The following is a 98937-nucleotide window of genomic DNA, read 5'->3' as shown; positions in this document are numbered from 1 at the left end:
CTGGACGACGAGCCGTCTCGCCGGGCGTGGGCGGACGCGATGGCGGGGCGGATCTGATGGACCTGGGCCACCTCCGCATCAAGCCGCCGCAGCCGTCGCCTCCGCTCGACGTGGACGCGCTGCTCGCGGAGATGAACGCCATCTACGACGCCATCCACCCGCGCCGGACGGTCATCTGCCACCCCGACCAGGCCGACATGGTCAGCGCCGCGGTTGAGCAGTCTGGGGCGCAGCGGGTGACGGTCAAGCCGTCGTCGATCATGCCGGAGGGCCAGGCGTACGTGATTGACGAGGATGCGGCCGAGGCTGCGCTGCAGGAGGCGCTGCGGCGGCCGATCCGGCTGTACTGACCTTGTGGACCGGGAGTGAGCATCGCTTACTCCCGGTCCACTGCGTACCCACGCCGAGTGAAAGTCAGGCCCAATCCCGCAGTAGAACGCCACCCGCGCGCCCCGCGTCTGCGCACAATGCCCGACGTGACACCGCCCGGGAGCCTGACCAGCACCACACCGCGACCAGCGCACCCGCGCCCGGTCCAACAGGCCACGCACGCGAGCACCGGGCCGACCAACGGAGCCGCATGCGCGTACGCATCGCCGTCACCCTCCTCACCGCAACCGCCGTCGGGATGCCGGCGCTGCTCGCCCCGGACCAGGCCGCCACGGCGGCCGCGCAGGACCAGCACCGGACCCGCATACCGGCGGCCGTCGAGCTGAGTCCTGCTCCTAACTTGGGAGCAACTGGCAGCAAATTAGGAGCAGGACTCCCCGTCCAGCGGGAGGCGCTGACCGCGCGTGCCGAGCTGGCCGCCATGTCGGAGGCCGTCGAGCGGCAGGAGCGCGCCGTCCGGGCCAGCCGGGGGAGCAGCGAGCGCCGGGCCGAGAAGCGCGCCGAGTCCACGCCGGCCAAGGGCAAGAACGCGCCGAAGAAGCGGGGACGTCCCGCCTCGTCCAAGCCGCGCCGCCCGCGCTCGTCGCATCCCGCCGTTGACTTCGCGCTCGCCCAGGTCGGGAAGCCGTACATCGAGAACGGCGTCGGGCCGGGCGGGTACGACTGCTCCGGGCTGACCATGGCCGCCTGGGCACAGGCCGGCGTGCGGCTCCCGCACTACACCGGGGCACAAGCCCAACGCGGGCGAGGCGTGTCCAGGTCGCAGGCCGAGCCGGGCGCGATCGTCGTCCTCCCCGGACACGTCGGCCTGTACCTCGGCGACGGGCTCATGGTCCACGCCCCGTATCCGGGCGCGCGCGTCGAGGTGTCACCGATCTGGGGGAGCCCACGCTTCCGGCAGGTCGGATAGCGCGAGGGCAGCGCGACGGCGGATACCGTGGGCGGCATGAACGGCGACAGCGACCGGCAGGTCATCCAGTGCAACTACATGCGCCCCACGCCGACCGCCGCCGTCGGAGCCCGCGCCTACGTCACCCTCGTCAACCCCGGCAACGGCCACGACCGAATCACCGTCCGCGTCTTCTCGCGCGGCAAACGGTGGGTGGAGAAGTGGGAGGACATCTGCAGGCTCGGCAACTTCCGGCTCAAGACCATCCCGCCGGAGCACCCGATGTACGGCGACGCGTTCGCCCCACCGAACTACCTCGACCAGCTGGTCCGCGCTGCGACGGAGGCGGCGGCATGACCGCCGAGCTGGTGGCGTTTCTGCGCACGCAGCTCGACGAGGACGAGCGGGTCGCGTCCGCCGCCGCCGATCACAGCACAACCGAATGGGCGGCCTGCGACGAGGGCGACGTCAACATGGTCGGCACTGGCGGCAACGGCTTTCTTGCGACCGGGCCCTGGGGCGGCAGCCTGCGCAAGTCCGGCGTGCACATGGCCCGCTGGGACCCGACACGCGTCCTGGCCGAGATCGACGCCAAGCGGCGAATCCTCGACCTCGGGCCCGGCTACGGCGGATACAACGACGCGTGGTCGGACGCCGTTCACGCGCTCGCCCAGCCATACGCCGGCCGCGAAGGATGGCGCGAGGAGTGGAAGGCATGACCGCCCGTACCCCGGTCCTCGTCCGCGAGTTCGTCGGCGACACCATCCACGCCGACCGCGACACCCTCGCCCACATGCTCGGCGTCGCCGCGAACACCATCCGCAAATACTGCCGGCCCGTCCGCTACGACCCCGCCACCCGGCGCGCGCTCTACGACGGGCACGCGGTCCAGGACGAGATGGACCGCCGCGGCGTCGAAGCCCGGCACGACATGCAGGGCAAGCCGAAACCACGCCGGCCGTTCTGGGCCGGGCGCAGACCGCACCGCCGGACGACGCCTGCTTGACTGGGGGCTATATCAGCTGTTCACTCCGAGGCTAAGAAGTGGTGACCGTGTGGTCCCGCTCGCGCCCGTGAAGACGACCGGGCAACCCTGACTCTCACCGCGGCAGATCGGGCCGTGGCGAGTGGCGTGTCCTGTGGGGGATCGCGCGTCCGGCCGTGCCGCTCTACTCCCCGCGGTACGGCCGGACACCCACCTGCGAGGTGAGCGTGTCCGGGCTCCTCGACGTGCGCGCCGCGATGCGCGAGGCGGCGCGGCTGATGAAGCCGCGGACCCGGCGCTGGGCGTCGCCGCTGGACATGGCTCAGGCGCTCGACCCGACGATCGTGCGCACGCCTGCCCTGGAACTGATCAACGCGTCGCTGGTCGACGTGGCCGAGGGCCGCGAGGACCGGCTCATCATCTCGATGCCGCCACAGGAGGCGAAGTCGAGCACGGTGTCGTACCGGTTCCCGACGTGGCTGATGGCCGACGTTGATCAAGACCTCCGGACGATCATCATCAGTTACTCCGACGAGATCGCCAGGCGTTGGGGCGCGGACATCAAGCGGGACTTCGAGACCTTCAACGGCGACGAGGGCACGGTGGACCTCGGTGTGCGGCTGCGCGCGGATTCGCGTGCTGCGGGGCGCTGGCAGATCGAGGGACGTAAGGGCGGGGTGTTCTGTGCCGGCGTGGCTGGCAGTGTGACCGGACGGCCCGCAGAATTGATTCTTATCGATGATCCGATTAAGGATCTTGAGCAGGCGCAATCCGCCGTCTACCGCGAACGCTTCCAACGGATCCCACCCATCTGATCCAGCCGACCCGCCTCGGGGCTCGGCCACTTCACCATGCCCGGAGGTAGCCATGGCGCGCGTTGCCGTACCCGTCACCGTGATCACCAAGGCGGGCGTAGCGCCTGCCACCGAGGTCAACGGCGATCCCGTGAATGCGCATTCCGTCGCCAACAGTGGATCGACGTTCATCGTCGCACGCAACAACGGCGTGACACCCCGGACCATGACGATCAACCTCAAGGGTTCGGTCGACGGCCAGCCCATCACGGCCCGAAGCGTGTCCGTGCCGGCATCCGGGACCCGCTACGTCGGACCGTTCGACACGACCCGCTACGGCGCTTCGCTGGAGGTCGGCGTCGACCACGCGGACGTGAAGCTCCAGGCCTTCCGGACCGCCTGACCGCGAAGCACCTCTTCGTCCTTTCTTGCCCGGCGCGGCCGTCGGGTCCATCACCATGCTCAAGGAGTGACCCATGGTCGACGTCAGCCTGATCAGGGCCTACACGGATGGCCTTGTGGCCACCTCCGTCGAGGGCGGCAGCTTCACGCTCCCGACCAACGCGTCGTCGCCGCTACCGTCGGGCGCGAACCCGGTGGGCGCGATCTCGGAGGACGGCATCTCCGAGGCGACTTCTCAGGACCGAACCGATGTATTTGTGTGGCAGAAGAACGCGCTGGCCCGCCGCATCCCCGGCCAGGCATCGAAAGTCTTCACTTTTGCTGCTGCTGAGACGAACCTGACCACCCTGGGCATTCAGTACTCCGGGTCGGTCATCACGCAGACGTCCGAGGGCGTGTCGGTCGCCGAGCGCCCGCCGGGCACCGACGTGCGGCCGTGGGTCCTGCACGGCATCGACGGTAACCGCGCGCTGCGGCTCGTGGTGCCGAGCGGTGAGGTTACGAACAGGGGTGACGTCCTGTGGTCGGCCGGCGGTATCACCGTGTATGAGTGGGAGCTGTCCGCATACATGGACGTCAATGGCTTCTGGGTCTACCGCTACTACCTCGACGACGACCTCGCGCTCTAACCCCAGACCGGCGCTGGCGGCCACCGTGCGGGTTGGCCGCCAGCGTCTCGAACCATCCGACCCGCACATCCCGCAAGGAGAACCCGCACATGGCACGACTCCGCTTTCTGTACCTGCCGCGCGGTGAGTCCGACGACGGCTCGCCGTTCGCGCTCGTCCTCGACCGCTGCGCCCCGGCCGTGTTCGCCGGCAGCGACTGGGACAAGTTCGCCCGCGGCTGCGGCGCCCGGGCGCTGATCGCCACCGAGCACGAGGTCGACGTTGACCCGGACCCCGAGGTCGACGTCCCCGAGGATGCGATGGCCGAGATCGTGGCGATGATTCGCCGCGAGGTCCAGGCTGCTGTGAACGAGGCGGCGGGTGTGCGGCCCGAGGTCGTCGAGAAGCTCGACGCGATGGGTCTGCTGCCGAAGCCGGAGAAGCGGCCGCGGTCTGTGTGGGGCGCTGGCGAGGGCCCGGATCCGCGCGAGGAGATCCCGGGCTGGACGCCGCCGGCCGCGGACCCGATCGGCGCCGCGGTGGACGAGGCGGTCGGCCGTGGCTGAGCGCGTGAAGTTCAACCTGACGGCCAGGTACGCCGAGATCAAAAAGGAGCCGTTCGAGTTCGTCTGGCCCGGCGGCGACGGCAAGGACCGCGACTGGACGCTGCCGTACATCCAGGACATCGACCTGCGGGTGCTGGAGGCGTGCGAGGCGGAGGACGTCACCGCGCTCCGGCAGGCGTTCGAGATCGCATTCGAGCTGGCCGGTCAGGACGAGGCGTGGGCCGAGGCGCCGAAGCCTACGTCTGCGATCAAGGAGTTGTTCCACGCCTGGCAGGAATGGGACGGCGTGCAGCCGGGGGAATCGGAGGCCTCCTCCGACTCCTCGACGAGCACGGGGAGGCCATCGAAGCAGACCTCGCGCGGTTCTACCAAGTCCGGCTCTCGGCAGCGCTCTTCAGCGAGGGCCGGGACCGCCGCAGCTCCCGGGAGCTGATCGTTCTGATCCGCGGGCTGCCGCGCGAGTCGGCCCTACACCGGAAGCTGCTCGGCGAGCGCGCGGAGTGGGGCCTGGCGGAGATCCTGCTGCGGAACATCCTGCACGCGGTGAACGCGGGGAACTGGCAGCGCGGCGGCGGCAAGGGCCGCAGGCCGAAGCCGATCGAAATCCCAGACGGGAAGCCGAAGAAGTCGGCGGCGCAGCGCGGTGAAGACCTCGCGCGCCGGATGCGGAATCTGGGCCTGATCCCTGCAGCGTGAGACGGGATCGGGGTGAATCCCCGTGACCGCTCCGATTTCCGTGGGGCAAGTCAGCGTCGAGGTCGTCGCGGACACCCGGAAGCTCGCGAAGTCCCTGAAGCGCGAGATCGAGGGTGCGTTCAAGGGCGTCGATTTCAAGTCGGTCCTGCAGAAGGCGATCAACGGCGAGAAGCTGACGGTCACCGTCACGCCGGTGCTCGACACGAGCAGGCTCAAGGAGCAGCTCGGCAAGGCCCGGATGAAGGTGCCGGCCGAACCGTCCGGCGGCCAGCCTGCCCCGCGGGCGCCTCGGGCGCCGAGGTCTTCGGAGCCGAAGCCGGAGAAGCTGCCGAAGGTTCCGAAGCCGGAACCGGTCACGGTCCCGGTCGTCGTCGACCCGGTCTTCGACGCGTTTCGGCGTGAGCTGGGCGTGCAGGTGGCCGGGCTGGCGAAGACCGTGAACGCGAAGGTGCCGGTCAACGCGGACACGGCCGGTTTCCGGCAGGAGCTCGGGGCCGAGCTGGGCGCGATTCAGCAGCAGTTGAAGGCGAAGATCCCGGTCGACCCTGAGGGCCGCCGGGAGTTCGAGTTGAAGCTGCGGGCGCTGGTCGCGGCAGCGTCGGCGCGGGTGAAGGCGAAGGTCGAGGTCGACCCGCCAAAGACGAGCGCGATCTCGGCTGCTCTCTCGCAGCTGGCTGGGGTGGCGTCGGATGTGGTTGGCAGCGTCGGCGGGGTGGCCAGGTCGCTGGGCGCTGTCGGGTCGGCTGCTGGTGTGGCGGCGATCGCGGCCGGGATCGTCGCCGGGATCGGTTTCGCGGCTAGCGCCGCGGTGCCGCTGGTCTACACGCTCGCGGGCGTGCTGGCGTCGCTGCCGGGCCTGATTGCCGGTATCGGCGCGGGTTTCGCAACGCTGAAGCTCGGCTTCTCGGGCATCGGCGACGCGTTCAAAAAGAAGGTCGGCGGCGGCGGTTCGGGTGGCGGTGGTGGCGAGTCCGCCGAGGACCGTGCTCGCCGTGTCGCCGCGGCTGAGCGCGGGGTGGAGGCGGCCCGTCGCGGGATCGCGGCGGCGTCGCGTGGTTTGCAGCAGGCGCAGCGCGGCCTGGCCGAGGCGAACCGTTCGTACACGGACGCGCTGGCCGCCGAGGCGCGCCTGCAGGGGATCGTCGATCGGGCGCGGAAGCAGGCGCAGGAGCGGTTCGAGGATTTGGGCCGCTCGCTACGCGGCGCGGTTCTGGACCAGAGCGACGCGGAGCGGGAGCTACGGAACGCGCAGCGGGACCTGGCGGCGGCCAAGACGACGTTCAACCCGGAGCTGATCGAGGAGGCGGAGTCCCGCTACGAGCGGGCGAAGCTCGCGGTCGAGAACGCCAAGGATGCGGTCGAGGATCTGGGCGAGGAGTCCGGGGAGGCGAACCGCAAGGGCATCGAGGGCTCCGAAGAGGTTGTTGCCGCGCTGAAGGAGCAGTCCGACGCGCGTAAGGCCGTCGAGGATGCCGCGAACGGGATCATCGACGCCCAGGACAGGCTGGCCAGCGCGAACGATGGCGTCAAGGCGTCGTATGACTCGCTGATCTCGGCGCAGGATGCGCTGGCGCAGGCGAGGGAGCGTGCCGCGTCCGCCGGTGGCGGGGGTGGCGGCGGCGGCCTGGACGACACGATCAAGCTGGCGCCTGAGGCGCAGAAGTTCGTCGATGCGATCAAGGCGTTGGGGCCGGCGTTCGAGGAGCTGCGCCTGGGTGTGCAGAACCGGTTGTTCGCCGGCCTCGGCGTGGAGATCACGAATCTGGCGAATGCGTGGCTGCCGCGGCTGGAGGAGTCTCTCGGCTCGTACGCGGACACGTTCAACGGCCTGTTCAAGAACCTCAGCCAGACGTTGCAGAAGCCACAGGTCATCGACGATCTGATCACTGGCGCGGAGACGATCCGGTCGAACTTCGAGAAGATCGGCAAGGTTGTCACCGGCCCGCTGGTGGAGGCGTTCGCGTCGCTGGCGGCGGAGGCGAAGCCGTTCCTGGACGCGGTCGGGTCGTCGATCGCGAACGGGCTGCAGAAGTTCTCCGACAAAATCAACTCGATGGCGGAGGACGGCCGCCTGGAGCAGTTCTTCCAGGACGCGACCGGCTACTTCAACGATTTGAAGGACATCGCTAAGGATGCCGGTTCGATCGTCGGCTCGTTCTTTGAGATCCTGACCGGGTCGGAGCAGAAGGACGAGGAGTCGCCCTTCAAGCAGTTCAAGGCGTTCATGGACGACTTGGCGACGTCTCTAAAGGATCCGGAGACGCAGGAGCGGATCCGCGGCTACATCGAGGACTTCAAAGAGTTTGCGAAGTCGGTCGGCGACCTGGTCGGCAAGGCCGAGTCGATCTCGAACTTCTTCAGCTCCCTTGATCCCGGCGACGACGCCACCTTCCTCGGCCAGTACGAGTTGCTCTACAACATCGGCAAGTGGATCGGCGAGATCGACTGGTCCGGGATCGGCACGACGGTCAAGGAGAGGACCAAGTCGGTCGGCGGGGCGATCGTCGAGGGTGTCGTGGAGGGCGCGAAAGCCCTCGGGTCGCTGCTGGCGTCGGCGGCGGCGAGCCTGCTGTGGTCGGGCCCGAACAGCCTGGTCGGCAAGGTCAAGTCCGGGCTCGGGATCGCCTCGCCGTCGACCGTGTTCATGCAGATCGGCAAGGACCTCATCCAGGGCCTGATCAACGGGATCGGGTCCCTGTTCGGGTCGCTGTCGTCGAAGGCCCGCGAGATCCCGGGGAAGGTCCGGGACGCGGTCGGGAACGCCGGCAGCACGCTGGTGCAGAAGGGCCGGGACTTCGTCTCCGGGCTCCAATCCGGGATCTCCGGCCTGGCCGGATCGCTGCAGTCGACCGCGTCCGGGCTGCGCACCCGCGTCGCGAACGGGCTCGGAGCAACCGGGAACCTGCTCTACAGCGCCGGGCGTGCGATCGTGTCGGGCCTGATTTCGGGTATCGGCTCGATGCTCTCCACGCTGGGCGGCTACCTCGGCGGCGTCGCCACCTTCATCAAGAACAACAAGGGTCCGATCGAGAAAGACCGCAAGCTCCTCATCCCCGAGGGCGCGGCCATCATGGACGGCCTGATCGAGGGCATCGCCTCGCGGCGTGGGCTGCTCGGCTCGGAACTGGGCGGCATCTCGGACGACATCGCGTCGTCGATTGTCGCCGACCCGCACGGCATCTACGCCCAGGCCGAGGCCGCGTTCTCGGCCGGCATGACCCTGCAGGCGCCGCCGAGCCCGGAGCTGGCGTGGGCCCGGAATGCGACGGGCGACCAGATCCTAGACGCGATCCGGGGCATGGTCGCGATCCGCTATGGCGGAGACGCGCAGGTCGCGCTCGGCGACGGACGACGGAGGTAGCCGATGGCCCGGACGCTCTACGGTGGCGCGCCCGCCGACTACGTGGCGACCGCGCAGTCGGTCGGCGGGTATCAGGTGCCGGCGATCGCACCGGGCATGATTCTGACGGCCTGGTCGGCGTTGACGGGCGGGTCGGCGCTGACGGACCTGCAGACAGCGGTCGGTGCGGCTTCTGCGGTGGTGACCGCGGATGTGAACGGGCGGGTCCTGTTCTATGGCCCTGACGGCTTCACGGCGGACATCTGGGTCCAGGATCCGAACTCGGGCGTCCGCTACCGGATTCGGGGCACGTCGGGCGGCGCGGGCGGGGCGTCGCTGCCGAACACCTTGGTGGTGTCGGCGAACGGGTCCGGGATCGTCGGCGCCTACAACTGTGACGGGACCGCGGACGACGTCGAGATCAATGCTGCGCTGGCCGCGCTCCGGGCCGGGGCGGGCGGGACGGTGTTGCTGACCGCGGGCGTCTACAACCTGGCGGCGCCGATCCTCGTCGAGGGTTTCGATGACGTGGACGTCGAGCAGGATCTGTACCTGCGCGGCGCGGGCCCGAAGAACACGACCCTGAACGTGGCTGGCGGCGTCAACTGCGGCGTCCGGCTGACGAAGTGCGTGAGGGCGCACGTCTGGGATCTGGGCTTGACGATCGGCGGTACGTCCGACGGCATCCAGGCGGTCGCGACCGCGACGCCCGCGGCCGGCCACCGGTCGGCGTGGATGTCGACGATCCATCGGATCCAGGTGCTCGGCTCGTTCGCGGGCACCGACAGCGGCTGGGCGTTGGACCTCGACAACATGTTCCGGGCCACGATCTCCGACATCGAGGTCAACGGCACCACGAACGGGATGCGGTTCTCCTCGTCGCACGCGGACTTCAACCCGGGCGACATGACCGTCAGCCGGTGCTTCGTCGACCTGTATACGGGTGCGGCGGGCGGGGCCGCGTATTCGCTGGAGAGCAATGCGGGCCAGCAGAATCAGAATTTGTTTCTTACATGCCATAGCATTGCGAACCCGGCCACAACGGGCATGATCGCATGGCGGTTCATCGGCGCGACCGCCCACATCCGGCTGGTCAACTGCAATGTGGAGCAGTTCGGGACCGCGGCCGCGATCGCCTCGGCCGCCTACGACATTGACATCGACTTCGTCCACGTCACGCTGAAGAACGGGTCCGTGCTCGCCGACCTGGACGGCTACGGCTCTCGGGTCCGCTGCGGACTCGCGTATGTGGAGCCGTCGGCGACGGTGCTGCTCATCGACGACGACAACACGTACAGCGCGAAGCCGAACGTGGCCGGGCCGATCAGCATCTACGCCGACACCGGCAGCACCGTCAATGCCGACGTCGCCGACTTCGCGGTCGTCCGCGACTGCACGTACGCCGGGCCGGGTACGGTCGCGGCCGCGCTCAAGGTCGGCCCCGGCGTGAAAATGCAGGCGCCGACGATCGCGCTCACGGACGCGGCGGCGATCGCCACCGACGCTAGCCTCGGCTCGTACTTCGCGGTGGCGGCGATGGCCGGTAACCGCACGCTCGGTGTGCCGACGAACGCCAGTGATGGTCAGGAGTGCACGTGGCGCCTGACCGCGTCGGGCGGCGCGCGCACGCCGACGCTCGCGACCGGTACGGGCGGGTTCGTGCTCGCGTCCGGTACGCCGACGGTGACGGTGTCCGCGATCGCGTCCGGGTCCACAGCGGAGATCACCGCCGTCTACCACGGGGCGAACCAGCGCTGGCGCGTCTCCCGCTACCAGATCTTCACGGCCACGTGACGGGGGTGCGCTGATGCCGCTGTTCGTCACGCCGGCCACGTCGAGGACCGGCAGCCCGTTTCCCGACGCCGAGCTGGATGCCGCCCTGGAGGTCGCGTTCGGCGCCGACCTCACGCAACTGCCGCACACGTGGTCGTGGACGGACCTGACACCGCGACTGCTCGCGGACCCGATCACGATCCAGCGCGGCCGGTCCGCGGGCGCCGCGGAGGCGCAGGCACAGTCGGGCACGGTCACCCTCGTCAACGACGACGGAAAGCTGACCCCAAAGCGGCCCGGCGCGTATCCGATCACCCGCGCGGTCCCGGCCAGGCTTCGCGTCTACCCGCACGTCGCGGACGCCGAGGACACCTTTGACCGGCCGCCGGCGGGGGACATCCGGTGGGGGACGTCGTCGTCGGGCATGCCCTGGTTCTGGGCTGCGACCGTTCCGTATACGACCAGCACGGACTTCGCCCTCAACGGCACCCAGGGCCTGCATCGGGTCCAGGCGGCGGGCGGGTATCGGATTTCGCACCTGCAGGTGCTGGCTCCCGAGGTCGAGCTGTTCGGGACGGTGACGCTGTCCGGTCTGCCGGACAACGGGGCGGTGCATGCGGGTTTCGCGTCGCGGATTTCGGCGACGTATGTGGACTACTACCAGATGCGGGCGCGGATCATCTCGTCGACGGGGCAGGTGATCGCGCAGATTATCCGCCGGGTCGGGAACGTGGACGCGGTGCTGGCGGAGGTGCTGACCGGGATCATCTATACGGTCGGGATGCCGTTGCACATGCGTGGCCGGTGTGGTGATGGTGAGCTCGGTCTGCGGTTGTGGACGGGTACGGATCCGGAGCCGTCGGGGTGGATGGTCGCGGCGACGGATACGGCGATCACCGCGGTGGGTGTGGGGCACGGGGTCCGGTCGGGGATCACGGACACGTCGACGACGTTCCCGGCGATTGCCTGGGACAACGTGTCGATCATCCCGTACTCGACCAGGCTCGCCGGGTTCGCTGACGACTGGCAGCCCGGCTTTCTGCCGTCCACGGGCGGGTACACGTGGTCGACGGTCAAGGTGCGGATCTCCGGGATCTCCCGCAGGTTGCAGCGGGGCCAGCGGGCGGCGTATTCGCCGATCCGGGCGGCGGCCGAGCGGTATCGGGCGTCCGGTCAGCCGTTGATCGGCTATTGGCCCTTGGAGGACGGGCAGGACGCGACCCGCGGTGCGAGCGCGGTCGACGAGAGTTTTCCGATGCAGCGCGGCAGTCTCAAGGTCGGCTGGGCGGGGTATACGCCTCCGCCGCCGGTGCCGTCGACGCGCCGGTGGGGGACTGCCCCGATCGCGGACATGTCGTCGGGTGGGCGGCTGACGGGCACGGTCCGGCGGGGTACGTCGTCGCCGGTGGAGTGGGCGGTCCGTGCGTTGGCCGCGGTGTTCGCCCCGGGGTTCGGGGCTGATATTCCGCTGTACGAGATCCGGTTCGTGACGGGCTCGTGGGCGCGGTGGCTGGTCACGGCCCGCTCCGACGGCAACCTGATCTTGGAGTATTTCACGGCCGACGGGACGAAGACCGGCGAGATCCTGACGTTCGGCACGTCCGGCCTGGCCCAGTACCAGGTCGACGCGGTCCAGTCCGGCGGCAACGTCAACGTCAGGCTGTGGCTGGGCGACTCGTCGACCGCCGGTTTTGTGCCGTCGACGATCGTGGGCACGCTGGGCCGGATCGGGCAGGTCACGGTCAACCCCGCCGGGGTCGTCAACAACGCCGCGAGCAACGACCTCGGCAAGCAGTGGGGTGCCGGGCACGTCCAGGTGTGGGACACCAAGGACATCCCGATCGGATCGGACTCGACGACGGACCCGCTGACCGGCCTGAAAGCCACCGTGTGGCAGGCGTGGGCGGGTGAGCCCGCGCACCGCCGGATTCTGCGCCTGTGCGCGGAGGCCGGGGTGCCGGTGGCGATCACCGCGGTGACGGACGCCGGCGTGGGGACGCCGATGGGCGCGCAGGCGGACGCCGCACTGATGGACCTGCTCAAGGATGCGGCCGAGACCGACGGCGGGATCAGGTACGAGAAGGCTTTCGCGCTCGCCTATCTGCCGCGCGGTGCCCGCTACAACCTGACCCCGGCGATGGTCATCGACTTGGCCACGTACCGGGTGGAGGGCGGCCAGCAGGCGGATGTGCTCCGGCCGGTCTGGGACGACGAGGGTGTGGTCAACGAGGCGACGGTGACGCGCCCGTCCGGGTCTGAGGGCCGGTACGAGGACAAGGCGCACATCGACGCGAACGGCCGCTACACGAACAGCCGGCAGGCGAACGTGGCCACGGACTCCCAGGCCGTTCTGCACGCGTCGTGGGACGTCCGGCTGGGCACGATCGACGAGGTCCGCTACCCCGATCTGCCGATCGACCTGTCGTCGAACCCTGGCCTGATCTCGGCGTGGCTGGCCGCGGACATCGGCTGCCGCATCGACCGGATCAACGCCCCGTCCGTGGCTACGCCGGGGATCATCTCGCAGGTCTTGGACGGCTATTCGGAGACCCTGGCGCCGCGGTCGTGGCAGGTGAAGGCCAACTGCAGCACCTACTCCCCGTGGGATGTGGCTGTTCTCGACTCCGACATCCGCCTGGCCACGGACGGGTCGCAGTTGGCGTCGGGGATGACGTCGTCGGGGATGTCCGCCCGCGTCTCCAATGTGGGCGCGTACTGGACGACGGACCCGGCCGACTATCCGATGCAGTTGCGGATCGGTGACGAGCTCGTCACGGCGACGTCGGCGGCGCTGCCGGTCTCCGGCGTGCAGACGATCTCGCTGGTCGCGCGCGGGGTCGACGGGACCGCTGCGGTCGCGCACTTCGCTCTGGAGCCGGTTGACGTGGCCGACCCCGCCTACCTGCCGCTCTGACCTTCCCGTCCATCCCGGCTTCGATAGGAGGCTGGCGATGGCGACGTTTCTCGCCGGCATGAAGTTGACCCCGGCCCGCCTGAATCTGATGGCGGACCGGCCGGTGACCAGGTTGATCCTGGGCGCTGACCAGTCCCATCCGACGTCCGGGTCAGGGTTCCCGGTCGTTTTCGGCGGCACGTCGGTGGAGGTGTACGACACCCACGACTTTCATTCGACGACCGTCAACCCGTCCAGGGTGACGCCGTCGGTGCCTGGCACGTATCTGTGCCAGGGGACGGTGTGGTGGGCGTCGAATGCGACGGGGGAACGGCGGGCGATCATCGCCCGGAACGGGACGTTGATGGCGCCGTCGGAGCGGATCGCGAACCTGACGGCGACGCCGATGTCCGTGTCGGTGCAGCGGCTGATCGAGTGCAACGGCACGACGGACTTCGTGGAGCTGTTCGGCTGGCAGACGTCCGGCGGCGCGCTGAACATGCTCGGGACCGGCAGCGAGACGTCCACGATCACGTGCGTTTTCGAGGTGTCCCTCTACCGCTCGCTGATCAACTGAGAGGGGTGGTCATGCCCGAGCAGCCTTACGAAGCGGCCTGCATGGGTGGGCCGCTGCACGGCCAGATCCAGCTGTCGCGGTTCCCTGCCGGGTTCGTCCTCGTCGACAAGCCCCGGCACATGGCCTGGGTCTACCGGTGGGACGGGTCGGTGTGGCGGGTCGACCCGGGCGGGCATGCCGGCGACAACCGCTGGTACTCCGAGGTCGGCGCCCTGCACGCGGCGCTTGGTGACGAGTACGACGTGATCGCGGCCGCAGGGGAGGGCTGATGGCGGCACGGAACCCGAACCCGCTGCGGATCACCGAGCCGGTGTGGCAGCTGTGGATCGGCATGGACGGACTGGAACCGACCGCGGTCCTCGGCGGGATCGTCGCGGAGAAGCCCGGCTACCACTCGTGGCCGTCCCGTCTCGACGAGGACGACTATTCGCTGCAGCTGGCGGACGACCTGGCCGGGCCGAAGGACAAGGCGGCGGCGTTCGACTTCACGATGTCGGCGGCGGCGATGCGGCTCTACACCTCCCGGCTTGACGTGGCGGCCCGCGCCCGGGACTCACGGCTGTACGTGGCGGGCCGGCCGATTCTGCGGGAGTTCATCGGGACGAAGGACAGCCGGGTCGTCTACTGCTACGTCCTGACCGGCGGGCGGGCGCTGGGTGTCGGCGCTGATGCGGGCCCGGATTCGGGCCGGGACGACAGCCATCTCTGGCATTTGCACGGGTCGATCATCCGTAGGTTCGTGACCCTCCCGGACCTCGCCGACCGGATCCTGTCGATCCTGCGCGGCGAAACCCTGGAGGCGTGGCGGGCCCGCACCATCATCACCAGCACAGGAGCGACCATGCAGTTCACCGACCGGCTCCCCGGAGCCACGTCCAACCCCGGCCGGACGGTCGGCCAGTGGGTCGTCGACGACTCGAACCTGCGTGACTTCCTGACCCAGCGGGTCGGGACTCCCGGGATCGTGAACCTGCCGCAGGGCGGCTCTCCGCTGATGCTGCTGCTGGCGATGGCCCAGGACTGGCAGGCGGAGGCGGGTCGGCAGAAGCTCCGCGACGAGGCGATCCTGACCGCGGTCCAGGGCCGGGCGGGCGCGGCGGAGGTGCTGGCCCGGATTGACCAGCGGGCGGCCGAGCAGCTGCAGGTGCTGCATGCGATGCGGGCGCAGATCGCGTCCGAGCTCGCCCCGCTCCTGGTCGCCGCGGTCGGGCAGCAGCTGGTCGGGCAGGTGGCGCCGGATGCGCTCGTCGCCGCGCAGGAGACCGCGCTGCGCCGGGTCTTGGGCGGCCTGGACGAGGCGCGGGCGTGACGTCCCGCCCTATCCAGGTGACCAGCGGCCGGCACCCGTTCGAGGCCGCGATCATGGTGGCGACGATATTCGTCGGCCTGGTCCTGGCCACGACGGGGCAGGTGCCGAAGTCGGCGGAGAAGACGATGCCGCACGAGCTGATCGTGGTGTGGATGACGATGCTCGCCGCCGCGGGCCTGGTCTCGCTGGTCGGGGCGTGGTGGCGGGGCCGGGTCGAGACGGGCCTGCGGGTGGAGATGGCCGGCGTGCTTCTCCTGGCGGGCGGCGTGACGATGTACGTGATCGCGGTGTTCACGGTCAGCGGCTGGGCGGCGCTGGTCGCGGGCGGGTTCGTGGCGGCGATCGCGGTCGGCGGGTGGGCGCGTGTTGTCCAGATCGTCCTGGACCTGCGGCGTGTGGACCGGGCACGGCGGGCGGAGTTCATACCGCTGCTGGTCGAGGACGGCGACCGGTGAACGGGACGGCGGAGTGGCTGATGCTCGCGGTCGCGGTGGTCGGCGGGCTGGGCGGGCTCGGGGCGCTGTTGAATGCGGCGTTCGGCCGGCGTAAGACTCGCGCGGACGCCGCGCAGGTGATCACGGGCACGGCGATGGAGTGGATCGGGAAGTTCGAGAAGGCGGCCGAGTCCGCGCAGGCGCAGGCCGAGGCGGCGCAGGTGCAGGCGTCGAAGGCCCGGGAGCAGATGTCGGCGGCGCAGGAGCAGATGGAGCGGGTGACGGCGGAGGCGCGGGCGCTCGCGACGGAACTGCATCAGTTACGGACGGCGATCCTGGCCCCGGACGCGACGCTCGAGCATTTGCGGCTTCTCGTCGCCCGCGGGCAGCAGCAGAACGGGCGGGCTTAGCCGGCCCGCCACGCATCGTCGCGGCCGGGCCCAAAGTACGGGGCGTCGTCGACCGGCCGGTGTGGCGGCCACATTTGCACGTCGCCGCAGCCCGCGGCCTGGCAAGCCCAGGATCGGTGTCCGTGGGCGGGGTTGCAGCCGCATCCGGTCCAGCCGAGCAACACGGTCCCCGGGCCGAGCGGGTGTCCGGTGTCGCATCGGGCTGGTGTCGGTTCGCGGTAGATGACGCCTTGCGGCCCGTCGACGACTTCGAGCGGCATCGCCGTGCAGGCGGGGCAGGTCGGAACGACCTCGTTCCAGCGCGGGGTGACGGTGCTGCCGCAGGTGTTGCACCACCACTGCCCGACCCGGACCTGATCTTTCATTCCGGCAGCGTAGCGCTGCTCTTACACCGATTGGAGGCCTGCCGTGCAGGTGCAGATCCTTTCCCTGGTGGTCGGCATCATTCTGCCGATCCTCGTCGGCGTCGTCACGTCCAAGTCGACCAGTCCGGGCGTCAAGGCGGTGCTGCTCGCGCTGCTGTCCGCGGTGTCCGGGTTCCTGACCGAGTACCTGGTCGCCTTGAACACCGCGCAGGTGTTCGGCTGGGGCACGGTCGGCCTGACGTGGCTTGGCACGTTCATGGTCGCGGTCGCGATGCACTTCGGGTTGTGGAGCCCGACGGGTGTGGCCGGGTTCGTGCAGGCGAACGTCGGCGTGACCGGCCGGGATCCCCGCCCGCGGCCGGCGCTGCTGGAGTAGTCACGCCCCGGGCTCGTTGCCCATCTTTCGTTCGCCCCGCTCTTGGCCTTCGGGCCGAGGGCGGGGCGCTTCGTCGCGCCCGGGTGCCGGCGGCCGGTACGGAATCGCGTTCGGCGAGACCGTCCACCATGCCCGTTCGTCGCGCACGTCCGGGTCAGGCATCGGCGGCCGCGGCCAGGTGATGTATCGCCGCCTCGAGGTGCGGTGCCTGACTGATGGGCAGGTGCACGGCGAGGTGTTGGGAGCTGCCGCCGGGCCCTGTCGCGGTGACGCCGGCGACCAGGTGCGGGCCGTCCATGCTGGCGCGTTGGACGATCTGGAGTGAGACCCGGCCGGTCGTGCCTTCGATGAGTTGTGGCGCGGATCGGTGTGCGGCCCGGCCGGGTGGGAAGTCCTGTTCGTGTGCGGTGCACTGCTGCGGGTCGCACCAGCTCGGTTCGTCCATGTTGCCCTCCCCAGGGTTGGCCCGGGTGTGCGGCGGGGGTGGCCGCGTGCCGGGCGGCCAGCCGTACACCCGGGCTTACCGATCATGCTGGCACGCTCGTGCGTGCCAGTCGGGGAGCGACACAACGACCATGGTTGATCGGACGAATCAGCATCCGCCGATCATCTGACGGCCGACCGGGGGTCAGGGAAGCCTCAGGTCGTCGTGAATGCCGTCCATGTGACTCGTCAATACGGCGCGGCCGATGATTCCGTCCTGGTGCTCGGCCAGGTCCGGTTGGGCAGCAGACAACGGCCCGAACACGATCTTGATCGGTAGCGTCGGAGCGTGGCCCTGCAGCGCACGCCCCTCCGCCATCTCCCAGTAGCGCTGCATGAAGAAAGCGTTCGGGCCGAGCACCGTCCAGTGCCCGTTCGCGAGACGAAGCGATCGCGGGTCGTCGAGCAGATCGACCGTGACCAGAGTTTTGTGGCTCTGATTGGTCGGGTCGAACCCGCAACTCTGCGCGATCGCTTTGAGATCGGCGCGCCGATCCGTGACGGAGCCGAAGATGATGAGCGGCTCGTCGTCGCCGCGGGGCGTGACGTACGCGCGGTAGGTCATGGGGAACACTCCCGTCCGGGAGAGATGCGGGCGCCAGCAGCCCGAGGGACGCACTCCAGGATGAGACGGTGCGAGCCCGGCCGGAGGAGTTTCCGGGCCGGGCTCGTACGTTCAGCCGATCAAGGGTCGGTAGGTTAGCGGCGGCGCTTCCATGCGAACCGGGCACCACCCCGGCGTAGGCCCCACCCGAGCAGGCCGCCGGACACGGGGACCGCCAGAGCGCCGCTGTCCGGCACTCCCATCTCGGTCAGCACAGCCTGGACCAGAGCCCACAGCAGCAGCCACGCCACAGCCCATACCACCAGCTTCGCCGACCATGGAGGCCAAGCGGCCAGCGCGCGCCGCCACCACGGCGGCGTCGCGAACACGACGGGCGCACGCTCGACTGGCGGAACCCACCGAGGCCGGCCCGCCGCATCATCACGCGCGTGGCGCTGCGCGACCGCATCCCACGGCTTTACCCGGCCCGGGTTGTCCCAGTTGCCGCTGATGTTGTACCGCGGCCGCCATCCGGCGATGACCGCCAGTTCGCGGGCGTCGAGTTCCGGCTCGTCCCACATGCCCTGCTCGACGACGAACGCCTCACCGACGATCAGATCCGACCACGGCTGGGTGTCGCGGTGCTGGCGCTCCCGGGCGGCCAGTCGCTGCCGGGTCTTGCCCGCATACCCGAACTCGGTCCCGGCGGTGATGGGCTCGCCGCGGAGCATGGCCAGCGCGCACTCGTGCGTCAGGGTGGTGATCCCGTAGACGATGCCGCGACGGACGACCGAGGAGAGCCGGTCCGGTGCTGTGGTCATGCCGCACCGGACCGGTGCTGGTCAGCGGCGTGCGGACGCCTTCGTGTCGGCGTCGTTGCGGGCTTCGAGTGCGGCCGCGATCCGGCCGGTGTTCTCGACGAGGGTGTGCAGGTAGCCGACGGCCGACCGGAGCAGGTCGGCTTGGGCGAGTGCGATCTGGTCGGCGATGGAGTCGACGTGCTGCTCGACGTTGTTGAGCCGGTCGCCGGCGCGCTGGTAGTTGCCGACGGCGTTGTCCTCGTAGCGGGGCATCCGTCCACGGTAGCGGCATCCGCGCCGGTCATGCGCCACCCGCAGCCTTGGCGGCCTCGCGGACAAGCTCGGCGATGAGCGCCTCTTGCTCGGCGCGGAGCATCGCCTCCCGCTCCATCTGGCCGACGTCCATGCCGGACGCCGCGGCCTGGGCCCGGCCCTCCTTGCCGAGGGCACCGGTGGAACGGATCAGGTTGAGCATCTGCTCGCCGCGCTCCGTGCCGGCGGCGAGCAGAGACCAGCGGACGGCCGGTTTGCCGCCGTCGTTGCCGACCAGCGGTGCCGCACCGGCTGCGGCCTGCTGGTCGGTGACGGTGGACATGCGCTTGCAGGCGTGCCCGATCGTAGTGTGCGACGGGCTGCCGCTGTCGCTCTTGGACCACGGGCCGGCGATGTGGACCCACCACGCCGACTCCTGGATCTCGGCGATGGTCAAGCCGGGCCGGCCTTGGTCGGACTCGTGCTTGAGCATGGCCAGGATCAGGTCTTCGGCGCGCATGTGCGGCTTCTGCGACGGCTGCACGCCCTGACCGGCGGCACCGAACATGGCGGCGAGGTCGGCGGGGAACGCGGTCGACTCGACCGGGTCGGACTCGGACTGCAGGCGTTCCCGGCCGGACTTCGTCTTGCCGAGCTCCCACAGGTCCATCAGCCCGTGCTCCTCGAACACGGCGATCGTCTCCGGCGGCAGGGTCGGGGCGAACAGGATCTGCTCGCCCTCGGGGGTACCGTTCGGACGGCGCATCCGGTAGACGAGCGAGTCCGGGTTCTGCGGATCGCGGGGGATGAACGCGGCCCGGTACGCCACCGGCGTGCCGCGCATCTCCTGCATGACGACCATGCCGGGCAGGGTCGGCAGGTCGGACGGCTTGATCCCGCCGGTGTAGCCGGTCAGGCGGGCGGTGTGGTCGGTGACCCGCATGAGCTGGGAGCGGATCTCGTTGAGCTGCTCACGGAGGTTGTTGTCGCCCATGTCGGCCAGGCCGCCGCCCTGCGTCGCCGTCTCGGCCATGATCGCGGTGGCGCGCTGGAGACGGACCATCTCGGTGAGCATGGTGACGAACTTCGGGTCCTTCATGTGCATGTGGAACTCGTCCCAGATCGCCCGGATCGGCGGGCCGCCAGCGTCGCAGTCCCAGGTCGGGTCGGCGACGACCTCCATGCCGCCGAGACCGGTTGTGGTCCGCATGTTGATCCACGCCTGGCGGCGTTTCATCTCCGCCCACAGCGACTCGCGGATGATCTCCCGGTGTTCGATGGTGTGCCCGACCGGGACGATGCCGTAGAAGTCGACGTAGTCCATGGCGTTCTTGCCCGCGTCGTGGAGGATCGGCAGGATCCCGAGGAGCAGGTCGCCGTACACGGTGCCCTGTACGAGGACGGACTTGCCGGTGCCGGTCACACCGACGGTGTTCCCGCCCCCGGCCTGCCCGGGGGTGAAGTGCCGCTTGTAGACGCCTTCGCCGCGGACGCCCCGGCCGGCGAACGCCCACCGGACGCCCTTGCGGTCGACGAACACGCCGCTCGCGCCCGGGTGCGTGACGGCTTCCGCGAGCGGGAACGTCTCGGAGATCATGACGAGGCCGTGATTGATCAGCGGTTCGGGCTTGTCGCCCTCACCGACCCGGTTCGGCTGGTACTGCAGGTCGAGCATCGCCACGTCGATCTCCAAGACGTCGGCAAGCCACCGCTTCATACCAACGAACGGCGACACGTCCCCGTTGCGCGGGGTGAGGACGCCGGGTGCGGCTTTGACCAGGTACTCCCAGCCGATGACGACCTCACCGTCACCGTCGGCGGCGGTCAGCTTCCGGGTCTGGCCGGCGACGACCTCGGTCCGGGCGATGTCGAATCCGGCGGCGCCGTTCGCGGCCCGGGACGCGGCGATGACGTGCTGCCAACGCTCGGCGAACTTCCGGCCGGCGTCGTCGGGGGTGTCGTGCTCGGCGGCGATCTTCCGTGCCTCGGCGGCCGCGGACTCCTCCGCGGCACGCTGCGCTTCGGCGGCCTCGTGCTCCTGCCGGGCGGTCTCGGCACGCTCGGCCTCGATCCGCTCCTCCTCAGCGCGTGCCTGCGCTTCGGCGTGCACGGCGGCCGCGCGGGCGGCGGCCTGCCGGCGGGCGACCATGTCGGCCCACGGCCGGTAGTTGACGACGGCGATGAGCAGGGCGCCGAGCATCGACATGAGGAACCCGCGGAAGTTCGCGAGGTCCGCGCCGATCGCCTCGGCGATGACGAGCCACACACCGGTCGCGAGGACTCCGGAGGCGATCCAGCGGGCGCGGGACCGGGCGCGGGCGCGCAGGTGCCGGGGCAGTTCGCGGAGGGTGTAGCCCATGCGGCGGGCGTAGACGAGCTCGCCCGCGTACACGGTCAGGTAGGCGAGGACGGTTCCGCCGACGGCCAGGCACGTGCCGACCGCGATGCCGGGCAGCGTGTCGAGGTTCGTCAGGAGCGAGTAGTCCGCGACGAGCGCGCCGGCGGACACGGTCAGGGACGGCACGTGCTCGCGCAGGTCCCGGCCGGCACGTTCGGCCTCGGCCCGGCCGGCCGCGCGGATCTGGGCGATGCGGGTGCTTGTCGCATCCGCGATCCGCTGGCGGCCAGCGGCGGCCGCGTCGGCGAGCCAGCCCTCCAGCCAGCCGCGTGCAGCGGCTTTCGGATCACCGTCGGACGCCTCGGCCCGGCCGGGAAGCAGCCGGGCGCCGTGGTCGGCGCAGAACTGCTTCTTCGGCATGCCGGGGTCGTCGTCGCGGGGGAACACCCACTCGCCGGTCTTGCACGTCTCGGAGGCCGGGCACAGCCACCACACGCCGACGGGCAGGTCGCGGCTGTCGTCGACGGGGCGTTCGTGGTCGTGCTTGACGATCGGGCCGCCGTCGGTCTCGCGCCAGTGCCGGGTCATGACGACCCCGGCCGGGAGGGCGTTCTTCGCGGGCGCCGGTGGCCGGGCTGTCGTGGCCGGGGCGGTGATGGTGTTGGTCATCGGGTTCTCCTTCCGGGGCTGGTCCGGGAAACTCGGCGCCGCCCGGCGCGGGTCCGGGCGGCGCGGGGCTCCACGGCCGTCAGCCGGCCCGTCGCTGGGAGTCGACCCAGGCGCCGTCGGCGCCGAGGGAGTGCAGCTGCTCCTGGGCGACGCGGACCTGGAAGTTCGCCATGGTCGCGGCCCGGACGGACTCGGCGCCCTTGTGGACGAGTTTCTTGCTGCCGTCGACGATCTGGGTCAGCATTTGCGCGATGATCCGGATCTCTTCCAGGGAGATGCGCTCCCCGAACGACGCGGTGAGGTAGTTCGCCATCTCCTCGGTCGTGGTGGCCTCGGCCAGCAGGTCCCGGCCGACGTCTTCGAGGACGTCGAGGGCGCGGACCGCCTGACCGAGCAGGACGATCATGCGGACCATGGACACGTTCGCGGCGCCGGCCGCGCCGGTCCCGGACGGCATGGCCATCGCCCCGCCGGACCGGGGCGCGATACCCCCGCCGCCGATGTTCGCCAGGTTGCTCACGGATGTTCTCCTTCGCTCAGAAGATGTCGATGTCGGTGATGTGGACGAAGCGGTCGCTTACGCGTCCGCGTCCCGGAGCGCCTGGCCGTTGCGGTAGCCGGGCCGCGGCTGGCCGGCGCTGCTGGACACCTCGGCTTCGAGGTCGGCGAGCCTGGCGTCGTAGCTGGCGGTCCGCGGGTCCGGGCCGGGCGTGGCGTCCTGGCCGACGGGAACGAGGTCCCGGTCGACGGCCGGCGGGTCGGGGATGACCTCGGCGTCGAGGATGCCGTCGTCGGTGCTGGCCGGCGCTGGGCCGGGGGTGAGCCCGTCCCAGTCGGTCTGCTCGCCGGTCGCGGTGACCGGCTCGCCGCCGGCCTGCTCCTTGCCGTCGTCGTGGCCGCTGGTGCGGGGCTTGGTGGTGCCGGGCCGCCACCAGCCGGGCTCGCCGGCGTCGCGGCGGTCGCGGGCGTCGGCGCGGCCGTCGTCCCAGCCGGTCTTGAACCGGCGCCAGCCGACGATCGCCCCGTTCCACAGGCGGGCGGCGACCCGGCCGACGGTCTCACCGCTGTCGGGCTTCTCGCCGCGGGTGGCGGGGTCGGCGCTGAACCAGTCCCGGGTGGCCCGCCGGTGCCGGTCCCGGTCGGCGCGGTCCGCGTCGAGCCAGGAGAGGGCGTCGGCGTACCGGTCGGCGCGCCGCTGCTCGCGGGTCTTCTCCAGCTGCTCGCGTTCGTCGGGGTCGCCGTGAATCAGGTAGTCGAAGCCGAGGATCAGGCCGGCGACGACCAGGCCGGCTCCACCGGCGACCGCGGTCATGATGGCGGTGAAGGCGACGGCGGACTTGGCGTTCTCGTCGCCGCCGGGCTGCTGGGTGGGCTTGGTCATGAGAACGCTCCGAAGATGACGGTGATCGTGTCCTGGCCTCGGTTCTGAATGTCGGCGTAGACGGCCTGGGGGAGGACGAAGAGGATCGGGATGGCGTACATGGCGGCCCACTGGGACCATTTCTCGGGGATGAAGTCGCGGATCCAGTCGCCGGCGCCGGCGATGAGGAAGCCGATGGCGGTGACGGCGAAGACGACCCGCAGGATGATCAGGAGACCGGAGCCGAGGTAGGCGGCGATTCCGGTGTCGATGTACGCGAACGCAACGATGTGCACGAGCCCGATGAAGATCGACACGATGAAGGCGTAGTACATCCAGAGCGGCTTGTGCCCGGCGGCGTTGTGGGCCTGCTTGAGGATCCGGTGCCCGTAGAAGATCGTGATCGCGGAGATGATGATCGCCGAGACGAGGTTGGTGACGCCCTCGGCGCTGGTGAACAGGGCGACGATCGCGGCCCAGCCGATCGGGACGAGGGTCGGGATCCAGAACCCGGCGTTGAACGCGGCGTCGTCGGGAGTGCCGTCGGACAGGTCGTGGACGAGCTGCGCGCCGGACTCGATGGCCCGCCATCCGGCGACGACGGACAGCACCCCGAAGATCGCGGCGACGATCCCGCCGAACCCGGACCCCCAGCTGATCACCCATTGGGCGGCCGGGATGGTGCCGTAGGCAAGGGCGAGGCCGGATGCGACGACGAGCGCCAGCGTCATCGTCTTGATGACCCGCAGCTTGTTCCACTTCTTCGACTTGGTGGCGGTGGCGGTGCCGCCGGCCTGGCCGGTGCCGGGCTGTCCGGCCCGTCCGGCGCCGGCGCGCAGGCTGGCCTTGGTGGCGGTGGCGAGGAACTGCATGGCGAACCAGCGGATGCCGAACCCGGCGATGATCGCGGCGATGTGCCAGGCGTGCGAGTTGAACCAGTCGATCACGGGTGTGCTCCTTTCGGGCTAGACGTGGGCGGCGACGGCCCAGGCGGTGAGGGCGAGGATCAGGGCGAGGGTGGCGATCGCCGCAGTCGTCTTGGACGCGCCGGCGGTTTTCGCGATGGAGTGAGCGAGGGCGAGCCAGGCGAGCTGGAGCAGCCCGGCGACCGCGGCGGCCAGCTGCCCGGCGAGGCCGTGACGGACGTCGTCGCGGTCGAGCCAGAGGGTGTCGAGCGCGTCGGCGGGCGTGGGGAGCGGCTGGGCGGCGATCGGGTGGTCGCGGAGCGCATCGGTGGCGTCGGTGTAGTGATCGGACTCTGCGTGATCGGTGGTGGGTTCGGTGACGGCCGGTGTGATGTGCGTTCCGCCGCGGATGACTCGCAGCGGCGGCCGTCCCGGCGTGTTTGCGCTGGTGGAGCGCGTGGGGCGGGTGGGGTTTCCGATGTGCGTGCGCGCACGCACATCCTCCGCTCCGCTACTTTGAGTCATCGTTTCTCCCGTCGTTGAAGGGCCGGCTACGGCTGCTGGCGGCGGTGGTGGGCGACGAACCGGGTTGCCCCGGCGGTGACGACGGCCGCTCCCAGCGGCAGCGCCCAAGCGGTCCCATCGAGTGCCTGAGAGGCGACTGCCGCGGCGCCGATGAGGAGCGCGGACGCGGACGCGCCGGTGACCGTCACCCCGATCCCGGTCGACTTCGGCACGGGCGGCAAGGGCGGTGGCGGGCCGGGTGGGTTCTCCGTGAACGGCACCAGGTAGTGACGGGGGGCGGTGACGGCCGGGGTGACGGTCGTCCGGATCTGCAGGTCGGTCATGGTTAGCTCTCCTCGGTGTTTGTGCTGCTCAAGTCGGTGGTGACGCGTTCGAGCGCGGCGGCGATGTCCGCCGTAGACGCGCCAGACTGGAGGTCGCGGCGCCAGCGGATCGCCAGGTCTCGGCCCTTCGACTCGGCGCTGCCCGCGGCCTTCGCCATCCGGGTGCCCCGGGCCTCAACGCCAAGAGATGCGCAGGTCAGCCAGTACTCGCGCATCGCAGACGCCTTCGTCTCGCCGTGCGCGAGGACGGCCTGGGCGCGCTGCTCGGCGTACTGCTCAACCTGCTCATCCGTCATGCCTGCGCGGATCGCAGGTGCCGTGAGCTGGTAGTTCGTGTCGCGGCGCGCGGTCGGGGCGGGCCGGGTGGTCTCACCGGGCACGGCCGGGATAGTCGCGGTGGCGTTGTAGAGCGGCGCGCACGTCGTGATGACCGCCCACTCCGCCCACAGCGCCTCGATCCGGCGCGGGAACGCCATCTTGGTAACGCGGGCGACGTCGTGCCACCAGTACTTCTCGCCGGCGTGCTGCCGCTTGCGGCGCTCGACGTCGTCGGCGACCCCGACGTACAGCAGCTGACCTTCGCGGTCGAAGCAGCGGTACAGGTAGGTGAGTGGGTCGCGCACGGTCAGTTCTCCTCGGTGCTGTGAGAGTGCCCGTTGGTCCCGGCGGTGACCGGCGGGCGCGGCTCGGGGATGGGCGACATCGGGATCGGCATGTCCGGCGCGGTGCTGGTGTCCGGCTCGTCGCTCTTCAGCCACCGCGAGATGGTCTTCGTGGACACGTTCAGCCGCCGGGCGATCTGCTCGTGGGTGAGGGCGTCTTCGTCGCGGAGTTTCCGGGCCTTGGCCTGCGCGGACGTGGTCTTGGTGTCCGGTCGCGGTGTCCGGTTGGATGTCCGGTCACGGCGCGCCTGGGTGTCCGGTCGTGGTGTCCGGTCAGCGACGGCGGCGGTGACCGGTCGAATGTCCAGACGGGTGGCCGGTCGGGTGTCCAGTGCGGCGTCCGGACTGATGTCCGGCGCTTGTCCGGTCACGATGTCCACCGCGCTGTCCGGAACCATGTCCACCCGTTGTCCGGTCACCGTGTCGAGTCCGGTGTCCACCGGGCTGTCGGGTGCGGTGTCCGGTCGCGTGTCCACCTGATGTCCGGACGGCTGTCCACCGCGCTGTCCGGTCACCGCGTCCGGCGCGTGTCCGGTCATGTCCGGTGCGGATGTCCGGTGCGGATGTCCGGTGATGGCGAGCCGGACCTGGCCGCCCCACGGGGACACGTCCGCGACCGCGGCCCGGGTCGTGCCGTCGGCGACCTGGTAGAGCAGGGCCAGCTGCTCCCGGACCGCGCGGATCGCGGCCTGGTCGGTGCCGAGCTGCAGGTGCTCGTTCGCGGCCTCGGCCTGCCGGCGCAGCGAGCGGGCGGCGAGCTGGACCCGCCATTTCGCGGACTTCGTCTCCTGGAGCAGGTGGAGCCGGTACGCGGTCCGGGCGAGTCGGGCGAGGCGGCGAGCCTTGGCGACGTCTTCGATGCCGCGTGAGGTCGGCTCGGCCAGGCGCAGCCAGACGAGGATCCGTTCGGGGGTGAGCGCCCAGTGGATCTGGCCGGGTTTCCGGGACCCGGCGGGCCGCTTCTCCGGGTGCTTGGTGAGCCAGATGTCCAGCTCTTCGACGAGCTCCTCGACGACCATGTACGCGGCGACCGCGGCGACGAACCAGCGGAACGCGCCTTCGTCGGTGCTGGTCGCGTGGATCGAGGCGAGGAAGGCGGAGCCGGCGGCGATGCCGTAGATGACGCGGGCGCCGTGGCCGAGGCTGCCGTGCCGGTAGATGTGCCGTCGGGTGCGCCGGAACGCGGAGATGATCTGCGCTTCGGCGAATGCGAAGAGGACGAGCCGGATCGTCCAGTGGAAGGACAGGACGTCGGCGAAGAACTTCCACATGCCGGTCGCGAGGACCGCGGTGGCGATCAGGGCCGTGATGCGGGTGATGGCCCGGTCGGTGGGGGTGAGTCCGCCGGGCTCGGTGGGCGCGCCTCCGGCGGTGCGGGTCCGGCGGAAGCGGCCGGTGACCTTCCAGGCGAGGAGCGCGAGGAGGGCGACTGCGGCGGCGGCCTGCCAGTGGCCGGTGGCGTATCCGAGTGCGTCGGGCGCGAGCTGCTGCCACCACGGCACAGCGTTCGGCTCGGCCGGGGCCGCCGGCGGGGAGCCGGTGCCGTAGTCGGGGGCGAACAGGTTGCTCACGGCAGTCGGTGGCATGCGAGCAATCTTGCCACACGTGCTAGCAAGTTGCTAGAAATTTCTTGGAATTTCGCTAGGATCGTTTCATGACCCTCGCCCCCGAATCTCCGCCGCTCGTGGAAACGATCCGCGCCACCCGACTCCCCCCGCCGAGCGAATGCCGCGCTATCCGCCAGCGATCCGGCGCCACCCTTGCCGAGGTCGCCGCTGAGGTCGGCGTCGACCCGATGACCATCTCCCGCTGGGAACGCGGCCTCAACAAGCCCAACCGGGCCCGCGCCATCACCTACCGGCACCTCCTCGACGCTCTCGCCGCGATCGGCACCGGATGAACCCCGCCGCACCGCAGGCAGGCATTCATCCACTGATGGCGAAGGGGTCCCCCGCATGAGCGGCAACGCAACCGGCTTAGACCCGGAGGCGTCCGAGAGAATCGTGCTCGGCGCGATGATGCTGCAGTCGGACTGTGTTCCGAGCCTCGCGGCGATTCTGACCTTCGACGACTTCGCGCGCCCGATCCACGGCGAGATCTTCAGAGCGGTCCTCAACAACCGCTCTGACGGAGCTCCCACCGATGCAGTGGCGGTCGGCGACACGCTCCACAGGTCAGGTGACCTGCTGCGTGTCGGTGGAGCCCCCTACCTGCTGCGCTGCGTCGCCGAGGTGCCCACGGTCGCGTCGGCCACCTGGCATGCTCGAAGTGTTGCCGACACCGCCCGGACGAGGCGCGCGGAGGAAGTCGGCATCCGCGTCCAGCAGGCAGCCAAATCCGGGAACGCTGAAGCGCTCGCCGCTGCACTCGCGGACGCCGCGCGGCTGCACGCCCAGGGAGAAATTGGCGAGCCGGCCCCCGGAGCCAAGCGAGGATCCGGAGCGACGCCGCTCACGGCAGGGCACGGGCATGCCCGCCGGTTTCCGGTGGAGCACCTGCCGCCGATGATGCGCGAGTACGTGGTCGACTTGGCCGAGCGCAAGCAGGTCCCGGTGGACCTGCCGGCCCTGATGATGCTCGGTGTCATGTCCGGCGTGACCGGCCCGCGCATTCTGGTCCGCCGCGACCACGACTTCATTCAGCCGACGAACCTGTACGTGATGGTCGGCATGGAGTCCAGCAGCGCAAAGTCGCCGCCGGTCACCGAACTCCGCGACGGGCTGTGGCTGGCGAACCGGACGCTGCGCGAGCAGCACGAAAAGTGGGTGGAGGGCGAGCAGCTGCGACTCGCCGCCGAGATCGAGGACGTCCTAGCGAAAGGCAAGGCGGTGACGACCGACCTGGAGGAGAAAGAGGGCCTGAAGGCTCGCGCGCGACGACTCAGCCAGCAGGCCGAGGACCTGGCGAAGAGCCCGCCACCGGCGCCGGTCGTCGAGCTCGACGGCGATACCAGCCCGGAAGCGCTCGCCGACCGCATGTCGACGAACCTCGGCGCGGGCGCGGTCATCGACGACGAGGGGACGCTGCTGCGGAATCTGGGTGGACAGTACTCGGGCCGAACGGCGAACCTCGGGATTGTCCTCAAGGGCTACGACTGCGCCCCGTACAAGCCGACCCGGATCACCCGCGAGGCCGGGCAGATCGGTCGGGCCGCACTGACGCTGGCGATCTCGCCGCAGCCGCTACTGGTGGCCGAGATGCTGCAGAACGCTCTCATGCAGGAGACGGGCTTCATCAACCGCTTTCTCGTTTCGTTGCCCGGCGACCTGGTCGGCAAGCGTGAGGGGCGGGAGTCGGTCTTTATCGACGACGTGCCGGCTGAGCCGCAGAGCCGGCGGTTGAAGCGCTGGTGGGCGGAGCTGCTGGAGAGCTTGGTCGGCTATGACGCGCTGGTTGACCGGCAAGCCGAGGAGGCGGCGATCGAGGCGGAGTCGGCGGTCATCGACCTGACCCGTGGCGCGTGGAAGCTGCACCTTGACTATCAGAACGTCCTCGAGCCGCGCATGGATCCGTCGCGAGACGGCGACCTGTGTCAGGTGCGTGGGTGGGCGGGCAAGCACGTGGCCCGAGTTCTGCGTGTCGCAGCCCTGTTGCATCTGGGTGCCGGGATGACCCCGGACGATCGAATTGAGGAGTCGACGATGCGGGACGCGATCGCGATTGGGGAGTGGGCGATCGAGCATCTGCTGGCGGCGGGACGGGTGGTAGGGGTGTCGCGCAATGCGGGTCGGATCAAGGAGTACGTGGACGGCTGTGAAGGCCGGCGGGCTGGCCGGACGGAGATTGGCAAGCAGGTGTTCAGCAACAACGAGAAGGCCGATGACATCGATGGGTGGGTTGGCGAGCTGGTGGCTACGGGGGAGTACACGCTGGAGAAGGTGAGCCTTGGCCGTGGTCGTCCGCGGCTGGAGGTGCGCTGGGTGGGGGATTCCTCGTAGGTTTCCCTGTATTTACGTACGAGGTAAGTAGATAGGCCCTGAGCTGGGAAAATCCCCCCGCTCGGGGCTTTCCTCGTTTTCTTCGTTTCTTTCGTAGGGGCTTGTGGGTGGGTGCGGACGCCCTCGCGCAGGAATGTGCATTTTCTCGATCTATTTATATTTATATATAGTTCCAGGTGGGGGCGGATTTTGTCCCGTGGAGGTCCTTGTACCCCCTCCCGGGGGTACGAAAGAAACGAGGGAAACTAAAAATGCAGGTCAGGCGCTGTTTTTAAATCACGGATAAAGCCGCGAAAATCGGCAAGCCCTGGGCGTGGCCCGCGAACCGAGAGATAGGAATCCCCCCGCATGATCGAAATGGTGGCCCGTGACGGCCCGCCCGAAGCCATGCTCTGCCCCGCGTTCATCTGTGATGCCTGCCGCGAGCAGGTCGTTGGCAGTGGCAACATCTACTACCGGGACCGGTGGGTCGGCGATAGGCGCCAGTCGTCGCCGCTGTTCGTCTCCCACAAGCGGTGCGCCCGCGCCGTCGAGGCGATCCTCGACGTGTTCTACCCCCAGTCCGACGGCTGGATGGACCTCTGTCAGGAGATGCGCGACTTCGTCAAGAGTCTGGCGAACAACTTCACGCACGCGTTCGCCGACGACACCAAGGGCACCTATCACAATCACGACCTCGTGCAGCCCGACGGCGGGATCATGCCGCACTTCAAAAACGGGCCACCCGGAACGGATTAGCCGTCTCGGCCAGCCCTGATCAACCATCGGCTACCCGCGCGTAACACCGCACGACTCCCGGACTCTCGCATGCGCGCCCCGCCGGCATCGGACTGCCCGGCGGGGCTGCTGCAGTCCGAGCGCAGTCCGCCACTGGAGTCCACGCATGCGCAAGACCACCACCGCCCTGCTCATCACCGCCGCGCTCGTTGCGCTCGGCTGCGGGTCAGGGACCAGCATCACCGGCGGCGCCGCAGCACCCGCGCCCACGCCGTCCGCGTCACCGAAGTCCGTCGAGGTCGGCCAGCCGCTCTCCGTCAGTAGCGACACGCTGGGCGCGACTTGGACCCTGTCGAAGCCGGAGATCAAGACCGCCGACGACTTCGACTCGAAGCCCGAGCAGGGCCGCTACCTGCTCGTACATCTCAAGACCGAGGTCACCAAGGGCGAGGCATACGTGTGCTCGTGTGACCTGTCCGTCGTCGACGCCGGCGGGAAGGTCTACGAGGTCGGCTATGGCTCGTTCGACGGGAAGCCCGACTACACGACGGCGAGCCTCAAGGCCGGCCAGAACACCGACGGCTGGGTCGTCTTCGACGTGTCGAAGGAAGCAGCCGAGTCCGGGAAGATCCAACTACGGGTGACCAGCCTGTTCGAGAACTCGGCCTACGGCTACTGGCAGCTCTGACCAGCGGTGGGGCGCCCGTTCGAGTGACCGGCGCCCCACGCAGCGGTACCTTCGCCCGATGACGACACCCGCAGAAGGCGGCGAGCCCGCAACCGCCAACGAGCCGCTTCCGAACGCGCCGGACGCCACGCCCGAGCAGCGGGCCAAGTCACGCGCCTGGGCACGGGAGGTACTCTCCCACCGGCCTGATCCGGCAAAGAGCGCCGAGATCCGCAAGCAGCTCGGCCTACGTTCGCGCCGGACGGGCGTGGCGGCCGGCATGGCCAGGCTGACGATCGACATTCCTGACGACCTTGCCGCGAGGGTCGCAGCCGTCGCGGGCGAGGATTTGTCAGCGTGGTTTTCCATCGCCGCCGACCAGCGGCTACAGATCCAGAAGATGCTGGTCGGCACCGAGGAGCGCTTAAAGGCGCCCGCCAAACCGGACACCCCCGAGAAGTTGTTGGCGCACATCGACAAGCTCCGGGCCGACATCCTCGCCAAGATGAACGCCGAGCGAGACGACCCGACGGACAGCAGTCGCGAAAACCGACACTCCTGATCGAGTAACGATCCAAATACCGTGAGTGGTTGATGCTGGTCTATCCACGCGGAGGCAACCCATGGTCATCGCAGTCGGACAGCGACCCGAACGGGTGTATGAAAACTCAGATCCCGAACACCCCTCCCGATCATCAACCGAAGGTCGCTACGGTCGGCCGATGACCACCACCGTGCACCAGGTTGCCGCCGCTCTCCGCAGCGAGCTCCCCGGCCTGCCGGACTCCAAACTCCGCAGGCTCCTCTACTACTGCCAGGCGCACCACCTGGCACTCACCGGCCAGCCCATGTTCGACACCCATATCGTCGCCGATCCGGACGGGCCAGCCCCCGCGGTGTTCCCATACGAGCCCGCGGACGGCAAGCTCAGCCACGACCACGACCTCGTACTGCTATCCGTCATCGGCAGGTACGGACGCCTCACCGCCAACGACATCGGCGTCCTCAGCCGAGGCGAGACCCCCTGGGAGAAAACCGCCGACGGGGCGATCATCGACCCCGACAAGATGCGCGCCTATTTCACCGGCGCTGGAGCGCCCGACGACACCGACCCGCGGCTCACCGACCCCGGCTACCGGGCACATCTCGTCAGCCGCGTCCGGACCGAACGAGGACGATCCGCGCCACCACCAGACAACCGGGACCGACTCGCCGCCTGGGCGGCCGGCCGTGTCGACTGACGACCGATGGACCGTCAGCGGGTTCGAGTTCTGGATCGACCGCTGGATCAAGGAGAAGAATCCGCCCGGCACCGAGCTGCAGCGAGTCAGCGCGTGGATCCTCGACCTCGAGGCCGAGCCAGCACCCTCCGGCGCCGCTCCCGTGTCCGGGCACATTGGCATGACACTTCCCGACGGGGAGGCGGAGCCCGACTTCGACGGCTTCTTTCACGCGCGCATCCCCGGGACCTCGGTGACGGTGACCTACGACGTAGACCGCGCAACCCGTACTGTCACCTGCCGGATCTTCGACGCATAGCCGCCGACGAGCGCACAGCAAAACGCCCGGACCTTCGCGGTCCGGGCGTTTGTCGTAGCTGGCGGAGCTACGAGGTCGTCAGCGCGTCCGCGGCAGCGACGAGCAGCCGCCGGGCCTCGTCACCCTCGACAGCGTCTTGCCACATCAGGTCGAGCGCCCTGGCGAATATGGCGGCCTCGTCGCCGACGTACTTGACGTCCCCGTACAGGTTTTCGACCAGGACGGATTCGCCGTCGAACATCTGAAACGACGCCTGCGGCCACGTACTGACCTTGCCGAACGGGATGATTCCGAACCGGATGTGGGGCACGCCGATGACGGTCTGCAGGCGGTCCAGCTGGGCGCGCATCACTGCGGGCTCGCAGGCGTAGGTGCGCAGCACTTGTTCGGTCATGAGCAGGTTGAAGCGCTTGCTGCTGTCGTAGAGGTGGTCGGCGCGCCGCATGCGCTTCGCGACCGCCTCGCCGATGTCCGACGGGTCGAGCTCGTGCAGCCGGTAGCCGTCCGCGAACACGGCCCGGCAGTAGTCGGCGGTCTGCAGCATGCCTGGCACGTAGGCGACGTCGAAGAACACGATGCTGGTGGCGTCGGCGAGCAGCTGCAGGAACTCGTCCTGGACGGCGGCGCCGCGGCCGCCGGCGTAGCGGCGCCGGTGGCTGGTGCGTGCGTCCTCGGCGATCCGGGCCAGGTCTTGCAGGTGTTGGACGGCGGTGTCGTCGAGGCCGGCGATCCGCGCGTACGCGGCGATGTCGTCGCTGGTGGGCATCTGCTTGCCGGCCTCGAGCTTCGAGACCTTCGACGGGGGCCAGCCGGCGGCGACGGCGAGTTCCTTGCCGGTGACGCCAGCGGTGGTGCGGGCGTGCCGGAGGGTGTCGGCGACACCTCCGGGTTGGGCGAGCCACTGGGTGATGGGTGGGTTACTGGACATGGATGTCTCCTCGCGTCAGGCGGACCGCCAGGTCCCGCGTAGCGCGAGCTTGTGCTAGGTCGTCCGGGTCGGTGCTGAGCTGGTTGGTGCGGCGTCCCTGGTCGTCGAAGGCCAGGAAAATCAGGTGGGTGTCGTCAAACAGCCAGAAGTCCCTGCCGTTGTTGAGGCCGGCTTGGGTGGCTTGTTCGGGGGTTAGGTAGATGTGTTGCTCGCCGGCGCGCGTCGCCCACTGTCCGAACCAGCGCAGCCAGCGCTGGTAGTCGGTGGGCGGGTCTTGGTGGACGCGGACGCGTGTGATGGTGATGCCGCTGGCGGTGAGTGCTTGGGTGCGGTCGTACCAGCCCCGGAACCCCTCCATGTTGGTGTCGGGGGGTTCCGGGTGTCCGGCGAGGAACGCTTCCACCGAGGCGCGCTCGACGGGCTCGTTGTAGGCCGGCTGGAGTTCGAGCCGGAACGCGGAGTGTCGGACGCTGCGGAAGATGTGCTCGAGCTCGGCCTCGGTGATGGCGCGCATGGTCAGGCGTTGCCGCGGAGGCGGTCGAGAACGTTGGCGGGGACGAAGATGGCGTCTTCGTTGTCGGCGAGGTTGCGCAGTTGGGCGCGCTCGTCGTCGGTGAGTTGGATGCCCTGGACGACGTAGCCGCCTTCGGTTTCGTAGAGGGCGGGGCAGCCGTTCATGCCGGAGCCGGCGTCTTTCCACAGGAACGTGAGGTTGCGCATGGGCGTGACCTTTCCGTGGGTTGCCAGGAGTTGCCGCAATCTTCTTGACCCGATGGTGTCATCGGCGTGTCTTGCTACGCAATAACCCCCTCCGCGTTGCGGGAGGGGGTTATTGGCGTGCTGCGGGAACCTGGCCCTGTCATCTTACGAGAAATTTCGAGCAATTGCTTGCCAAGTTTCTCGGTCGGGTGGACGATCAGAGCAAGCAGCAAGTCCGTAGCGAGAAACTAGCGGACCGCTGCTCCTGACCTTCCTCGTCGCGCCGCCGATCTGGCCGCGCCAGCCTGAAGGAGAGCCCGTGACCATCACGGCCACCGCTACCGAGGACTTCCCGGGCGACGACTTCAAGCCCGTCCCGCCGCCGTTCACCGGCGGCGACCCGGCTGACGGTTTCAGCTCCGACACCGAGGCTTTCGCCTGGCTCACCGAGTCCGGCGCCGGTCTCGACGCGATGCTCGCCCGGCTCCTGCGCCGGCAGGCGGTGGCCCGATGACCGCCCCCGCACCCGCACCCGTCAAGCCCCTCACCCCCGGCGCCCGCACGTTCACCGCCACCTACCAGATCGCCGGCCACAACAGCAGCGAGCAGTTCGCGGGCGTGGTCACGATCGGCGACGGCCAGACGTTCGACGACATCCGCGACCTGCTCACCGGCCGGTTCACGGACGCGATGGGCGTCGACCGGGCTGCGGTGACACCGCTGGACCTGAGCCTGCGGCGTGCCCGGGGTGTCCGATGACCGCCCCGGCCCTGACCGCCGCCGCGACCGGCGACCACCAGCCGTGGTGCGCCCGCCACGTGAACGGCACCTGCTACTCCGCACCCGACCTGATCCCGGACCTGAGCAGCGACCACTTCGGGCAGCTGACCGTAGAGAAGGCCGCCGACGGCGAGCCGCTCCTGTCTGTCGACGTCGGCAACGTGGAGCTCGACCTGGCCGGCGTCGAGGCGTACATCGTGCAGCTGCGCGCCGCCGCGGCCCGAATGGCGGAGGCGAGCCGGTGACCCGTGACGACTGCTTCACCTGCTACCGGCCGCTCGGTGACCCGTGGCAGGCCGAAGAGGTCCCCGGCGTCACCAGCGCCCCCGGCGTCGAGCCGGTCATGCGGCACATCACGTGCCCGCCCGGCCAGTGTGGGTTCTGCGGCATCGAGCAGCCGTACGCTAACCTCCGCTCCCTCAGCGAGCTGACCGACGACTCGGCCCTGTTCACCTGCGCCGACATCTCCGCGTGCGTCGCCCGCCAGAGTGCGGAGGCGAACCGGTGAGCGCCGCACTGACCCCGGAGCAGACCCAGCAGCAGGTCGCGGCGAAGGCTGCCGCACTGGCTGCGGCCCGCGCGTCGAGCACCCGTGCCGCGCAGATGGCCGCAGCGGCCGGGCAGGCCGCCGCTCGCAACGCCGAGAGGGGACGCTGATGGCTGTCTGGCAGCCGACCGACCTTGATGCGGCGCACGCCGCGAACCTGGTCGAGATCCTCAAGTCCGCCGAGACCGCAGAGATCGTCCTGACGCCGACCGGAGACGATTACGTTGCGGTCGACGCCCAGGGCTGGGTCCAGATGGAGCATGTCCAGGATCTCGGCGATCTGCTGGAGCGCACCGGTGACTGGTCGTGGCGGATTTCCGCTGCGGGCCGGGAGCGGTTGCGCGAGATCGGCTGGACGCTGTGAGCGCCGCCGAGCTGGCCGCGGCCGCCGAAACCGACGTCCTCTTCGCGCTCGCCGCCGGCCGGACCGTGCTGGTCGAGGCCGGGTGGGTGTGGGCCGACAGTATGCCGGTCGCGGACGAGAACACCGCCCTGGACCTGGCCGAGCGCGGTCTGGTCCGTGAGGTCGGCACGCAGCTGCAGTTGACCGCGGACGGCACGAATCGTGCGGCCGAGCTGGACTTGCATGCCGCGGGCGGTACCCGATGAGCGCCCCGCAGCATCCGCTCCTGGAGACGGTCGTCGCCCCGGGTGTCTACCGGTACACGGCGACGATCTGGACCGCAGGCCCGGACGTCGACGGTGCCGGCGAGGTGACCGTGGACGTCCCGACCTTGTTCGCGGACATCGTCGCCTTGCAGGTGCTCCGGCCGGTGTTCGCCGCCGCGCTGGCTTCGGGTGCGCGGATCCCTGGCGGCCCGGTCGGGCCGGTCGCGTGCGCGCTGACTCCGGTGGGTGCGTGATGGCCACGTTCTTCCCGTACGACCCGCCGCTGAAGGCCCGGATCATCTCCGCGTTGTCCGCGCACGCCGACGGCTGCCAAGACGGTGACTGCACGTGGTGCGACAACCTGATCGTCCAGGCCGAGGCGGTCATCGCCGTGCTGGCCGGGTACCCGCCGGACGTGCTGCAGGAGCACCTGCGTGACGCGTCCGGCCGGGACCGTGCCGCGGAGCCGGGCTCGTGACGGCCGCCCAGATCACGTGGGACGACCTGCGGGAAGTGCCGCTCCGTGACCTGCAGCCCGGAGACAGGTGGATCACGCTCGCCGCGTTCACGGTCTGCTGGGTGTCGCCCGACGGCCGGGTCCGCGGCAGCGGGTACGGACAGCCGCGCGGCACCGTCTGGACGCTGGACGGCTGGGCCGGCGACACCGCAACCGCCACGTCCGACGACGGTGAGAAGCGCTCCCAGCAGATTCCGGCGGGCACCGCGGTCACCCAGGTTGTCACGGCCGGAGGTGCACGATGACGGCCGCCCAGCAGCGCGTTGAGCCCGACTACGACCGGCGTCCGGATCCTGGCCTGGACCGGCTGCGCGCCGAGCAGAAGTCCCCGGAACGGCGCGCGAACCGCGAGTCCGCGGCACGGCGGCCGTCATGAGCGACGCGATGACTCCGGTCAGCATGTGGCTCGGTTCGGCCGGCACCCGCTATGGGCGCGTCGAGACGAAGGAGCTGGACGAGGCCCGATCCCAGAACCCGGAGATCGATCACCACGTGGCCGTGTGGTGGGACGACATGCCCGGGGTGCACACGTACGAACCGCTGCGGCACCTCGCTGAGGTCTGACCGGCGGCTCTGGCCCTCGACATGGTGCGAGGACCGGGGCGGCCGGGCCAGACCGGGCCCGCCGAGACAGGAGAAATCACATGATCAAGCCGACTGACTTCCACCGCATGTGGATCGCCGTCCCCGACGAACTCCGGACCCTACTCAACACCGGCAACGTCCTCACCTGCTCCCACGAGCAGGTCCAGTTCGCCATGGCCGTCGACACCGAGACCGACGCGGCCGCCCAGGTCCGCGACCAGCTCGCCGCCGACCGGCCCGCCTACATGATCCTCCCCACCCAGGCCGTCCTCGCCGCGATCGCCGCCGGCGAGACCATCGAGGTCACCGTCTGGGCCGGCCAGGACGCCACCGCCGGAGCGATCCGTCTCACCGGCGATCGCGGCGGCGTCGATCTGCGCACCGAGCACGGCGACCGGGCTGTGACCTCGACGGTCCTCAGCCAGCTCCACACCGGGGACTTCTTCGCGATCTGCGAGCGCAACGAGTACCGCGAGTGGGTCGTCTACCGGGCGCTCGCCGATGCGATCGACGGCCGGGTCGAGGCGCAGCGGACCAGCGCGCACGACGAGCCGGTGGTGTCGTTCACCGGCCTCAATCAGGTCGTTTACCTGCTGCCGGACCGCGCCGAGATGCTCGACCACCTGGGCTGGGGCGACCTGACCGCGGCGAACGCCTGACCGACCGCTCCCTTGTGCTCAGCCCCGCGGCTGAGCGCTTGGGCGGCCGACCAGACGGAACGCCGAGAGAAGGAGTAACCGCATGGACGCCACCGTCACGATCACCGTCGAGGTCGACGGGCAGACCAAGACGTTCACCGCCAGCACCACCACCGACGGCAGCCCGCACCGTGCCGCCGACAACCTGCTCTCCGCCGTCCGCGGCGACGCGGGCGAGTGGGTGCGGGAGCAGGGGGCGGCCGCCCGCGAGCAGCGGGACCGGCTCGCCACCACCCCGTTCCTGGCCGGCGGTGGACGATGACCCCGACCCGGCTGTCCGACGGTTTCACCCGCCGGGCCCCGCTCGCCCTCCGCCGCGACATCGTCCCGGTCGCGTTCGGCCGGCGCCGGGTCCGTACCCGCCGGATCGAGGTGGCCCGGTGAAGCTGCTGTGGTCGGCCTGGTTCTCCGGCGTCCTGACCGTGATGGTCGAGGACAACCCGCTCACGCACCGCGTCTACGAGTGGCACGGCAACACCTGGCTGCTCGTCACCGACCGCCTTCACCCGCAGCAGTCGAACGCGTGGGAGCAGTACCGGATCGACCCGGCCCCGGTTCCGGACTCCGTCGCGCAGGAGCTGACGGTGCTGGCCGCCGAGGAGATCGCCCGATGACGGCCGCCGTCGACACCAGCGCGGTCAAGGCCGCGCACGCCACTGCCGAGGCGCAGACGGCCAAGGCAGACGGGAAGGCCGGGATTGCGTCCGCCGCCGCGGTCGCGGAGATCGCCGTGTTCGCGGGTGCGGCCGGAATCGCGCACGGCGACGTCCGGGCCGGGTTCGTGGCGGCGTGCGTGGGCGGGTTCTTTGCGCTCGGCGCGGTACTGGCGAGCCTGTGGCCGCGCCTCGGCGGCGATCACGGCTTCGTTCGCTGGGCGGGCATGGACCCGGACGCCCTGGCCGTCGAGCTGGCCGAGGCGCCGCCGGTCAGCACGCGCGCGGTGGTGGACCTGTCCCAGACCGGTCTCGCGAAGAACCGCTTCATCCAGATGTCGATCGTGCTGCTGTTCGCGGCGCCGCTGGCCGGTGTCCTGACCGCGGTCGTGGCCTGACCGGTGCCTGGTGGCCGCCCAACGCGTGTGGGCGGCCGTGGGGACCGGGACATGCCCGGCCAGAAGAGGAGATCCACATGGGCTTGCAAGACGACCAGCGGGTGACGGCGACCGAGGACGGCCGCTACCTGTTCGAGCAGGACAACGCCGACGGCACCCGTACCTGCGGGGTGCTACAGCGATCCGGTTTCCCGGACGGCACCTGGACGTCGACCTGGTTCGCGGAGGCGGCCGGCGGCGACAGGGTGCTCATCGAGGCCGGCAGTGGGATTTTCCCGACCGCCGGCGAAGCCTACGAGCAGCGACCTGTGGCTGCGCGCTGACGGTGTCCGCGACGCATCCCACGGGGTGCGTCAAGGAGACCGCCAGAGCATCCCGCTCAGCGGAGACAAGGAGAACCATCGTGAGCAACCTGGACAACCCGGCCGTCGAGCGTTCCGGCGACGGCTACAAGGTTGGTGACCTGCGGGTCCTGCCGAACCCCGTGCTCGGCTGGGGTATCTACACCGGCCCGGACCTGTCCATCGCCGACGGCGGGGCAGCGATCGGCTGGGCGTCCGAGGACGACGCGGTCGGTGTGGCGCTGAACATGGTGGCGGCGTGAACGGCCGCACCGAGTGCCCCGGCTGTGTCGGCCGCGGCACGGGCGAGAACTGCTGCATGTGCGACCTGCCGATCCCGGCCGGGCTGCGGCGGGAGACGGGGGCGGCGTCCGAGTTCCCTGGCGTGCCCCTGGACGGCTGGCCGTTCCCGATCGTTGCCCGTGAGGCGTCGGCGGAGGTGCCGGCGTGACCGCCCCGAAGACGAAGTACGACGGCCACGAGAACCTGGCCTGGAACGGCAACGGCTGGGACGTGCTGTGCTGGCCCGGCGCCGCCCATACGCACGCACGCGTCGAGTTGTTCGCCGGCGCGAACGGCGTGGAGGCCGAGTCGTACTGGACGGAGGGTGACCCGGAGCGGCAGCAGCACGCCAGCCCGGACGAGGCCCTGGACCGGTTCCTCGCGGAGATCCCGCAGTGAGCGCCTACGCGAACGACTCGCGGGTGACCGTTCTGGTCTGCGGGCACGGCTGCGTCAAGGTCGACGGAGGCAACGGCGTCGTCTACGTCGGGCCGGGCCAGTTGGGCGGGTTCGTCGCCTGGGACGACGGGCAGGAGCCGGACGGCACCGGGTTCGACAGTCTCGACGAGGCGATTCGGTCGCGGATCGGGGACCCGCAGTGAGCGATTCGCTGGAGGTTTACGACCGGCCGCGGCCGGACGGTGTCAGCGCGGAGTGGTGGGCGTGGGCCGAGGCGCACGACCGTTTCATCGCCGCGTGGCGTCTCGACCACGGCGGCGACCACACAGGCGGCGCAGAAGCGTTCCGGCAGACCGAGGAGCACGCCCGGCTGCATGCGGCGGCCTATCCGAAGGAGGGGCAGTGAGCGACACCGTCAGTCTCGCCGACGTGCAGCCCGGCGACTTCCTGTTCCTGGACTCCGGTGACGAGCCGGCCCGCGGCGGGTTCGTCGTCGAGGTCAGTCCGGTCGGGGACTTCAACTGCCCCGGCGACCAGGACCACGGTCGTCCGATGGCGTGGGTGTGGCTCGACGACGGCGAGGGTCCGGCCCGCAGGCGGTCGTTGTGGGCTGACGTGACGTACCAGGTCAACCGCAAGACGAACTGACGATGCGCGGGGAGCGGCTCCAGCCCTGGAAAGCGACGCCGCTCCCCACCTACCGAACCCCCACGAAGGAGGGGATCAGCATGGCTAGTTTCTCCCAGCTCGCCCAGGACTTCCAAGCCGCCCAGCGGTCCGGGGACCAGACCCTGGTTGCGTCGACCGCGGCAGCGCTGCGCGCAACGCCTGAGGCTGCCGCTGCCCGGCAGCAGACCGAGGACCGGGTCGCAACCCAGCGGCAGCCGCGGAGCCGGTCGTGACCGCCGCCGGTGAGGCGCCGGCCCGCTACCTGCCGATGATCCGCACGGACGGCCGCGGTGACCTGCTGTTGGAGGTCGACGAGGGGCTCTTGACCGAGATCGTTACCGAGCCGGACATCACCCTCGGTCCGGGCGGGGTCGTGTCGCAGCCGACACCGGACGGCCTGGTCGAGTGGAGGCCAGCGCCGTGACCGCCGCGTTCAAGACGATCGACCAGCTGGGTGTTGAGGTCGAGCACGACGGCCAGGACGCCTGCTATGCGTGGATCGCCGGCCAGCCTGCCGGGTCCCGGTTCGAGGTCCAGGAGCGCCGGCCGGGCTGTATCGGCTGGGACCTGCACGAGCAGGGCGTCACGCCCGAGGACATCGGGGAGGCGGCGTGAGCCGCACCTGGGTGACCGCCGACGACGGCACGACGCCGCTGGTCGAGATCGTCCTGTCCGACGACGGGGAGGGCTACGCGGCCCGCTGCGACCGGCATGGCCTGCTCGACACGGACGGGCGGCGCTCGCTGAACGACGTGGTCGAGGCCGCGGGCAACCACATCGACTACCTGCACTAACCCCTCGGGCCCGGCCATCTGTGCCGGGCCCTCTTCACGTCCCGAGGAGGACTACATGACCTTGAAAGGCAGCATGTGGCGGACCGTCGACACGTCCGGCAACACCGGACCGGTAGAGCACGACACGGAGCAGGCCGCCCACGACTGGATCGCCGGCCAGGCCGCGGACGGCCGCTACGACGTGCAGGAGTGGTCGCAGGCGTATTCCGAGTGGCAGATGTACGAGTTCCAGGTCCGGCCCGCCGACGTCGCCCCGCGGGTGGCGTCGTGACCGCGCCCGACGAGGTGCTGGAGGCGGGCGAGTACCGGTATCGGGTGGTCGAGGGCGACTGGTCGACGCACTCCGGGGTCGTGATCGTCGACGAGCCGCAGACCCGGGACGAGACGGCCGGCCTGGTCCTGGATCGGCTGGGCAAGATCGTGACTGTCTCGGACTCGGCGACGGTCGAGCTGACCGCGGTGCCGGTGTACGACGAGGTGCCGTGGTGACCGCGCCGGTGATGGACCGGGTCGACGCCGTGCGCGTGAGCCTGGCTGCGGAGGGCATCGTCGTGTCGTGCGAGCTGGACGACGGCACGGTGTGCGTGCACGTCGACTCGCCGCGGCCGGCTGTCGGCCCGGTGGAGTCGACGACGGAGGCGCACGTCCTGCACGAGCTCGCCCGGGTCGCCTACCCGCTGAGGTGGACGCCGTGACCCGCGACGACCGTCCCGCGATCCGTTTCATCAACTACATGTCCGGCCGGGAGGAGATGGAGGCCCGGCTGATCATCGGCCCGTACGACACCGTCGAGGCCCGTGACGCCGACCTGGACCGCCTGTCCGGCCTACCGCTCGGCGCCGGCCGCTACCACGGCGGTCAACAGTTCTTCGCCGCGGAGATGGCTGAGGCGAGCGACGGCTGGCATGACGAGACGGTTGAGCCCGCCCAGGTCGCGGACGCCACCACCATCCGTGCCTTTCACGCCGCGTTCGACGGCGTGCCCGAGGACGAGGAGGACGACGAGTGAAGTGGCCGTGGCAGCGCGAACGCACCGACTGGCGCGACCTGGCGCAGCGGGTTCCGGACTGGGACCGGGTCACACACGTGTGGCCGGACATGCGACCCGGGATGGTCGTGTGGCGAGACGACTCGTACGGCGGCCCGGACCGGCTGACCGTCCGGTCGGTGTCGCCGCCGGACGATGACGGCTGGTGCTGGATCGACGCGGTCGAGGGCGGGGAGCGCCGGCAGGGCACCGACTTGTTCGACGAGCTGACGCCGGAGTGGGCCGGGCTGATCGACGGGATTATGGACGCCGAGGCGGTACGGCTGGCTGCGGAAGGCGGCCCGTCATGAGCGGCGTCTACGTCCGGCGTGGCTTCCCGGGCACGACGGTGACCGCCGTGCGCTGGACGGGTCGGAACGCCGACCAGGTCGCCGCGCTGGGTACGGGCCGGTGGGAGCGCCGCTGGTGGTCGCCGACCCTGGACCTGGTCTTCGGCGACGGTGTCGTGCCGGTGGGTTTGGGCTGGTGGGCGGTCCGCCGCCCGTCCGGTGAGGTCGAGGTCGTGGCTCCGGCCGCGTTCCGGGCCGGGTTCGAGGTGGTGTCGTGACCGGCCCGTGGCAGGTCGTCGAGCACGTCGACCGGGAGCACCTGGCCGGCCGGTACGAGCACCGATACGAGACGGCCTCGTACGACGAGCCGGGCCTGCTCGAATGCGCGGCTGCGGTCCGGACCAGCCCGGCTGAGCGGATCGTGGCCAGCCACGACACGGAGGCCGGCGCGGTCGAGGACTGCAGCAAGCGGGAGTCCGCCGAGACCAGACCGCACGTCACATGGGCGGTCGAGTTCCTGGACCTCTGACCGCAGGCGCGAAGAAGCCCCGCACCGGATCACCGGGCGGGGCTTCTTGCTGGGCGCGGTCAGCCGCCGTCGGTCTCGGACCGCCACGTGTGCCCGTCGGGGCACGCGTAGGTGCGGACGCTGATCTGCTGGTACGGGCCGCGGTCGTCGAACGAGAGCGTCCCGGTGGTCGGCGGGGCAGCGCAGGTAGGGCAGGACTCGCCGTCCTCGGCCGCGCCGGCCAACTGAGCCGCGTCCAGGACGGTCGGGGTGGCGGTCACGCGGCGCCGAGCAGCTGGCCAGCGGCGAGCCTCGACAGGCAGCCGATGACCTCGTCCGCGGTCAGCCCGGACCTGACGATGACGCCCCGCATGCTGTCGGTGGCGGGCTCGTCGTCGGTTGGGTCGACCTCCAGCTCGTACGGCCAGATGCTGTCCGGGTCGACGGTGACGTTCGCGCCGCGGCCGCCGGGGAACTCGTAGTGGGCGTGGCCGGGGTCCGACTCGGTGATGAAGAAGTCCAGGTCGGCGAGGGTGGGTGCGGTCATGCGGGCTCCTTGCGGGGAGAGGGTCCGCCGCCGTCCGGGGAAGAGGACGGCGGCGGCTGGCCGGTCGGCCACCGAGTGCCCGCCCGAGCAGGCGCGATCGGGCGGGCCGGAAGCACGGCGGTCAGGCGGGCTCGATCTCGATCCAGTTCTGGACGACCACCGTGTCGAAGTTGTTCCGGTCACGGATGAATTCGGCGACCCCGTAGATGTCGTTCGCAGTACGGATCGGCTGCGGGCGGGTGATGTCGACCGCACCGCCGCCACCACCGCGCGGGCCGGTGAAGGTGTACGTGACGTAGTAGGCATGCATGCTGCTGCTCCTGCTGGTCGAGGTCCGGGCTGTCCGGCCTGCCACCGCCACAGCCCGGCCGGTCGTGCGCTCGGGCTGGACGGAGGCGGGCCGGTCAGCGGAAGGTGACCTCGACGCCGAGCGCGGCCGCGTATCCGATGATCTGCTCCCGGCGGTCGATGCCGAGAACGAAGACCCCGAGGCCGATCGTCAGGCTGAACGGGCCGTGATCCATGACCGCAAGGTAGGCGTTGACCTCGACGGCGACCCGCTCCGCCTGCGCAAACACATCGGCGACGTCAGGGGCGAGCTCGTCGATGATGCCGCTCATCGGTTGTAGGTGTTCGTCGAGACGATCTCGTTGATGTCGAACTTGGTGGTGCCCCGGTCGGAGTCCTGGACGACGGTCACCAGGTCGCCGTCGATGGCGGTGACGATCCCGAGGATGCTCTCCCCGCCCTGGAGGCTGGCGGTGAACCCGATCGTCGGGTGCTCGCCGTTCTCCCTGGCCCAGATGGTGACGTTCAGGCTGGACTCCGCGTCCCGGCGGGCGGCTTTGAGGGCGTAGTCGCGGCGGAACGCGGCACGGATGTCGCTCATGCGGTGGTCTCGCTTTCAGATGCGGGAGGGCTGGCCGGGCGCGTCCAGCGGGGGGTCTGTGACGCGCCCGGCCAGCGGGGAGGGAGTAAAGATCAGGCGGCGATCCGGGCGCGGCCCGCGGTCCGGTGCCGGCGGCGGCCCGCGGACTCGTCGATCGCCTCGTGGCGCAGGACCGTCCGGGACGGGCGCTTGCGGCGCGGCTGCCGGACCGGCCGAACCCTGGACGCCTGCAGCTCCTCGGCGCGCAGCTCGGCCTCGGCCTGCTCGTCGGCACGGACCTCGGCGACGGTCGTCCAGTCGCAGAACTCGACGTGGACGACGTCGGCCAGGTCGACCGGGGCGGGGCAGGAGAAACGGTCGCCGACGTACAGCTTCCGCTGGCCGGTCGACGTGACGTCGAAGCCGAGGGCCAGGCCGGCGCGGCGGGTCCCGTCGGCGAGGCAGACGAGGATCGGGCGGAACGTGTTGTGCGAGATGTGGAAGACGTTCGTGTCGATGGTCGGCGTGCTCACGGCGGACTCCAGTCCTGGAAGGGGAGATCAGGGGCGGCTGGCCGGACGCTGTCCTGTGCCGGGACAACGCCCGGCCAGCCATTACGGGGGAGAGGAAAGAACTAGGCGGCGAGCGCCGCGGCGTGCCCTAGCTGGGCGAGGAGCTTGCGGCCGGCGTCGGTCAGCTCGCCGTACAGCCAGTCACCGCGGCGGGTGCCGGGCGCGGGGGTGAGCTTGAGCAGCAGCTTCGACCCGGCGGCGTCGAGGCTGTCCCGACGGGCGGTGATGTGCTTGTTGTTGTGCCTGCCGGCTCGCCAGACGCGGCCGTGCTCCAGGGCGACGAGCAGGGCGCGGATCGTGGCCGGGGTCGGCGGCTTGGTGTGGGCGCCGGACCGGCGGACGGGGACCTGGCGGCCGCGGTCGACGGCGAAGTCGGCCAGCGTGGCGGCCGGCTCGACCGGCGCGGGGGCGGGGGCGTTCCACTCGTAGCTGCCGTCGGCCTGGCCGAGCTTCTCGATGATCTGCGAGGCGGGCATCTGGGCCTGGGCGAGGTAGGCGACCCGGCCCCAGTAGTCGCGGGCGGCCGGGATGGCGCCGAAGCCCTTGGTCAGCTCGTCGTGGCGGTTCATCCCGGACCGGGCGTTGACGGTGAATCCGTCGATCGCGGTGGTCAGGGAGAGCGTGAGGGTGCCGTAGGTGCGCTCGGCGATGACGGTGCCGGCCTGGTTGGTACCTTGCATGGTGATCGGCTCCTGTTGCGTCAGGGTCGGTCTTCGCGAGGCGGGGCGGGAACCCTGTCTCGCGTGCCCCGGCGGGGCGGGAACCCTGCCGGGGCTTCTTGCTGTCCGGGGCGGGAACCCCGGTGCCTTGCTGCAACCAACGTTAGGCCAAGCGAGGATTGGATGTCAAGCCACGTTAGGCCATGACTTGCTAGGCCAACCCTGACGTGCCAAGATTGAGACGTGACAGAAGACGAACTCCGCGCCGTCGTAGCCGCCTACGACCAAGCCGGCGAGCACATCGCGCGACTCGAAACGCAGCGCCGCGACACCCGCGACGCCGAGATCCAGCGCGCCGCCGACGAGGGCATGCGGCAGGTCGACATCATCCGCGTCACCGGCTACAGCCGCGAGACCGTCCGCCAGGCACTCAAACCCGAAGCGCGTGAGGCGGTCCGAGCCCGCCGCAAGTCGCCCAAGGACGCCGCCTAATGCCCGGCACCCGCGCCGAAGCGACTGTGATCGCCTCCGCCCACTACCTGGACCTCGACCTCCCGGACGGCGTCGAGCAGATCGGCCAGGGCGCCCACCGCACCGTCTACCTGTCCGCCGACGGCACCACCGTCTACAAGGTCGGCGTCGACGGCGCCAACCGGCGCGAGGTCGCCACCCTGACCCGGCTCCGCGCCGATGGTCACCGACACGCGCCCGAGGTCAGCCTGTTCGAGGTGACGCTGACCGTCTACGGCGACGAGGAGACGGCCACCGTGGTTGCGATGCCGTACCTGCCCGACGACGGATCCGTGGCCCGCCCGTACCCGATTCTCGAAGGCGCCGCCGACTTCAACCCGGGCAACGTTCACGCCAACGGTGGGCAGGTGTGGCTGATTGACGCCGGCGGGTACTGACTCCTGCTCGCGCCCGATGCCCGCTGTGCCGTCTCCGTGACGGCCGCGGGCGTCTGCGCGTTCTGGCCACTTCGGAGTGATGTCGCTTGCGCTTCCTAATTTAGGAAGCTAGCGTTTGGGGTGTCGGCAGGGGAACAGCCCCAGCCACCGCCGGAAGGAACCGGACATGACCACCATCGCCAGCCTCGCCGCCGAATACAACATGCAGCCCCACGAGGTCCAGGCCCTCGCCGACCTCAACGACACCCCGCAGACCGCCGAGCTCGACGACACCACCGAGACCCACCTCCGCGACCTGCTCACCAACACCGACGACGACGGCGTCTACCGCGGCTGACCGCCCCCACCCGAACCACCCGTCCAGCCCCGGCCGACCAGCCGGGGCTGACCCATATCCAGGAGCCACCGTGGACTACGCCGACCCGCCCGGAATGCCCGACGACGAACGCATGACCGACGCCGAACTCCGCGTCGTCCGCGAACACCTCGGCCTCACCGGCGACGCCCTCGCCGCGCACCTCGGCGTGTCCGGCCGGACCGTCCGCCACTGGGAGCATGGCAAATACGAGGTCCCGGACGGGGTCCGGCTCGCCGTTGAAGACCTGGAACAGCGCACCGCCGAATTCGTCGACGGCATCGTGAAAGCGCTGGCCGACGTGCCCGACCCGGCCGTCATCGTCTACCGCACCGACGCCGACTACCGGGCCGCGCATCCCGGCGTAGACCTGCCCGCGGCCTGGCATCGGGCAGTCGTCGCCCGCGTCGCCCAGGAGGTCCCCGGCCTGGGCATCGTCTACGGGCCGACAGCGGCCGCGGACCGATAGGCGGTCAGCTGCCGATCGCGCCGACTACGTTCGCCGCGGTGCTGAGAATGACGCCGGCGCCGAGCAGGATCAGAGCTGTCGTTGCTCCGCGCCAGGTGGAGGCGGCGATGTGGATGCGGATGATGCGCGGCGTGCGTTTCAGGTCCGCGTAGGTGAACCGCTCCTGCTCGCCGGGGCCGTTCTGGGCCTTCAGATATTCGCGGCGTGCGCCGGTCCAGGCGAGAATGACGGCGGCGAGTTCGAGCCCGCCACCCACAACGGATAGGCCGATGACGATCCACTGACGCATGTGGGCGACCGTAGCAATCGGACGCCAGTTGTCCCGCCCGCCGGCGGCAGTGGATCGTCTGGACCCCGCCCGCTCGTGGATCGGACACCATCCTGGACACGCGGCTACGATGCCGAGCCATGACAGAAGCGTCCCCCACGAAAGCGTTCGACGCCGCGTTGCCGGAGTTCGTGGCCGCGCAGCGAGCGAACCAGGAAGCCGGTACCGGCGGCGTCACACCCGAGATCAAAGAGATCGAACTCAGGTACAGCCTGGCGACGATCGCCCTGGTCGAAGCACTGGAATGCCCGAAGTGCGGTGCGGCGCCGGGGGCGGCCTGCACGGGCGCGAGGGAGCAGAAGAAGCCCGTTCTGTGGTCGTGGCGCGGCGAGTGGCGGGTCCATGCCGGTCGGTTGACGCTGGCCGCCCGGCGCCTCCGGAAGGCCGGCGCGTCGCACCTCAACTGGAACGCCTGACCGAAACGCTGAAGGCCCGCGCGCTTCTGATGGGAGCGGCGGGCCTTCGTCGTGTCCGGCTACGCCTCGTCGGCCTTGCGGCGAGCCTCGTGCTCCGCGAACCGGCGCCGTGTTTCCGGCGACCACTCGATTTGCGGACCCAGGTCGAACCCCGCCCGCCGAAGAGAGTCTGCCCAGTCTTTTTCCCGGACGCTCTCCGCAACGTCTATCTCCCGGATGCGCTTCCCTCGTTGTGCCTCCGGAAGGATTCCGCGTTGCCGTGCGTCGTGGATCCAGCCGTGGACCGTCGCCGACTTCTCCCCGCTCTCCTTTACGATTGCCGCCGCTGGCCGGGTTGTGCGCTGTGCGTGCGCGAGGTAATGCCGAGCGAGCAGGCGCAGGAACTCGTCGTACGACGAATCGCCGCGGCGTAGCGGCGGCAGCGTGGCGGGGTCGTCGTCCGGCTCGGCAGTCCTGTTTGCGTACGCCTTTTCGAGCTCGCCGACCGGGATGCGTCGTAGGTCCGCTGAGGTGATGCCGTCGGTGAGCAGCACCATCCCGACCATGACCTTTCGACCGTCCGCGTCCGGCTTGAAATGCGCCCAGAGGGTGGCGTCGGGGATGCCGGCGGGGCCGCCTTCCCATCGCATCCACTCGCCGTCCGCCTGCTCACGAAGTAGCTGGGCGAGGACGTTGGCGTCGATGAAGACGGGCTGGTCGGGCACGGGTGGACGGTATCAGCTCACGTTCGGGTGATCATCGGGGACGATCCCCGGCAAGAACCGGGCCGAACTCTTGCGAACTGTTCCGGACCGTGATCAGATGGGGTCGGCAAGAAATACGCCCAACTCTTGGAGGTTGGCATTGACCTCGTCGTACTACACCTCGCGCGAAGCGCAGACGTACCTACGGATCGGCAAGACCCGACTGTTCGAGCTGATCAAAACGGGCCAGCTGACCCCGTTCAAGCTGGGCGGCCGTCTCCGGTTCGAGGGCACCGACCTGCGCGCGTACGTCGACCGGGAGCGGCAAGGCACAGCAGCCGCATGACCCCGGAAAAGAAACAGCGCCAGGGTGTCGAGACCCCGGCGCTGTCCATGACCTTGGAAGGCCATCACATGCCGACAGCTTGCCAGAACGTCAAGGAACGCGACAGCCCAAACGCGCCATCCGCGCAGACGGTCCTCACTGCGGGTGTCACTCTCCAGGCCGTCGACGCGCTCGCCACGCAGGACACGTTCACCCGCGAGCAGGTCGCCTACCTCATGCACCTCGCCTACGAGTCCGGGCGGACCGCCACCCACCTGATCGGCTGCGCTGAGGTGCGCTGCGCCGACCTCAGCGCCGACACCGTCCGAGCGCTTCACGCCGAGCAGGTCGCCCTGCGCGCGGCCGAGTCTGAGGCGGCCCGGGAACGCCTCAACGCACGGCTCGGCCTCCCCGCCGGCTATCGCTACCGCGGCGGCCCCGTCGACTGGGAGACCGGCATGCCGGTCGGATCGGCGTGCGCCTGGCTGCGCCGCACCCAGCGAGCCTCCGAGCGACGGACTGCGGCGTGACGAACCCACCGGATGTCGACGACCTCGAAGCGTCCTGGGCGGCGACCCTCGCCGACGACGAGTCCGACGACATGCGGGAAACCCTCAAGGCCGAGCGCTACCGGGCGTACCTCGACGACGAGGTCATGCGGCAGCGTGCCCGCCGCGACGCCCGCCGCCTCCTCGACTCCGAGGACGGCAAGACCGTCGAGGTCCCCGAGCCGACCCTGCTTACCACGCTCCTCGACGAGGAGGATGAGACCGAGGCGTGGCGGATCCAGGGTGTCTGGCCGCGCGGCGGGCATGTGCTCCTCGCCGCCGGCGCGAAGGCGGGCAAGACCACCACGACCGGGAACACGGTCCGGGTCCTGGTCGACGGCGCCCCCTTTCTCGGCATCTACCCGGTCGAGCCAGTCCGCGACGAAGAAACCGTCGCGGTCCTCGACTTCGAGATGCCACGCCGCGGGGTCAAGAGGTGGCTGGCCGACCAGGGCATCATCAACAAGCACTGCGTGGCTGTGTGGACCGAGCGAGGCAAGGCTGCCCGGTTCGACCTGCGGGACGTCGAGATCCGCGCGAAGTGGGTCGAGCGCTTGAAGGCCGCCAACGTCAAGGTCTGGATCATCGACTGCCTGTCGCCGGTCCTGTCCGCGCTCGGCATCTCCGAGAACGACAACACCGAGGTCGGGCAGCTCCTCGACGGGCTCACCTCGGCCGCCGCCGAGGCGGACGTGGACGAGGTGCTGCTGATCCACCACATGGGTCACGGGGCCGAGCGGTCGCGTGGCGCGTCGCGGCTGATCGGCTGGCCGGACGTGAACTGGCGGATTCTGCGCCAGCGCGACGAGAAGGACCCGAATGCCGAGCCGGCGCCGGACTCGCCGCGGTTCTTCTCCGCGTACGGCCGTGATGTGGACGTGCGCGAGGGCCGACTGCTGCACGACTCCCGGACTCGGCACCTGACGTTTGTCGAGGGCGGGCGGAAGGCGACCGAGCAGTCCGAGGCGCTGGCGAAGCTGCTGGTCTACGTGCGCGACAACCAGGGTCAGTCGGCGGACGCGATCGAGAAGAAGCTGAAGGTCCAGGGCGTCGGCCGCAACGACGTGCGGAAGGCGCTCGCGGACGCGGTGTCGCGCGGCTACGTGCTGGTCGTGCCGGGCCGGTCGAACTCGCGCCTGCACGACATCACCGGAACGGGCCGGGCCACGCTGGCGCTCCTGTCGGGCGCGGACCCGGACGATGTGGACATGTCCACGCCGGATGAGCGGACGTGGTGCCAGCAGGATCGCGCCCACATCACACCGGCGGACGTGGCGGCCGGGCACGTGCTGTGCCGGGCCTGCCGAATCGAACAGGAGGCGGCGTGAGCGCTAGTTCGCCAGTTCGCCGCAGTTCGCCACCTTGAAGTGGCGAACTGGCGAGCCGGACAGTGATCTTGCGTTTTTGCAGGTCAGGGCCAGTTTGTCAGTTCGCCACCCCTAATCCGGCATTTGATCTTCATTTCCGCAGGTCACCGCTGTTCGCCAGTTCGCCACCCCTAAAGGAGGTGGCGAACTGGCGAACTACAGACCGGCCCGGCGAGGTGGCGAACTAAAAGTGGCGAACTACTACCGCAAGTCGTAGATGAGAAATCCGAGCCCACCTTCCGTCGGTGCGCTCTTGACCTTCAACCACAACCCGAGGAGACCCAGATGATCGGCATCAGCTTCGCCAAGGACATCGCCGAGTCCGTCGCCGCCCCCGACAACACGACCTGGGGCACGTTCGCCGGCGGCCTCAACGTCGTCCGCGCCACCTCGAAGACCGCCGCGTACGCGACCGCCTGGCAGGCCGCGAACCGCCGCCGGACGACCGTCCAGATCTACGCGGTCATCGGCCGCGGCTGGACCCAAGTCGACGTCGTCCAGCCCACCGGCACCGAGCTGTGCGAGTGGTCGCCCGGCACCCAGATGCGCGCCACCGGCGACCAGGCCCAGGACTGCCTCGCGCCCGCGCAGCTTTCCGTCGGCCGACGCGAGAACTGGCACCTGTGCGGCGCGTGCGCCGACCTGCCGAAGTTCCGGCGCATGAACCGGCTCGGCCAGCTCTGACCATCCCGACCGCACCCGAGGAGACCCACATGACCGCGCTGCCCGCCCTGATCAACGACGTCCCCGCCGACCGCTGGGGCACCTGGTGCACCCACGGGCACCGGATCGTCGAGCCCGACCCGAACGCCCCGTGGCTGAACGAACACACCCCGAAGAGCCGAATCGTCGACCCGTGGCCATGCACCGCCGACGGCTGCATCCGCGCCCAGTTCGAGACCGACTGCGCCAACGAAGAGGCCAAGTACGAGCGCGAGCGGTGGGCCGAGTACCGAGCCCTGACCTACTGACCGAAGGAGACGCCGAATGCTCCACCAGCCCGCCGCCAGCCACCCGGCTGCCGAGCCGTTCCACCCGGACGAGGACTGCACGAACGACCCCGTCATCGGCGGTGACCCGCGCTCCGGATGCGCCCTGACCGTGACGTGCACGCTCCGCTGCCACCTGCGCTGGCTCGACGGCCAGGCCCAGGAGAACGACGCGATCGCCGACCGGCTGCGCGTCGAGTGGCTGGCCGAGACCCCGAACACCGGCACCGAGGAGAACCAGTGACCGCGCTCGACCGCCTGATCAGCATCGACGCCGAAACGAACGGCCTCGCCGGCCGCGCGTTCGCCGTCGCCATGACTCTCTCCGACCCGTCCGGCGAGCTGGACACCTTCGTCCGCCGCTGCGGAATCGGCGAGGCCGTCACGAACGCCTGGGTCGCCGACAACGTCCTGCCCGTCATCACGGACATCCCGGTCAACTGCCCCGGCGGCTACCCGCAGATGCTCGCCCAGATCGGCATGCAGATCGAAAAGTGGGGCGGCCGGGAGATCCCGCTCGCCGCGCACGTGGCCTGGCCGGTCGAGGCCCGCCTGCTCCTGGACGTGTACTCGCACGAACGGGTCTGGGAAGGCCCGTACCCGCTCTACGACGTGTCGTCCGTGCTGCTCGCGAAGGGCGAGCCGCCGCTGTCCGTCGACGACTATCTGACCCGGCACGGCCTGCCGCTCCCAGACGGGTCCCCGCACCACCCGCTCTACGACGCACGGGCGGCCGAGCGCTGCCTCCGCCACCTGCTCGCCACGAACTGAGGAGACCACATGACCACGATCGACATCACCGACGAGATGATCGCCGCGTTCACCAGCGGCGCCGCCACCGCCGGAACGCACCCGCCCGCCACCCGGACCGCCGAGGTGACCCGCGCCGGCCTGTCCGCCGTCCTCAACGACCCGGCCGTCCGGCAGGCAGTCCTCGACGCGGTCAACGCCGAGCACGCCGACATGATCCGTAGCCTGCCCCGCTGGAACGACCTATCCGACCTCGACAAGGGTGCCGCCCTCATGCACCTGGCGAAGTGCGAGAACGAGGGCCGGGCGTACGCCGCCGAGCACTACCCGGCCGAGTTCATCGACGACCCGCGCCTGACCGCGCTCGACCCCGATGACGCCTGCGACCACGCGCTGTCGATGGAGGACGACCGCGACAGGCTGGACGACGACGAACTCGTGCGGCTCTACGACCTCGCCCTCCACCACAAGCGGGACGCGGCGTGACCGCCCAGACCGCGCTGCTGCGCGTCTCCGCCTGGTCGACCGCCATCCACGTGACCGACGACATCAGGCGGCCGGGCCGCCGGGGCACGAACGTCCTCTGGAACACGCCCGGCACGGACTGCGAGAACGCCGCCGATGGTGTCCTCATCGCGCTCGGCTGGGGCCGGACCGGACCGTGGACGCCCACGATCGACAACGACGCGCCGACCGGGGACTACTCCGGCGACTGGACCGCGCCCGTCGAGCCCATCACCGGACTGGAGACGACCCGATGACCAGCCCGAGCATTCGCCGTCAGGACGCGTCCGCGCACATGCCACTCGCTGTCTGCCTCGACGGCTACGTCATCGACCTCGTGCCGGACGCCGCCGACTCGACGTCGCCGGAAGGCATCGCCGCGATCCGGGGAGCGGCAGCGGCCAAGCTCGCCCGTAAGCCAGAGGACTTCGAGATCTTGCAGGTGTGTCACCTTCACCCCTCGTGGTCGGCGGTCGACTGCCTCATTTGCGAGCCGGCATGACCGATCTGACCCGCACCGTCGAGGACGGCCGGTACGAGCTCACCGGCCCCGCCGGGACGCTCACCTACACGCCTCCCCGCATCGGCCAGCGCCTTACCGACGCCACGCTCTCCGCCGACGGCGACCTGCCCCCGTGGACCGTCGCAGCCGGATACGCGCTCGACTGCGCCCGCGCCCACCAGAACGGTGCCGAGGCGCTCTGGGCCGAGCTGGAGGTGCTCTACGCCGCTGCCACCGAGACCGGTGGCCCCGACGGGTGCGCCCTCTGCGGTGTTGTCGAGCGTCAGCACGCCCAGCACTTCTTCGCCGGCCACCAGGGCGCCGACCGGAAGGGCTGGGTCGCCCCGGACGACCAGACCAGGCTGGCCCGGATGCGGGCGAGGCGAGCGGCAAGGACGACGGCATGACGGTCTTCAAGCACTACGAGCTGGCCTGCGACCACCCGGGCTGCTTCACCGCCTACCAGGCCAGCGTCGAGCAGGTTGACTCCCTACGCGATACCCGCGCTGGGGCGAAGGCCGCTGGCTGGACACGGGCCGAGAGCAGCGAGGGCGCGAAGCTCGACCGCTGCCCTGCGCACAGCGAGTGGGTGCCGGCATGACCGTGGATCACGACGCCCTGACCGCGCTTCTCGCCGACCTGTACGAGACGTGCGGCGGCGGCCGGCCCGACGTCGACCCGGAGTGGGGCGGCCTGCTCCTCGACGTCGTCACGGCCACGCTCGACCCGGACGAGCTGGCCGGCTACCCGACCACGCTGCGGGCGTTCGTCCAGCTCCACCACGACGACCTCGCCAGGATGATCCGCGAGTTCGGGCCGGACAGCGCGTTCGCCAAGCACATCTGGCCGTACGAGCTGGTCCGGACCCCGCACGCCATCGCGCTGTGCGAGCGGCTGACCGTGCGCCCGTTCGCGCTCAAGCACTGGTGGAACGAGACGTTCGAGTCCGAGACCCCATTCGACGACCTGGAATGCGCGTGGGGGAGAGGCTGATGGCCGCCCGCCTGCGCAAGCTGTGGTGGACGTACGGGCCGACGTTCCAGTGGCGCAGCTTCCGCCTCCACGGCGAGCCACCGAACGGCGCCTGGCAGCCCCTCCGGATCACCCAAATCGTCGGCAGCCGGAGCTGGTCGCTCGCCATCACCCGAATCGGGCCGGTCCAGAACCCGCAGGGCAGCCCGTTGAACAGCACGACCAGCACCGAGGAGAACTGATGCCCAGCAACGTCGACACCGCCACCGGCGTGCTTCGCTGCGCCGGAAACTGCGGTACGACCATCGCCCTGAACGCGTCCGGCCCGATCCGGCCCGTCGACCTGCCGCACATCCGCGAATGCGGCTGGGTGCTCGTCGACGACGCCTGGACCTGCCCGACGTGCATCCCGGCCGGCTGGCCGCCGCCAACCGAGGACCACCTGCACGTCACCCTCGCCCGCGAGGCGAACAGCGCCGGGCTGACCGTCACGCGGCTTATGCCGGTCGACTGCGACCACCCGTACGAGCAGTGCTTCACCCTCCAGTTCTGGAAGCGCGACGGCACGCTGTGGGCCGAGAGCCAGCACGAGAGGGCCAGCGCGATCCGGGCGCACATCGCCCGGCAGAGGCAGGGGATCGTGGCCAGCCTGCCGCCGCGGCGCCGCCGGCTGAAAGCGTGCGTCGAGGCGTGGCCCGAGGCCGAGACCGGCGACTACGACCCGCGCTGCTGCCGGTTCCCGAAGTCGTGCAGCGCGAGCGTGTACGCCGACGAGCACGTCACCGACGCCGACCTGGAAGACCTGAACGCCGAGGAGAACCGATGACCGACACCCGCACCGACACCGAGCGGCTCGAACGCGCCGCCGAGGAACTCTCCGGTATCGCCTACACCGGGGCGTGGCGGACCATCGAGGACCCGCGTATCCGTAGCTTCGTCGCCGAGCACGTCATCGGCGCGTGCCGGGACGTGGCGAAAGCGGCCGGCCTGGACGACGTCGTCGCCGAGTGCACCAAGCTCCTCGCCGAGGAGGCACGGTGACCGGCCGCGGTATTGCGTTCGATTTCGCCCGCGACCTGCGCAAGCCCGAGGTTCGCGAGCGCCTGGCCCTGCTCGGCTTCGACGGCGACGCCGGAGACGTGATCCTGCCCTGGTTCGACGACGAAACCCACGCCGAGGCGTCCCGGCGGATCCCGGCCGACTGCCGTCGGGCCCTGCTCGTCGCACCCGACGCCGACCTGCCGTCAGGCTGGACGATGCAGTGGGCGAAACCGCAGCCGTGGCCACCGAACAACTCTCGCAGGCCCTGCCGCTGGCGAGTTGACTTTGGCAGGCTGAAACAAAGGCGGCAGGAGGAGGATCTGATGTGCGACGAAAATTACTCCGACTTTCCGAGCAAGATCGACATCGACTATGGAGACATTACGGACGACTGGCACCCGGACAACCCGCAGCCTGGCAGCGATCAAGGCGAGGAGCCGGCCCTTCCTCCGATGGGCGAATGGTCTGAAGACTTGGAATCTATCTCCGAGGACCCTTCCCAGCCTTGATCAGGAACTGGTCAGATCCCCGGTGGCGCGCGTGACCGCGTACGGCCACCAGTTCGGATGCCCGCACACGTACAGCATCGGGGCGGTGGAGCCGTCGCCGCGGGCGAGCGCGGCTCTGCCGATGACGATGTCGAGCGGGGCGCCGGGGATCCGGACCGGTACCTCGGCCCCGTTCGCGCCGGTCAGCGTCCATCCGAACCGGCCGTCCGCGGACGGCTCCGTGTCACCGCGGAGCAGCTGCACGTCGAGTTCGGGGGTGCGGATGGGTTCGCCGGCCAGGACGGCGCCGTGCTCCTGGATGGCGGTGACGAACGCGGCGAGGACGAGGGCGGCGGCGTCCTCGGTCGCGTCCGGAATGGGGTCGGTTCCTGGGTTGATGGCGCTCACCCACGCAGACTAGATCAACAACGGAACCGGTGGGTACCAGCGCCAGCCGGACCGCCACCCACGCCCGGGATGGCACACCTACCGCCCGAACGGCCGGATCGCGCCGTCACTGCCCCCGCGCACAGCCGCCACACAGGACACTCCCAGGGCGGCCGGGTTCGGGCTGAGCTCGGCCGCACCCATCAGCCCACCTCGGCCCGCACACGGAGGCGACCATGACCCAGCCGACCTCACCCGACGCGTCGCAGCTGACCACCCCCGGCCCGGACACGCACCCGCCGTCGGCCACGCCTCCAACCCCGCGCCCGGCCCCGCGCCCCGCCGGCCGGAAGTGGCTCCTGCTCGTCGTCGGGGGAGTGGCTCTGCTCGCCGTCATCGGCGGCACCGCGGTGATCACCGCAGCCGCGGTCGGCAGCGCTGGAACACCCGCCCCCACAGCCTCTCCGACCGCGCTCACCGGATGGGCCGCCGAGCAGCAGGCCCCCGAGAAGCCCTTGATCGTCGCCGCGAACACCTGCGACCGCGGTCGGTACGGCGTTACCGTCGCCGACGGCAACAAGACCTTGATCGTCGACACCGGGGCTGCCTACGACCAGACCATCCTGTCGTGCGTCCTCGACGAGTTGAAGGCGCCGGAGTCGGTCCGGTCGCAGATCGCGCAGACGCGAGCGCTTGACGGCCGGCAGCAGGCGACGTGGGGGGACTTCAGCGCGTCGTGGACGTATCACCCCGACAGCGGACTGGACATGATCGTCACCGCGGCATAGCTCCACAGGGTGACTGCGGGGCGGCGGCTGTCGCACCCCGCCGCTACGCTCTGATCGCCAGCCGAGGTGGAACGGCCCGCACTCCCGAAAGGTCGAGTGCGGGCCGTTTGCATTCACTTGCCAGCGTCCGCGTCCGCGGGCGGCATCGCCCGCCGCGATTTCGGTATCGGGAAAAAAGTCTCGGTCACGCGGACGTGTTCCACTCTCGGGTGCGGTGCCGGCTGGTTGCAGGCGTCAGGAGTTTTGAACCGGAGGTCTCGGGCGGCTTGAGGTTGGGCATTTTCCTTTGGGATGTCCGTGATGGGGTCCAGTCGCATGTATGTAGTCAACCGGCCTGGGACTTCTAGGGCGAGCGGCTGAGCATGCCGTTCTGGGCCGGTGCGATCGGTAGCGTGGTGTGTTGTTCAGCCGGCAGGGGTCTTCGGTGGCCGGCCGCCCTTGCTTACCTCGGTGCGGTACGGGAGCAACTTCGGTAGCAACTCGGGGCCCGATTCGGACGCGACGGCGCGCAGGCATGCCTGGATGAACTGCTGCAGCGTCCAGCCCGCCGGCACGAGCACGTTGCGTGCCGCGTCCTGTTCGTCGGCGGGCGCGCGGACGTTGACGCGGGAGTCGCGGTGCGGGTCGGGGTGGGGCACGTGATCAGTGTGCCAGCTTGTGGTCCAGTTTCCGCCATCCGTGAACCGCAGCCACTCGCCCGCGCATGCGCCGATCGGTAGACTGGGCGCAGAACTGGACCACATGTTTCTAGCTGGAGGAACTGAATGCTGAGCATCGACGAGTACGCGATCTCCGTGGTAACCGACGGCGCCGAATCCACCGCCGAGGACGACCTCAACGAGAACGACGACATCGCCGAGGAGGACCACCGGGCTGCGATCGCCCGCGCCTATCGGATCATCTGGGCCATCCGCGCCTACCCGAACGAGATCCTCGCCCTCGCCGACCGGCACACCGCCGAGCACCCCGGGGACGCGGCGTGAGCGACCCGTTCGTCACCGGCCAGATGACCCCTGGCTACGCGCCCGGCCGTGCGCTCCGGATCCCGGACCCCGACGAGGGCCAGCCGCTCACCGACGACATGCGCGCCGCGATCGACGCCGGGCACGTCGCCCAGGTCGTCGTCTTCTGCGACGGCTGCGGCGTCGAGCACCGGGCCGACTACACCGGCGCCGACAAGCACACGAGGTTCGCGGCAGCCCGGCAGCACCTCGCCGACAACGAGCGGTGGGACACGTCCGGCACCCTCGACCTGTGCCCGGCCTGCAAGGCGGTACCGGCGTGAGCAGCGACGAACAGCGCGAGCTCGCCGAGCAGCTCGCCTACGTGATCGTCCCGAACTGGGCCGGGCCGCTCCCCGCCGACCTGCTCCACCTCGACACGGTCCCCGCCCGACTCGGCGGCGTCGTCCACAGCCTGTTCGTCGAGCTCCAAGGCGACGGCGGCGTGATGCCCCACCGCCTCTCCCCGAAGGGCAACCCCGACCTGGACCTGCTCGACATCGACCAATCCCCGCGGTACGCGTACCCACCCGACGACACCGACCGGGCCAAGATCCCGGCGGACACGCTCACGCTCATCGACGCGATCCGCGCCCAGGAGATCGCCCGGCACGACGCGACCGGCCCGCTGTCCGAGGTCATCGCGGGTTTCGTCACCGCCATCCTGGCCGTCATCGAGGCCGGGTACCAGCTCGTCCCGCAACGCTACGACGAGGACGGCGTCCACCTCGGCGAAGGCGACGACATCGCGCCCGGCCTGGTCGAGGCGTTCCGGGAGGCGGCGGCATGAGCGACACGCTCACACCGGACGAGGTGTCCCGGATCTGCCTGATCGTCTGCGACGGGCACGGCGAGGACCTGTGGACCGACGGTCTGCCGGTACCCGACGTCATGGCATGGTTGGAGCGCCATCGGGACTGCGACGTTGAAATTCACTTCGACGACCGGATGGGCCTGGTCCCGACCGGTGGGCAGGAGGCTACGTGACCCGCGTGCTGCGCCGCGCGTTCGCGGTCGCCGTCTGGGTGCCGCTGTGGCTGTGGGACACCGCCACCGGCAAGCCCGTCCGGCCCAGGCTCCGTGACGGCCTCACCTGGGCCGACGGCATCTACCCTCCGGCCATCCGGATCGGCGACCGGCACGCCGTCGTGCGGAGAAGGAGCCCCCGGTGACCGACCCAGAGGGCGACGCCGACCGCGCCGAGATGGACGCGCAGATGGACGCCCTCGACATCAAGGTCGGGCTCGCCGCCGAAGCCCACCGCTTCAGAACCGCAGGCCCCGAACGCTGGCCCGGCGGCCTCGACGAATGCCGAGGATGCCTCCACCCCAACCAGGCTGGCGCCGCGGCGATGGGCGTGGACCAGGCATGGACCCCGGTTGCGCTGAAGGCTGCCGTTGACCGGCAACAGGAACTCCAGAACGAGAACGATGCCATCAAGGTTGGGCGCCGCGCCCGAGACGAGTACGTGCGTGACGCCGAGAGGAAGCGGATCGCGGCGTACCTCGACCGGATGGCCGCGTCGAAGCAGCGGATCGCAGACGGGTTCCCGACCGGCTACCCCGCCGCCGAGCACATGCAGGTCATCGCGCTACAGGAAGCCGCAGACGCGGTCCGTGACCCGGCCACCTGGGAGGACACGCCGTGACCGCCGTCGAGCCGCAGCAGCTCATCGCCGCCCTCGTCACCCACGGCTGGATCGAGGCCGGCCGCCGCGCTGGCCTCTACGTCCGGCTCCGGCAGCCCGGCTCCGACCGGCAACGCTCGATCGTCGTCCCGCTCGACCCGACGTTCGGTGACTACGAGGTGCTGCTGGCCGAGGTGCTCGGCGAGCTGGAGGATGCAGCCCAGCTCGGCGTTCGTGCCCAGGCCGTCCTCGGCGGCATCGGCGTCGACGCGCCCCGGCTTCCGTCGGCTGAGGATCTTGACGAGGCGATGTGCTCCGTCTGGCTCCACGGCGACTGGCGGTGGCTGACCCGGAACATGACCACCGAGCAGCGCGAAGCCGCCGCCGACGCGGTCACCCGGCGGACCGCGGTCATGGATGTCGAGGAAGGCGAGCCCGTGCAGGAGCGGGCCGGGCTGCGCTGGTGGCGGGAATGAACGCCGCGACCGAAGAGATCAGGTCGGAGGCGGCGAAGATTTCCGGCGGACCAAGTACACGATCACGCCTACGAGTGCCCCGATAGCGATCAGAGCAATGACAGGGCAGGCAAGCACCGCCCAGTGCCACGTCGACATCACGGCCTGCACCCCCAGAATCGACTGCCCCAAGCAGACCACCCGGAGGGCGCCGTCGTTGGCCAAACCGAAGAAAGGCGAGTTATGACCTGGCCCGTCGTCGCCCTCACCGGGCACTGGAAGCTGGGAGCGGCCGAGGAGTGGGTCCGCGCCCAGCTCGCCGCCGGGATCGCCCGGCTCCGCGACCAAGGCACGCACACCGGCCGGTCGGGTATGGCGCTCGGCGCGGACACGATCTGGGCCGAAGAGATCCTCGACGCCGGGCTGCAGCTGCACGCCGTCGTGCCGTTCGAGGCCCAAGCCGACCAGTGGCCGGCGCACGCCAGGCTCCGCTGGGAGCGGCTCCGCGCCGGCGCGCACGCCGAGACCGTCGTCGGGCCGAACCCACGCGACTACGTAAGGACGGTCGCCGCGCTGCACTACCGCAACCAGGTCTTGCTGGACCCGCCGAGCGCCGGATGCATCGCGGTCTGGGACGGCAGGGAACGCGGCGGGACGTGGCAGGCGGTCCGGTACGCGCGGAAAATCGGGCTGCCGATCGTGTGGGTTGATCCAGTGCGGCGGGTTGTCGAGCGGGTGACGTAGCCCTCATTTAACGAGAACTTGCAGGAATGCAAGAAGCTGGCGACCGGCGGGCTTATGTTCCGTGAGCCCTATTCGCCAGGCATGAGGAGGGTCCATGGCCTCGCTACCTGACACGCTCGACCTGCTGCGGCAGATGTACGTGCGTCTTGAGGAACAACGAGCCAATCCTGATCCGACGACGGTCGCCCAAGCACGCCTGCTGGCGGCGCTCGCCGAGCTGGAGGCTGCTCGGCTTTCGGCCGAGGCGGCTGGAAAGTCTACGGTCGCCGCAGAGAACTTCGGAACCTTCGTTCGGCACTACGCGTCCGTCTCCCGGCCGTAGCTAAGCCTCGGTCGCGCCCGCTTGTGTAGAGCGGGAGCCGTACTTCCGGTTGAGCGTGGCCCGACTCTGGCCCGTCTGCTCGCACAGCACAGTGTCGGGCACGTCCAGGTCGCGGGCCTCTTTGATCGCCGCCCACATCTCCGCCTCGATACGGATCTTCTGCTCGGCGAGGGCGGCCGCGCGCTGAACGGCGTTTCGCTGCTCGGCGGTCGCGGGGGTCCAGGTCGGGCGGATCACGGCGCTCAACGTACCACTGTCGTGTCTCACTTGATACAACCCCCTTTGGCCGTTACTGTCTCAGCAGAGACATTAACGCTTCCTGGAGCCGTCCAGCGCAAGGAGCCCAATGCAGATCACCCGTCAGCCCGACACCCTCGTCGACAACCGCCACGACCGGGACCGCTACGCCGGCCGGGTCGACGCCCTCGACAAGGTCAAAGCGCTCGTTCTCCTGCCGGACGACGTCCACGCCACGACCGAGATGGTTGCCGCGTACTACGAGGTCCCGATCAAAACCGTGCGCTCCGTGGTTGTCGACCACCGCGCCGAGCTGGAGATCAGCGGCTACCAGGTGATTACCGGCCAGCCACTGAGCCGTCTTAAGGAGCTCAGTGGAATCGCCACACGTAGCCCGAGCTTGGCGCTGTTCCCGCGCCCAGCGGTCCTTCGGGTCGGCATGCTCCTGCGCGACAGCCCCGTTGCCGTGGACGTGCGCACCTACCTCATCGAGGCGGAGAGGGCCGCACGACTGGTCGTCCCGCCGCCAGCGCCTCCGGCTGTGCCCGACTTCCGGGACACCGCAGTGGCCGTGGACGTACTCGGCCAGATGCTCGAACTCGCCAAGGAGCACCAGGCGCTGGAGCTGGCGAACGCCATTCAAGCCCGCGAGCTGGCGACGACCCGCCCGAAGGCCGCGTTCGTCGACAACTTCGTCAACCCGACCGGCGACACCACCCTCGTCCGGATCTTCGCCCAGCAGATCGGCATGACCGAGGGCGACCTCCGCACCTGGCTCGAAGGCCACGGCCTCATCTACCGGCGGTTCGTCGAGAAGCGCTGGTCGAAGTCGAGGCGGGCCATGGTCGACGAGTGGCAGTGGCTCGCGCGCGCCGGCTACGCCACCTGGTTCTCCGTTAAGGACCAGCCGAACGCGCCGCGCCACCACAACGGCCAGTACCGCACCACCCTCTACGTCACCGCCGTCGGCAAGGAGAGGATCCGCGCTCTCCTCGCCAAGCGGCCCGCCGCGATCGAAGCCTGAGGACAACGTGATCCACGACCGCACCATCTTTCGCATCACCAACATCGCCCTCGACGACGAGGAACGGCCCGCCCAGATCACCTTCGTCGCTAACGACGACGCTGCGGCGCTCCTCAACGACTACGCCGAGTACCCGACCACGCAGCGGGTGCTGCTCGGCGACGGCTTCGACCACCAGTTCGTCCTCACCGTTGCCGAGGCCGCGGACATCCTCGCTGGCATCTACGGCGCGGAGGGCCCGGCCTGGGCGCGGATCCGCTGCGTGCTCGCCGACCTGTTCCACACGTTCTGGCCCGACAGGTCCGAGGACGGGTACCGGGCCGAGTCCGCAGGCAAGGGCCGCCCGATGGACCGCACAGACCCGGCCCACGACCTGCTCCGCGTCGCGCAGATCATGCGCGTGCTCGGTCGGCGCGACTACCTCCCGACCGCATCCGACGTCTACCACGAGTGGGGCGCCCAGCATCCCGGCGATGTCCGCGCCTGGCCGAAGCTCAGCGAGCGGGTCGAGAAAGCGCTTCAGCAGCTCGCGCTCGCGGACGGCATCTACCGGCAGGAGGCCCCGATCCATATCCACCAGGACGAGCTCGCCGCGCTGCTCGCCGACCCCAATCCGACCACCGCCCTGGAGGCATCCTGATGACCATCACCGCGACCGTCCCGAACCCGCCCAGCATCGACGCCGCAGTCCGGGACGCGCTCCCGAACGGCTCCGTCGTCACCATCGACGGCGTCGAGCACCCGATCCCCGATACCGAGTTCGACGGCGGCATCCCCTGGACCGGCACCGGCTACCGCCTCAACCAGGCCGTCCGAGCAGCCGGCTACCGGATCGTCGGCGCGTTCACCACCGTCGGCGACCAGGTCGAGTTCGACGTCGAGCCGCTGGAGCGTGCCGCGTGACTCTGGCCGTCGAGCGGAAGTTCGCCGTGACCATCGTCTACACCGGGGTGCTGCGCACGCCGGACCGCTTCAACACCGAACGTCTCGCCGCCGCGATCGAGCTGGTCACGGCCGGGGAGATCCGGTCCGCGGCCTCCGCGCTATCGGAGCGATACCCGCTCATGGGCGACCGTGACGCCTTCGAGTACGTCCGCGCCGCCCAGCTCCTCATCGACCACAACCTCGTCCAGGAGGCGACCGCATGACGACCCTAACCCGCCAGCACGACACCATCCCCGAGGAGTCCGGCATGGTCCGGCACCTGTGGTCGGTGTCCGCCGGCTCCGACACTGTCACCCTGTCCGCGCTCCAGTCCGCGCTCGACCTGCCCGGCATCGCGAGCCTCCCGAAGGCCGCCCGCGACCTGACCGCGGAGACCCGCACCGGCACGTGGCTGTTCAACGTCCTCGGCGCGGGCCACAACGGCATCGACGACCAGGACGCGTTCGGCCACGCGACCGCCGGACCGGTCTGGGCCGAGATCGCCGCCGCTGGCGTGACCGACGACGCCGTGTACGGGCAGTTGGAGACCATCCACGCCCAGGTGTTCGGCGGTGCCGCGTGATCCCGGTCCCGTCCGTCGCCTGGCCGCTCAACGGCGTCACCTCGCAGCAGCTCACCGAGGCGCTGGCCGCGTCCGGGTTCGACCTGCCCGCCCTGATCGGCTCCGTCTGGCACGACAAGGACTCCGGCAGCTGGCTGACCGACGACGACCGCGAACTCGTCCACGTCGTGTCGGCAGGGAACACCGTCTCCGGCTGGCAGGTGAGCGTCGTCCGGTACTTCGACACCGGCGGCCCGCTCAAGGAGGTCGGCCACGGCGTGATCTACCTGTCCCGGCTCGTGGCCGAGTTCGAGCACGTCCAGGACGGTGCCGCGTGAGCGACACACCCGTCTACCCGCCGAAGTCGTGGGCCGACGCGATGAACTACGCCCACATGACCTACGCCCGGCTACTCGGCCGCCGCCAGACGGTCCGCGGGCACCGCAGCTACGACGGGCAGTGGGTCTACCAGGCCCGGAACAAGCAGGTCGGGAGCGTCTGATGCGTTCCGACGTGAAGCGCCTGGCCCCGCTCGTCGTGCTGCTCGCGCTGGCCGGCTGCACCACCGCCCCCGACCCGCAACCCGAGCCCGCCGACCCGCCCGCCCTGGAGGTGCCGATCGCGGGCGCCGACGACACCGACGTACCAGACTGCGACGCCGAGGACCGGCGCCGGCGCGAGCTGCCCGACTGCGGCTGGTACGACCGCGGCGTCTACCGCGAGTGGACGTGGGTGGCAGCGGGCCGTACGACACCGCCGCGCGGCTGGAGTGCGGCGGCCGAGCAGCGGCCGGCCGTCACCGTCGCGCCCGCCAGGAGCGCGCCCACACGCGTGTCCGGCGACGACCGGCGTGAGCCAGCACCGACCAAGGGCAAGCCGACAAAGCGAGGGAAGCGATGACCAACATCCGCAACGACCTGGCCGAGCACATTCGCCGGACCGACGGCGGCAACAAGCTCACCGCCCACGAGCTGGGCATGGAGATCGCGGTTCGGGTCGTACCGCTGCGCCTCGACCTGTACGGCGACGACGTGATCGCGTTCGTCGAGGCGACCAACCCGGACAAGACCATGGGCGCGGGCGCGCTCGCCGACGCGATCGTGGACCACTTCGGGCTCGACGGCGAGGAGGCGGCGTGACCGACTGGATGCTCGTCCTCGCCGGGATCGCAGCCTTCCCGGTCCTGGCCTTCGCCGGCTACTACGGGTGGCGTGGTCTCCGGGCCGCGAACCGGTGGCTGCGGCTCTACTTCAACGAGCTGAGACTCGACAAGGTCACCAAGCGGGCGCACTTCGGGGCGGTCGCCGCCAGCTCCCGCCGCATCTGGGCCATCCCGCTACCCGGCAGCGCTGCGATCGTCATCGCCGCCGGCATTCACCACCACGACAAAGAGCCCGCCTACCGGGCGCTCCTGCCCGTCCTCACCCAGGGCGAAGACGACCGACCCAAGCCCGCCCGGATCAACCCGAAGTGGCTGCGGCGCGGCCAGCCAACCGAGCCGACCGTCACGTTCGACGAGGAAGACTGACCGTCGCCTGACCTGCACCATCCGCTCGATCAGGGGCGGCCCGGACTTAATCAACTGGCCTGCCCGAGCGTGCCAGTGGGTAGAGTTAGGGCCGCCCCTAGCGTGTACGCGTGCAACCACGGCGCGTATCCGGACCCGGCGCGGCACGACGCGTCGCCGCGATCCTCCGCGCCGACATCGCCAGTGGGAAACTCGCCCCCGGCGGCTACTTTCCGTCCGAGCGCGACCTGCAGCAGACGTATGCGATCTCCCGCGACACCGCCACCCGGGTCGTCGCAGACCTGCGCCACCAAGGACTCATCGTGGTCCAGCAGGGGCAGACTTCGTACGTGCGCCCGGAACGCGACCGTACCAACATCATGCCCCCGCCCGGTTCGACCGTCGGGGCGCGGATGCCGACGCCGGAAGAGCTCGACGAGTACGGCCTGGTCGATCCGATCTTCGACGGGATCCCGATGCTGATCGTCACCGCACCCGACGGGACCGAGACCGCATATCCGGCCGACCGGTACCGGATACTCCAGCCGGGATCAGACGCCTCGCCGGAGTGACCCGCGCGGCGGTTACTTCCTCCGTGGAATGTTGCTCTAATGCGCCTATCGTGATCAGCGGAACAATGCACCGATTTCGACAGAAAAGCACAACCTTGCACACTGTGGGCCCACGGCTACCGCGCACCTCTCATCCCATACGGTCGCACCCGTGACCGACGACATCAGCGCCACACGATACGGTCGCCTAGCAGCCGAAATCCGCGCCCAGATCGCCGACGGCACCCTCCAGCCCGGCGACCGCCTCCCCTCCTACCGGACCCTCGCCGCCGAACGCGGCATCGACACCCACACCGCCCGCGACGCCATCCAACTCCTCAACAAAGAGGGCCTCGTTGTCGTACGGCCCGGTTACGGTTCGACCGTGGCGGAGCAGATAGACGAATCAACCTTGAAGACGATCATTCTCAAGCCGGGACAGTCGGTCGTCTCCCGCATGCCGACCGTCGAAGAACGCGACGCCCTCAAAATTGGCATCGGTGAACCCGTAACCGTCCTCGTCGTCCACGGCAAAGACGGCAAGCACGTCTACCGCGGCGACGAATTCCGGGCAGTGCAAGCAGCTCAACAGGCAGACCAACCTGACTGAATAGTCAACTGTTGGCCAACGGTCGCCACATTCTCGGGCGCGCCTAAAACACACGCAGGCACCAATACGTCAGCATGGGATCATGACGAAACGGTGACACACCGTTCCGGGCAAGCCCGTGCACTGCCGCACGCCCACATCCCCAGGAGACGCGCGCAGACGCACCGCCCAACCGCGCCCAGCCCGGCACCCGCCGGCGCCCGAACGGGGACCGCACATGAACCACCGCACCGACATCACCATCAGCCGCACCGAAATCATCTACTGGATCACCGCAGGCGCCGCCGCGGCCATCTGCATCGCCGCCTGCATCGTCCTCATCGACGACGCCGCCAGCCACACCACACCCTGGCCCGGCATGCGCATCGCCGCCGGCGTATCCGTCGTCGTTGCCGCAGCCTGCGCCATCCTCGCTGCCATGACCCGCAACGGACGCAAGGCCCGCCACCGCGCGGCCGCGGACACCCAGGTCACCCACGCCGAACTCGAAGCGCTCCGCAGCGAGGTCGCCGAGATCCAGGCAGCCATCAACGCACTCCCCGACACGATCGAGAAAGCCCTCCAGGACGCCCTGGACGAACGCGACGAGCAGCGCGATGCCGCGTTCCTCGCCCGCAGTGACTCCTCCATCGACCGGTTCTCCGGGGGTGGCACCGTCCACAGGCTTCTGCCCGGGTCGCGCCGCCACAGCAGCTGATCATGCACGTGCACCTGCATGAGCATTTCGGGGAGTATCACGCCATGCGGGGACCCGACGTGACTGAGCAGCTTTGAACGGGCATCATTCGATCCGTGGCATTGACCCCAGACCAACGTGAAACCCTCGGCACCGCCGTCCGACGACGCCGACTCGCCATCGGCATGTCCATCAGCGCCGCAGCCGACGGCGCCGGCATGAGGCGCAACACCTGGTCCGGCGTCGAAAAAGGCACCCGCGACACCGCCGAACTCACCTACAGCCGCGTCGAACGCACCCTCGGCTGGCAACCCGGCAGCATCGAAACCATCATCACCGGCGGCCAACCCGCCACCGACCCCGCGTTCACCCGTGATGACCCCGGCGACGAATGGTTAGCCCGGCTCGAAGAAATCCGCGACAACCCCCACCGCAGCCAGCACCTCCGCGACGAAGCCGCCCAACAGATCGAACGGCTCCGCACGCTCCTCGAGGCCGCCGCAGCCGAAGACAACGCGCGACAGACAGGCTCCTAGCCCAGAGAGCCCAGCGCCTCATCGAACTTACCCAGACGCTCCGAGTCGCCGCCGTGCCGCAGATGCCCGTACCGGTCCATCGTCATCGCGTACGTGGCATGCCCGAGGCGCTCCTGGATCCTCTTGGCCGACCAGCCCTCCTCGATGCACATCGACGCATGCGTGTGCCGTAGATCGTGAAAGCGCGGCACGCGATGCAGCCGGGTCGTACACGCACACGTCGACACCTCATCAAGCCGCCACCTGCGGCGCGGCCCCGTCGCGGCCTTCTCCGGCAGCGGCGGAGGATGCTCCGCGCAGCGCTGTGCCGCCGCGACCGCAGGCAGCCAATACCTGCTGCGTAGACCCGCCTCCCACATCATTCCTCCTCTGGCCGCGGGGAAGACCAGGTCGTCCGGCTTCAGGTTCTTCAGGCGCGCGGCCAGCACCCGGCACAACCCGGGGGAGATGGTTACAAGCCGACGGGACCTGCGCGACTTCGGCCGGCCGACCGTACGGTCACGTTTGAGCGCCCTGCTGACCTGAATGTGCGGGTCGTCACCGGCCAGCTCGACGTCCTTGCGTCTGAGCACCAGCAGCTCACCCAACCGCAGCCCGGTGTGCACCGCGGTGAACACAAGATCCCGGATCGGCGGTGGGCAGTGCCGCAGGATCAGCTTGACCTCGTCCGACGTCAGGAAGATCGGCTCGAAGGGCTCGCCGTCATCGTCGGGTCCGTTGCGACGGCGAGCCCCGCTCGGCTGGGCCGCAGGGTTCGCGGGGATCCATTTCGGGACCGCCGCGCCCAGGCATGTGTGCAGAATCGTGCGGGTGGTCTTGCGAGAGTTCACTGACAGCGGCTCACCGCGGTGCCGGCGGGTGCGCATCCACGCCGACCATTCCTCGACGGTATCGTGAGTGATCTCGTGAAGCAGTTTCGCGCCGAGATACGGCACGGCCCACTTCTTCAGAATCCGTTCGTAGTCGTCGAGGGTGTCCGACTGGGCATCGCCGGCCATCCGGCGCTTTTCGATCCAGGCCGTTGCCCATGCGCTGAACGTCGGGGTGCCGACCGGCTGGGTCGGATCGCCGAGAACCGCCGCCTCGAGCTGGTCGCGGGTCATGTCGTGTCCGCGTGATTCGACGAGTCGTTTCGCGACGGTCATGAGTTCGTACACGCTGTCGGGGTCGTCGGCACCGATGGTGGAGAACGTGAGGGTCTGGCGTGCGCCGGTGCGGCTGCCGCCGAGGCGCCATTGGAGTGCCCATCCGGTTCTGCGGGTGTCTACCGAGGCCATGCGGGGACGCTAGCGGAATCCGGTGCCCCCGCGGGGGCACCAACACGGCTGAATCGTGTCTGGATCACGTCCGGATCGCGTCGGCCGTAAACCGTTTGACCTGCATCAACGCTGGTAGGCAAAATGATGCACAACAGATTACGGATCCGGGTGTCGGGAGTTCGAATCTCTCCAGAGGCACTGGTACGAACGGGATGTGGCGCAGCGTGGTAGCGCACCTGACTGGGGGTCAGGGGGCCGCCGGTTCGAATCCGGCCGTCCCGACGCACGGCAATACCCTGGAGACGCCAGCCGACTTGGCGCCGGCCACCGTCCCGAAAACGGTTGGGGGTAACACCCGTGGGCGTTCGACTCGCCCCGTCTCCGCGTTCCGATAGCTCAGCTGGTAGAGCACCGCCTCGACACGGCGGTTGTCGCTGGTTCGAATCCGGCTCGGAACACGCACGCCCGCATGGCTCAGTGGGAGAGCGCCGCTTTCACACAGCGGAGGTGCCAGGTTCGATTCCTGGTGCGGGCACGGTGGCCGTAGCTCAGGTGGCAGAGCGCTGGACTGTGGATCCAGAGGTCGTCCGGTTCGAGTCCGACCGGTCACCCTTCGCAACCATCCGCTGTGGAACATCGCAGGCGGGCGTGGGCCCGGCTGCCCCTCATAAGGGCGGATCGCCCGGTTCGACACCGGGGCCTGCGACGCTGCTCGTGAGCGGGCCCGCACGCGGCTGACGCGACGTTCACGCGGGCGGGCGCAGCTCGGCAAGCAGCCGCTCGACGCGGGTGCGGATGGCGTCGCGGATGGGGCGGACGGCGTCGAGGTCCTGGCCGGCGGGGTCGTCGAGGGGCCAGTCCTCGTAGCGTGTGCCGGGGAAGAACGGGCAGGTGTCGCCGCAGCCCATGGTGACGATGACGTCGCTGGCCTGGGCGGCGGCGTGGTCGAGCTTCCGCGGCTGCCCGGCGGTGATGTCGATGCCGACCTCGGCCATGGCGGCGACCGCGACCGGGTTGATCCGATCCGCGGGCTCGGAGCCGGCCGAGCGCACCTCGACGGTGTCTCCGGCGAGGTGACGCAGCCAGCCGGCGGCCATCTGGGAACGGCCGGCGTTGTGCACGCAGACGAACAGGACGCTGGGTTTCACGGTGGGCTCCGAACGGTCAGGCGATCGCAGGACTGCGGCGTTCGATGAGGATGACGTCGCGCCAGACGCCGTGGTGCCGGCCGACACGTTCGCGGGTGCCGACGACGCGGAAGCCGCAGGCGGTGTGCAGGGCCAGGCTGGCGGCGTTCTCCGGGAAGATCCCGGATTGGATGGTCCAGATCCCGGCGGTCTCGGTGGAGGTGATCAGCGCGTCGAGCAGCGCCCGGCCTACGCCCCGGCCGCGGGCGTCGGGGTGGACGTAGACGGAGTGCTCGACGACGCCGGCATAGACGCAGCGGTCGGAGACGGCGCTGCAGGCGATCCAGCCGGCCACCCGCCCGTCGCGGTCGAGGGCGGCGAACCGGTGCTCGGGCAGCCGGCTGCCGGTGAATCGCTGCCAGTCCGGCGGCTCGGTCTCGAACGTGGCGTCGCCGGTGGCGATGCCGAGCCGGTAGATCTCCAGAACCTGTTCGGCGTGCGCGTCCTGCATCATGGCGATCTCGGTCATGGTGACGTGGCCTCCGGCGGGGAGAGGGCCGGCGGTCGCAGCCCGGTGCCGTGCGGGGAGAGCCGGGCGGCGGCCGGCGGGCCGGTTCCGGTGAACGCGGCGGCGCGGCGGGCGTGGCTCATGTGCCGGCCATGGCGGAGGCGTCGAGCAGCCGGGAGAGCGTGGCGAGCGCGGACGGGACGACGCGGTAGTAGACCCAGGAGGCGCGTCGCTCGCCGATGATCAGGCCGGCGTCGCGCAGCACCTTGAGGTGGTGGGAGATGGTCGGCGCGGTCTGGGTGAACGCGTCGAGGAGGTCGCAGACGCACACCTCCTCGCCGGCACGGGCCGCGATCAGGGACAGCAGCCGGAGCCGGACCGGGTCGCCGAGGGCCTTGAAGCTCTGGGCGAGCGTGACCGCGTCGGACTCGCTGACCGGCTCGGTGACCATCGGCGTGCTGCAGCAGCCACGCACCTCTGGATTCGACACCCGTCGAGTTTGACAGTTATCTAATCTGATGGCAAGCTGCGGATTCGATAACAGTCGAATCAACTGGAGGTGCGGGATGTCCCGTGTGCAGCTCGCGTTGCGGGTCGCTGACCTGGAGGGGTCGGTGGCGTTCTACACGAAGCTCTTCGGCGTGGCGCCGGCCAAGCGCCGCCCCGGATACGCGAACTTCGCGGTCGCCGAGCCGCCGCTGAAGCTGGTCCTGCTGGAGGGGGAGCCGGGCCGGCCGACCGTGCTGGACCACCTCGGCGTCGAGGTCGAGAGCACCGGCGCGGTCGACGCCGCGACCGCGCGGCTGACCGAATCGGGCCTGGTCACGCTGACCGAGGGCGACACCGAGTGCTGTTACGCCCTGCAGGACAAGGTGTGGGTGCGCGGCCCCGGCGACGAGCCGTGGGAGGTCTACGTGGTCAAGGGCGACTCGGCCGTCGGCGACAAGCCGATGCCCGCGGCCGGCGAGTGCTGCGCCGGGCGCTGAATCATCCGCGCTGAATCATCCGCGGGGTGTCACTGCAGGAAGACCGCTCATGGGTACGGACCGGCGCCGCGATCCTGCCCGTGAGCGGCCCCGTTTGCAACGCCATCCAGGGTGTCGCTCAACATACATCATCTTCAACTCGTAATGGTGTCGGTACCGAAGGTCACGGGTATGGTCGGGATCATGTCCGAACTGCACGCGATCTCGGAGGCCGCGGCGCACGTCAGCGGCATCTGCTTCAAGACAGGGCCTCCCGAACGGGTTGGTGTCGAGCTCGAATGGACGGTGCACCACGCCGCGTCCCCCGGCGCACCGCTCACCATCGATGATCTACGGGACGCCCTCGGGCCCTATGCGCCGGAGACGATAGGCAACCCCGATCCCGTGCCGCTGCCGGGTGGGGGCGCCGTCACAGTTGAGCCGGGCGGCCAGGTGGAGCTCTCCTCCGCACCGGCCGACGATGTGCAAACCCTCTACGACCAGGTCACCGCCGGCCGCGCGCTCATCGACGAGCGCCTCGCCCGCGCCGGGCTCGTGCTCGGCGGCAACGGCCTCGATCCCCACCGCCCTCCGCGCCGGCTGGTGCACACGCCCCGCTACGGGGCCATGCAGCGCCTCTTCGACCGGCGCGGCGAACATGGGCGGATCATGATGTGCAGTACCGCCGGCCTGCAGGTCTGCCTGGACGCGGGGCGTCCGGAGGATCTGGCGGCGCGCTGGGCCGCGGTGCACGAGTTCGGTCCGCCGCTGCTGGCCGCGTTCGCCACCTCCCGCTATCGGGCCGGCCGGGACACCGGCTGGGCCTGCGGACGGATGGGGACCTGGCTCAACATGGAGCCCGGCCTCACCCGCCCGGTCGCGGTCAACCAGGACCCGGCGGGGGCCTGGGCGCAATATGTACTGGAAGCGCCGCTGCTGTGCCTGCGCAGCGACGACGACAACTGGGACGCGCCGCCCGGCCTGACGTTCGCGGGCTGGATCCGCAGCGGTCTGCCCCGGCCGCCCACGGTCGAGGATCTCGACTACCACCTCGGCGCGCTCTTCCCGCCGGTGCGTCCACGCGGCTACCTCGAGGTCCGCTACCTGGACGCGCAGCCCGGCGACGAGTGGATCGCGCCGGCCGCGGTCCTGACCGCGCTGCTCGACGAGGCCGTCATCGACGAGGCCCGTGACCTGGCCGCGCCGGCCCATGACCGCTGGCTGGAGGCGGCCCGCGAGGGGCTGTCCTGCCCGGCGATCGCCAAGGCCGCGACCGGGTTGCTCGATCTGGCAAGCCGGAACCTCGACCTGCCCGTGCCGTTGCGCGACCGGGTGACCGGCATCATCGGGCGCCGTCTGGCGGCCCAGCCCCGGAAGGAACGACTGACATGACCACCCCCGATCTACGGCTGACGGTCGCTGCGGAGCTGGAGCGCACGCGCGCCCGCACCGAGGCGCTGACCGAGGCGGTCGACGACGACGATCTGATCCGCCAGCATTCGCCGCTGATGTCGCCCCTGGTCTGGGACCTGGCGCACGTCGGCAACCAGGAGGAGTTGTGGCTGGTCCGCGACGTGGGCGGCCGTGAGCCGGTCCGCCGGGACATCGACGAGCTCTACGACGCGTTCAAGCATCCGCGCCGGGACCGTCCCGCGTTGCCGTTGCTGAACCCGGCCGAGGCCCGCGCCTACGTCCGGCAGGTCAGGGACAAAGCGATGGACATTCTCGACACGGTACGGATGGAGGGGCGCCCGCTCGTGGCGGACGGCTTCGCGTTCGGCATGATCGTGCAGCACGAGCAGCAGCACGACGAGACGATGCTGGCCACGCACCAGCTGCGGTCCGGTCCTCCGGTGCTGCCGGTTTCCGCGCCGCCGCCTGCGACCGTGAAGATCAAGAGCGAAGTGCTCCTACCCTCAGGCCCGTTCACCATGGGTACGGATGTGGAGCCCTGGGCCCTGGACAACGAGCGGCCCGCGCACGTGGTCGACGTGCCCGCGTTCTTCATCGACGCGGCCCCGGTCACGAACGCCGCCTACGCGGAGTTCATCGCGGCCGGCGGCTACGACGACCAGCGCTGGTGGACCGCGGACGGCTGGGCGCACCGCACCACGGCCGGCCTGACCGGCCCGGCCCACTGGAACGCGGACGGCTCCTACACCCGGTTCGGCCGCACCGAGCGGCTGGTCCCGGACGAGCCGGTCGTGCACGTGTGCTGGTACGAGGCGGACGCCTACGCCCGCTGGGCCGGGAAGCGCCTGCCGACGGAGGCGGAGTGGGAGAAGGCCGCCCGCTTCGACCCGGAGACCGGCCGGTCCCGCCGCTTCCCGTGGGGCGACGACCCGCCGGAGGCACGGCACGCGAACCTGGGCCAGCGCCACCTGAGCCCGGCGCCGGCCGGTGCGTATCCGGACGGTGCGTCGCCGCTCGGCGTGCACCAGCTGATCGGCGACGTGTGGGAGTGGACGGCCTCGGACTTCCACGGCTATCCGGGGTTCCGCCCGTTCCCGTACCGGGAGTACTCGGAGGTGTTCTTCGGCCCGGACTACAAGGTGCTGCGCGGCGGGTCGTTCGGCACGGACGCGGCCGCCTGCCGGGGCACGTTCCGCAACTGGGACTACCCGATCCGGCGGCAGATCTTCAGCGGCTTCCGGTGCGCGCGCGACGCCCGCCCGGAGGAGCTGGGCTGATGTGCCGTCACCTGGCATATCTCGGCGACGCCGTACCGCTGAAGGATCTGCTCTTCGATCTGCCGCACGCGTTGTGTCATCAGGCGTGGGCGCCCGGTGACATGCGTGGCGGCGGCACGATCAACGTGGACGGGTTCGGGGTCGGCTGGTTCCCGGAGTCCGGCGGCGCGCCGGTGCGGTACCGGCGCGCCACCCCGATCTGGTCCGATCCGTCGCTGATGGCGCTGGCCGGCGTCACCAGCGCGGGTGCGGTGCTGGCGGCGGTCCGGTCCGCGACCGTCGGCATGCCGGTCTCCGAGTCCGCGTCCGCGCCGTTCGCGGAAGGGCCGTGGCTGTTCAGCCACAACGGGAAGGTGACCGGCTGGCCTGACTCGATGGTCAAGCTCGCGGAGCGGCTGCCGGTGCGGGACCTGCTGACGCTGGACGCGCCGACCGACGCCGCGCTGCTGTGGGCGCTGGTGCGTGATCGGCTGCGGTCGGGCGCGGACCCCGGGACGGCGCTGCGCGAGACCGTGCTGACCGTGCGCGCAGCCGCCCCTGAGTCGCGGCTCAACCTGCTGCTCACGGACGGGACCCGGATCGCGGCGACGACCGTCGGTCACGGGCTGTTCGCGCGTCAGGACGGTCGTAGAACGATCATCAGCTCTGAACCACTCGACGACGATCCCGCCTGGGAGGAGGTGCCGCAGGACCACCTGCTCGTCGCGACCCGATCGACCCTGGACCTCACGCCGTTGGAGGCACCGTGAACGACCTCGAGATCCACCTCGACGAGCGGGACCTGGCGGCGTCGCTGCGCGCCGACGTCACCGCCGGACTGACCGCACCGGCGAAATGGCTGCCGCCGAAGTGGTTCTACGACGCCCGGGGCAGCGAGCTGTTCGAGGAGATCACCCGGCTGCCGGAGTACTACCCGACCCGGGCCGAGCGGGCGATCCTGACCGCGCGGGCCGGCGACATCGCCCGGATCACCGAGGCGAAGACCATGGTCGAGCTGGGCTCCGGCTCGTCCGAGAAGACGCGGCTGCTGCTGGACGCGCTGCTGGCCCAGGGCACGCTGGGCGCGTTCGTGCCGCTGGACGTGTCGGCGTCCGCGCTCGCCGACGCCGTGGCCCGGCTGGACGCGGCCTATCCGGCGCTGTCCGTGCGCGGCATCGTGGGCGACTACACCCGCCACCTGCGGCACCTGCCGGACGGTGGCAGCCGCCTGATCGCGTTCCTCGGCGGCACGATCGGCAACCTGCTGCCGGCCGAGCGCGCCACGTTCCTGCGCGACGTGCGCGGCGTCCTGGACGACGGCGAGTGGCTGCTGCTCGGCGCGGACCTGGTCAAGGACCCGGCCGTGCTGGTCCCGGCGTACGACGACGCGGCCGGCGTCACCGCGGACTTCAACCGCAACGTGCTCCGGGTGATCAACGGTCACCTGGACGCGACGTTCGACCCCGGCCTGTTCGCACACGTGGCGGTCTGGGACGCGTCGAACGAGTGGATCGAGATGCGGCTGCGGGCGACCGAGACGATGCGGGTGTCCGTCCGCGGCCTCGGCCTGGAGGTGGATTTCGCGCGTGGCGAGACGCTGCGTACCGAGATCTCCGCGAAGTTCCGGCCGGAACGGCTGGAGTCCGAGCTGGCGGACGCGGGCTTCCGGGTGCGGCACCGGTGGACCGACGACGACGGCCTGTTCACCGTGGCGCTGGCGCAGGCCGCGTAGGACCGTGTGAGGCCGGAGCGGCATCGCTCCGGCCTCACCACACGGGTCACACCTGGTGGATCTTGACGATGGTCAGGTTCCGGTCGAACGTGATCCGGTACTCCTGGCCCTTCGGGTAGGTCGGCTGGGCCTCCACGAACTTCTCCAGCGGGTACGCGCCGCCGTTGATCGTCAGGAACTCCGCGTTGTCCGCACGCGCGCTCCACCACGGGCCGAGGCCCTCGCCCGCGCCGGTCCCCGGCTTCGAGACCTCGCGGATCCGGAACTTCAGGTGCCCGCCCGCCGTGCTCGACGAGTCGATCACCATGTAGACGTCGGCGGCGCCGCTGTAGGTGGTGCCCGGCAGCGCGCGGTAGGCGTCCGGGTCCTTCGGATTCGCCTCGTTGACCGCCCGCACGACCCGCTCGTCCAGCTTCTCGCCCTTGTCGTTCGTCAGCCCGCCGCCGGTCGCCCCGGTCGGCTCGGCCGGAGCGCCGGTGGGTGTGCCGGTCGGTGCCGCCGTCGGCGTGCCGGTCGGGGCCGCGGTCGTGGCCGCCGCGGGGGCGCTCGGCGATCCGGCGGACGCGCCGTCGTCCACGGTCTCGGCACAGCCGGCCGCGGTCAGGACACACAGGGCCGCGCCCGCGATCATGGCGGTCGTGCGGACCCGCCGTGCGGTGCCGCCCTGCCTCTGTGCCGCAAAAGCGCCGAACCTGCCGAAAACGGTATTTTGTTGGGTCATGGGGACAACGTAACGGCGCAGGCGGGATCCCGCAGTCCAGTGTGGAGGCCCTGGCATGAAGCCGGGAGTCGCCGCCCCCAGCCCGGCAAGACGCCCACGACCAGGGTTTTCCGGACCACGGCGACGACCGGTGCCCGCGGGAGCAACGCTGCCGGACCACGCCGGAAGCGGGAAAATGAATTCCTGCTCTTAACGCAGCGACGGCTGGAGGCGGCGGGCCTCGTCGCCGCTGATCTTCGTGTCCGCGTGGCAGAACGCGTTCTGGCAGCGCAGCACGTGTTTCGTGCGGATCGGGATCAGCGGGATGAAGAACAGGCTGAACTTGGTGACCTCGCGGGTCAGCAGCAGGCTGCCGGACTGGCCGCAGACGCGGCACGTCTCGGGCACCCAGCCGAGCGCGGTCGCCTTGGTCCGGAAACCGAAGATCAGAAACACGGTCGCGCTCCAGGGGTCGTGGGGTCCTGCCTCCAACGTAAACGGCCCGGCCCAGTCGCGCTTCCGGGGCGTGTGGATCCCGCCGGGCTGGGTAGATCGGGGTCATGTCCGACAACACCTATCCTCAGCCGGTCTCCGACCCCGAGACCGATGGCCTTCCCGGCACCGCCGACGACGACTCGACCGCCCGTGACGACGTGCACACCGGCCGCGAGGCCGACGGGCCGGACCCGGCCGCGCTCCCGCTGGACCGCGACGCGACGCCGATGGTGCTCGACCGTTTCGGGACCACGCCGGAGGAGGCGCGCGAGGGCGAGTCGCTGGACCTGAAGATCGGCCGCGAGGTGAACGATCCCGCGCTCGACGAGGCCCTGAGCAGGGCGGACGTACGTCCGTCGCCGATCTCCGCGGAGTCGTTCGACCCGGACGCGATCGCGGAGGAGGTCGACGCGATCGACCGGGACACCCCGCTCGACGACGGCGGCCCGGTCGACCCGCGCCTCGACTCCCCGGTCTCGATGTACGACACCGGCGTCGGTGACGGCCCCGGTCGGCCGGCTGGTCGCGCCGGACGAGGGCCTGGAGGAGGACCGGGAGGCCACCGCGGTCGCCTACGACGCGGGCGCGGCCGGCGGCGGCGCCACCGCGGAGGAGCTGGCGATCCACCCGATCCCGGACCGCGGGTGAGGTAGGTCCGGGCGGTACTGTCCGGGCCGTGTACGTCGTGGATCGAGGGCGGGTCGAGAACCCGCTCGGCAAGGATGTGCTCGCGCTGCCCGGTCAGACCGTCCTCGGCTGGTTCCGGCAGGCCTGGCACGAGGGCGCCGGGGACCTGGACTACCTCTACGGCTTCGACTCGATCTTCGAGGCGGTGGAGGAGCACGGGCTGCCCCGGCCGGAGACCGTCGACGAGCTGCGGGAACTGCTGCTGGAGCACCTGTGGGTGGAGTGGCAGCCGGAGTCCGAGGAGGAGTTCAACCCGCGGCTCGGCGAGCATGCGCTGCGGGTGCGTTCGGACGACGACGAGGTGGACCTCGCGTACTACTTCCTCGAGGACGAGGTGGTCGCGGCCATGCCGGAACGGCTGGCGTTCCTGGTGCACGACACCTGGCCGCTGCCGTCCGGCGCGTCGGACGGCAGCTTCACGCCGGGCCTGCACGTGCGGCGACTGGGGCCGGCCGGGCCCGGTCCGGAGACCACGTACTCCGTGCGCCTCAGCCCGCACGAGCACCACGGCACGGGCACCAGCCTCGACCTTCCGGGCCCGCTCGCGTTCCCGGGCGTGGCGCTGCCGGACCTCGCGGCCCACCTGCGCACGGCCGGCGGTACCGGCGCGTGGCCGCTGGAGGCCCGGGTTCTCCGGGCACTGGTGGCCCCCGACGACCCGGACATGGCCGCGGCTGCGGCACGCTGGGCGCGCTACCGCTTCGATCTGGAGACGCCGCAGGACGGGTATCCCGCGTCCGAGGTCCACGCCGAGGCGCACGCCGAGATCGTGGGGGAGCTGCGCGAGGCGGCCGCGCCGGAGACGCTGACGGCCGGGAGCGCGCACATCGTGCAGGTCGCCCGCTACATCGACGACTTCTTCGGGCACGACCAGTGGTTCCTGTTCGACACGCGCTGGGCGGCCGCGCACCCGGACCTGGCGCGGTCGCTGCTGCGCTACGCCACGGACTGGGACCCGTTCGCGTAGGGCGCCCGATGGCAGGATGACGGGATGGATCTCGATTCGGGGGCCGGCCTGCTGCACCGGCTGACGTCCTATCATCCGGGCCGTGAGTGGGATGTTCCCGCGGACGACCCGCGCATCCGCCACGACCTCGCGCAGAACGATCCGGCCACGCTGCCGCCACAGGTCAAGTCGTACCCGCCGGAGCTGCCCGTCACGGACCTGCCGCGGGACCTGGTGGCGCCGGAGGTGTCCGCGACCGCGGTGATCGCGGGGCAGGCGGCGCCCCGCCTGCCGCTCGACGCGCACGGGCTCGGCCGCGTCCTGTTCCTCGGCGCGGGCGTGGTGCGCACCAGCGAGCGCAACGGCAAGCCGTGGCTGTTCCGTGCGGCCGGCTCGGCCGGGTCCCGGTTCCCGCTGGAGGTCTACGCGGTCACGAACGGCGTCGGGGGCGTGCCGGACGGCGTGCACTGGTACGACCCGGTGCGGCACGCGCTCGTCCAGGTCGGGCCCGCGACCGGCCGGGGCACGACGCTGGTGGTCACCGGCATCCCGTGGCGGACCGGCTGGCGTTACGCCGAGCGCGGCTACCGCCACCTGTACTGGGACGCCGGCACGCTGCTGTCCCAGCTGGAGGCCGCGGCCGCGTCCGCCGGGCATGCGCCGAGGATCCACACCAGGTTCCCCGATCAGCGGGTACGGGATCTGGTCGGCGCGGACGGCACGCACGAGTTCCCGCTCGCACTGCTCACAGTGGACGGTGACGGACCGGTCGTCGACCCGGCCGGGCCGGCCGCGGCCGGCGAGCTGCCACCGGTCGAGTTCCCGCTCGTCACCGGGGCGCAGCGCGCCGGCGACGCGGACGCGCTCGGCGAGCCGTGGCCGGCCGGGGCGGCCGTGGACGCCCCGGACAGCACGGACACGCTCGACGACGTCATCCGCCGCCGCGGGTCCCAGCGCCGGATGGACCGCTCCCGGACCGTACCCGCGCAGGCTCTTGAATGGCCGCTGGCGGCCGCTCTTCGCGGGATCGACGTCCCGCACTGGGTTGTCGTGCACGGCGTCGACGGCGTGACGCCGGGGGTCTACCGCTGGCCGGACCTGGAAACGCCGATCCACGCCGGTGATCTGCGCGACGAGCTGACCCGGATCTGCCTGGACCAGGAACTCGGCGGCGACGCGGCCTACGTGGTCATCGCCGCGACGCCCGGATCCACACTGGACGATCGCGGCTACCGGGAGACGCAGCTGGCCGCCGGGATCGTCGAGGGACGGCTTCACCTGGCCGCCTATGCCGTGGGTGCGACCGCGACCGGAATGACGTTCCTCGATTCCGAGGTGCCCGCGCTGCTCCGCGCGGACGACGATCTCGTGACGCTGCTGTTCACCTGTGTGGGGGTCGCGGAGTACCGATCCAGGCCCGGCGGAGGGCCCGGCGCACCGGTGGCGATTCGTGGCATAACGCCGAGGATGGGGAGTGCGTCCTGACAGGATCGCCGTGGGTGACTAGGTTGTGGCTTGACTTTCATCTACCGGTTTGACGGGAGGCCACCGCTCCATGCGTCTGGTCCACATTCTCGACTGCGTTGATCCGCAGCCACTCGCCGAGTTCTGGTCCCAGGCGCTGGGCTTCCGGGTCGGCTCGTGGGAGCCCCCCTACCAGCGCATCGTCGATCCGTCCGGTCGATGGCCCGACCTGATCTTTCAGGCCGTGCCCGAGGCCAAGCGCGTCAAGAACCGTATGCATTTCGACATACAGCTCACTGACATGCGCGTGGAGTTACAGCGGATGCTGGAGCTCGGCGCGCAACTGCTGGAGGCGCCGCACGACGACGGCGGCTACGAGATCGCGACGCTCATCGACCCGCAGGGCAACGAGTTCTGTCTCGTGGTGCCGCCGCCGGGCAGCTACGACCACGACCACCTGCTCGCGGTCGAGGCGCTGGACGCCTGACCGCACGCCGGGCGCTCTCTAGACGATGAGGGCGTCCGGCTCCGGGTCCGGCGACACGTAGGACAGGTCCAGGGCGGAGGTGCCGTCCTGCTCCACGGTCAGCGTGTAGGTGTTCCACGGCTCCGCGTCCGCGACCGCGGTGTCGTCCCAGAGCTTGATCAGCGCGAGGTCGAAGTCCGGGATCGGCGTGGCGGCCGTGACCGAACCGTCCGAGCCGATAACCGAAAGTGACGAGGTGGAGTGGCCGAGGTCGGTCTCACCGGTCGCGACGATGCGTGCCCTGTCGTCCGGGAGTGCCGAAAGCAGCAGCTCAACCATGGACTTCACAATCTCGTCGTGTTCTGGACCGCGCATCAGTGACTCCTGTTGATCGTTGCTTCGCTGCCGCGCACCTTACTCAACGTGTGCAACGGCGAAAGTCGGTAAGTAGATCGTTTCGACTTTGACGGCCAAGATCACAGGGCGGTGTCGCGAAATATGCAGACATTCCGACGGGCCGGGCCGCATCCAGGCGGGCATGAAAAGATCAAAACCTCTTGAGGGGGTACGGGCATGAGCGACGACGACCTGGCCGGCGCGGATCTGATCGCGCGCATCGAGGAGCAGGAACGGCGGCTGCAGTTCAGCCGCTTCGACAACGACGACGCGTGGCGGCTCGGCGTGCTGCTCGCCGACACCGCGCGCTCGCGCGGCCTGCCCGTCACGATCGACATCCGCCGGGCCGGCCAGCAGCTGTTCCACGTCGCGCTGCCCGGCACCGCGCCGGACAACGACCGCTGGATCGACCGCAAGGTGCGCGTGGTCGAGCGCTTCCAGGCCAGCTCGTACCTGGTCGGCCGCCGCCTCGCCGCCAAGGACCGCGCGCTCGACGCGGCCCAAGGCGTCGACCCGGCCGACTACGCCGCACACGGTGGCGCGTTCCCGATCCGGATCCGCGACGTCGGCGTGGTCGGCGCCGTCACCGTCTCCGGCCTGCCCCAGGCGGACGACCACGCGCTCGTGGTCGAGGTGCTGGAGTCGTTCCTCCGTTGACCGGACTGCGCGAACGCAAACGTGAGCAGAACCGGGCCGCCGCCGCCGAGGCCGCGTGGCGGCTCTTCGCCGAGCGCGGCTACGACCACGTGACGGTCGCGGACATCTGCGAGCGGGCCGACATCGCGCCGCGCACGTTCCACCGCTACTTCGCCGGCAAGGAGGACGTGGTCGCGGAACCGGTCCGCCGGATGACCGCGGTCTTCGCCGACGCCATCCGCGCGGCGCCGCAGGGCGTCACGGATCGCGAGGTGCTGGCCGCGGCAGTACGCGACCTGGGCCGCTTCGCGATCGCGCACCGCGAGTGGCTGCAGTCGCTGCGCACGGTGGCCCGCGGCTCCCAGCACCTGCGCGTGTCGAACCTGGCGATCCGCCCCGATCAGGACCAGGAACTGGCGGCGCTGCTGACCGCACGGCACGCGTCTGTTGACGCGGGCGCGGCGGGCCAGGGCGCGGCGGTTTCCGGCCCGGTCGGGCAGGGCGCGGCGGTTTCCGGCCCGGTCGGGCAGGGCACGGCCGCTTCCGGTCCCGCCGGCCAGGGGGCGGTTGCCGCAGGCCGGGCGGACCAAGGACCGGCGGTGCCGGGGCGCGCTGATGCGGCTGCGGCCGCCGCAGACCGGACGGGCCAGCACTCGATTGCGTCAGGCCGGGCCGACGCGGGCCGGGCGGGGCGGGCCGACGCGGGCTCGGCCGTCGCAGGACCGGCCGTCGCAGGCTCGGCCGGCGTGGGGCCGGCCGCCGGTGACAGCTGGCGGCCGCGGCTGCTGGTGGCCTGTGCGACCGTGGCCTTCCGGGTCTGGTTCGACGAGTACCTCAACGACCGCACGACCGACCCGCTCGCGGACCTGGACCGCATGATCGAGGCGGCCCTACCCGTTCGGTAGCGGCTCCGGCGCGTCGCCGCTGATCACCTGGTTGCCGGGCGGCGGACCGGCCGGGGTCTCGGGACGCTGGTCCTCGGGCCGGACACGCTCCGGCATCTGACGCCACCGCTCGGTCGCGGTGCGCTCCTCCACGTTCTGCTCCATGCCGTGAGCGTGGCACACGTGCCCCGCCGGTGGAAGAGAACGCGGCACGAACGGTCACGATCTTCGCCGGGCGGGTACGACCTGCGAATACGGTGGCGGTCGCGCCATCCGACGGCTCGCGGTCGCGCCAACAGGCGGTCGGCGGCCGGGCCGACCGGCGTCACGCGGCGGTGCCGCTGCCCGCTCGCGTGACGCCCGCCCGCGTGACGCCCGCCCGCGTGACGCCCGCCCGCGTGACGCTGCCCGGCTACGTCGTGATGGTCAGGTCGCCGGTCGGCAGCGTCTGGCAGGCCAGCCGCCAGCCCGCCTCGGCCTCCTCCGCGGAGAACATCCCCCGCCCGTCCGTCTCGGACGGCCCGGCCAGCACCCGCACCCGGCACGTCCCGCACACCCCTTCGTCACACGACTGCGGCAGCGTCACGTGCGCATCATTGGCCGCGTGCAGGATCGTCCGCCCCGGCGGGCACGGGAACGACCCGCCCCCGTCCACCCCGATCGTGAACGCGGTGATCCCCGCGTCCTTCGCCCGCAGCTCGACCGCGTGCGCCCGCTCCCGCCGCGTCTGCGCCCCGCGGCCGGACACGAACGCCTCGGTGCGGATCGCGTCGCGTGGCACGCCCAGCCCGGCCAGGATGCCGATCACGTCGCCCATCATCGCGGCCGGCCCGCACAGGTGGACCAGGCTCGCGTCCGCGGCGTACCGGCGCAGCGCCTCGACGCCGATCCGCCGCCCGGCCGGCCGGGACACGAAGTACTCCACCACCAGCCCCGGCAGTCGCTCCCGCAACGCGTCGATCTCGGGCCGGAACAGGATCTCGTCCTCGGTACGCGCGCCGGCCAGCAGCACGATCGGCCCGGTCCGCCCGGCGTCCGCGGCCGCGTGCAGCATGCTCATCAGCGGCGTGATCCCGACGCCGCCCGCGATCAGCAGCAGCGTCCCGGCCGCGGGTTCGCCGGTGACGGTGAACTCGCCGAACGGCCCGCGCACCCGCAACGCCTGCCCGACCCGCAGCGCGTCGTGCAGGAACGCGGATCCGAGCCCGCGCGGCTCCCGTTTCACCGCGATGTCGACCGCGTCCCCGCCCGGCCCGCTGGAGATCGAGTAGGCGCGCTCGATCGGCTCCACCGCCACCGGGATGTCGACCTTGAGGTACTGCCCGGCCGTGAACGTGAACGGCATCGGGCCGTTGTCCAGCGGTGCGAGGCGGATCCGTCGTACCGCCGGGGAAAGCTCGTCGAGCTGCGCGACGCGCAGATATCCCTGCCAGGGCGCGCCCGGGACCGGGGGCCGCCCGCCCGCGCGGACCGCCCGCCAGAGCGCGCCGATCCGGGCCGGCGGCAGCACCGCGTTCGCGGCCATCAGCCCGCCGGCCACGGCGCCGACCACGCCGGGTCCCCAGGCGTCCTGCCCGGCCACGACGACGCCCCGGACCGGTGTGCGGCAGCCGGCCAGCGGCGACCGCAACCGTTCCACGGTGGCCGGGAGCCCGTAGAAGCCGCCCCGGGTGCTGTTCTGGTACGTCTCGAAGGACAGCGGCGTCGCCAGCTCGGCGAGCCCGACCGCGTCCCGGAAGCCGGGCCACCGCGTCTCCAGCCGGTCCAGCAGCCGCCCGGTCAGCGCGGCCTTGAGCTGTGGGTAGCCGTCCGGCCGGCCGTGCCACGGCGCGAACTCCGCCGGGTCGACGAGCTCCAGCACCTCGACCGTGTGCGCGCGGGCGGCCGGGTTGTTCAGCGACGAGAACGACACGTAGAGCGTGCCCTCGCCCGGTGGCCGGTCGAGCCCGCCCTCCGGCCCGAGGTCCGGCATGATCCAGTGGTTCTCGCCGCGCAGGCCGAACTCCGCGGGGGAGCGGTCCATGCCCAGGAACAGCATGATCGCGGACACCTCGCCGGGCAGCCGCGAGACGGCCTCCTGCCAGCGGGGTGCGACCGCGGAGCCGAGCAGCGCGTACGTGTTGCGCACGCCCACCGCGGACACCACGGTCCGGGCCCGCACCCGGTAGGTCCGGCCGTCGCTCTCGTCCGTCACGTCGACGCCGGCGGCGCGCCCGTGCTCGACCAGGATCCGGTCCACCCGCTGCCGGGCGCGCAGCGCGATCCCGTGCCGTGCGGCGATCTCCAGCGCGATCCGGCTCACCTCGCGTGGCCCGCCCACCGGATGCGTGCCGCCGTCCGCGAACGCGCTGAACGCGACCACGGCGTGCTGGCCGAACGTGCCCGACACCGGCGGCGGGCCGTAGAGCCCCCACCGTGCCGCGACGACGGCCCGCAGCTGCGGATCCTGGAAGTAGCGGCAGACGTGGTCCCACAGCGTCCGGTACGTCGACGGGAAGAGCCGTTCGATGACCGGGAAACCCAGTGCCCGTACCGGTGCGGGGAACGAGGAGAACACGTTCCGCGCGCCGAGCCCGCCGGTCGCGCGCGGCACGGACGCGAAGAACCGGTCGACCGCGTCCGCCTCGGCGGGGAACCGCTCCTTGAGCCGCTCCCGGAACCGCTGCGCCGACGCGGGGACCGCGAAGTCCAGCCCGGGGAAGTGCAGCACGTCGAAGTCGTCGGGCAGCGGCGTGAGCTGCACCCGGCCGTCCGTCATGAAGTCGAGGAACGGCAGCGACGTCGCACCCAGGTAGTGCAGCCCGGTGCCGAACTGCCACCGCCCCTCCCGGGAGAACTCGTGCGTCATGCCGCCGAGCGTGTAGTGCTGCTCCAGCACGAGCACCCGGCTGCCACCGAACTCGGCCAGCGCGCGGGCGGCCGCGAGCCCGCCCATGCCCGAGCCGATGACGACGGCGTCGAACTCGTTCTCACTCATGGCGCGGAAAGGTAGGGCGGCGCAGTGGACTTCCAGTGAACGGCTCCGTCCAGCCTTCCTTCACTGCGGACTCCTACGTTTCCGGCGTCGGTGACAGCACAACGCGAAGGCGAGCACACCATGAAGAACATCGATCCTGATCCGGTACGGGCCCGCGCCGTCACGCAGTTGTACCGCAAGCGCGGCGCCCAGATCCACGGTCTGGTCTACCTGTTCGCCAACGTCATCCAGATCGTGGTCTGGTGGGCGTACACCCCGGAGCAGTTCTTCTGGCCGCTGTGGTCGATCCTCGGCTGGGGCATCGGCCTCTTCTTCCACGTCTGGGCCGTCTACTCCGGCACCGGCCTGGACGAGGCGCGCATCGCGCGGGAGATCGGCCGGCCGCGGGGCGACGGCTGAGCGTCCTCATCGCGGCGCGGCGGTGAACAGATAGGACGTGCCGCGCCGGTGCAGGAACGCGCCCGCGTCGCGGCCGGGCAGCCGCGGTTCGAGGACGCGCCGCAGCGTACCCACGTACTTGTGGATGATGTTGAGTGCGCTGGAGGGCGCGTCCTCGCCCCAGATCAGGTCGATCAGCTCGCTCGGGCTGGTCGGCGTGCCCGTTCGTGCCAGCGGGAGCGCCAGGAGGCAGGCGCCCGCTTCGTGCGACGACCGTGGACCGCACGGATCCTATCGCCTGTGCGGCACGCCACGGTCGCCGAGATCGTGTGCCGACCGGCGCCCCGACCGGTCGTGAGGTCAGGCGGCGGTGACCGAGATCGTGTGCTGCCCGGTGGCCCCGCTGGGGAAAGGCGTGGCCCGGTCGGACGTCTGGACGGTACCGGCCCGATCGGTCGCGCGGACGCGCAGCGTGTGGCCGCCGGGCACGGGCGACCAGGGCAGACGCCACTGCACCCAGGTGTCGCCGGTCGGCGGCGGCAGCACCGTGGCCGGCTGCCAGTCGCCGTCGTCGATCTGGACCTCGACCGACGTGATCCCGGTGTGCACGGCCCACGCGACACCGGAGATCGTGACGCTCTGACCTGCGGTGACGCGTGTGAACGGCACCGGCCGGTCGATCCGCGACGCGATCTTGACGGGCCCTTCCGCCGCCCAGCCGCGCTCGACCCAGTAGGCGTCGTAGGCGTCGAACGTGGTCAGCTCCAGCTCCGTGATCCACTTGCACGACCCGGCGTACCCGTAGAGTCCGGGCGTCAACATACGCACCGGAAAACCGTGCTCGATCGGCAGCGGCTCACCGTTCATGCCGAACGCCAGCATCGCGTCGCGACCGTCCAGCGCCAGGCGGGTAGGGGTGCCGATGGTCATCCCGTCCGCGCCGCGCGCCACCAGCTGGTCCGCCGCCGGATCCACCCCGGCCTCGTCCAGCAGCGCCTTCAGCGGCACCCCGAGCCAGCGCGCCGTCCCGGTATAGGGCCCGCCCACCTCGTTGGAGACACAGGTCAAGGTCTGAAAGCGTTCGAGGGTACGCCGTTGGAGCAGATCGTCCAGGCTCAGTGTGACCGATTCTCCGACCATGCCGTGGATCTTCAGCCGCCAGGTGGCCGGATCGAGCTGGGGGAGCGTGAGCGCGGTGTCCACGCGGTAGAAGTTCGCGTTCGTGGTCAGGAAGTCCGGCGGCGTGCCCGGGGGCAGCGCGGGCGCCGGGTCGGTGGGTGGTGGCAGGCGCACGCCCGCGCGGTTCTCGGCGGCCGACCGGCCGGCCCGAGCCCGCAGCAGGACCGTGGCCGCTCCACCGGCCGCGGCGCCCGCGGCCATCAGGACGATCGCGGCGAGGAATCCGCGTCGCCCGGGTGCGGGGGAGGCGCCGGCCTGCGGGCGTGACGCGTCGTCGGTGAGAATGCGGGACAGGAACGTCAGTGCGGCTGCGGCGACCAGGCCCGCCAGCAGCGAGGGGAGCGCGTCGAGCGGGCCGGCCGCCGGGCGGGTCACCGCGGCGGCGGCACCGGCCAGGCCGAACGCGGCGAAGCCCAGCACGCCCCACAGTGGACGGCGGCGCGCCGCGATGCCCAGGAGCACGGCCAGCGCGGTCAGGATCACGGCGATCCCGGTCAGCAGCAGCGGCTTGTCGGCGGTGCCGACCGTACGTACCGCGAATTCCTTGATCGGGGTCGGCGTCGCGTCGATGACGGCGGCGCCGACGGAGAGCACCGGACTGGCGCCCGGCCGGGCCGCGGCGGCGAGAAGCTCGCCCGCCGCGACCCCGGCACCGGCCGCGACCAGCCCGCTCAGTGCTGAGTGGGCGCGCACGGGTCAGCTCTTCGGCATGAGCACGGTGTCGATGATGTAGACGGTCGCGTTCGCCGTCTGCACGTTGCCGCACACCACGGCGGCGTTGCCGTTGACGGTGAAGTTCTCGCCGCTGCCGGTGACGGTCAGCTTGCCGCCCTGCAGCGTCTCGTGCTCGCCCGCGAGCTGCGCCGGCGTCAGCTTCCCGGACACCGCGTGGTAGGTCAGAATGTCCGTGAGCTGCTTCTTGTCGGCCAGCACCTTGTCCAGGTCCGCCTTCGGGATCTTCGCGAACGCGTCGTTGGCCGGCGCGAAGACGGTCAGCGCGGGCGCGCTGTTCAGCGAGTCGACCAGCCCCGCCTCCTTGACGGCCGTGACCAGCGTGCTCAGCACGGGGTTCCCGGACGCCGCGGTCGCGACCGGCACCTGCGCCATGGCCTGGAAGCTGCCCGCGTTGCTCGGGTCGGTCGGCACCGCCGCACACCCCGCGCCGAACTCGGCGGACGTGGCCTTCGCCGGGCTGCTCGCCATCCCGGTCGCGGCCGGCGTGGCCATCCCGGTCGCCGCCGTGGAGGTCTCCGCGTCGTCGCTCTGCCCGCAGGCCGCCAGTCCGAGGCAGAGCGTGGCCGCGGTCGCGATGGTGATCATCCGAATGGTACGCATGGTGATATGTCCCCTCATAGTGACTTGAGTCCGGGTCAGGACTGTTATGAGGGATTCGCTGCCCCCGGAGCGGCGGATGGGTCCGCGATCAGGAAACTTCCCGCCCGGTCACCCGAAGGGATCTCACGCGCCACGACGATGCTTGTCGTGGCGTCGGACGTGCCCGGCCGGCGCTGACCGAAACGGTCCTGGCTGGCCTGGTCGTGCACCGCGCTGCCGACCGGGCGGACCGGTCGCCGCCCGCGCCCACGAACCGAACGATCGGTCCGAAATATCGGATATGGCAGGCCCGGAGTCGGCCGGCGCGGCGGGCACCATGATCGTTGTTGCGCTCACTGCTCTTTCAGAGGCTCGGCAAGGACAGTGAGCGCAACAACGATCATGAACCGCTGTGGCCGGTGCGGTCAGAACGTGACGTAGAGGCCCCGGCCGGCCTGGTCCGCGGCCGCCAGCATGCGGTGCACCGCGTCGATTGCGGGCGTGCGGGCCGGGACGCGGGTGAGCGCGGTCAGATGATCGCGCACGCTCGCCCAGGACCGCACGTAGGAGCCGCGCCGGCCCGGATCGAACGCGTCCATCGCCGCACCCAGCACGATCGGGCCGCCGGAACCGTCGATCGCCGCGTTCAGGTCCAGGACCGCGTCCTGCCAGAGCGCGCCGAGGCCGGCGTCATGGTGCGGCGCGTAGTAGGCGGTCAGCGCCAGCGCGGCCAGCTCCTGCGGATCGGCCGGCGGCGGCGTGCGCCCCCAGGTCTGCGCCAGCGGCACCCCACCGGCGCGGAGATCGGTCAGCCGCGCCACGTTCGCCTGCACGAACGCGAGCAGCGGCTGCGTCTGCCCGTACGTCACCGCATGGTCCAGCGCCGGGCGCAGCTCCCTCTCAAAACCATCCACATCCAGGAGGTACGCCCGATGCCGCGCCGCCGAGCCCACCGCATACCGCCGGGTCGACTCGGCCGCGCCCTGGACGGCACGCGGATCCAGCACCCGGGGCGCGTGGACGAGCTGCGGTGCGGGCACGGGCTGCGGTGCGGGCACCGGCTGCGGGCCGGGCATGGGCTGCGGCGCGGGCGGCGACGGTGGCGCAGGCGGCGACGGTGTCGCGGGCACAGGCTGAGGCTGCGGCGCGAGCACGGGCGGAGGCCCCGGCAGCGGCGGAGGCACCGGTCCCGGTGTGGGCAGCAGCGGACCTGGTGCCGCGAGCGGCGGGGCGTGCAGTTCGGGTCCCTGCTGCGGCGCCAGACGCTGTTGCGTTGCCGGATCCTGTTGCGTCATCTGGCTGTGCGACAGCCATGGGCCGTGCTGCAACACCGCATCGTGCGGTGCCGGGCCCTGTTGCGGTGCCGGACCCTGTTGCGGTGCCGGACCCGGGCCCGGCTGTCCCGCGACCGGATAGCCGCGCAGCACGTGCATCACCCGCCCCAGCTCCTCCAGCGGCATCGCCCCGCGCCGGAACTGCAGGAACAGCAGCACCGCCACCACCGCGGCCGCGACCACGAGCACCACCGCCGACGCGACATAAGACGGCAGGCTGCTGGTCGGTACGTCCGCGACCCCGGCGGCCCGCGACACACCCGGCGTCAGCAGCACAAACAGCCCGGTGGAAACGCTCGCCGACATCAACCGCCGGATCATGCCGCCACCTTCGCCAGCTCGGCCTTGCGCATCATGACCGTCTCCCGGAGCACATCCAGCTCCGCCAGCCCTTCCTGCACCGGATCGGCCGGCCCGGAAGCCGGACCAGGACCGGAACCTGGAACCTGACCCGGTGCCGGAACAGGTCCAGGACCGGCGAACGGCCCCGGAACCGGCCCAGGTCCGGCAAAGGGCCCTGGAACAGGCACCGGAGACGTGGCGGCCACCGCAGGCGGGACCACCGGCGGTACCCGCATCCCGTGCAGCACCCGCCACCCCGCCGCCGCCAGGTCGTACTGCGCCGCGAGCACCCTGGTCAGCGCCCGATACGCCGCGAACCCGGACCTCCGCAGCACCGTCCAGCGCAGCCACAGCCGACGCGCCGGCGACATCAGCACGGACATCTCCACGTCCGTCACCGCGCCCTGTCCCATCGCCACTTCCGCGTTCAGCGCCTCGGTCAGCCCGGCCCGGGTCCCGCGCGTCCCGGTCCACAGCAGCAGCGCGCAGATCACCAGTGCGGGCAGCTGCACCGCCAGCTGGATGAGCGGCTGCACCACCAGATAGTCGACCGGAGATTCAGCCGGCGATGAGGAGCGCACCCACACGTACCAGCGGAAGGCACTTCCGGTCAGCGCCTGGGTGCCGATCGCCGCCAGGAATCCGCAGGTCACGACGACCCGGCGCAGTTTGGCCACCGAGAGCTGGGAGGCCGCGCCGAAGCCCGCGCCGGTCAGCGCCGTGAACAGTGCGTTCCCGGTCAGCAGGCCGTACACCTGGAGTGACCAGAAGTGGAATCCGCCCTGGAGGGCCACGTTCGGCAGCGTCTGGACCAGGTTGAAGCCGAGCCCGACCGCGGCGCCGAGCGCGATGCCGGACGCGACGCCGGTGAAGCGTTTCCGTGCGTAGAGGTAGATCAGTCCGACGCCCGCGCCCTTGGCCAGCTCCGCGGCCCCGGCCGTGTAGATCTGCTGGTAGGCGGTGGCCCAGTTGCGGTTGCGCGCGGCCTCGAACGCGGTGTCGTCGTAGCCGGCGAACGCGGCCGGCAGGTAGTCGGCGAACCAGGTGGCCATCCCGGCCGTGAAGCCGTAGGCGACGGTCGCGCCCCAGGCTGCCGCGACGAGCAGCAGCCACCACGGGACGCGGCGCAGGCGCTCGACGCGCCGGACCGCCCACAACCCGGCCGCGGTGGTGGGCAGGCAGAGCAGCAGCCACAGCGCGTGCCGGCCGATCGCGTCACCGGCCAGGATCAGGTACGGCGCGCAGAGCGCCATGGACGCGACGATCCCGATGGCCGGCAGCGGCATCCGCCCCCGCTCCGGCCCGGCGATCAGCCGGATGCCGAGCGCGGGCAGCGCCAGCACGAGCGCGACCAGCGCTCCGATGATCGCGGCCCAGAACGCCACGTGCGTGACCACGGGCCACACGTCGCCGAGCAGCCCGAACGGCAGCTCTTCCACGTCGGCGCGGCGCCGCTGCAGGTGGTCCGACCACATCTGGATCAGCCACGCGAGCGACAGCGCCATCGACACGAATACCAGCGGTGCGGACCGCAACTGCCTCATCGGGTCGTCTCCGGGGCCGGCACGGACGCGGACACCGGCGGCGGCGTGGCGTATCCGGCGACGAGCGCGCCGACGATCATGAGCGTTCCGGCGACGCCGGCGGCCAGCATGATGCCCAGCCGCGGGTAGGTCTCGAAGCCGGGCCCGAGACCGGCCGGTGTGCCGGACAGGCCGCGGACCAGCGCGGCGGCGGTCCAGACGCGGGGCGAGGCCGGGCCGCGGCGCAGCCGGAACGAGCCGATGGCGGCGGCGATCCCGAACGCGGCCGCGCCGAGCAGCATCCAGGCCGGCACCCAGGCCTCCCAGGTGAACCGCGCTGTCTTCTCGAGCAGCGGCGGCGCCTGGTCGATCATGGCAAGGTGCAGGCCGGCCGTGCCGAGCATGAGCAGCACGATCAGCCCGTCGTGGATCAGGCCGAGTCCGCAGGCGAGCGCCAGCGCGGACAGCGTGATCAGCCCGGCGACGACGAAGAACGTGGTGGTGATCTCGTCGGCGTGGCCCACGTACTTCGCGATGTAGCTGCTGCTCTGCGCGTCGGTGCCCTCGCTGACGGCGATGACCGCGAACAGCCCGAGCCAGAGCGTGCCGATCACCCGCCCCCAGCCGGAGCGGACGCCGAGCGTGAACGCGGCGAGGAACACCAGCGCGAGCAGCGAGCTGCCCTTCTCCGCGCCGATCGCGAGGATGACCGCGCCGGTGCCGGAGGCGCCGTCCCGGATGTAGTAGTCGAGCTGGTCGACGGGGACCGGGTCGTCGGTCCCGATTATCAGTCCGGGCAGGTTCAGGCCGGCCAGGGCCCATGCAATGCACAGGACAGCGCCGATGAGCCCGATCCATCGCCCCGTACGATCGATCATCCGGTGCACGGTAGTGCAGGCACACCGCGTACCCCTAGTCCGGCAATTGCCATGTTTTACCCGCAAGCCGCGTCAAGCGCCGCAAGACTGGCGTCATGACGGCCGCACCGTTGAGCCGTCGGCAGACGAACGTCGTCGTCACCGCGATCCTGCTTCCGCACGCTGGGCAGCGCGTTCGGCACCGCGATCTTCGGCACGCCGTTCACCGACCACCTCACGCCCGAGCTCGGCGCCGCGCTGGCCGAGCGCCTGGCTGAAGGAGCGCCCGCTGCGCGACGGCGTGCGCGCGGCGGCCGCGCCGAACTCCCCGCGATCGCCCGCGCCCACCACCGGCCGCCGGTCTTCACCGACCTCTGCGACTCCGGATATGCCCAGGTCGAGCGGACGGCGAGGTCAAGCTCACCGAATCGGGCCAGGCCCGGCTCGACCGCATCCGCGGTGCCTGGTGTGACCGGCGCGACGCCAACCTCGACGACTGGACGACGACCGCGCCGGGCGAACGCGCGCGCGTCGATCAGGTGCTGGACAACATCGCCACCCGGCTCACCGACGAGGTGCCCCGACAAAACCTTGGTGATCTACCCCGTTCCGGCGTGGTCACCCTGGGCATGCTCCCGCGGGCCGCCGGCCCGCGGGTGGTCACCAGGGGACCTCACCCTCGTCGGACAGGAACGACGCGGTCGGGCGTGCGGTGCCGGTGGCCAGGTCGATCACGACGGCCGCGCCCTGCGCCGCGGTGCGCTCCAGCGTGATGCCGAGCGCGGCGGAGAAGTCCGTGGCGCAGGCGCCGGGCGCGATCGCGTTCACCGTGATGCCGTCGCCGGACAGCGCCCTCGCGTACTGGACGGTCAGCATGTTCAGCGCGGTCTTCGACACCGGATAGCCGGCCATGCTGCCGCGCACCGCGAAACCGTGCGACGGGTCCGTCATCCACGCCAGCGAGCCGGTGCCGCTGGAGACGTTGATGATCCGTGCGTCCGTGCCGGCGCGCAGCAGCGGCAGGAACGCCTCGGTGACCCGGATGACGCCGTAGAGGTTCGTCTCGAAGATCGTCCGGATCGTGCCCAGGTCCACCGCGCCCGGCGCCTGGCTCCGGCCACCGGAGATGCCCGCGTTGTTGACCAGCACGTCCAGCCGCCCGAACCGGTCCCGGACCTCCTTCGCGGCCGCGGTCACGGACGCGTCGTCCGTGACGTCCAGCATGACCGCCTGCGCGCCGATCCGCCGGGCGGTCTCCGCGCCCCTCGCCGCGTCGCGGGCCGCGACGACCACGCTCAGGCCCTGCGCCGCCAAGCCCTCCGCGATCGCCGCGCCGATGCCCTTGTTCGCCCCGGTGACCAGGGCGATTCTCTCGTCTGCCATGTGTCGATCCGATCACCGGCGCGGTGTGACCTCCAGGATCGATCGGGTGGGCATCGATACCCTGGGGGTATGGACGACGTCGAGACCCGGGAACTGCGCTACTTCGTCGCGGTCGCGGAGGAACTGCACTTCGGGCGGGCCGCCGACCGGCTCGGCATCGCCCAGCCGCCGTTGTCCCGCGCGATCCGCCAGCTCGAGCACCGGCTCGGCGTCACGCTGCTGGAACGCACCAGTCGCGCGGTCGGCCTCACGACGGCCGGGGAGACGCTGCTGCACGAGGCGCGGGCCGCGCTGGACGCGGTTGCGGCCGCGGTCCGGCGCACGCGCCGCGCCGGGCACGCGCAGCCGGGGCTGGTGCTGACCATGAAGCCCGGTGGCGACTCCGGGCTGCTGCCGGCGATCCTCGACCGGTACGAGGCGCGCCCCGGATCCGTACCGGTGGAGCTGGTCTTCTCGGTCTTCGAACGGGCCGCGATGCTCCGCGACGGGCGCGCGGACGTGGGACTGCTGCACCACCCGCAGAACGACCTGACCGGCCTGGACAGCGAGCCGCTGCACACCGAGGACCGGGTGCTGGCGCTGGCCGCGACCGATCCGCTGGCCGCCCACGGGACGCTCACGCTGGCCGACCTCGTGCACGCGCCGATGGCCCAGTGGCCCGAGGCCGTCCATCCCGCCGCCGGCCCGCGCGTCACCGGCGTCGGCGAGCTGCTGCAGCTGGTCGCGGTCGGCCGGATCGTCGCGCTGGTCACCGCGTCCGCCGCGACCCGCCCCCAGCCCGGCGTCGTCTTCCGCCCGGTCCTCGACGCGCCGCCGTCCACGCTCGTCGTCGCCTGGCCCGAGCAGTCCCGCTCCCGCCTCGTCGCCGACTTCGTCGCGGCCGCCCGCGAGGCCGCCGCCGACGCGTTCGCCGCGGTGGCCCCGCGCTGACCGGCCCCGCGCTGACCGCCGCCGGGCGTGCCGGCGACGGGCACCCTGATCCTCAAGAAGCGCGGCACCCGGCGCGTTCGTGAACAGCGTGCTGATCAGCGACGCGGCGGACGCGCCCCGCTCACCGAGGAGACGTGGCCTGGGCGGCGATGACGCGGTCCAGCCACTCCTCCATCATCGCCTGCTCGCGGGCGGACAGGACCGTCACGGACGGCAGCACCGCCCGCATGCCGATCGCGTGCGCGACCGGTGACGTCGCCGGTGCCGGAGCGCCGGACGTGATCGCGGCGATCACCGCGTCGCGGGCCAGGTCGGCCACGGTGAGGTCGCGCTCGTCTTCCGGCAGCGCGATCAGGCCGAGCGTGATGCCACGGCCGGTCGAGTGGATGAGCTGGGTGGCGTGCGGCTCCGGCACGGTCAGCAGGCCGGCCTCGGCCACCCGGTGCACGGACCCGGCCAGCATCTCGGTGGCGGCCCGGATCGCCGGCGTCAGCGGGCCGGGCCGCGGATCCGCGTAGACCAGCGTGTAGAGCGCGGGATTCTGCAGGCCGAAGCGGATCTGCGCGTCCCAGCCGGTGCGCAGGTCCCGCACCGGATCGCCGGTGCGCCCCCGACCACCCTTCTCGACCAGGTGCGCGGAGAACAGCCGGAGCGCGAGCGCGTCCAGGAAGCCCTGCTTGTCGCCGAAGACCCGGTAGATCATCGGGGTCTGGACGCCGGCCGCGCCCGCCACCGCGCGGTTGGACAGCGCCTCGATCCCGCCCTGCTCCAGCAGGACGCTCGCCGCGTCCAGGATCCGTTCCGCCGTCGTGCTGTCGTTCACCGCGCCCACGTTACCAGTGGCACCAAGGACTTGCTGCCGGTGGATTATTGGTGGTAACAATTTCACGTACCACTGGCAACAGCTGTCCGAGGAGCATGCACATGTCCGATCCCGTAGCCCTGGTCGAGCGCTTCTACGAGGCGATGAACACCGGGGACCCCCAGCTGATCGAGGACGTCGCGGCGAACGTGCTGAGCGCGGACTGGGTCACCGAGCCGGCCCCGCCGGTCGACGGCGGCTTCCGCGGCCTGGTCCCGTGGCTGCGCGCGGCCTGGCCGGGCTTCACCTCCGCGCACGACGAGTTCGTGGTCTCCGCGGACGGCAGCAGGGTCGCGGTCCGCTCGACGAACCGCGCCGTGCACGGCGCCGCCGCGTTCGGCCTCGCGCCCACCGGCCGCGACGTCGAGTACCGCGCGTTCGACTTCTTCGCGATCGAGGACGGCCGCATCACGCACACCTGGCACCTGGAGGACTTCCTCGGCGTCGCGTTCCAGGTCGGCGGCGTGATCCGATGACCGGGCGGCTGGCGGGCAAGGTCGCGCTGATCACCGGCACCGGTTCCGGCATCGGGCGGGCGGCCGCGCTGCGGTTCGCGGCCGAGGGTGCCCGGGTGGCCGGCTGCGACCTCGACCCGGACGGCGCCGCGGAGACGGTCCGGCTGGTCACCGACGCCGGCGGGGAGATGATCTCGCAGGCGCCGGTCGACCTGGCCGACCCGGACCAGGCCCGCGCGTGGGTGGAGTTCGCGGCCGCGCGCCTCGGCCGCGTCGACGTGCTCTACAACAACGCCGGCGGGTTCGTCGGCGGGCCGTTCGCGCAGGCCACGGCCGAGGGCTGGCGGCGGTCGATGCGCAACGAGGTCGACCTGGTGTACTTCCCGACGCTCGCCGCGTGGCCGCACCTGGTGGCCGCGGGCGGCGGCGCGATCATCAACACCGCGTCCGTGACCGCGCACCGCACGAACGGCGTCTTCCTGCACTCGCACGGCATCGGCAAGGGCGCGGTGGCATCGTTCGCGCCGCACCTGGCCGTCGAGGGCGGCCCGCACGGCATCCGCGTCAACACGATCAGCCCCGGCCTGACCCGCACCCCGCAGACCGACGCGCTGATCACCGGCCTCGACGCCGCGCGCACGCCGCTCGGCCGCGTCGGCCGCCCGGAGGAGATCGTCGCGGTCGCGCTGTTCCTGGCCTCCGACGAGTCCTCGTTCGTCACCGCCGCCGACATCGTCGTCGACGGCGGCCAGTCCGTCCTGATGCCCGCCGGCCACTACTGAGTCCATCCGGCACCTTCGGATGACGCCTCGCGGGCGCGAAATCCTTCGGTTTCGGTTCGCGATGGGCCTCCTCTTCGGTCAGCGTTCGGCGTCAGGGTGATCTGGCCGCGACCCAAGCCGCTATTTCGCGAATTTCCGGGCAGGAAGTGCCCGGAAAAGAGTGGCGGCGGCCCAGGAAGGTCGGCGGCGGGCCTTGCCTCCGGCGGAAGCCGCGTCGCACCGGGAGACGAGGGGCGGGGGAGCCGTCGGGCGCTGCCGACGTCCGGGGCGTAGGTGCGGCCGAGGATCGGCAGGAGCATGCCGACGCCGACGTCGAAGCCGGTCGCCGGGCGCCGCGAACGTCCCGGCTGGAGTCGTCATGATTCCGGCCGGGACGTTTCCGCTGCTCCCGGGCCTGAGGAGCGCCAAGACCAAACGCATCCCACGGGGGTACGCCGTGCGCGCGAAACCCGGGCCGCGCCTCGGTCCGGAGCCCCGCGTGACTCGCGGCTCTTCCGTGACCAGCGGCGGAACCGGCTCCGACGCCGGGTGGCAAGCGGAGCGCCAGCGGAGTCTTGGCGCCCGGCGAGGTTTGCCCGCGGGAGCATGCGGGCTGCACCACGCTGGAAGCGGGACGATGAACTAGGTATTGATCTTGGGTTGTGCGAAGCGGATGGCAGGTCACCCGCCGCAAGAGCGTCAGGGCCGGGGTCTGGGGTCGTCCCCAGGCTGGTGCGAGCGCCCGCGGGAGCATGCGGGCTGCACCACGCCGGAAGCGGGAAAATGAACTGGATCTTGAATTGGATCTACGCCTGGATCGGGTTCCGCGCGACGCTGTAGGCGGCGGAACCGATCAGCTCGATGGACACCTGGAGCCGTTCCAGGCTGATGTTCTTCGCGATCGTGTCCTCGGGGCTGTGGTAAGGCGGCTCGAGGATCGCCGGGGACTCCTCACCGCGCCAGGAGAAGTTGGCCGACGCGATGCCGACCTCCTGGAACGACTGATGGTCGCTGGAGCCACGCAGCGTGACCGGCGAGATCCGTGGTGCGTAGCCGAGGCGGTCCGCGGCGGCGGCGACCTCGTCCGTGGCCCGGTTCGCCTCGCCGGTGTAGGAGAGCAGCCAGTATCGGGTGGCCGGGTCCCAGCTGGTGGCGACCATGTCGTTCTGGAACACGGCCAGGATCCGGTCCCGCTCCGGCTGCGGCAGCTGTG

General features: G+C 70.7%; 168 protein-coding genes, 4 tRNA genes and 1 pseudogene (2 of these 173 cut by a window edge). 127 read left to right on the top strand and 46 right to left on the bottom strand.

Going from position 1 to position 98937, the window contains the following annotated elements; genetic code table 11:
* From OP04_RS08660 to OP04_RS08570, 20 genes are all read left to right on the top strand, one after another.
* Positions 1-57, top strand: the 3' portion of a protein-coding gene (locus tag OP04_RS08660; protein ID WP_033338972.1) for a hypothetical protein. The gene continues 849 nt to the left of window position 1, outside the view; the window shows 57 of its 906 coding nt (coding positions 850-906); its start codon lies off the left edge, out of view; it ends in the stop codon at positions 55-57.
* A complete protein-coding gene (locus OP04_RS08655) occupies positions 57-350 on the top strand; it encodes a hypothetical protein (RefSeq protein ID WP_157239525.1) in 294 nt (97 codons plus the stop codon). The genes OP04_RS08660 and OP04_RS08655 overlap by 1 nt, the downstream gene beginning before the upstream one ends.
* A 230-nt stretch (positions 351-580) precedes the next feature.
* A complete protein-coding gene (locus OP04_RS08650; RefSeq protein WP_051797281.1) occupies positions 581-1300 on the top strand; it encodes a C40 family peptidase in 720 nt (239 codons plus the stop codon).
* 36 nt (positions 1301-1336) lie between these two features.
* Positions 1337-1636 (top strand): hypothetical protein, encoded by a 300-nt coding sequence (locus OP04_RS08645; protein WP_157239523.1) that lies wholly within the window; start codon positions 1337-1339, stop codon positions 1634-1636.
* Positions 1633-1998 (top strand): DUF6221 family protein, encoded by a 366-nt coding sequence (locus tag OP04_RS08640; protein ID WP_033338969.1) that lies wholly within the window; start codon positions 1633-1635, stop codon positions 1996-1998. Before OP04_RS08645 ends, OP04_RS08640 begins: the two co-directional genes overlap by 4 nt.
* Positions 1995-2285, top strand: a complete 291-nt coding sequence (locus OP04_RS08635) for a hypothetical protein (RefSeq protein ID WP_033338968.1) — start codon at positions 1995-1997, stop codon at positions 2283-2285. The genes OP04_RS08640 and OP04_RS08635 overlap by 4 nt, the downstream gene beginning before the upstream one ends.
* A 206-nt stretch (positions 2286-2491) precedes the next feature.
* Positions 2492-3079 (top strand): hypothetical protein, encoded by a 588-nt coding sequence (locus OP04_RS08630; RefSeq protein ID WP_157239521.1) that lies wholly within the window; start codon positions 2492-2494, stop codon positions 3077-3079.
* 52 nt (positions 3080-3131) lie between these two features.
* Positions 3132-3461, top strand: coding sequence for a hypothetical protein (locus tag OP04_RS08625; RefSeq protein ID WP_033338967.1), 330 nt, complete (start codon positions 3132-3134; stop codon positions 3459-3461).
* A 73-nt stretch (positions 3462-3534) separates the two neighbouring features.
* Positions 3535-4089, top strand: coding sequence for a phage tail tube protein (locus OP04_RS08620; RefSeq protein ID WP_033338966.1), 555 nt, complete (start codon positions 3535-3537; stop codon positions 4087-4089).
* 89 nt (positions 4090-4178) lie between these two features.
* Positions 4179-4634: a hypothetical protein gene (locus OP04_RS08615; RefSeq protein ID WP_033338965.1), complete on the top strand. Its 456-nt coding sequence runs from the start codon at positions 4179-4181 to the stop codon at positions 4632-4634.
* Positions 4627-5067 carry a hypothetical protein gene (locus tag OP04_RS49360; protein WP_051797279.1) on the top strand — a complete coding sequence of 147 codons (441 nt, stop codon included), beginning with the start codon at positions 4627-4629 and terminating at the stop codon, positions 5065-5067. The genes OP04_RS08615 and OP04_RS49360 overlap by 8 nt, the downstream gene beginning before the upstream one ends.
* Positions 5068-5177: 110 nt before the next feature.
* A complete protein-coding gene (locus OP04_RS53100) occupies positions 5178-5330 on the top strand; it encodes a hypothetical protein (RefSeq protein WP_157239519.1) in 153 nt (50 codons plus the stop codon).
* Positions 5331-5352: 22 nt separating this feature from the next.
* Positions 5353-8691: a hypothetical protein gene (locus OP04_RS08605; RefSeq protein ID WP_157239517.1), complete on the top strand. Its 3339-nt coding sequence runs from the start codon at positions 5353-5355 to the stop codon at positions 8689-8691.
* A gap of 3 nt (positions 8692-8694) precedes the next feature.
* Positions 8695-10464, top strand: a complete 1770-nt coding sequence (locus tag OP04_RS08600; protein ID WP_033338963.1) for a phosphonate C-P lyase system protein PhnG — start codon at positions 8695-8697, stop codon at positions 10462-10464.
* Between the two features lie 13 nt (positions 10465-10477).
* Positions 10478-13357 (top strand): hypothetical protein, encoded by a 2880-nt coding sequence (locus tag OP04_RS08595; RefSeq protein WP_033338962.1) that lies wholly within the window; start codon positions 10478-10480, stop codon positions 13355-13357.
* A 37-nt stretch (positions 13358-13394) separates the two neighbouring features.
* Entirely contained in the window at positions 13395-13913 is a 519-nt protein-coding gene (locus OP04_RS08590; RefSeq protein WP_033338961.1) for a hypothetical protein, read from the top strand.
* Between the two features lie 11 nt (positions 13914-13924).
* Positions 13925-14182, top strand: a complete 258-nt coding sequence (locus tag OP04_RS08585; protein ID WP_157239515.1) for a hypothetical protein — start codon at positions 13925-13927, stop codon at positions 14180-14182.
* A complete protein-coding gene (locus OP04_RS08580) occupies positions 14182-15222 on the top strand; it encodes a hypothetical protein (RefSeq protein ID WP_033338959.1) in 1041 nt (346 codons plus the stop codon). Before OP04_RS08585 ends, OP04_RS08580 begins: the two co-directional genes overlap by 1 nt.
* The gene (locus tag OP04_RS08575; RefSeq protein WP_157239513.1) at positions 15219-15677 is read left to right on the top strand and encodes a flagellar type III secretion system protein FlhB; all 459 of its coding nucleotides are present in this window, start codon (positions 15219-15221) and stop codon (positions 15675-15677) included. The genes OP04_RS08580 and OP04_RS08575 overlap by 4 nt, the downstream gene beginning before the upstream one ends.
* Positions 15678-15697: 20 nt before the next feature.
* A complete protein-coding gene (locus OP04_RS08570) occupies positions 15698-16066 on the top strand; it encodes a hypothetical protein (protein WP_157239510.1) in 369 nt (122 codons plus the stop codon).
* On the opposite strand, the gene OP04_RS53095 is transcribed toward OP04_RS08570, so the two are convergent.
* Positions 16063-16431, bottom strand: coding sequence for a hypothetical protein (locus OP04_RS53095; protein ID WP_157239508.1), 369 nt, complete (start codon positions 16429-16431; stop codon positions 16063-16065). The genes OP04_RS08570 and OP04_RS53095 overlap by 4 nt on opposite strands.
* A 43-nt stretch (positions 16432-16474) precedes the next feature.
* Between OP04_RS53095 and OP04_RS08565 the strand changes: the two genes are divergently transcribed.
* Positions 16475-16807 carry a hypothetical protein gene (locus tag OP04_RS08565; RefSeq protein ID WP_051797278.1) on the top strand — a complete coding sequence of 111 codons (333 nt, stop codon included), beginning with the start codon at positions 16475-16477 and terminating at the stop codon, positions 16805-16807.
* A gap of 154 nt (positions 16808-16961) precedes the next feature.
* On the opposite strand, the gene OP04_RS08560 is transcribed toward OP04_RS08565, so the two are convergent.
* The 12 genes from OP04_RS08560 to OP04_RS49350 form a co-directional block, all read right to left on the bottom strand.
* Entirely contained in the window at positions 16962-17252 is a 291-nt protein-coding gene (locus OP04_RS08560; protein WP_157239505.1) for a hypothetical protein, read from the bottom strand.
* 183 nt (positions 17253-17435) lie between these two features.
* Positions 17436-17855 carry a hypothetical protein gene (locus OP04_RS08555; protein ID WP_157239503.1) on the bottom strand — a complete coding sequence of 140 codons (420 nt, stop codon included), beginning with the start codon at positions 17853-17855 and terminating at the stop codon, positions 17436-17438.
* A gap of 134 nt (positions 17856-17989) precedes the next feature.
* Entirely contained in the window at positions 17990-18655 is a 666-nt protein-coding gene (locus OP04_RS49355; protein ID WP_051797277.1) for a hypothetical protein, read from the bottom strand.
* A 21-nt stretch (positions 18656-18676) separates the two neighbouring features.
* Positions 18677-18907, bottom strand: a complete 231-nt coding sequence (locus OP04_RS08545) for a hypothetical protein (protein WP_033338954.1) — start codon at positions 18905-18907, stop codon at positions 18677-18679.
* 28 nt (positions 18908-18935) lie between these two features.
* Positions 18936-21893: a hypothetical protein gene (locus OP04_RS08540; RefSeq protein WP_033338953.1), complete on the bottom strand. Its 2958-nt coding sequence runs from the start codon at positions 21891-21893 to the stop codon at positions 18936-18938.
* Positions 21894-21972: 79 nt separating this feature from the next.
* Entirely contained in the window at positions 21973-22413 is a 441-nt protein-coding gene (locus OP04_RS08535) for a hypothetical protein (RefSeq protein WP_033338952.1), read from the bottom strand.
* A 57-nt stretch (positions 22414-22470) separates the two neighbouring features.
* Positions 22471-23274, bottom strand: coding sequence for a hypothetical protein (locus tag OP04_RS08530; RefSeq protein ID WP_033338951.1), 804 nt, complete (start codon positions 23272-23274; stop codon positions 22471-22473).
* Positions 23271-24200, bottom strand: coding sequence for a hypothetical protein (locus OP04_RS08525; RefSeq protein WP_033338950.1), 930 nt, complete (start codon positions 24198-24200; stop codon positions 23271-23273). Before OP04_RS08525 ends, OP04_RS08530 begins: the two co-directional genes overlap by 4 nt.
* Before the next feature lie 18 nt (positions 24201-24218).
* Positions 24219-24683, bottom strand: coding sequence for a hypothetical protein (locus OP04_RS08520; protein WP_157239501.1), 465 nt, complete (start codon positions 24681-24683; stop codon positions 24219-24221).
* Positions 24684-24709: 26 nt separating this feature from the next.
* Complete coding sequence (locus OP04_RS08515) at positions 24710-25006, bottom strand: hypothetical protein (protein WP_033338948.1); 297 nt, start codon at positions 25004-25006, stop codon at positions 24710-24712.
* A gap of 2 nt (positions 25007-25008) precedes the next feature.
* Positions 25009-25629 (bottom strand): GIY-YIG nuclease family protein, encoded by a 621-nt coding sequence (locus OP04_RS08510; protein WP_033338947.1) that lies wholly within the window; start codon positions 25627-25629, stop codon positions 25009-25011.
* Between the two features lie 2 nt (positions 25630-25631).
* Positions 25632-27254 (bottom strand): helix-turn-helix domain-containing protein, encoded by a 1623-nt coding sequence (locus tag OP04_RS49350; protein WP_157239499.1) that lies wholly within the window; start codon positions 27252-27254, stop codon positions 25632-25634.
* A gap of 68 nt (positions 27255-27322) precedes the next feature.
* Between OP04_RS49350 and OP04_RS08500 the strand changes: the two genes are divergently transcribed.
* The 7 genes from OP04_RS08500 to OP04_RS08470 all read left to right on the top strand — a co-directional run bounded on the left by OP04_RS08500 (position 27323) and on the right by OP04_RS08470 (position 32529).
* The gene (locus OP04_RS08500; protein WP_033338946.1) at positions 27323-27568 is read left to right on the top strand and encodes a helix-turn-helix domain-containing protein; all 246 of its coding nucleotides are present in this window, start codon (positions 27323-27325) and stop codon (positions 27566-27568) included.
* 55 nt (positions 27569-27623) lie between these two features.
* Positions 27624-29606 carry a DUF3987 domain-containing protein gene (locus OP04_RS08495; RefSeq protein ID WP_033338945.1) on the top strand — a complete coding sequence of 661 codons (1983 nt, stop codon included), beginning with the start codon at positions 27624-27626 and terminating at the stop codon, positions 29604-29606.
* A gap of 348 nt (positions 29607-29954) precedes the next feature.
* Entirely contained in the window at positions 29955-30344 is a 390-nt protein-coding gene (locus OP04_RS08490; protein ID WP_157239497.1) for a hypothetical protein, read from the top strand.
* A gap of 145 nt (positions 30345-30489) precedes the next feature.
* Positions 30490-31011, top strand: coding sequence for a DUF4352 domain-containing protein (locus OP04_RS08485; protein WP_033338943.1), 522 nt, complete (start codon positions 30490-30492; stop codon positions 31009-31011).
* Positions 31012-31069: 58 nt separating this feature from the next.
* Positions 31070-31552, top strand: coding sequence for a hypothetical protein (locus OP04_RS53090; protein ID WP_157239495.1), 483 nt, complete (start codon positions 31070-31072; stop codon positions 31550-31552).
* 160 nt (positions 31553-31712) lie between these two features.
* Complete coding sequence (locus tag OP04_RS08475; protein ID WP_051797275.1) at positions 31713-32231, top strand: Panacea domain-containing protein; 519 nt, start codon at positions 31713-31715, stop codon at positions 32229-32231.
* Positions 32221-32529, top strand: coding sequence for a hypothetical protein (locus OP04_RS08470; protein WP_033338941.1), 309 nt, complete (start codon positions 32221-32223; stop codon positions 32527-32529). The genes OP04_RS08475 and OP04_RS08470 overlap by 11 nt, the downstream gene beginning before the upstream one ends.
* 67 nt (positions 32530-32596) lie before the next feature.
* On the opposite strand, the gene OP04_RS08465 is transcribed toward OP04_RS08470, so the two are convergent.
* From OP04_RS08465 to OP04_RS08455, 3 genes are read right to left on the bottom strand one after another with little or no spacing between them, the layout of a single operon-like run.
* Positions 32597-33457, bottom strand: coding sequence for a helix-turn-helix domain-containing protein (locus OP04_RS08465; protein WP_051797274.1), 861 nt, complete (start codon positions 33455-33457; stop codon positions 32597-32599).
* A complete protein-coding gene (locus OP04_RS49345; protein ID WP_051797273.1) occupies positions 33447-33971 on the bottom strand; it encodes a DUF6879 family protein in 525 nt (174 codons plus the stop codon). Before OP04_RS49345 ends, OP04_RS08465 begins: the two co-directional genes overlap by 11 nt.
* A gap of 2 nt (positions 33972-33973) precedes the next feature.
* Positions 33974-34177: a hypothetical protein gene (locus tag OP04_RS08455; RefSeq protein ID WP_033338940.1), complete on the bottom strand. Its 204-nt coding sequence runs from the start codon at positions 34175-34177 to the stop codon at positions 33974-33976.
* A 298-nt stretch (positions 34178-34475) separates the two neighbouring features.
* On the opposite strand from OP04_RS08455, the gene OP04_RS08450 reads away from it, so the two are divergent.
* From OP04_RS08450 to OP04_RS08300, 34 genes are all read left to right on the top strand, one after another.
* Positions 34476-34670: a hypothetical protein gene (locus OP04_RS08450; RefSeq protein WP_033338939.1), complete on the top strand. Its 195-nt coding sequence runs from the start codon at positions 34476-34478 to the stop codon at positions 34668-34670.
* Positions 34667-34915, top strand: coding sequence for a hypothetical protein (locus OP04_RS08445; RefSeq protein WP_033338938.1), 249 nt, complete (start codon positions 34667-34669; stop codon positions 34913-34915). The genes OP04_RS08450 and OP04_RS08445 overlap by 4 nt, the downstream gene beginning before the upstream one ends.
* Positions 34912-35181 (top strand): hypothetical protein, encoded by a 270-nt coding sequence (locus tag OP04_RS08440; protein ID WP_033338937.1) that lies wholly within the window; start codon positions 34912-34914, stop codon positions 35179-35181. The genes OP04_RS08445 and OP04_RS08440 overlap by 4 nt, the downstream gene beginning before the upstream one ends.
* Positions 35178-35444, top strand: coding sequence for a hypothetical protein (locus OP04_RS08435; protein ID WP_033338936.1), 267 nt, complete (start codon positions 35178-35180; stop codon positions 35442-35444). The genes OP04_RS08440 and OP04_RS08435 overlap by 4 nt, the downstream gene beginning before the upstream one ends.
* Entirely contained in the window at positions 35441-35593 is a 153-nt protein-coding gene (locus tag OP04_RS53085) for a hypothetical protein (protein WP_157239491.1), read from the top strand. Before OP04_RS08435 ends, OP04_RS53085 begins: the two co-directional genes overlap by 4 nt.
* The gene (locus OP04_RS08430) at positions 35593-35847 is read left to right on the top strand and encodes a hypothetical protein (RefSeq protein ID WP_033338935.1); all 255 of its coding nucleotides are present in this window, start codon (positions 35593-35595) and stop codon (positions 35845-35847) included. Before OP04_RS53085 ends, OP04_RS08430 begins: the two co-directional genes overlap by 1 nt.
* Positions 35844-36092, top strand: coding sequence for a hypothetical protein (locus tag OP04_RS08425; RefSeq protein ID WP_033338934.1), 249 nt, complete (start codon positions 35844-35846; stop codon positions 36090-36092). Before OP04_RS08430 ends, OP04_RS08425 begins: the two co-directional genes overlap by 4 nt.
* Entirely contained in the window at positions 36089-36346 is a 258-nt protein-coding gene (locus OP04_RS08420; protein WP_033338933.1) for a hypothetical protein, read from the top strand. Before OP04_RS08425 ends, OP04_RS08420 begins: the two co-directional genes overlap by 4 nt.
* A complete protein-coding gene (locus tag OP04_RS08415; protein WP_033338932.1) occupies positions 36346-36570 on the top strand; it encodes a hypothetical protein in 225 nt (74 codons plus the stop codon). Before OP04_RS08420 ends, OP04_RS08415 begins: the two co-directional genes overlap by 1 nt.
* Positions 36567-36854: a hypothetical protein gene (locus tag OP04_RS08410; RefSeq protein WP_033338931.1), complete on the top strand. Its 288-nt coding sequence runs from the start codon at positions 36567-36569 to the stop codon at positions 36852-36854. Before OP04_RS08415 ends, OP04_RS08410 begins: the two co-directional genes overlap by 4 nt.
* Positions 36851-36985: a hypothetical protein gene (locus tag OP04_RS56415; protein ID WP_269746671.1), complete on the top strand. Its 135-nt coding sequence runs from the start codon at positions 36851-36853 to the stop codon at positions 36983-36985. Before OP04_RS08410 ends, OP04_RS56415 begins: the two co-directional genes overlap by 4 nt.
* Positions 36982-37173 carry a hypothetical protein gene (locus OP04_RS08405; protein WP_033338930.1) on the top strand — a complete coding sequence of 64 codons (192 nt, stop codon included), beginning with the start codon at positions 36982-36984 and terminating at the stop codon, positions 37171-37173. Before OP04_RS56415 ends, OP04_RS08405 begins: the two co-directional genes overlap by 4 nt.
* Before the next feature lie 80 nt (positions 37174-37253).
* Entirely contained in the window at positions 37254-37853 is a 600-nt protein-coding gene (locus OP04_RS08400) for a hypothetical protein (RefSeq protein WP_033338929.1), read from the top strand.
* 82 nt (positions 37854-37935) lie between these two features.
* A complete protein-coding gene (locus OP04_RS49340) occupies positions 37936-38154 on the top strand; it encodes a hypothetical protein (RefSeq protein ID WP_051797272.1) in 219 nt (72 codons plus the stop codon).
* Positions 38151-38276, top strand: coding sequence for a hypothetical protein (locus OP04_RS56410; RefSeq protein WP_269746670.1), 126 nt, complete (start codon positions 38151-38153; stop codon positions 38274-38276). Before OP04_RS49340 ends, OP04_RS56410 begins: the two co-directional genes overlap by 4 nt.
* Entirely contained in the window at positions 38273-38506 is a 234-nt protein-coding gene (locus OP04_RS49335) for a hypothetical protein (RefSeq protein ID WP_051797271.1), read from the top strand. Before OP04_RS56410 ends, OP04_RS49335 begins: the two co-directional genes overlap by 4 nt.
* Positions 38503-38943 carry a hypothetical protein gene (locus tag OP04_RS08390; protein ID WP_033338927.1) on the top strand — a complete coding sequence of 147 codons (441 nt, stop codon included), beginning with the start codon at positions 38503-38505 and terminating at the stop codon, positions 38941-38943. Before OP04_RS49335 ends, OP04_RS08390 begins: the two co-directional genes overlap by 4 nt.
* A 77-nt stretch (positions 38944-39020) precedes the next feature.
* Entirely contained in the window at positions 39021-39266 is a 246-nt protein-coding gene (locus OP04_RS08385) for a hypothetical protein (RefSeq protein WP_033338926.1), read from the top strand.
* Between the two features lie 80 nt (positions 39267-39346).
* Positions 39347-39547 carry a hypothetical protein gene (locus OP04_RS08380; protein WP_033338925.1) on the top strand — a complete coding sequence of 67 codons (201 nt, stop codon included), beginning with the start codon at positions 39347-39349 and terminating at the stop codon, positions 39545-39547.
* Complete coding sequence (locus OP04_RS08375) at positions 39544-39735, top strand: hypothetical protein (protein WP_033338924.1); 192 nt, start codon at positions 39544-39546, stop codon at positions 39733-39735. Before OP04_RS08380 ends, OP04_RS08375 begins: the two co-directional genes overlap by 4 nt.
* Complete coding sequence (locus tag OP04_RS08370; RefSeq protein ID WP_033338923.1) at positions 39732-39965, top strand: hypothetical protein; 234 nt, start codon at positions 39732-39734, stop codon at positions 39963-39965. The genes OP04_RS08375 and OP04_RS08370 overlap by 4 nt, the downstream gene beginning before the upstream one ends.
* Positions 39962-40168: a hypothetical protein gene (locus OP04_RS08365; RefSeq protein WP_033338922.1), complete on the top strand. Its 207-nt coding sequence runs from the start codon at positions 39962-39964 to the stop codon at positions 40166-40168. Before OP04_RS08370 ends, OP04_RS08365 begins: the two co-directional genes overlap by 4 nt.
* Positions 40165-40371: a hypothetical protein gene (locus OP04_RS08360; protein ID WP_033338921.1), complete on the top strand. Its 207-nt coding sequence runs from the start codon at positions 40165-40167 to the stop codon at positions 40369-40371. Before OP04_RS08365 ends, OP04_RS08360 begins: the two co-directional genes overlap by 4 nt.
* Positions 40368-40613 (top strand): hypothetical protein, encoded by a 246-nt coding sequence (locus OP04_RS08355; RefSeq protein WP_033338920.1) that lies wholly within the window; start codon positions 40368-40370, stop codon positions 40611-40613. The genes OP04_RS08360 and OP04_RS08355 overlap by 4 nt, the downstream gene beginning before the upstream one ends.
* A gap of 250 nt (positions 40614-40863) precedes the next feature.
* The gene (locus tag OP04_RS08345) at positions 40864-41058 is read left to right on the top strand and encodes a hypothetical protein (RefSeq protein ID WP_033338918.1); all 195 of its coding nucleotides are present in this window, start codon (positions 40864-40866) and stop codon (positions 41056-41058) included.
* On the top strand, positions 41055-41249 hold the full coding sequence (locus OP04_RS08340; RefSeq protein WP_157239489.1) for a hypothetical protein: 195 nt from the start codon (positions 41055-41057) through the stop codon (positions 41247-41249). The genes OP04_RS08345 and OP04_RS08340 overlap by 4 nt, the downstream gene beginning before the upstream one ends.
* Entirely contained in the window at positions 41246-41428 is a 183-nt protein-coding gene (locus tag OP04_RS08335) for a hypothetical protein (RefSeq protein WP_033338916.1), read from the top strand. Before OP04_RS08340 ends, OP04_RS08335 begins: the two co-directional genes overlap by 4 nt.
* A 55-nt stretch (positions 41429-41483) precedes the next feature.
* On the top strand, positions 41484-41699 hold the full coding sequence (locus tag OP04_RS08330) for a hypothetical protein (protein WP_157239486.1): 216 nt from the start codon (positions 41484-41486) through the stop codon (positions 41697-41699).
* Entirely contained in the window at positions 41696-41917 is a 222-nt protein-coding gene (locus OP04_RS08325) for a hypothetical protein (RefSeq protein WP_033338914.1), read from the top strand. Before OP04_RS08330 ends, OP04_RS08325 begins: the two co-directional genes overlap by 4 nt.
* Positions 41914-42123 carry a hypothetical protein gene (locus OP04_RS08320; RefSeq protein WP_157239484.1) on the top strand — a complete coding sequence of 70 codons (210 nt, stop codon included), beginning with the start codon at positions 41914-41916 and terminating at the stop codon, positions 42121-42123. Before OP04_RS08325 ends, OP04_RS08320 begins: the two co-directional genes overlap by 4 nt.
* Complete coding sequence (locus tag OP04_RS08315) at positions 42120-42437, top strand: hypothetical protein (RefSeq protein ID WP_157239482.1); 318 nt, start codon at positions 42120-42122, stop codon at positions 42435-42437. The genes OP04_RS08320 and OP04_RS08315 overlap by 4 nt, the downstream gene beginning before the upstream one ends.
* On the top strand, positions 42434-42766 hold the full coding sequence (locus OP04_RS08310) for a hypothetical protein (protein WP_033338911.1): 333 nt from the start codon (positions 42434-42436) through the stop codon (positions 42764-42766). The genes OP04_RS08315 and OP04_RS08310 overlap by 4 nt, the downstream gene beginning before the upstream one ends.
* Entirely contained in the window at positions 42763-43023 is a 261-nt protein-coding gene (locus OP04_RS08305; RefSeq protein WP_033338910.1) for a hypothetical protein, read from the top strand. The genes OP04_RS08310 and OP04_RS08305 overlap by 4 nt, the downstream gene beginning before the upstream one ends.
* Positions 43020-43274: a hypothetical protein gene (locus OP04_RS08300; protein WP_033338909.1), complete on the top strand. Its 255-nt coding sequence runs from the start codon at positions 43020-43022 to the stop codon at positions 43272-43274. Before OP04_RS08305 ends, OP04_RS08300 begins: the two co-directional genes overlap by 4 nt.
* A gap of 59 nt (positions 43275-43333) precedes the next feature.
* On the opposite strand, the gene OP04_RS08295 is transcribed toward OP04_RS08300, so the two are convergent.
* The 7 genes from OP04_RS08295 to OP04_RS08265 form a co-directional block, all read right to left on the bottom strand.
* Positions 43334-43534 carry a hypothetical protein gene (locus tag OP04_RS08295; protein ID WP_033338908.1) on the bottom strand — a complete coding sequence of 67 codons (201 nt, stop codon included), beginning with the start codon at positions 43532-43534 and terminating at the stop codon, positions 43334-43336.
* A complete protein-coding gene (locus OP04_RS08290; protein WP_033338907.1) occupies positions 43531-43800 on the bottom strand; it encodes a hypothetical protein in 270 nt (89 codons plus the stop codon). Before OP04_RS08290 ends, OP04_RS08295 begins: the two co-directional genes overlap by 4 nt.
* Positions 43801-43921: 121 nt before the next feature.
* Positions 43922-44110 (bottom strand): hypothetical protein, encoded by a 189-nt coding sequence (locus OP04_RS08285; RefSeq protein ID WP_033338906.1) that lies wholly within the window; start codon positions 44108-44110, stop codon positions 43922-43924.
* A gap of 94 nt (positions 44111-44204) precedes the next feature.
* Positions 44205-44420: a hypothetical protein gene (locus tag OP04_RS08280; protein WP_033338905.1), complete on the bottom strand. Its 216-nt coding sequence runs from the start codon at positions 44418-44420 to the stop codon at positions 44205-44207.
* Positions 44417-44689, bottom strand: coding sequence for a hypothetical protein (locus OP04_RS08275; RefSeq protein WP_033338904.1), 273 nt, complete (start codon positions 44687-44689; stop codon positions 44417-44419). Before OP04_RS08275 ends, OP04_RS08280 begins: the two co-directional genes overlap by 4 nt.
* A 92-nt stretch (positions 44690-44781) precedes the next feature.
* Positions 44782-45201, bottom strand: coding sequence for a hypothetical protein (locus OP04_RS08270; RefSeq protein ID WP_033338903.1), 420 nt, complete (start codon positions 45199-45201; stop codon positions 44782-44784).
* A gap of 101 nt (positions 45202-45302) precedes the next feature.
* On the bottom strand, positions 45303-45920 hold the full coding sequence (locus OP04_RS08265) for a hypothetical protein (RefSeq protein WP_033338902.1): 618 nt from the start codon (positions 45918-45920) through the stop codon (positions 45303-45305).
* A gap of 222 nt (positions 45921-46142) precedes the next feature.
* Here OP04_RS08265 and OP04_RS08260 point away from each other — a divergent pair, with 222 nt between their 5' ends.
* From OP04_RS08260 to OP04_RS08250, 4 genes are all read left to right on the top strand, one after another.
* Positions 46143-46391: a hypothetical protein gene (locus tag OP04_RS08260; RefSeq protein ID WP_033338901.1), complete on the top strand. Its 249-nt coding sequence runs from the start codon at positions 46143-46145 to the stop codon at positions 46389-46391.
* A complete protein-coding gene (locus tag OP04_RS08255) occupies positions 46391-46807 on the top strand; it encodes a hypothetical protein (protein ID WP_033338900.1) in 417 nt (138 codons plus the stop codon). The genes OP04_RS08260 and OP04_RS08255 overlap by 1 nt, the downstream gene beginning before the upstream one ends.
* Positions 46808-46973: 166 nt before the next feature.
* The gene (locus tag OP04_RS53080; protein WP_157239479.1) at positions 46974-47144 is read left to right on the top strand and encodes a hypothetical protein; all 171 of its coding nucleotides are present in this window, start codon (positions 46974-46976) and stop codon (positions 47142-47144) included.
* Positions 47145-47214: 70 nt separating this feature from the next.
* Positions 47215-47631: a helix-turn-helix domain-containing protein gene (locus tag OP04_RS08250; protein ID WP_232323513.1), complete on the top strand. Its 417-nt coding sequence runs from the start codon at positions 47215-47217 to the stop codon at positions 47629-47631.
* Positions 47632-47635: 4 nt separating this feature from the next.
* Here the strand turns inward: OP04_RS08250 and OP04_RS08245 are convergent, their stop codons facing one another.
* Positions 47636-47920, bottom strand: coding sequence for a hypothetical protein (locus tag OP04_RS08245; protein WP_157239477.1), 285 nt, complete (start codon positions 47918-47920; stop codon positions 47636-47638).
* A gap of 119 nt (positions 47921-48039) precedes the next feature.
* Between OP04_RS08245 and OP04_RS08240 the strand changes: the two genes are divergently transcribed.
* Positions 48040-48375: a zinc finger domain-containing protein gene (locus tag OP04_RS08240; protein WP_033338898.1), complete on the top strand. Its 336-nt coding sequence runs from the start codon at positions 48040-48042 to the stop codon at positions 48373-48375.
* Between the two features lie 59 nt (positions 48376-48434).
* On the opposite strand, the gene OP04_RS08235 is transcribed toward OP04_RS08240, so the two are convergent.
* Positions 48435-49079 carry a hypothetical protein gene (locus OP04_RS08235; RefSeq protein WP_033338897.1) on the bottom strand — a complete coding sequence of 215 codons (645 nt, stop codon included), beginning with the start codon at positions 49077-49079 and terminating at the stop codon, positions 48435-48437.
* Between the two features lie 133 nt (positions 49080-49212).
* Between OP04_RS08235 and OP04_RS08230 the strand changes: the two genes are divergently transcribed.
* From OP04_RS08230 to OP04_RS08150, 17 genes are all read left to right on the top strand, one after another.
* Positions 49213-49404 carry a helix-turn-helix domain-containing protein gene (locus OP04_RS08230; protein ID WP_198153765.1) on the top strand — a complete coding sequence of 64 codons (192 nt, stop codon included), beginning with the start codon at positions 49213-49215 and terminating at the stop codon, positions 49402-49404.
* A complete protein-coding gene (locus OP04_RS49330; RefSeq protein ID WP_051797270.1) occupies positions 49401-49913 on the top strand; it encodes a hypothetical protein in 513 nt (170 codons plus the stop codon). The genes OP04_RS08230 and OP04_RS49330 overlap by 4 nt, the downstream gene beginning before the upstream one ends.
* The gene (locus OP04_RS08220) at positions 49910-51259 is read left to right on the top strand and encodes an ATP-binding protein (protein WP_033338895.1); all 1350 of its coding nucleotides are present in this window, start codon (positions 49910-49912) and stop codon (positions 51257-51259) included. The genes OP04_RS49330 and OP04_RS08220 overlap by 4 nt, the downstream gene beginning before the upstream one ends.
* A gap of 324 nt (positions 51260-51583) precedes the next feature.
* Positions 51584-51982, top strand: a complete 399-nt coding sequence (locus OP04_RS08215; protein WP_033338894.1) for a hypothetical protein — start codon at positions 51584-51586, stop codon at positions 51980-51982.
* 29 nt (positions 51983-52011) lie between these two features.
* Positions 52012-52269 (top strand): hypothetical protein, encoded by a 258-nt coding sequence (locus tag OP04_RS08210; RefSeq protein ID WP_033338893.1) that lies wholly within the window; start codon positions 52012-52014, stop codon positions 52267-52269.
* A gap of 16 nt (positions 52270-52285) precedes the next feature.
* Entirely contained in the window at positions 52286-52531 is a 246-nt protein-coding gene (locus tag OP04_RS08205; RefSeq protein WP_033338892.1) for a hypothetical protein, read from the top strand.
* Positions 52528-53058: a hypothetical protein gene (locus tag OP04_RS08200; RefSeq protein WP_033338891.1), complete on the top strand. Its 531-nt coding sequence runs from the start codon at positions 52528-52530 to the stop codon at positions 53056-53058. Before OP04_RS08205 ends, OP04_RS08200 begins: the two co-directional genes overlap by 4 nt.
* A 9-nt stretch (positions 53059-53067) precedes the next feature.
* Positions 53068-53523, top strand: coding sequence for a hypothetical protein (locus OP04_RS08195; protein ID WP_033338890.1), 456 nt, complete (start codon positions 53068-53070; stop codon positions 53521-53523).
* Positions 53520-53798: a hypothetical protein gene (locus tag OP04_RS08190; RefSeq protein ID WP_033338889.1), complete on the top strand. Its 279-nt coding sequence runs from the start codon at positions 53520-53522 to the stop codon at positions 53796-53798. Before OP04_RS08195 ends, OP04_RS08190 begins: the two co-directional genes overlap by 4 nt.
* Positions 53795-54043, top strand: coding sequence for a hypothetical protein (locus OP04_RS08185; protein WP_033338888.1), 249 nt, complete (start codon positions 53795-53797; stop codon positions 54041-54043). Before OP04_RS08190 ends, OP04_RS08185 begins: the two co-directional genes overlap by 4 nt.
* Complete coding sequence (locus OP04_RS08180; protein ID WP_033338887.1) at positions 54040-54450, top strand: hypothetical protein; 411 nt, start codon at positions 54040-54042, stop codon at positions 54448-54450. Before OP04_RS08185 ends, OP04_RS08180 begins: the two co-directional genes overlap by 4 nt.
* Positions 54447-54644, top strand: a complete 198-nt coding sequence (locus OP04_RS08175) for a hypothetical protein (RefSeq protein ID WP_033338886.1) — start codon at positions 54447-54449, stop codon at positions 54642-54644. The genes OP04_RS08180 and OP04_RS08175 overlap by 4 nt, the downstream gene beginning before the upstream one ends.
* Positions 54641-55036, top strand: coding sequence for a hypothetical protein (locus tag OP04_RS49325; protein ID WP_157239475.1), 396 nt, complete (start codon positions 54641-54643; stop codon positions 55034-55036). Before OP04_RS08175 ends, OP04_RS49325 begins: the two co-directional genes overlap by 4 nt.
* Entirely contained in the window at positions 55036-55257 is a 222-nt protein-coding gene (locus tag OP04_RS08165; RefSeq protein ID WP_033338885.1) for a hypothetical protein, read from the top strand. Before OP04_RS49325 ends, OP04_RS08165 begins: the two co-directional genes overlap by 1 nt.
* Positions 55257-55841 (top strand): hypothetical protein, encoded by a 585-nt coding sequence (locus OP04_RS08160; RefSeq protein WP_033338884.1) that lies wholly within the window; start codon positions 55257-55259, stop codon positions 55839-55841. The genes OP04_RS08165 and OP04_RS08160 overlap by 1 nt, the downstream gene beginning before the upstream one ends.
* On the top strand, positions 55838-56056 hold the full coding sequence (locus OP04_RS08155; protein WP_033338883.1) for a hypothetical protein: 219 nt from the start codon (positions 55838-55840) through the stop codon (positions 56054-56056). The genes OP04_RS08160 and OP04_RS08155 overlap by 4 nt, the downstream gene beginning before the upstream one ends.
* Positions 56053-56565: a hypothetical protein gene (locus OP04_RS08150; RefSeq protein WP_033338882.1), complete on the top strand. Its 513-nt coding sequence runs from the start codon at positions 56053-56055 to the stop codon at positions 56563-56565. The genes OP04_RS08155 and OP04_RS08150 overlap by 4 nt, the downstream gene beginning before the upstream one ends.
* On the opposite strand, the gene OP04_RS08145 is transcribed toward OP04_RS08150, so the two are convergent.
* The gene (locus tag OP04_RS08145) at positions 56566-56952 is read right to left on the bottom strand and encodes a hypothetical protein (protein WP_033338881.1); all 387 of its coding nucleotides are present in this window, start codon (positions 56950-56952) and stop codon (positions 56566-56568) included.
* Positions 56953-57167: 215 nt separating this feature from the next.
* Here OP04_RS08145 and OP04_RS08140 point away from each other — a divergent pair, with 215 nt between their 5' ends.
* Positions 57168-57719, top strand: a complete 552-nt coding sequence (locus OP04_RS08140) for a hypothetical protein (protein WP_033338880.1) — start codon at positions 57168-57170, stop codon at positions 57717-57719.
* A 404-nt stretch (positions 57720-58123) separates the two neighbouring features.
* On the opposite strand, the gene OP04_RS08135 is transcribed toward OP04_RS08140, so the two are convergent.
* On the bottom strand, positions 58124-58357 hold the full coding sequence (locus OP04_RS08135; protein WP_033338879.1) for a hypothetical protein: 234 nt from the start codon (positions 58355-58357) through the stop codon (positions 58124-58126).
* A 126-nt stretch (positions 58358-58483) separates the two neighbouring features.
* Here OP04_RS08135 and OP04_RS08130 point away from each other — a divergent pair, with 126 nt between their 5' ends.
* The 9 genes from OP04_RS08130 (at position 58484) to OP04_RS08085 (ending at position 61868) form a co-directional block, all read left to right on the top strand.
* A complete protein-coding gene (locus OP04_RS08130) occupies positions 58484-58702 on the top strand; it encodes a hypothetical protein (RefSeq protein WP_033338878.1) in 219 nt (72 codons plus the stop codon).
* Entirely contained in the window at positions 58699-59004 is a 306-nt protein-coding gene (locus tag OP04_RS08125; protein WP_033338877.1) for a hypothetical protein, read from the top strand. The genes OP04_RS08130 and OP04_RS08125 overlap by 4 nt, the downstream gene beginning before the upstream one ends.
* Positions 59001-59510, top strand: coding sequence for a hypothetical protein (locus tag OP04_RS08120; protein WP_157239473.1), 510 nt, complete (start codon positions 59001-59003; stop codon positions 59508-59510). The genes OP04_RS08125 and OP04_RS08120 overlap by 4 nt, the downstream gene beginning before the upstream one ends.
* Complete coding sequence (locus tag OP04_RS08115; RefSeq protein WP_033338875.1) at positions 59507-59707, top strand: hypothetical protein; 201 nt, start codon at positions 59507-59509, stop codon at positions 59705-59707. Before OP04_RS08120 ends, OP04_RS08115 begins: the two co-directional genes overlap by 4 nt.
* Complete coding sequence (locus OP04_RS08110) at positions 59704-59892, top strand: hypothetical protein (protein WP_033338874.1); 189 nt, start codon at positions 59704-59706, stop codon at positions 59890-59892. Before OP04_RS08115 ends, OP04_RS08110 begins: the two co-directional genes overlap by 4 nt.
* The gene (locus OP04_RS08105) at positions 59889-60368 is read left to right on the top strand and encodes a hypothetical protein (RefSeq protein WP_033338873.1); all 480 of its coding nucleotides are present in this window, start codon (positions 59889-59891) and stop codon (positions 60366-60368) included. The genes OP04_RS08110 and OP04_RS08105 overlap by 4 nt, the downstream gene beginning before the upstream one ends.
* Entirely contained in the window at positions 60365-60823 is a 459-nt protein-coding gene (locus OP04_RS08100) for a hypothetical protein (RefSeq protein WP_033338872.1), read from the top strand. Before OP04_RS08105 ends, OP04_RS08100 begins: the two co-directional genes overlap by 4 nt.
* A 222-nt stretch (positions 60824-61045) precedes the next feature.
* A complete protein-coding gene (locus tag OP04_RS08090) occupies positions 61046-61546 on the top strand; it encodes an LOG family protein (RefSeq protein WP_033338870.1) in 501 nt (166 codons plus the stop codon).
* 94 nt (positions 61547-61640) lie between these two features.
* Entirely contained in the window at positions 61641-61868 is a 228-nt protein-coding gene (locus tag OP04_RS08085; RefSeq protein ID WP_033338869.1) for a hypothetical protein, read from the top strand.
* Here OP04_RS08085 and OP04_RS08080 read toward each other — a convergent pair whose 3' ends face one another.
* Positions 61869-62105 carry a hypothetical protein gene (locus tag OP04_RS08080; protein ID WP_033338868.1) on the bottom strand — a complete coding sequence of 79 codons (237 nt, stop codon included), beginning with the start codon at positions 62103-62105 and terminating at the stop codon, positions 61869-61871.
* Positions 62106-62214: 109 nt separating this feature from the next.
* Between OP04_RS08080 and OP04_RS49320 the strand changes: the two genes are divergently transcribed.
* The 14 genes from OP04_RS49320 (at position 62215) to OP04_RS08015 (ending at position 68495) form a co-directional block, all read left to right on the top strand.
* Positions 62215-63129 carry a phage antirepressor KilAC domain-containing protein gene (locus tag OP04_RS49320; protein ID WP_051797268.1) on the top strand — a complete coding sequence of 305 codons (915 nt, stop codon included), beginning with the start codon at positions 62215-62217 and terminating at the stop codon, positions 63127-63129.
* Positions 63130-63136: 7 nt separating this feature from the next.
* Positions 63137-63769 (top strand): hypothetical protein, encoded by a 633-nt coding sequence (locus OP04_RS08070; protein ID WP_033338867.1) that lies wholly within the window; start codon positions 63137-63139, stop codon positions 63767-63769.
* The gene (locus OP04_RS08065; protein ID WP_033338866.1) at positions 63769-64032 is read left to right on the top strand and encodes a hypothetical protein; all 264 of its coding nucleotides are present in this window, start codon (positions 63769-63771) and stop codon (positions 64030-64032) included. The genes OP04_RS08070 and OP04_RS08065 overlap by 1 nt, the downstream gene beginning before the upstream one ends.
* Positions 64029-64277 carry a hypothetical protein gene (locus OP04_RS08060; RefSeq protein ID WP_033338865.1) on the top strand — a complete coding sequence of 83 codons (249 nt, stop codon included), beginning with the start codon at positions 64029-64031 and terminating at the stop codon, positions 64275-64277. The genes OP04_RS08065 and OP04_RS08060 overlap by 4 nt, the downstream gene beginning before the upstream one ends.
* Entirely contained in the window at positions 64274-64636 is a 363-nt protein-coding gene (locus OP04_RS08055; RefSeq protein ID WP_033338864.1) for a hypothetical protein, read from the top strand. Before OP04_RS08060 ends, OP04_RS08055 begins: the two co-directional genes overlap by 4 nt.
* Positions 64633-64953, top strand: coding sequence for a hypothetical protein (locus tag OP04_RS08050; RefSeq protein WP_033338863.1), 321 nt, complete (start codon positions 64633-64635; stop codon positions 64951-64953). Before OP04_RS08055 ends, OP04_RS08050 begins: the two co-directional genes overlap by 4 nt.
* Complete coding sequence (locus tag OP04_RS53075; RefSeq protein ID WP_157239471.1) at positions 64950-65117, top strand: hypothetical protein; 168 nt, start codon at positions 64950-64952, stop codon at positions 65115-65117. The genes OP04_RS08050 and OP04_RS53075 overlap by 4 nt, the downstream gene beginning before the upstream one ends.
* Positions 65117-65515 (top strand): hypothetical protein, encoded by a 399-nt coding sequence (locus tag OP04_RS08045; protein WP_033338862.1) that lies wholly within the window; start codon positions 65117-65119, stop codon positions 65513-65515. The genes OP04_RS53075 and OP04_RS08045 overlap by 1 nt, the downstream gene beginning before the upstream one ends.
* The gene (locus OP04_RS08040) at positions 65512-65754 is read left to right on the top strand and encodes a hypothetical protein (protein ID WP_033338861.1); all 243 of its coding nucleotides are present in this window, start codon (positions 65512-65514) and stop codon (positions 65752-65754) included. Before OP04_RS08045 ends, OP04_RS08040 begins: the two co-directional genes overlap by 4 nt.
* A complete protein-coding gene (locus tag OP04_RS08035) occupies positions 65751-66143 on the top strand; it encodes a hypothetical protein (protein ID WP_033338860.1) in 393 nt (130 codons plus the stop codon). The genes OP04_RS08040 and OP04_RS08035 overlap by 4 nt, the downstream gene beginning before the upstream one ends.
* 110 nt (positions 66144-66253) lie before the next feature.
* On the top strand, positions 66254-66694 hold the full coding sequence (locus OP04_RS08030; RefSeq protein ID WP_051797267.1) for a winged helix-turn-helix domain-containing protein: 441 nt from the start codon (positions 66254-66256) through the stop codon (positions 66692-66694).
* A 151-nt stretch (positions 66695-66845) separates the two neighbouring features.
* Positions 66846-67283, top strand: coding sequence for a GntR family transcriptional regulator (locus OP04_RS08025; RefSeq protein ID WP_033338859.1), 438 nt, complete (start codon positions 66846-66848; stop codon positions 67281-67283).
* 217 nt (positions 67284-67500) lie between these two features.
* Positions 67501-67980, top strand: a complete 480-nt coding sequence (locus tag OP04_RS08020; protein WP_033338858.1) for a hypothetical protein — start codon at positions 67501-67503, stop codon at positions 67978-67980.
* 95 nt (positions 67981-68075) lie between these two features.
* A complete protein-coding gene (locus OP04_RS08015; protein ID WP_157239469.1) occupies positions 68076-68495 on the top strand; it encodes a helix-turn-helix domain-containing protein in 420 nt (139 codons plus the stop codon).
* On the opposite strand, the gene OP04_RS08010 is transcribed toward OP04_RS08015, so the two are convergent.
* The gene (locus OP04_RS08010; protein ID WP_157239466.1) at positions 68492-69772 is read right to left on the bottom strand and encodes a tyrosine-type recombinase/integrase; all 1281 of its coding nucleotides are present in this window, start codon (positions 69770-69772) and stop codon (positions 68492-68494) included. The two genes, OP04_RS08015 and OP04_RS08010, sit on opposite strands and share 4 nt — an antisense overlap.
* Before the next feature lie 190 nt (positions 69773-69962).
* On the opposite strand from OP04_RS08010, the gene OP04_RS08005 reads away from it, so the two are divergent.
* The 4 genes from OP04_RS08005 to OP04_RS07990 all read left to right on the top strand — a co-directional run bounded on the left by OP04_RS08005 (position 69963) and on the right by OP04_RS07990 (position 70365).
* A tRNA-Pro gene (locus OP04_RS08005) sits at positions 69963-70036 on the top strand.
* 103 nt (positions 70037-70139) lie between these two features.
* Positions 70140-70212, top strand: a tRNA-Val gene (locus tag OP04_RS08000).
* Between the two features lie 5 nt (positions 70213-70217).
* A tRNA-Val gene (locus tag OP04_RS07995) sits at positions 70218-70289 on the top strand.
* Positions 70290-70291: 2 nt separating this feature from the next.
* Positions 70292-70365, top strand: a tRNA-His gene (locus OP04_RS07990).
* 135 nt (positions 70366-70500) lie between these two features.
* On the opposite strand, the gene OP04_RS07985 is transcribed toward OP04_RS07990, so the two are convergent.
* The 4 genes from OP04_RS07985 to OP04_RS07975 all read right to left on the bottom strand — a co-directional run bounded on the left by OP04_RS07985 (position 70501) and on the right by OP04_RS07975 (position 71879).
* Complete coding sequence (locus OP04_RS07985) at positions 70501-70851, bottom strand: arsenate reductase ArsC (protein WP_051797305.1); 351 nt, start codon at positions 70849-70851, stop codon at positions 70501-70503.
* A gap of 67 nt (positions 70852-70918) precedes the next feature.
* Complete coding sequence (locus OP04_RS07980; protein WP_033338855.1) at positions 70919-71410, bottom strand: GNAT family N-acetyltransferase; 492 nt, start codon at positions 71408-71410, stop codon at positions 70919-70921.
* A complete protein-coding gene (locus OP04_RS56405; RefSeq protein ID WP_269746669.1) occupies positions 71407-71532 on the bottom strand; it encodes a hypothetical protein in 126 nt (41 codons plus the stop codon). The genes OP04_RS07980 and OP04_RS56405 overlap by 4 nt, the downstream gene beginning before the upstream one ends.
* Positions 71529-71879 carry an ArsR/SmtB family transcription factor gene (locus OP04_RS07975; protein ID WP_033338854.1) on the bottom strand — a complete coding sequence of 117 codons (351 nt, stop codon included), beginning with the start codon at positions 71877-71879 and terminating at the stop codon, positions 71529-71531. Before OP04_RS07975 ends, OP04_RS56405 begins: the two co-directional genes overlap by 4 nt.
* Before the next feature lie 76 nt (positions 71880-71955).
* On the opposite strand from OP04_RS07975, the gene OP04_RS07970 reads away from it, so the two are divergent.
* The 5 genes from OP04_RS07970 (at position 71956) to egtD (ending at position 76755) form a co-directional block, all read left to right on the top strand.
* On the top strand, positions 71956-72375 hold the full coding sequence (locus tag OP04_RS07970; RefSeq protein ID WP_033338853.1) for an ArsI/CadI family heavy metal resistance metalloenzyme: 420 nt from the start codon (positions 71956-71958) through the stop codon (positions 72373-72375).
* A gap of 144 nt (positions 72376-72519) precedes the next feature.
* Positions 72520-73746, top strand: a complete 1227-nt coding sequence (gene egtA, locus OP04_RS07965) for an ergothioneine biosynthesis glutamate--cysteine ligase EgtA (protein ID WP_033338852.1) — start codon at positions 72520-72522, stop codon at positions 73744-73746.
* Complete coding sequence (gene egtB, locus OP04_RS07960; RefSeq protein ID WP_033338851.1) at positions 73743-75044, top strand: ergothioneine biosynthesis protein EgtB; 1302 nt, start codon at positions 73743-73745, stop codon at positions 75042-75044. Before egtA ends, egtB begins: the two co-directional genes overlap by 4 nt.
* A complete protein-coding gene (gene egtC / locus OP04_RS07955; protein ID WP_033338850.1) occupies positions 75044-75793 on the top strand; it encodes an ergothioneine biosynthesis protein EgtC in 750 nt (249 codons plus the stop codon). The genes egtB and egtC overlap by 1 nt, the downstream gene beginning before the upstream one ends.
* Positions 75790-76755, top strand: coding sequence for an L-histidine N(alpha)-methyltransferase (gene egtD, locus OP04_RS07950; RefSeq protein WP_033338849.1), 966 nt, complete (start codon positions 75790-75792; stop codon positions 76753-76755). Before egtC ends, egtD begins: the two co-directional genes overlap by 4 nt.
* Positions 76756-76801: 46 nt before the next feature.
* Here egtD and OP04_RS07945 read toward each other — a convergent pair whose 3' ends face one another.
* Positions 76802-77476, bottom strand: coding sequence for a hypothetical protein (locus OP04_RS07945; protein ID WP_157239464.1), 675 nt, complete (start codon positions 77474-77476; stop codon positions 76802-76804).
* Positions 77477-77665: 189 nt separating this feature from the next.
* The gene (locus OP04_RS07940; protein WP_033338847.1) at positions 77666-77911 is read right to left on the bottom strand and encodes a zinc ribbon domain-containing protein; all 246 of its coding nucleotides are present in this window, start codon (positions 77909-77911) and stop codon (positions 77666-77668) included.
* Positions 77912-78015: 104 nt separating this feature from the next.
* Between OP04_RS07940 and OP04_RS48405 the strand changes: the two are divergent.
* The 4 genes and pseudogenes from OP04_RS48405 (at position 78016) to OP04_RS07920 (ending at position 81534) form a co-directional block, all read left to right on the top strand.
* Positions 78016-78598, top strand: a pseudogene (locus OP04_RS48405) (DUF5709 domain-containing protein).
* Between the two features lie 28 nt (positions 78599-78626).
* Positions 78627-79604, top strand: a complete 978-nt coding sequence (locus tag OP04_RS07930; RefSeq protein WP_033338846.1) for a hypothetical protein — start codon at positions 78627-78629, stop codon at positions 79602-79604.
* 24 nt (positions 79605-79628) lie between these two features.
* Positions 79629-81068 (top strand): nitroreductase family protein, encoded by a 1440-nt coding sequence (locus OP04_RS07925; RefSeq protein ID WP_033338845.1) that lies wholly within the window; start codon positions 79629-79631, stop codon positions 81066-81068.
* 70 nt (positions 81069-81138) lie between these two features.
* Positions 81139-81534, top strand: coding sequence for a VOC family protein (locus OP04_RS07920; protein ID WP_051797265.1), 396 nt, complete (start codon positions 81139-81141; stop codon positions 81532-81534).
* Positions 81535-81552: 18 nt separating this feature from the next.
* Here the strand turns inward: OP04_RS07920 and OP04_RS07915 are convergent, their stop codons facing one another.
* A complete protein-coding gene (locus OP04_RS07915) occupies positions 81553-81852 on the bottom strand; it encodes a hypothetical protein (protein WP_157239462.1) in 300 nt (99 codons plus the stop codon).
* A 234-nt stretch (positions 81853-82086) separates the two neighbouring features.
* On the opposite strand from OP04_RS07915, the gene OP04_RS07910 reads away from it, so the two are divergent.
* Together OP04_RS07910 and OP04_RS55485 are read left to right on the top strand one after the other, a co-directional pair.
* Complete coding sequence (locus OP04_RS07910; protein ID WP_033338843.1) at positions 82087-82566, top strand: heme-degrading domain-containing protein; 480 nt, start codon at positions 82087-82089, stop codon at positions 82564-82566.
* Positions 82563-83450: a TetR family transcriptional regulator gene (locus tag OP04_RS55485; protein ID WP_051797264.1), complete on the top strand. Its 888-nt coding sequence runs from the start codon at positions 82563-82565 to the stop codon at positions 83448-83450. The genes OP04_RS07910 and OP04_RS55485 overlap by 4 nt, the downstream gene beginning before the upstream one ends.
* Here the strand turns inward: OP04_RS55485 and OP04_RS53070 are convergent.
* Together OP04_RS53070 and OP04_RS07900 are read right to left on the bottom strand one after the other, a co-directional pair.
* Complete coding sequence (locus OP04_RS53070; RefSeq protein WP_157239460.1) at positions 83436-83594, bottom strand: hypothetical protein; 159 nt, start codon at positions 83592-83594, stop codon at positions 83436-83438. The genes OP04_RS55485 and OP04_RS53070 overlap by 15 nt on opposite strands.
* Before the next feature lie 247 nt (positions 83595-83841).
* The gene (locus tag OP04_RS07900; RefSeq protein WP_033338842.1) at positions 83842-86406 is read right to left on the bottom strand and encodes a 2Fe-2S iron-sulfur cluster-binding protein; all 2565 of its coding nucleotides are present in this window, start codon (positions 86404-86406) and stop codon (positions 83842-83844) included.
* Between the two features lie 90 nt (positions 86407-86496).
* Between OP04_RS07900 and OP04_RS07895 the strand changes: the two genes are divergently transcribed.
* Positions 86497-86805: a 2TM domain-containing protein gene (locus OP04_RS07895; RefSeq protein ID WP_232323511.1), complete on the top strand. Its 309-nt coding sequence runs from the start codon at positions 86497-86499 to the stop codon at positions 86803-86805.
* Positions 86806-87144: 339 nt separating this feature from the next.
* On the opposite strand, the gene OP04_RS07890 is transcribed toward OP04_RS07895, so the two are convergent.
* From OP04_RS07890 to OP04_RS07860, 6 genes are all read right to left on the bottom strand, one after another.
* On the bottom strand, positions 87145-88656 hold the full coding sequence (locus OP04_RS07890) for a molybdopterin-dependent oxidoreductase (protein WP_051797263.1): 1512 nt from the start codon (positions 88654-88656) through the stop codon (positions 87145-87147).
* A 3-nt stretch (positions 88657-88659) separates the two neighbouring features.
* Positions 88660-89298, bottom strand: coding sequence for a fasciclin domain-containing protein (locus tag OP04_RS07885; RefSeq protein WP_033338840.1), 639 nt, complete (start codon positions 89296-89298; stop codon positions 88660-88662).
* A gap of 404 nt (positions 89299-89702) precedes the next feature.
* Positions 89703-90932 carry a hypothetical protein gene (locus OP04_RS07880; RefSeq protein WP_033338839.1) on the bottom strand — a complete coding sequence of 410 codons (1230 nt, stop codon included), beginning with the start codon at positions 90930-90932 and terminating at the stop codon, positions 89703-89705.
* The gene (locus OP04_RS53065) at positions 90929-92497 is read right to left on the bottom strand and encodes a PrsW family glutamic-type intramembrane protease (protein ID WP_157239458.1); all 1569 of its coding nucleotides are present in this window, start codon (positions 92495-92497) and stop codon (positions 90929-90931) included. The genes OP04_RS07880 and OP04_RS53065 overlap by 4 nt, the downstream gene beginning before the upstream one ends.
* The gene (locus OP04_RS53060) at positions 92494-93354 is read right to left on the bottom strand and encodes a hypothetical protein (RefSeq protein WP_033338837.1); all 861 of its coding nucleotides are present in this window, start codon (positions 93352-93354) and stop codon (positions 92494-92496) included. The genes OP04_RS53065 and OP04_RS53060 overlap by 4 nt, the downstream gene beginning before the upstream one ends.
* A gap of 639 nt (positions 93355-93993) precedes the next feature.
* Positions 93994-94716, bottom strand: a complete 723-nt coding sequence (locus tag OP04_RS07860) for an SDR family NAD(P)-dependent oxidoreductase (protein WP_033338835.1) — start codon at positions 94714-94716, stop codon at positions 93994-93996.
* Between the two features lie 69 nt (positions 94717-94785).
* On the opposite strand from OP04_RS07860, the gene OP04_RS07855 reads away from it, so the two are divergent.
* Positions 94786-95646, top strand: coding sequence for a LysR family transcriptional regulator (locus tag OP04_RS07855; protein ID WP_033338834.1), 861 nt, complete (start codon positions 94786-94788; stop codon positions 95644-95646).
* 121 nt (positions 95647-95767) lie between these two features.
* Here the strand turns inward: OP04_RS07855 and OP04_RS07850 are convergent, their stop codons facing one another.
* On the bottom strand, positions 95768-96469 hold the full coding sequence (locus tag OP04_RS07850) for a TetR/AcrR family transcriptional regulator (RefSeq protein WP_198153764.1): 702 nt from the start codon (positions 96467-96469) through the stop codon (positions 95768-95770).
* Between the two features lie 101 nt (positions 96470-96570).
* Here OP04_RS07850 and OP04_RS49310 point away from each other — a divergent pair, with 101 nt between their 5' ends.
* Together OP04_RS49310 and OP04_RS07840 are read left to right on the top strand one after the other, a co-directional pair.
* On the top strand, positions 96571-96984 hold the full coding sequence (locus OP04_RS49310) for an ester cyclase (protein WP_051797262.1): 414 nt from the start codon (positions 96571-96573) through the stop codon (positions 96982-96984).
* On the top strand, positions 96981-97745 hold the full coding sequence (locus OP04_RS07840; RefSeq protein ID WP_033338832.1) for an SDR family NAD(P)-dependent oxidoreductase: 765 nt from the start codon (positions 96981-96983) through the stop codon (positions 97743-97745). The genes OP04_RS49310 and OP04_RS07840 overlap by 4 nt, the downstream gene beginning before the upstream one ends.
* A gap of 785 nt (positions 97746-98530) precedes the next feature.
* Here the strand turns inward: OP04_RS07840 and OP04_RS07835 are convergent.
* On the bottom strand, positions 98531-98937 hold the end of the coding sequence (locus OP04_RS07835; RefSeq protein WP_033338831.1) for a M28 family peptidase. It continues 982 nt past the right edge of the window; the window shows 407 of its 1389 coding nt (coding positions 983-1389); the start codon falls outside the window, past its right edge — the gene reads right to left on this strand; the stop codon is at positions 98531-98533.

The organism is Catenuloplanes japonicus, assembly GCF_000717135.1.
GTDB classification, from domain to species: domain Bacteria; phylum Actinomycetota; class Actinomycetes; order Mycobacteriales; family Micromonosporaceae; genus Catenuloplanes; species Catenuloplanes japonicus.
Note: the sequence above shows the minus strand (reverse complement) of the source record. Positions and strands in the feature narration are given on the sequence as shown.

Excerpts from the sequence above, each read along its gene's own strand:
- OP04_RS08655 (WP_157239525.1), top strand. The coding sequence starts at position 57 with ATGGACCTGGGCCACCTCCGCATCAAGCCGCCGCAGCCGTCGCCTCCG.
- OP04_RS08650 (WP_051797281.1), top strand. The coding sequence starts at position 581 with ATGCGCGTACGCATCGCCGTCACCCTCCTCACCGCAACCGCCGTCGGG.
- OP04_RS08645 (WP_157239523.1), top strand. The coding sequence starts at position 1,337 with ATGAACGGCGACAGCGACCGGCAGGTCATCCAGTGCAACTACATGCGC.
- OP04_RS08640 (WP_033338969.1), top strand. The coding sequence starts at position 1,633 with ATGACCGCCGAGCTGGTGGCGTTTCTGCGCACGCAGCTCGACGAGGAC.
- OP04_RS08635 (WP_033338968.1), top strand. The coding sequence starts at position 1,995 with ATGACCGCCCGTACCCCGGTCCTCGTCCGCGAGTTCGTCGGCGACACC.
- OP04_RS08625 (WP_033338967.1), top strand. The coding sequence starts at position 3,132 with ATGGCGCGCGTTGCCGTACCCGTCACCGTGATCACCAAGGCGGGCGTA.
- OP04_RS08620 (WP_033338966.1), top strand. The coding sequence starts at position 3,535 with ATGGTCGACGTCAGCCTGATCAGGGCCTACACGGATGGCCTTGTGGCC.
- OP04_RS08615 (WP_033338965.1), top strand. The coding sequence starts at position 4,179 with ATGGCACGACTCCGCTTTCTGTACCTGCCGCGCGGTGAGTCCGACGAC.
- OP04_RS08600 (WP_033338963.1), top strand. The coding sequence starts at position 8,695 with ATGGCCCGGACGCTCTACGGTGGCGCGCCCGCCGACTACGTGGCGACC.
- OP04_RS08595 (WP_033338962.1), top strand. The coding sequence starts at position 10,478 with ATGCCGCTGTTCGTCACGCCGGCCACGTCGAGGACCGGCAGCCCGTTT.
- OP04_RS08590 (WP_033338961.1), top strand. The coding sequence starts at position 13,395 with ATGGCGACGTTTCTCGCCGGCATGAAGTTGACCCCGGCCCGCCTGAAT.
- OP04_RS08585 (WP_157239515.1), top strand. The coding sequence starts at position 13,925 with ATGCCCGAGCAGCCTTACGAAGCGGCCTGCATGGGTGGGCCGCTGCAC.
- OP04_RS08580 (WP_033338959.1), top strand. The coding sequence starts at position 14,182 with ATGGCGGCACGGAACCCGAACCCGCTGCGGATCACCGAGCCGGTGTGG.
- OP04_RS08570 (WP_157239510.1), top strand. The coding sequence starts at position 15,698 with ATGCTCGCGGTCGCGGTGGTCGGCGGGCTGGGCGGGCTCGGGGCGCTG.
- OP04_RS53095 (WP_157239508.1), bottom strand. The coding sequence starts at position 16,431 with ATGAAAGATCAGGTCCGGGTCGGGCAGTGGTGGTGCAACACCTGCGGC.
- OP04_RS08560 (WP_157239505.1), bottom strand. The coding sequence starts at position 17,252 with ATGGACGAACCGAGCTGGTGCGACCCGCAGCAGTGCACCGCACACGAA.
- OP04_RS08555 (WP_157239503.1), bottom strand. The coding sequence starts at position 17,855 with ATGACCTACCGCGCGTACGTCACGCCCCGCGGCGACGACGAGCCGCTC.
- OP04_RS49355 (WP_051797277.1), bottom strand. The coding sequence starts at position 18,655 with ATGACCACAGCACCGGACCGGCTCTCCTCGGTCGTCCGTCGCGGCATC.
- OP04_RS08545 (WP_033338954.1), bottom strand. The coding sequence starts at position 18,907 with ATGCCCCGCTACGAGGACAACGCCGTCGGCAACTACCAGCGCGCCGGC.
- OP04_RS08540 (WP_033338953.1), bottom strand. The coding sequence starts at position 21,893 with ATGACCAACACCATCACCGCCCCGGCCACGACAGCCCGGCCACCGGCG.
- OP04_RS08530 (WP_033338951.1), bottom strand. The coding sequence starts at position 23,274 with ATGACCAAGCCCACCCAGCAGCCCGGCGGCGACGAGAACGCCAAGTCC.
- OP04_RS08520 (WP_157239501.1), bottom strand. The coding sequence starts at position 24,683 with ATGACTCAAAGTAGCGGAGCGGAGGATGTGCGTGCGCGCACGCACATC.
- OP04_RS08515 (WP_033338948.1), bottom strand. The coding sequence starts at position 25,006 with ATGACCGACCTGCAGATCCGGACGACCGTCACCCCGGCCGTCACCGCC.
- OP04_RS49350 (WP_157239499.1), bottom strand. The coding sequence starts at position 27,254 with ATGCCACCGACTGCCGTGAGCAACCTGTTCGCCCCCGACTACGGCACC.
- OP04_RS08500 (WP_033338946.1), top strand. The coding sequence starts at position 27,323 with ATGACCCTCGCCCCCGAATCTCCGCCGCTCGTGGAAACGATCCGCGCC.
- OP04_RS08495 (WP_033338945.1), top strand. The coding sequence starts at position 27,624 with ATGAGCGGCAACGCAACCGGCTTAGACCCGGAGGCGTCCGAGAGAATC.
- OP04_RS08490 (WP_157239497.1), top strand. The coding sequence starts at position 29,955 with ATGATCGAAATGGTGGCCCGTGACGGCCCGCCCGAAGCCATGCTCTGC.
- OP04_RS08485 (WP_033338943.1), top strand. The coding sequence starts at position 30,490 with ATGCGCAAGACCACCACCGCCCTGCTCATCACCGCCGCGCTCGTTGCG.
- OP04_RS53090 (WP_157239495.1), top strand. The coding sequence starts at position 31,070 with ATGACGACACCCGCAGAAGGCGGCGAGCCCGCAACCGCCAACGAGCCG.
- OP04_RS08475 (WP_051797275.1), top strand. The coding sequence starts at position 31,713 with ATGACCACCACCGTGCACCAGGTTGCCGCCGCTCTCCGCAGCGAGCTC.
- OP04_RS08465 (WP_051797274.1), bottom strand. The coding sequence starts at position 33,457 with ATGTCCAGTAACCCACCCATCACCCAGTGGCTCGCCCAACCCGGAGGT.
- OP04_RS49345 (WP_051797273.1), bottom strand. The coding sequence starts at position 33,971 with ATGCGCGCCATCACCGAGGCCGAGCTCGAGCACATCTTCCGCAGCGTC.
- OP04_RS08455 (WP_033338940.1), bottom strand. The coding sequence starts at position 34,177 with ATGCGCAACCTCACGTTCCTGTGGAAAGACGCCGGCTCCGGCATGAAC.
- OP04_RS08445 (WP_033338938.1), top strand. The coding sequence starts at position 34,667 with ATGACCGCCCCCGCACCCGCACCCGTCAAGCCCCTCACCCCCGGCGCC.
- OP04_RS08440 (WP_033338937.1), top strand. The coding sequence starts at position 34,912 with ATGACCGCCCCGGCCCTGACCGCCGCCGCGACCGGCGACCACCAGCCG.
- OP04_RS08430 (WP_033338935.1), top strand. The coding sequence starts at position 35,593 with ATGGCTGTCTGGCAGCCGACCGACCTTGATGCGGCGCACGCCGCGAAC.
- OP04_RS08420 (WP_033338933.1), top strand. The coding sequence starts at position 36,089 with ATGAGCGCCCCGCAGCATCCGCTCCTGGAGACGGTCGTCGCCCCGGGT.
- OP04_RS08415 (WP_033338932.1), top strand. The coding sequence starts at position 36,346 with ATGGCCACGTTCTTCCCGTACGACCCGCCGCTGAAGGCCCGGATCATC.
- OP04_RS56415 (WP_269746671.1), top strand. The coding sequence starts at position 36,851 with ATGACGGCCGCCCAGCAGCGCGTTGAGCCCGACTACGACCGGCGTCCG.
- OP04_RS08405 (WP_033338930.1), top strand. The coding sequence starts at position 36,982 with ATGAGCGACGCGATGACTCCGGTCAGCATGTGGCTCGGTTCGGCCGGC.
- OP04_RS08400 (WP_033338929.1), top strand. The coding sequence starts at position 37,254 with ATGATCAAGCCGACTGACTTCCACCGCATGTGGATCGCCGTCCCCGAC.
- OP04_RS49340 (WP_051797272.1), top strand. The coding sequence starts at position 37,936 with ATGGACGCCACCGTCACGATCACCGTCGAGGTCGACGGGCAGACCAAG.
- OP04_RS56410 (WP_269746670.1), top strand. The coding sequence starts at position 38,151 with ATGACCCCGACCCGGCTGTCCGACGGTTTCACCCGCCGGGCCCCGCTC.
- OP04_RS08390 (WP_033338927.1), top strand. The coding sequence starts at position 38,503 with ATGACGGCCGCCGTCGACACCAGCGCGGTCAAGGCCGCGCACGCCACT.
- OP04_RS08385 (WP_033338926.1), top strand. The coding sequence starts at position 39,021 with ATGGGCTTGCAAGACGACCAGCGGGTGACGGCGACCGAGGACGGCCGC.
- OP04_RS08330 (WP_157239486.1), top strand. The coding sequence starts at position 41,484 with ATGACCTTGAAAGGCAGCATGTGGCGGACCGTCGACACGTCCGGCAAC.
- OP04_RS08305 (WP_033338910.1), top strand. The coding sequence starts at position 42,763 with ATGAGCGGCGTCTACGTCCGGCGTGGCTTCCCGGGCACGACGGTGACC.
- OP04_RS08290 (WP_033338907.1), bottom strand. The coding sequence starts at position 43,800 with ATGACCGCACCCACCCTCGCCGACCTGGACTTCTTCATCACCGAGTCG.
- OP04_RS08285 (WP_033338906.1), bottom strand. The coding sequence starts at position 44,110 with ATGCATGCCTACTACGTCACGTACACCTTCACCGGCCCGCGCGGTGGT.
- OP04_RS08280 (WP_033338905.1), bottom strand. The coding sequence starts at position 44,420 with ATGAGCGGCATCATCGACGAGCTCGCCCCTGACGTCGCCGATGTGTTT.
- OP04_RS08275 (WP_033338904.1), bottom strand. The coding sequence starts at position 44,689 with ATGAGCGACATCCGTGCCGCGTTCCGCCGCGACTACGCCCTCAAAGCC.
- OP04_RS08265 (WP_033338902.1), bottom strand. The coding sequence starts at position 45,920 with ATGCAAGGTACCAACCAGGCCGGCACCGTCATCGCCGAGCGCACCTAC.
- OP04_RS08255 (WP_033338900.1), top strand. The coding sequence starts at position 46,391 with ATGCCCGGCACCCGCGCCGAAGCGACTGTGATCGCCTCCGCCCACTAC.
- OP04_RS53080 (WP_157239479.1), top strand. The coding sequence starts at position 46,974 with ATGACCACCATCGCCAGCCTCGCCGCCGAATACAACATGCAGCCCCAC.
- OP04_RS08245 (WP_157239477.1), bottom strand. The coding sequence starts at position 47,920 with ATGCGTCAGTGGATCGTCATCGGCCTATCCGTTGTGGGTGGCGGGCTC.
- OP04_RS08240 (WP_033338898.1), top strand. The coding sequence starts at position 48,040 with ATGACAGAAGCGTCCCCCACGAAAGCGTTCGACGCCGCGTTGCCGGAG.
- OP04_RS49330 (WP_051797270.1), top strand. The coding sequence starts at position 49,401 with ATGACCCCGGAAAAGAAACAGCGCCAGGGTGTCGAGACCCCGGCGCTG.
- OP04_RS08215 (WP_033338894.1), top strand. The coding sequence starts at position 51,584 with ATGATCGGCATCAGCTTCGCCAAGGACATCGCCGAGTCCGTCGCCGCC.
- OP04_RS08210 (WP_033338893.1), top strand. The coding sequence starts at position 52,012 with ATGACCGCGCTGCCCGCCCTGATCAACGACGTCCCCGCCGACCGCTGG.
- OP04_RS08205 (WP_033338892.1), top strand. The coding sequence starts at position 52,286 with ATGCTCCACCAGCCCGCCGCCAGCCACCCGGCTGCCGAGCCGTTCCAC.
- OP04_RS08195 (WP_033338890.1), top strand. The coding sequence starts at position 53,068 with ATGACCACGATCGACATCACCGACGAGATGATCGCCGCGTTCACCAGC.
- OP04_RS08185 (WP_033338888.1), top strand. The coding sequence starts at position 53,795 with ATGACCAGCCCGAGCATTCGCCGTCAGGACGCGTCCGCGCACATGCCA.
- OP04_RS08180 (WP_033338887.1), top strand. The coding sequence starts at position 54,040 with ATGACCGATCTGACCCGCACCGTCGAGGACGGCCGGTACGAGCTCACC.
- OP04_RS08175 (WP_033338886.1), top strand. The coding sequence starts at position 54,447 with ATGACGGTCTTCAAGCACTACGAGCTGGCCTGCGACCACCCGGGCTGC.
- OP04_RS49325 (WP_157239475.1), top strand. The coding sequence starts at position 54,641 with ATGACCGTGGATCACGACGCCCTGACCGCGCTTCTCGCCGACCTGTAC.
- OP04_RS08165 (WP_033338885.1), top strand. The coding sequence starts at position 55,036 with ATGGCCGCCCGCCTGCGCAAGCTGTGGTGGACGTACGGGCCGACGTTC.
- OP04_RS08160 (WP_033338884.1), top strand. The coding sequence starts at position 55,257 with ATGCCCAGCAACGTCGACACCGCCACCGGCGTGCTTCGCTGCGCCGGA.
- OP04_RS08155 (WP_033338883.1), top strand. The coding sequence starts at position 55,838 with ATGACCGACACCCGCACCGACACCGAGCGGCTCGAACGCGCCGCCGAG.
- OP04_RS08140 (WP_033338880.1), top strand. The coding sequence starts at position 57,168 with ATGACCCAGCCGACCTCACCCGACGCGTCGCAGCTGACCACCCCCGGC.
- OP04_RS08130 (WP_033338878.1), top strand. The coding sequence starts at position 58,484 with ATGCTGAGCATCGACGAGTACGCGATCTCCGTGGTAACCGACGGCGCC.
- OP04_RS08115 (WP_033338875.1), top strand. The coding sequence starts at position 59,507 with ATGAGCGACACGCTCACACCGGACGAGGTGTCCCGGATCTGCCTGATC.
- OP04_RS08090 (WP_033338870.1), top strand. The coding sequence starts at position 61,046 with ATGACCTGGCCCGTCGTCGCCCTCACCGGGCACTGGAAGCTGGGAGCG.
- OP04_RS08085 (WP_033338869.1), top strand. The coding sequence starts at position 61,641 with ATGGCCTCGCTACCTGACACGCTCGACCTGCTGCGGCAGATGTACGTG.
- OP04_RS49320 (WP_051797268.1), top strand. The coding sequence starts at position 62,215 with ATGCAGATCACCCGTCAGCCCGACACCCTCGTCGACAACCGCCACGAC.
- OP04_RS08065 (WP_033338866.1), top strand. The coding sequence starts at position 63,769 with ATGACCATCACCGCGACCGTCCCGAACCCGCCCAGCATCGACGCCGCA.
- OP04_RS08055 (WP_033338864.1), top strand. The coding sequence starts at position 64,274 with ATGACGACCCTAACCCGCCAGCACGACACCATCCCCGAGGAGTCCGGC.
- OP04_RS08045 (WP_033338862.1), top strand. The coding sequence starts at position 65,117 with ATGCGTTCCGACGTGAAGCGCCTGGCCCCGCTCGTCGTGCTGCTCGCG.
- OP04_RS08040 (WP_033338861.1), top strand. The coding sequence starts at position 65,512 with ATGACCAACATCCGCAACGACCTGGCCGAGCACATTCGCCGGACCGAC.
- OP04_RS08020 (WP_033338858.1), top strand. The coding sequence starts at position 67,501 with ATGAACCACCGCACCGACATCACCATCAGCCGCACCGAAATCATCTAC.
- OP04_RS08010 (WP_157239466.1), bottom strand. The coding sequence starts at position 69,772 with ATGGCCTCGGTAGACACCCGCAGAACCGGATGGGCACTCCAATGGCGC.
- OP04_RS07985 (WP_051797305.1), bottom strand. The coding sequence starts at position 70,851 with ATGGCCGCCGGCTGGCTGCGTCACCTCGCCGGAGACACCGTCGAGGTG.
- OP04_RS07980 (WP_033338855.1), bottom strand. The coding sequence starts at position 71,410 with ATGACCGAGATCGCCATGATGCAGGACGCGCACGCCGAACAGGTTCTG.
- OP04_RS56405 (WP_269746669.1), bottom strand. The coding sequence starts at position 71,532 with ATGAGCCACGCCCGCCGCGCCGCCGCGTTCACCGGAACCGGCCCGCCG.
- OP04_RS07970 (WP_033338853.1), top strand. The coding sequence starts at position 71,956 with ATGTCCCGTGTGCAGCTCGCGTTGCGGGTCGCTGACCTGGAGGGGTCG.
- egtA (WP_033338852.1), top strand. The coding sequence starts at position 72,520 with ATGGTGTCGGTACCGAAGGTCACGGGTATGGTCGGGATCATGTCCGAA.
- egtB (WP_033338851.1), top strand. The coding sequence starts at position 73,743 with ATGACCACCCCCGATCTACGGCTGACGGTCGCTGCGGAGCTGGAGCGC.
- egtC (WP_033338850.1), top strand. The coding sequence starts at position 75,044 with ATGTGCCGTCACCTGGCATATCTCGGCGACGCCGTACCGCTGAAGGAT.
- OP04_RS07945 (WP_157239464.1), bottom strand. The coding sequence starts at position 77,476 with ATGACCCAACAAAATACCGTTTTCGGCAGGTTCGGCGCTTTTGCGGCA.
- OP04_RS07925 (WP_033338845.1), top strand. The coding sequence starts at position 79,629 with ATGGATCTCGATTCGGGGGCCGGCCTGCTGCACCGGCTGACGTCCTAT.
- OP04_RS07920 (WP_051797265.1), top strand. The coding sequence starts at position 81,139 with ATGCGTCTGGTCCACATTCTCGACTGCGTTGATCCGCAGCCACTCGCC.
- OP04_RS07915 (WP_157239462.1), bottom strand. The coding sequence starts at position 81,852 with ATGGTTGAGCTGCTGCTTTCGGCACTCCCGGACGACAGGGCACGCATC.
- OP04_RS07910 (WP_033338843.1), top strand. The coding sequence starts at position 82,087 with ATGAGCGACGACGACCTGGCCGGCGCGGATCTGATCGCGCGCATCGAG.
- OP04_RS53070 (WP_157239460.1), bottom strand. The coding sequence starts at position 83,594 with ATGGAGCAGAACGTGGAGGAGCGCACCGCGACCGAGCGGTGGCGTCAG.
- OP04_RS07900 (WP_033338842.1), bottom strand. The coding sequence starts at position 86,406 with ATGAGTGAGAACGAGTTCGACGCCGTCGTCATCGGCTCGGGCATGGGC.
- OP04_RS07885 (WP_033338840.1), bottom strand. The coding sequence starts at position 89,298 with ATGCGTACCATTCGGATGATCACCATCGCGACCGCGGCCACGCTCTGC.
- OP04_RS07880 (WP_033338839.1), bottom strand. The coding sequence starts at position 90,932 with ATGATCCGGCGGTTGATGTCGGCGAGCGTTTCCACCGGGCTGTTTGTG.
- OP04_RS53065 (WP_157239458.1), bottom strand. The coding sequence starts at position 92,497 with ATGAGGCAGTTGCGGTCCGCACCGCTGGTATTCGTGTCGATGGCGCTG.
- OP04_RS53060 (WP_033338837.1), bottom strand. The coding sequence starts at position 93,354 with ATGATCGATCGTACGGGGCGATGGATCGGGCTCATCGGCGCTGTCCTG.
- OP04_RS07860 (WP_033338835.1), bottom strand. The coding sequence starts at position 94,716 with ATGGCAGACGAGAGAATCGCCCTGGTCACCGGGGCGAACAAGGGCATC.
- OP04_RS07855 (WP_033338834.1), top strand. The coding sequence starts at position 94,786 with ATGGACGACGTCGAGACCCGGGAACTGCGCTACTTCGTCGCGGTCGCG.
- OP04_RS49310 (WP_051797262.1), top strand. The coding sequence starts at position 96,571 with ATGTCCGATCCCGTAGCCCTGGTCGAGCGCTTCTACGAGGCGATGAAC.
- OP04_RS07840 (WP_033338832.1), top strand. The coding sequence starts at position 96,981 with ATGACCGGGCGGCTGGCGGGCAAGGTCGCGCTGATCACCGGCACCGGT.